Origin of the sequence: Microbulbifer hainanensis, assembly GCF_014904735.1 — a bacterium.
Lineage (GTDB): Bacteria > Pseudomonadota > Gammaproteobacteria > Pseudomonadales > Cellvibrionaceae > Microbulbifer > Microbulbifer hainanensis.
In genome coordinates this window covers 57,672-173,014 of record NZ_JACZCR010000027.1, presented here as the reverse complement: position 1 = coordinate 173,014, position 115,343 = coordinate 57,672, and the positions used below count along the sequence as shown (strand labels likewise).

Below are 115,343 nucleotides of genomic sequence, written 5' to 3'. Positions count from 1 at the left end.
GAGAGCCGCGTTTTTTTATACACCTGCTGACATTGTCTTCCGGGGCATCAGGATGCTTTGGCCTGTAGTACTTCCTTGGCAAATTTGAAATACACGGTGAAAATCACTGGCTCAGTACCGTCTTCTTCAACAATAAAAAACGGTGCCCGCTCCACATTGTATTTTCGCGCCAATTCAAGCCCTTCGCTCTGCGGATCGCGCACATCGGCAATTACGGTCCTGTCAATAAATTGCAGCTGATCGTTTTGCTCGAGCTTTTCCTGCACATCATTGCACTTGGCGCAGGGCGAGCCATCAGCAAGCACTTTTTTGACCAGCGTAATCTTCACATCCACTTCCTTTCTCAGAGAATCCAGCCTGCGCATTAAGCCACTTATGGTGGAATGCGGCGTATGACGGAGAATCTAGCAAAAGCGCTAATAACTTTGAAATATCAATAGTGGATAGTTTTATAACTTTTAGTCTACTCGAGACCTGGCTTTGCCGATCGGTGAACGTCGTCTCTCAGGCGAGGAACTGCTCCGCGGTTTCAAGCAGCAAGCGCACCTTGCTCAGGCACTCTTCGTGCTCCGCTGCGGGGCTGGAGTCCGCCACAATACCTCCGCCGGCAGCACAGGTCATATGGCCTTCGGCCACCGTGAGCGTACGAATGGCGATATTGGTATCCGCGCGCCCGCAGCTGCTGATGTAGCCCACGCTGCCGCAGTAGACGCCCCGGGGGCTCCGCTCCAGCTCGCGGATTATCTGCATGGCGCGGCGTTTTGGCGCCCCGGTAATGGAGCCGCCGGGAAAGCAGGCCGCCAGCAGTTCGGCGAAACTGTGATCGTCGTCCAGCTCGCCGGTTATCGTGCTCACCAGATGATGCACGTTGGCGAAGGAGGCCAGTTCAAACAGTCGTGGGACACGTACGGATCCGTGCCGACACAGCTTGCCGAAATCATTGCGCAGCAGATCCACGATCATCAGGTTTTCCGCCCGATCCTTGGCGCTCTGCTGTAGTGCTTCGGCAGCGCGGGCGTCGGTATCGGGATCAGCGGAACGGGGGGCGGTGCCCTTGATGGGCTCGGTCTGCAGGCTGCCGCCGTCAGCGCGGATAAAGCGTTCGGGAGACAGGCTCAACAGCTGTCCCTGAGGCAGGTCGAGATAGGCGGAAAACGGTCCGGCGGCGCGTTTGCGCAGTGCCAGGTAGGCGGTTAACGCGTCGCCCTCGCAGGGCGCGTGAAAGCGCTGGGTGAAATTGGCCTGGTAGATATCGCCGGCCCTGATATAGGCCAGTACTTTTTCAACCGAAGCGCAGTAATCGGCTTCGGTCAATTCGTGGGCAAACGGTTCGTGCAGCGAGAACTTGCCGCAGCGGGGCTCAGTCTGCCAGCGCACCGCGGTAAAGCGCGCTACCAGATCGCGTTTCTGGTGCTGCGTACAGGCCGGATGAAACACGAGGTGGCTGGCGCGCAGCTGGTGATCGACGATCAGTGCCCAGCTGTACAGTCCAAAGAAACCGGCGGGCAGGCCGGTCGGGCGCGTGTCAGCGGGCAGAAAATTCCCGGACATTCCCAGTTCATAGCCCGCATAACCGATGGCGCCGCCACTGAAGGGCAGCTGGGCATCGAAGTCCTGCGGGCACAGTTCACACAACAGATCGTCGAGTTGCGCGAACGGGTCTTCCGCATCGGCGGCCAGCGATAGTGTCTCAATGGGATCGGCGCTGATGATGTCGAAGCGCCCGCCGGGGGCCAGGGGCTGGCCGCTGTCCAGCCACACGGGGGCGGGCATATCTGCGATCGCCTGGAAGGCCACCGGTGTATTAATGGAATAGGGCAGGGAGACGATCTGCATATTGAGTGAAACTGCCTCTTCGCTACGGACCGCTGCGAGCGCGGTACCGCGAGCCGGACCGCAAAAAGGCGGCTACTTTACTCGATTCTCCGCTCAATACCAGCTTGGGACATCAATCGGGTGGCCAATTCCTCCACGGAAAGTTGTGTGGCATTGAGGAAGGGCACCTGCGCTCGCCGCAGCATCTGTTCTACCTGTCGCACTTCAAACTCACACTGCTCCATAGAAGCGTAGCGGCTATTGGCGCGGCGCTCCTGCCGGATGCTCATCAGACGGCGGGGGTCGATCGTCAATCCGAACAGTTTGTTGCGATAGGGTCGCAGGATTTTTGGCAGCGCGGTGGAGTCCATATCCTCTTCAGTGATCGGGTAATTGGCGGCCCGCAACCCGAACTGTAATGCCAGGTAAAGACAGGTAGGGGTTTTACCCGAGCGTGAAACGCCCACAAGTATGATGTCGGCGCGCTCGAATTCGCGCACGCGGCGACCGTCGTCGTTATCCATCGCAAAATGCACGGCTTCAATGCGGTCACTGTAGCGGCGATCGTCAGCAATGCCATGGGAGACGTTTACTGACTGTGCGGGATCTGTACCGAACAGGTTTGCCAGCGGGGTAAGGTAGCTCTCGAAGACGTCGAGCATCAACGCGGAGCTCTGGTGCAGTTCCCGCCGGATCTGGTTCGAGACGATACTGGTGATGATGATCGGCTGCATCCCGGATTCATTTGCCGACTTTTCGATGCGCTGCAGTACCTGGTGGACTTTTTCCCTGGAGTCCACGTAGGGCAGGGTGACCTGCTCGACATGCTGGTCGCGAAACTGGGCTAGCAGGCTGTGACCGATCGCTTCTACCGTCAGGCCGGTACCGTCGGAAATGAAAAATGCCGTGCGCTTATTTAGTGCCATGGGACTTCCGTGCTTTCATTGCTGGTCCACATCCTAACGCGCTTAACCCCGTGAAGTCGCGTCAGTTTTCGACTTCCTCAATTTTGTAGAAAATTTACAACATTTTTCGCGTTTTTTACGGGCTATTTTTTACAAAACCCATCCTTATAATCGGCGGCCACAAATCCTGCTGCAGAGGGCGTTCACTTGACGAACTTCACCATTGAATTCGCAAAACTGGGTATGGGGGACGTCGACAAGGTCGGCGGTAAAAATGCATCGCTGGGTGAGATGATCTCATCCCTGGCCGGTGCCGGCGTGAGCGTACCCGGCGGGTTTGCCACCACCGCTGAGGCATTCCGCACCTTCCTCGCCCACGAACAGCTCGAACAGCGTATCGCTGACCGCTTGCTGTCCCTGGATGTCGGCGACGTGACTGCGCTGGCCAAGGCCGGCGAGGAGATCCGCCGCTGGATTCTGGAGACTCCGTTCCCGGCGCAGCTGGAACAGGAAATCCGTGACGGATATGAGGCTCTCGGCGGCGGCGAGACCGCGGTAGCCGTGCGTTCTTCTGCCACTGCCGAAGACCTGCCGGACGCCTCTTTTGCCGGCCAGCAGGAGACATTTCTCAATATCCGTGGCATCGATGCGGTCCTTCAGGCGGTGCATGAGGTGTTCGCCTCCCTGTACAACGACCGTGCCATCGCCTACCGCGTCCACACCGGCTACGCCCACGCCGGCGTAGCGCTGTCTGCCGGTATCCAGCACATGGTGCGCAGTGAAACCGGCGCCGCGGGCGTCATGTTTACCCTGGATACCGAGAGCGGCTTCCGCGACGTGATCTTCATCACTGCGGCCTTCGGCCTGGGTGAAACCGTCGTGCAGGGCGCCGTGAACCCCGATGAGTTCTATCTCTACAAGCCCGCCCTGGACGCCGGGCGCCCGGCAATCCTGCGCCGCAATCGCGGCAGCAAGGCGATCAAGATGGTCTACGACCAGAGCGGCGATTGTGGCCGGTCGGTCAAGACAGTGCCGGTTGCGGAGGAAGATCGACTCGGATTTGCCCTGACGGACGAAGAATTGACCAATCTGGCCGTCCAGGCGCGCAAGATCGAGGAGCATTACGGCCGCCCCATGGACATCGAGTGGGCCAAAGACGGCGATACCGGCGAGCTGTTTATCGTCCAGGCTCGTCCGGAAACTGTGCGCTCCCGCGATGTCGGCACCAGCATCGAGCGCTACCACCTGCGCGAGCGCGGCGAAGTGCTCTGCGAGGGCCGTGCCATCGGTCAGCGTATCGGCGCCGGCAAGGTGCGGGTGCTCGAATCCGTCGAGGATATGGCTGCGATGCAGGACGGTGAGGTGTTGGTCACCGATATGACCGACCCGGATTGGGAGCCGGTATTGAAGAAGGCCAGCGCGATCGTAACGAATCGTGGTGGGCGCACCTGCCACGCGGCGATCATCGCCCGCGAACTGGGTATTCCCGCCGTTGTCGGTTGCGGAAACGCCACCGAATTGCTGAAAAGCGGCACCCCGGTGACCGTTTCCTGTGCCGAGGGTGACACCGGCTTTGTGATGGCGGGCGAGCTCAACTTCGAGCGGGAAGAAACCGAAGTCAGCTCGATGCCGGAAATCCCGTTCAAGATCATGTTGAACGTGGGTAACCCGGATCGCGCCTTCGCCTTCAGCCACCTGCCCAATGAGGGGGTTGGCCTCGCGCGCCTGGAGTTCATTCTCAACCGCATGATCGGCATTCACCCCAAGGCTCTGCTGGAGCTGGATAAGCTCCCTGAAGACCTGCAGAAGAATATCCGCGAGCGCATCGGCGGCTACGCCTCTCCGGAAGATTTCATCGTGGAGAAGCTGGTTGAGGGCATCGCAACCCTGGCAGCGGCCTTCGCACCGAACCGCGTCATCGTGCGCCTGTCGGACTTCAAGTCCAACGAATATGCGCACCTCGTCGGCGGACAGTTGTACGAGCCCAGTGAAGAAAACCCGATGCTGGGCTTCCGGGGGGCAGCCCGTTACCGCTCCGCGGATTTCCGCCACTGCTTCGCGCTGGAATGCCGCGCGCTGAAAAAAGTGCGCGACGAAATGGGCCTCACCAACGTCGAGATCATGGTGCCGTTCGTGCGGACACCTCAGGAAGCGGCCGAGGTGGTCGATCTGCTCGCGCAGAATGGCCTGAAGCGCGGCGAAGGTGGCTTGAAGATCATCATGATGTGTGAACTGCCATCGAATGCCCTGCTGGCGGAGGAGTTCCTGCAGCACTTCGACGGCTTCTCCATCGGTTCCAACGACCTGACCCAGCTGACACTGGGGCTGGACCGGGATTCCGGCCTGGTGGCAGATCTGTTCGACGAACGCGATCCAGCGGTGAAATTGCTGCTGTCCCGCGCGATCCAGGCCTGTAAAAAAGCCGGGAAATACGTCGGGATCTGCGGCCAGGGGCCGTCGGATCACAAGGATTTTGCCCGCTGGCTGATGGACGAGGGGATCGACAGCGTCTCCCTGAACCCGGATACCGCCGTGGATACCTGGTTGTTCCTCGCCAACGAAGAAGGCTGATTGTCTTCCCAAAGCGGCCCCTCGGGGCCGCTTTTTTTATGGGCGAGAGTTGTAATGCAACCCTGTACTCGGCCCGCCCAGTCTGCCACCTGGCACATTTGCGAATACCTTCATTTAGACTGCTGTTTCCCTCCCGCGCTGAATATGTCAACGCTTTCCTCCCCATTACCCGCCAACTAGGTGGTGACATTACCTGTTCCACCTTATCGACAAGCGCTAACTCAATAACACTGGGCAACCAGAGAATAATTCAATCTAAGTATCCAGACTTCACGCAATAGAATCCGAATAGTCCTAAAGCGAAATAAAAACTGAAAACTGTGTTGCACAATTCGCGGAAAAGGAGTTCGCCACCACTGGTGATTACTGGGGCAGGAGATTAAGGGCATTGACGGTGCCGGTAATCGGCTGAAACCAGATCAAGTGAGTGAGGTGATCTATGCACACGTACAGACAAATCTGGAATTTCCGAATGCGTGTCGGCCTGCTGTTCTGCGTGGCGATGCTGTTGTCCGCAACGGGCTGGGCCAACCCCGACCGCCGCGGTGTCAACTGGTTTGATGATTATGCAGCGGCAAATATATCCGGCGCGTCTTCGATCACCATTTCTCTGTCTGAACAACGCGCCTATTTTTACAAGGGTGGCACATTGGTGGGCGTCTCCAAGGTGTCCTCTGGTAAGAGCGGTCACCGCACCAGTCCGGGGCATTTCCGCGTGCTGGCCAAACGCCCGAATCACCGCTCGACGATTTACGGAAGTTATGTCGATCGGCGGACAGGCCGTGTCGTCAAGGCGGATGTGAATACCCGCAGGGATCGTCGCCCGCCTGGAACTTATTATCGCGGAGCGAAAATGAGTTACTACCTGCGCTTCAATGGCGGCATCGGTATGCACGCGTCCGGCCATGTACCCAACTATCCAGCTTCCCACGGCTGTGTCCGTATGCCGCCGCATATGGCCCGCAAGTTCTTTCAGCATGCGCGGGTAGGCACACCGGTGCGTGTCACTTACTAACCACTTGCAACGTCATAATTACTCGATACCGGGTATTATCCATGGTGGTAATACCCGGTATCACTGTATGTGACTGCTTCAGACCTCCGTAGCCGCTATTATCTGCATCGAGTGAACCCAATAGATTTCGAGAGGAAAGCATGACCATTTCCACCCCGGACCTCTGCGATAACCACCCCGAGCTGGTGCAAGTCGTTGAGCCCATGTTTGTAAACTACGGCGGGCGCGAACATTTCGGCGGCGAAATCGTAACGATCAAATGTTTCGAAGATAACTCCCTGGTGCGCGAGCTGGTTGCCGAAGAGGGGACCGGCAAAGTATTGGTAGTGGATGCCGGTGGCTCCATGCGGCGCGCCTGTCTGGGAGACCAGCTTGCGGAAAAAGCCTGCGCCAATGGCTGGGAAGGCATCATCATGTATGGCTGCATTCGCGATGTGGATGAGATTTCTGGACTAGAGTTAGGGGTACAGGCACTGGGAACTCACCCAATGAAAACTGAAAAGAAGGGTATCGGCGAGCGAGGTCTCGCGGTGACTTTCGGAGGTGTGACTTTCAAGCCTGGGGAATTCCTGTACGCAGACAATAACGGCGTGATCGTTTCCCCGCGCGCGCTGATCTGAAAGAGGTCAGTGTGAAATTGCTGCGGCAAACGGGCGCCTGCGAAAATCTCCGGACAACACGCCCGGAATAACCGGTGCGGACAGGGTGTTGTGAAACTGGCTGTATTTCAACGAAGTTAGACGACCTACCGCTGAGTTCGGGGAATCGTTTCGATCTGTTGTGACGGTCAGCACGCTTTTAAATCCGAGCTGTAGCCTTGGTAGTACCTGAATCTCTTGTCTATGGGTTGATCCTGTTGTCGGCCCTTGCCCACGCCACGTGGAACGCGGTGGTCAAAAACAGTAGTGAAGGCTTTTTGCAGCTGGCGATGATCCGCAGCGTCGGCCTTCTACTCGGCGCAATACTGGCGACTCAATTGCCCCTGCCGCAATCCGAAACCTTCGGCTACCTGCTGGGGGGTGCGGTTTTTCAGTACTTCTACTTCTACCTGCTCACGCGATCCTACCGCGCGCTGGACTACAGCACGGCCTATCCCATCGCCCGTGGCGTCACGCCGCTGCTGGTCGCTACCGCTGCACTGCTTTTTCTCGATGAATCGCTACAGCCACTGCAAATAGCCGGGGTGTTGCTGGTGACCTGCGGGATCTTCGCGCTGATTATGCGGGAGCTGCGGGTTTCGCGCGGAGGGATCCTCCTCTCCCTCGGCACCGGCGTTGCAATCACCGGTTACACCACGCTCGGGGCTGCCGGCGTCCGCACTGTCGCCAATCCGCTCAGTTTTGTTGCCTGGTTGGAAATTCTGTCAGGGGCGGGGATTCTACTGGCGGTGTTGCTGACCCAGCCGCTGCGCGGCCTCTCCTTTGCCCGCTCTAATTTTCTGCGCGGCTCTGCTTCCGGCTTGCTCGCCAGTGGCGGCTTTGCCGTGGCCCTTTGGGCGACATCAATAATGCCGGTTGCGGCAGTCGTCGCCACGCGCGAAACCAGCATCCTGTTTGCGTCGCTGATTTCCGTTTACGCATTGCGCGAACGCTTTTCGCCGCGCCGGTTGATTGGGGCGCTGATCATCTGCAGTGGGATCGGTGCACTGGCATTGGCTTGAATTCGTCGCCTATCATAGTGAGCTGATATAGATCTCCGGCTGATGGCGCGTAATTTTGCGTCACGGCAATCTGCCACCTGGAAGGAAAAAATGAGCGACCTGCGTAAGAAGTGGTTCACCGCGCCGCTGTTGAAATTGATCAAAAAAGTCCTGCCGCCAATTTCCGATACTGAACGCGAAGCGATGGAGGCAGGCGAGGTCTGGTGGGATGCACAGCTACTGTCGGGCAAGCCCGATTGGGACGAGCTGCTGAGCATGGGGCCGCCCCAGCTCACCGAAGAGGAGCAGGCATTTCTCGACGGCCCGGTGGAAGAACTTTGCCGGATGGTGGACGACTGGAAGATCAGCTACGAAGACCACGATATTCCGGAGGAAGTCTGGCAGTTCCTGAAGCAGGAACGCTTCTTCGGCATCATCATTCCCAAAGAGTTTGGCGGCCTTGGTTTCTCGCCCTCCGCCCACGCGGAAATCGTTACCAAGGTTTCCACCCGCAGTACCAGTGTGGGCGTGACCGTGATGGTGCCGAATTCACTCGGCCCCGGTGAACTACTGATGGCCCACGGCACGGAGGAGCAGAAGAATTACTACCTGCCGAGGCTGGCCGATGGTCGGGAAATCCCCTGTTTCGGCCTCACCAGCCCAGAAGCCGGCTCTGATGCCGCTGCGATGGTGGACAGCGGTGTTGTCTGTTACGGCGAATACAAGGGCGAAAAGACTCTGGGAATGCGCGTCAACTGGCACAAGCGCTATATCACGCTGGGGCCGGTAGCGACAATCCTGGGGCTCGCCTTCAAGCTCTACGATCCAGACCACCTCCTTGGCGAGGAAGAAGAGCTCGGCATTACGGTGGCACTGGTGCCCACGGATACCGAGGGGGTCACTATTGGGCAGCGGCATCTTCCCGCCATGCAGGCTTTTCAGAATGGGCCCAACTGGGGCGAGGATGTGTTTGTGCCGATGGAGTGGATCATCGGCGGACAGGAAAATGTTGGTCGCGGCTGGCATATGCTGATGAGTGCACTGGCGGCGGGACGCGGCATTTCGTTGCCTTCCCTGTCTACTGGCGGCGCCAAGATGGCCGCCCGCACCACGGGTGCCTACGCGCGTATCCGCGAGCAGTTCAGTATTCCTATCGGTAAATTTGAAGGCGTACAGCGGCGTTTGGCGGAAATCGCCAGCATTGCCTACGTACTCGATAGCGCGCACAAGACCACCACCCGTGCCCTCGACGAGGGGCGCAAGCCGGCGGTGGTCTCGGCCATCATGAAAGCCCACGCCACCTGTGGGCTGCGCCAGTCGATAAACGACGCCATGGATATTCACGCCGGCAAGGCGATCATGGATGGACCGCTCAATTATCTGGGCAACGTCTATCGTGCCGTACCGGTCGCTATCACGGTAGAGGGCGCGAATATTCTCACCCGCAGTTTGATGATCTTCGGGCAGGGTGCTATTCGCTGCCACCCTTATCTGCTGGAAGAAATGATGGCCGCCGAAAACCCCGATACTGAAGCGGGCATAGACGCTCTGGACAAGCTGTTGCCCAAACACGCCTGGTTCCAGTTCAAGACGTTACTGCGCGGCGTCTTCCACGGTTGGACCGTGGGGCTTTTCGCCAGTAGCCCGCGCGGCGTCGGCAAGGCTGCAAAGTACTACCGCCAATTGAATCGCTATTCGGCAATACTGACCCTGACGACAGAGATATCGCTGATGTCACTGGGCGGCGAACTGAAACGCAAGGAACTGATTTCTTCTCGCCTCGGCGACGTACTCAGCCAGCTCTATCTGCTGAGCTGCACCCTGAAGCGTTTCAAAGACGATGGCAGCCCGAAAGAAGACCGGCCGCTGCTGGAGTTCGCCATGCGTGCAGGCTTGCACGATATCGAGGTGAGTTTGCTGGAAGTCTTCCAGAATTTCCCCCATCGCTTCCTCGGCCAGCTGATGCATTTTCTGACTATGCCCTGGGGACACAGTGTGCATACGGCATCCGATCGCCAGGCGCGCGCCTGCGCGGAGCTGCTGATGACACCATCAGATACGCGTGATCGCCTGACTCGCGGTGTATTTCTCGGCAATCCCGGCGATGGGGTGGATCTGGTGGAGCAGGCCTTTGTCAAGGTCAGCGAAACGGAAGATGCCCGGGACAAAATGAAGCGGGGTGGCATACGTGCCTTCAACCGTAAATCCATTGACGATGCCCTGGATCAGAGACTGGTCAGTGACGAGGAAGCGGAAAAGCTTCGCGCCGCTGCGGAAGCCGTCGATATGGCCATCCAGGTCGATCATTTCGACAACCTCGTGACAGGCAAATAGGCAATAGCCGGGCCCCGCCTGCGGGAGCGGGGCCGGGCGGAAGGGTCTTTTCCGATGACACAATCGCCGGATCGCCACCCCGAACGTTTTTCCTGCGCTGAAGCCTGCGTCGATGCGGTGCTGGAGGCGGTAGGCAAACGCATCGTTTTGGGCTTGCCCCTTGGTATCGGCAAGGCCAACCATTTTGCCAATGCGTTGTACGCCCGTGCTGCCGCAGACCCCTCCATCAATCTGACCATCTTCACCGCCCTGACTCTCGAGCGGCCTGTCGGCCACAGTGAAATAGAGCGTCGCTTCATCCAGCCGCTTCTCGATCGCCTGTATAGCGGTTACCAGGACCTCGGCTATACACCGGCGCGGCGCAAGAACCGGCTACCGAAAAATATTGAAGTCTGTGAGTTTTTCCTGCAGCCGGGCAGTTTCCTCGGGAATGCGGCCGTGCAGCAGGATTACGTCAGCGCCAATTACACTCACGTGGCGCGTGACCTGTTCGATCGCGGCGTTAACGTTATCGCACAGATGGTCGCACCGAGCCCAAGCGGCTCCGAGTTCAGTATCAGCAGTAACACTGACCTGACGCTGCCGATACTGCGCATGGCGAAGCAGCGGGAAAACTACCCGCTATTCTTTGTCGGGGAGTGCAACCCCCAACTGCCGTTCCTCGGCAATGATGCCTTACTGAATGCCAGCGAATTCGATTTCCTGCTTGAAGGAGAGAGCTTCGACAAGCCGCTGTTCGCCGCACCGTCACCACCTGTCTGTGATACGGAATACGCCCTGGCCACGCATATTGCCAGCCTCGTTGCCGACGGCGGCACCCTGCAGATCGGCATAGGAGCTCTCGGCGATGCTGTCTGCCACATGCTGCGCATGCGCCAAACCAATAACGAGATTTACCGCGATCTGGTACGTGACCTGAACAGTGACGACTCCCTGCAGCTGCGGCAGAAGGTGCCGCCGCTGTTCGAGAAGTTCAGCCACGGTCTATACGGCGCGAGCGAGATGGTTCCGCCCGGATTTCTGCACCTCCGCCGCGCCGGCATTCTGAAGCGCGAAGTCTACCCGGATGCCGCCGTGCAACAACTGCTGGACAGTGACGCCATTACCACCACAGTCAACGAGGAAACGCTTCTCGCCCTGCGGGACTGCGGCCGTATCCGCTGCCCGCTGACAAAAGAGGATACCGATTTCCTGCAGCGTCTCGGTATTGTCGATCCCAGCTACAGTTGGCGCGGGCACAAGTTGCTGAATGCCCAGGGCGAAGAGGAAGAGTGCGATCTTCACAGCGAGCACGGTCGAAGGCGCCTGCTAGGTAGCTGCCTCAATCGCCCGTTGCGCGGCGGCACCTGGCTGCACGGTGGCTTTTTTCTTGGGCCGGAATCGATGTATGCGGAACTCCGCGATTTCGCCGATAGCGAGCGCACCGGCATCAACATGACCGCCATCGACTTTATCAACGACTTGCAGGAGGGGCGCGCCCTGAAAGTCGCACAGCGGCGCAAGGCGCGCTTCGTTAATTCCGCGATGATGGTCACCCTGAGTGGTGCGGTGATATCCGACGGCCTGGAGGACAACCAGGTCGTGAGTGGCGTCGGTGGGCAATATAACTTTGTTGCCCAGGCGCTCGAACTCCCGGACGCCCGCTCAATCATCGCCGTGCCCAGTACTCGCTGCAGCAAGGGGGAGGTAATGAGCAATATCGTCTGGCAGTACCCGCACTGCACCATTCCCCGGCACCTGCGAGACGTTGTCGTCACGGAATACGGTGTCGCTGACCTGCGGGGCAAGTCGGACCGTGATGTGATGGTGGGGATGCTGTGTATCTGCGATTCGCGCTTCCAGGGGGAGTTGTTGGCGCAGGCCAAACAGGCCGGCAAAATCGAGGCGGACTTCACCATTCCATTGGAATTTACCGCCAATACCCCGGAACATATTGAAGCCGCTTTCAACGATGAAAGACGCCTACAGCTGCTGCCATACTATCCTCTTGGAACCGATTTAACCGACGAAGAAGCGCTGCTGGCCGTTGCCCTGAAGCAACTCAAGGTGGCCAGCAAAAAATGGTGGAAGATACTGCCGCTCGTCCTGGCCGGGCGCAAGGCATTAACGGATACCTCAGACAGTGCCCGGTATATTCACCAATGTCTCGAACGGATGGAGTTTGAGCATACCGACACTTTCGAGCACAGGCTCGAGGGCTATGCCCTGGCCGGGGCGCTGCGCAAGTTCATCGACCCGCGGAGACCTCTCAGGTGGGACTAGAGTGCCATCAATTGTGATCGCCAACTTAGCTGACATTTCGCAAAAAAATAGTATAGCGAATTTATCATTTCTACAGAATTGTCAGAATTGTCAGCTGGATGGTTAAATTATTCTTTTATATTCATTCAAAATTCAAGTATCGCGGTGTATATTTTAATATAAATATCAATCGTAATTCGTTCACCCATAAAAATTATGAAAGAGAAGTACTCATCCGCTCTATTACTTTTAATCGCTCTTCTCGTCAGTTCCAGCACATATGCGGGAACCTGGAGGGAGTATCGTACGGACAATTTCACACTCTACTCTGATGTGCCGGTAAACAGAGCAATACAATTAGCAGCGACGATGGAATTGTTCCGTAGTACGTTGCTTAACTATACCGGGACAGATGAACAGAGAATTGATAACAAACTAAAGCTTGTACACTTCGATAACGCAAACGAATTCGAGAAATTTAGCGGCAATAGGGCTATTACCGGTCTGTTTAGCGAAACATGGGGAATACCTCTCGCGATTTCACTACGCAACCAAGATGTGAACTCCAGATCAGACAATATTTATCACGAATATGTCCATTACTTTATGAATGAGAAAAGTAATGCGGTATATCCCCTGTGGTACAAAGAAGGCTTTGCTGAAATGCTGTCCAGTGCTGACTTTGGCAGAGAGAGTGCTTTTGTTGGCGGGCTCCCAAAGGCCCGAGACTATTCATTCAACCGCTGGGGAGCGTACCGCATAATGCAGGTGGATACGCTGCTATCACCTGATATGGAGAATGACAGTCCAATATATTGGCATAGATTTTATTCGAGCTCTTGGTTTTTAACACACTATTTGACTTTTGGTTACCTCGCGGGTAAGCCGGATTACCGCAATCGGTTTCACAATTATTTATTATCTTATGCGAAAGGAGACCGATCGCCGGAAGCATTTTTTGCTCAATTGAAGATTTCGGCGAAGGAATTACAGAAAGAACTAATGAAATATCGCAGGGAGCGGCTCCATGGTTTTAATATCAAAATAAAACCATATGGAAAAAAAATTAATTACAGAGCTTTAGAGGACAATGAGGCCAACTTTATGTTGGCGGAAGTCGCGACTGAACTGGGCAATAACCAGTTGGCCGTCAATTATCTGAAAAATCTCGACGGGGGAAAGTCTGGGTGGAGAAGAATGGCGGCACTCTTGTCGGTACTTGTTATGGATAAGGAAGATGTTGGGAAAACAGCAAAATTCATGGAGCAGATCGAATCAAAAGATGTAGATGACTATCTACTAAATACACTTTTCTCCCGATATTACTTAAACAGAATGGTGGTCGCTAAAGAAAGTGGCACTGATTTTGACTTGCTTTACAGAAAATCTGTCTTCTTCAGTAGAAAATCCATCAAAGAAAATCCTAGCTATATTCCTGCCTATAGAAATCTTTGGCTTGCGTATGCAGAGAATGGCGAAACGGTCAAGTCTGTTCAGACGATGCTCGCGGTATTAAATAAGTTTCCACACAATTTCAATGTCAATGCAGAAATTGGATTTTATCTTGCGGAGCAAGAACGCTACGACTTAGCCAGACCATATTTAAGCAATGTCGTTGCATGGTCTCACGCCGGATCATTACGAGACAAGGCTCAAGGATTTCTCAAGGCCGCTACTGACTCAAACTCAAAAATATTGGCTGATAAATCTGAAAATTAGGCGAAGCATTTTTGGATTGCAGCGTGGAACTTGATTAGCAAAAAAGCTGATTTTACGCTGGTGCAGACCTCTGCTGCCCGTATAGCTATACGATTTTGTCGTGTAAAGAGTGGAACTCAGTCCTTGCTATTGCAATATTGCATAGAGGATTTTCAAAGTATGCTGTGCACCGAAGCAGCTCTCTCTTGGCCTTCATCGAACTCACGGTAGTGCTATCTTTCGCGACACTGATATTGGTGTGTTGCTTTCGACGGTAATATCGGTCTAACTCTATACTTAGCGCCAAAAGGACAATCTTGCGCAGTAAAGACTTAATTTGCATAGATATCGAAAAACGACACCTAAGTGCACGCCCTGAAAGAGATTGTAATTGTCAGGGCTGGTGGCTGTTTATCGACTATTAAAGCGTGATTCACTGAAGTTGAATATTTATGCATGGGCAGTGTAGGTGATGGATGAGGTCGGCTCAAAGCGCAGGTTCGCTAAATCTGGATGCTGGGTCTCGAATGGATCTATTGGTTCTTACCTCGATAATACCGCAACTCCTACGGCAAAAACTTCAATGATCTCCAGTTGGTAAGAGAAGGATTACAGGGCTCTGGGTCTCGAATGACTGTGATTCTATTGGCTTGCTTGAATCGCCGTAAGTGCGATGGTGTAGACAATGTCATCCACCAGCGCACCGCGAGACAGGTCGTTCACCGGCTTGCGCATCCCCTGCAACATCGGGCCAATACTGACCAGTTCCGCACTGCGCTGTACCGCTTTGTAGGTTGTGTTGCCGGTATTGAGGTCAGGAAAAATAAACACAGTCGCGCGTCCCGCAACGGGGCTGTCGGGCGCTTTTGCCTGTGCGACGTTTTTCATGATTGCCGCATCGTACTGGAGTGGACCGTCGATAATCAGGTCCGGTCGCTTTTCTTTCGCGATGCGCGTGGCCTCACGAACTTTGTCCACGTCGGACCCGGTACCTGAACTGCCGGTGGAATAGCTGATCATCGCGACCCGGGGCTCTATTCCAAACGCCTGGGCGGAGTCTGCCGATTGAATAGCGATTGCCGCAAGTTCCTCGGCATTCGGATCCGGAATGATCGCGCAGTCCCCATAGACCAGAACCTGATCCGGCAACAGCATAAAAAATATCGACGAGACCAATTGCGTGCCCGGCGCGGTCTTGATCAACTGCAGGGCAGGGCGAATGGTATTTGCCGTGGTGTGCTGGGCACCGGAAACCAATCCGTCCACTTCGTCTTGCGCCAGCATCATGGTCCCGAGTACAACGTTGTCCTGGAGCTGTTCACGTGCCACTACCTGGGTCAGGCCCTTGTTTTTTCGCAGCGCCACCATCGGCTCGACATAGTTCTCCCGGACCTCGGTCGGATTGACGATTTCCACCTTATCACCGAGCTGGACACCCTGTTGTTCGGCCACTCGCCGGATTTCTTTGGGGTCACCCAACAGTACCGGGTGTGCGATCCCGCGCTCAGCACAGATCGCAGCAGCCTTGATCGTTCGCGGTTCCTCGCCTTCTGGCAGTACAATGCGCTTATAGTCCTTGCGGGCGAGTTCGGTCAGATGATAGCGAAATGCCGGCGGTGACAGCCGTTTTGGTCGCGATGATTCAAGGCTGAGAGATTCCACCCATTTCTGGTCCAGGTGGCCGGCAACAAATTCCTGCACCTTTTCAATTCGCTGCAAATCATCCGTTGGCGTGCGCGTGTTGAAAGTCTGCAGCTGCATGGCTGTCTGCCAGGTATTGGTATGTACCAGCATTACCGGCAGCCCAGTCTCCAGCGCCGGTGCGCATAACTTGCGTACCCCAGTTTCCAACTGGTATCCGCCGGTGAGTAACAGGCAACCAATCTCAACGCCGTTCATAGCCGCCAGGCAGGCAGCGACGACAACATCTGGCCTGTCCCCGGACGAGACGAGCATGGAACCGGGTACAAACCGATGGATCATATTGCCGAGGGAGCGCGAGCAGAAGGTGATGCTGTGCAGTCGGCGCGTCTCCAGTTCGCCCCGATTGACAATTTCTGCCCCGAAGTGCTCGGCCAGATCCAGCGCCCGCGGCGCCAGTAGTTCCGCGCTCCACGGAATACAGCCGAGAACGGGTAGGGGGCTCTTGCTATACAGGGAGAGAATATCCAGGTTACTGGGACTTCCTACCGCCTGCCCGAACACACCGGTGAGATCGGCGCCCGGGGCATCGGAGGTCCCTGAGGGCGCCCCAACCTTATTGATGATACAGCCCACAACACGGCCCGATTCCTTGCCGCCGAATGCCGCGCTGGCAAATTCGAGACGCTCTTTGAGCTGCTGAATGGAATCCCGATAGGGGCAGACTGCCAGGACGACTTCGGCATCCAGGGTTTTCGCAATCTGGTAATTCAGTTGATTGGCGAACTGACTGTCACTGTCTGGCAGTAAACCTTCGACCAGGATGACCTCGGCCCCTTTTGTTCCGTTACGGTAGCGTGCAAGGATATCCTCCAGCAGGTCTGCCAATTTGCCACTGGAGATCATGGATTCAGCATGTTGGGCGCTGAATGAATCCAAGATTTCCAGATTCGAGCCCCGGCGAAGAATCTCTGTCGAGCGCTCCACGCCGGTCTCCACCTTTGGTTCAGCCACCGGTTTGAAAAAGTGTACTCCCACACCGTTGCGCTCAAGCGCGCGGGTAACACCAAGACTGATGGAAGTGATGCCGACCCGGCCGCTGAGTGGCACCAGCATTATCGTGCGCGACATGGACGGCTACTCCCTCGACTCGATAAGCTGTAGCGCGTCCCGCGCTATGATCCATTCCTCGTTAGTGGGTATCACCAACGCCAGTGAACTGTCGGCGCGGGTGATGCGACCCTCGGCACCGGCGCGTATCCGCCGGTTGTTTTCCTCATCGAGCAGGTAGCCAAAGCCACCGAGCCACTCGAGTACCTTTGCCCGGACATAGACGGAGTTCTCGCCAATACCACCGGTAAACACCAATGCGTCTATCCGCCGTAAAGGCACCGCGTAGGCTGCGATATATTTAGCCAGGCGGTAGCAAAACAGAGCCAATGCCAGTTCCGCACCACGATGCCCGTCCAGCGCCGCCTCTACCAGCGCGCGGCAGTCATTGCTCAGTTCAGAAATGCCCAATAATCCGCTCTCACGATTCAGAAGCCGATTAATTTCGGCGGGCGCGTAATGCAGTGACTCAGCGAGATGAATGAGGATGCCCGGATCCACATCGCCACATCGAGTACCCATCACCAGTCCCTCCATCGGCGTCATGCCCATACTGGTATCGACACTGATGCCGCCTTTGATCGCGGCCACGGACGCTCCATTGCCCAGGTGCGCGGCAATGATATTGACCTCCTCGAGCGGGCGTCCTATCAGTTTCGCTGCGCGCTCACAGACAAACCGGTAGCTGGTTCCATGCATACCGTAGCGCCGGATACCATGTTCGCTGTACAGGTGATGAGGCAGGGCGTACAGGTAGGCGTAATCGGGCAAGGTCTGGTGGAAAGCGGTATCGAATACGGCGACCTGCGGCAGTTGCGGAAAAGCCTCGGTGGCCGCCCGGATACCCAGCAAGCCCGCCGGATTGTGCAGTGGTGCCAGCGCCGAGCATGCCTCGATAGCTTCTACGGTACTCGTGTCGATCAGGACCGAATGCGAAAAATACTCGCCGCCGTGAACGACGCGGTGTCCAACGGCAACAAGCTGCAGATCCCGAGCCGCCATGTTGGTGATCAGCTCCCCGACGAGAAAGCCCAGTACGGCCCCGTGCGCCGCGCCAGCTTCCAGTGCACGCTCGCCCCGGGCATCCCGATATCGCCAGGACACTGACGGCTTATTGTTACCCAGCGATTCCCCGATACCACTCAGTGGTTGGGCGCCGGTCTGCGGATCTACCACTGCAAACTTCAGTGAAGAACTGCCTGCATTTAACACCAGGACTCCGCGCGCGGCCTGCATAATACCCCGCCAAAATTTACAGACGTATGCCATAAGGCTAGCTGCTTTTGGCGGACTTCTATGTCATGCATATGGGAATTATTGAAGGACGCTGCAACGGGGACGCGAGGTCAGGATATCGCTGATGACTGGGGCGGTGACGGCTTTGCCCGGCTTTTATCTATGTGTTGCGCGGATTGTGTCAATTGTATACAGACAGGGCGCGTCGCTCGACTAGGCCGTGGAGATGCTGCACATCGGGCAAAAAAAAGGCGGCTCGCGCCGCCTGAACTGTACGTGACAGGAAAAAGGTTACTTAGCCGAACTGGTTCATGGTGTTGTCTTTACCAGCCGCTTTCAGAGCTGCTTCACCGGCAAAGTATTCCTTGTGGTCATCGCCCATATCGGAGCCGGCCATGTTCTGGTGTTTGACGCAGGCGATACCCTGACGGATTTCCTTGCGCTGTACGCCTTCCACGTAGCCCAACATACCCTTGTCACCGAAGTACTCCTTGGCCAGGTTGTCCGTAGACAGGGCGGCGGTGTGGTAAGTCGGCAGGGTAATCAGGTGGTGGAAGATCCCCGCTTCGCGTGCCGCATCTGCCTGGAAGGTACGGATCTTGTCGTCGGCTGCCGCAGACAGTTCGGTATCGTCGTACTCGGCACTCATTAGGTTGTCGCGGTCGTAAGCGGATACGTCTTTGCCTTCCTCTTTCCAGGTATCGAATACCTGCTGGCGGAAATTCAGGGTCCAGTTGAAAGACGGGCTGTTGTTGTATACCAGCTTGGCGTCGGGAACCTGCTTGCGAATCTCATCCATCATGGCGCCGATCTGGCGAACATGGGGCTTCTCGGTTTCAATCCAGATCAGGTCAGCGCCATTCTGCAGGGAAGTAATGCTATCCAGGATGCAGCGTGCCTCACCGGTGCCTTTGCGGAACTGGAACAGGTTGGAGGGCAGGCGCTTCGGACGCAGCAGCTTGCCGTCGCGATTGATGATGACGTCGCCGTTGGCCAGGTCGGCAGGGGCAACTTCTTCGCAATCGAGGAAAGCGTTGTACTGGTCGCCCAGGTCGCCTGGCACCTTGGTTACCGCGATCTGCTTGGTCAGACCGGCGCCCAGGGAGTCGGTGCGCGCAACGATTACGCCGTTGTCCACGCCCAGCTCGAGGAAGGCGTAGCGCACGGCGCGAATCTTGGCCAGGAAGTCTTCGTGAGGCACGGTGACTTTACCGTCCTGGTGACCGCACTGTTTCTCGTCGGAAACCTGGTTTTCAATCTGGATACAGCAGGCACCGGCCTCAATCATCTGCTTGGCCATCAAGTAGGTGGCTTCTGCGTTGCCGAAACCGGCATCGATATCGGCAATGATCGGCACGACGTGGGTGACATGGTTGTCGATCTTGTCCTGGATCGCCTTTTCAGCCTTGCTATCGCCAGCTTCACGCGCCGCGTCCAGTTCGCGGAACAGACCGCCCAGTTCACGGGCGTCGGCCTGGCGCAGGAAGGTGTAGAGCTCTTCGATCAGGTGCGCTACTGCCGTCTTCTCGTGCATGGACTGGTCGGGCAGGGGGCCAAATTCACTGCGCAGGGCCGCCACCATCCAGCCAGACAGGTACAGGTAACGGCGGTCGGTGTTGCCTTCAAAGTGCTTTTTGATGGAAATCATCTTCTGCTGGCCGATAAAACCGTGCCAGCAACCCAGTGACTGGGTGTACTTGGAGGTGTCCTTGTCGTAGGCCTCCATGTCTTTGCGCATGATATCGGCGGTATATCTGGCGATATCCAGGCCAGTCTTGAACTTGTTCTGAGCGCGCATGCGCGCCACGGATTCCGGATTGATGGCATCCCAGGAGCTGCCGTGGGCTTCACAGAGCTTGGCTGCCGCTTGTATGTCTTGTGCGTAGGTAGACATGCTGTGGTTCCTCGAAAAGGTGACTGCGATATAAGTGTTGAGAATCCTAGTGGGAGTGGCATAATTTGCCTAATTTATTACCCTTATCTTCACTATCCGTCAGACGAATATATGAATCTGGAAAGAGCCGACCTCAACCTGCTTGTCTACCTCGATGTACTGTTGCGTGAACGTAATGTCACCCGTGCCGCTAACTATCTGGGGCTTTCCCAGCCGGCCATGAGCAACGGCCTCAAGCGCCTGCGCGACCTGTTCGACGATCCGCTGCTGGTGCGCACCCGCGAGGGGATGATGCCCACCGAGCGGGCCCTGGAACTGCAGCCCATGGTTCGCGAGGCGCTCGCCTCCATCGACCGCGTCATCCAGCCCAACCGCGATTTTGATCCCGCCCAGGCGCGGCGCACTTTTCGCATCATGGCCAGTGACTACGCGGAATCCACGCTGATTCCGGCGCTGCTGATCCAGTTGCGCGAACAGGCGCCGGGGATCAGTCTGGATATCATGACGCCGAGCGACGTGAGCTTTGTCGATGTGGAGCAGGGCAAGGTGGACATGGTGATCAACCGGTTTGACAGCATGCCCCAGAGCTTCCACCAGGCCACCGTGTGGCGCGATTCGTTTTCCTGCGTAATGCGCGCGGATAACCCGATACTCGGGGACTACAATCTGCAGAGCTACCTGCAGGCGCAGCATATCTGGGTATCGAAAACCGGCATGGGAGTGGGGGTTGGGGTCAATCCTGAAGACGTACAGCGCCTGGGCTGGGTGGATGAAGCCATCGCCAGACTGGGCGAAAAACGCGATATCTCTGTGTTTACCCGCCACTACCAGGTGGCCATGCTGCTCGCGGAGCAGAGCGACCTGATCGTCACAGTGCCCACCCGGCTGGCGCAGCTGGCCAAGGAGAATCCCCGGGTTGTGCGCCGGGATCCGCCGCTGGATATTCCGCCGCTCGAGCTGAAGATGGCCTGGAGCCCGCTGTTGCAACAAAGTGCACCGCACCGGTGGCTGCGGCGGCTGATTCTGGATGTGGGTCGGCAGCTCTAGCTTGGAGTGGCGAAGGGGTCGACCTTACCCTTTGCCATTGTGACCCTTCCGAACATTCAAGATGTGAATAGTGAAAATAGCGCCTATAAATTAGCGATATGATCCTGCGGCTGTTTAGAATGCCGCAACTCCATCAATCAGCGAGAGGCCCGGATATGACGGAACGAATCCAAATTGGCGAACTGCAGATTGCCACCGCACTGCATAAACTGGTGACCGAAGAGGTTATACCCGGTACCGGTGTCAGCGCCGACGTCTTCTGGGCAGAGTTCGAAACCATCATTAACGACCTGGCGCCGGTCAATCGCGCACTGCTGGAAAAGCGCGATCAGCTGCAGGCGCAGATTGACCAGTGGTATACGGACAACCCCAACGCCTACCGTGATCTCGAAACCTACAAGAATTTCCTGCGCGAAATCGATTATCTCGTCGAGGAGCCGGCGGATTTCACTGCGACCACGGAAAATGTCGATGCGGAAATCGCCGTGATGGCCGGCCCCCAGCTGGTCGTGCCGGTAATGAACGCGCGCTATGCACTGAACGCCGCCAATGCCCGCTGGGGCAGCCTGTACGATGCGCTCTACGGTACCGACGTGATCAGTGAGGACGGCGGGGCCGAGAAAGGCGGTGATTACAATCCGGTGCGCGGTGCCAAGGTCATCGAATACGCCCGGGAGTTTCTCGACCAGTCCGCGCCGCTCACCTGCGGGAGCCACAAGGATGCCGTCAAGTACCGCATCAACGGCTCACTGCTGGAAGTGGAGCTGGCCAATGGTGATATCGCCACATTGCAAAATGGCAAGCAGTTCGCCGGCTACCGCGGTGAAGTCGACAGGCCCACTAGTGTATTGCTGCAACAGCACGGATTGCGCTTCGAAATCCAGGTCGACCGCGACAGCCCGATCGGCAAGACGGACGCCGCAGGCGTTAAAGATATTTTGATGGAAGCGGCGCTGACCACCATCATGGACTGCGAAGACTCTGTCGCCGCTGTAGATGCCGAAGACAAGGTGGTGGTCTATCGCAACTGGCTCGGCCTGATGAAAGGCGATTTGAAGGAATCCATCAGCAAGGGTGACAAATCCTTTGAGCGGACGTTGAACGCGGATCGCGAATACACCACGCCGAACGGCAATTCACTGACCCTGCCGGGCCGCAGCCTGATGTTTGTGCGCAACGTCGGCCACCTGATGACCAATGATGCCATCCTCGACAAGGACGGCAATGAAGTGCCCGAAGGAATCCTCGATGGCATGATCACCAGCCTGATCGCGTTGCACGATATTCGCGGTCAGGGCGCATTGAAAAACTCGCGCACAGGCAGCGTGTATATCGTAAAGCCGAAAATGCACGGCCCCGAAGAAGTCGCTTTTGCGAATACCCTGTTCGATCGTATCGAAGACGCCCTTGGCCTCGCACGCAATACGGTAAAAATGGGCATCATGGATGAGGAGCGCCGCACCACGGTGAATCTGAAAGCCTGTATCGCCGCGGCAAAAGAACGGGTGGTATTCATCAATACCGGGTTCCTTGATCGCACCGGTGACGAGATCCACACCTCCATGCTCGCCGGCCCGATGATCCGCAAGGGCGAGATGAAACAGTCGAAATGGATTAACGCCTACGAGGACTGGAACGTGGATACCGGCCTCGCCACCGGGCTGAAGGGCAGGGCGCAGATCGGCAAGGGCATGTGGCCGATCCCCGACCAGATGGACGCGATGATGCACGCTAAACTTGCACATCCCATGGCGGGCGCCAACACGGCCTGGGTGCCGTCACCGACAGCAGCGACTCTGCACGCCTTGCACTATCACAAAGTAGATGTTGCCAAGCGCCAGGAGATGCTCGCCAGCCGTCCGCATGCCAAGCTCGACGATATTCTCACGGTACCGGTTGCGGAAGAGACCAACTGGAGCGCCGAGGAAATTCAGCGCGAACTCGACAACAATGCCCAGGGGATCCTCGGTTATGTGGTCCGCTGGATCGATCAGGGCGTCGGTTGCTCCAAAGTGCCGGACATCAACGATGTGGGCCTGATGGAAGATCGCGCGACCCTGCGGATTTCCTCTCAGCACATTGCGAACTGGCTGAAGCAGGGAGTCGTCACCGAGCAACAGGTACAGGAAACCATGCAGCGGATGGCTGCCGTGGTCGACCGCCAGAATGCCGGAGACCCCATGTATCTCGATATGTCTCCTGACTACGACGACAGCATCGCTTTCCAGGCCGCGTGCGAACTGGTCTTCGAGGGTTGCGCGCAGCCAAACGGTTACACCGAGCCGGTGCTGCACCGCCGCCGGCGGGAATTCAAGGCCAGCCAGCAGCAGTCGTAAGTTTTTTCTGTCGACATTCGAATCCCCGCCCTGAGCGGGGATTTTTTTGACTTGGGAGTTTGTGCGCGTAAAAAATTTCTCCTCGCCCTGTTGACCTTGACTTAACTTGAGGTCTTAAGCTGCAGCCATCATTCACTGGCAATTGGGAAGCAGCCACAATGACCGCAGTCAAATTTAACCTCACCGACTATCTGCAGCGTATCGATTACCGCGGGCGACCCTCCGTCGACCTTGATACGCTCAAGTCACTCATCACTCTCCATACAGAGGCCATTCCGTTTGAGAACCTGAGCCCATTTCTCGGCCAACCGGTGGAGATAGACCTTGCATCAGTGCAACGAAAATTGGTCAAGACGCGACGCGGTGGCTATTGCTATGAACAGAATGCCCTGTTGCGGGCGGCTTTGCAGGCTATCGGATTTCCGGTTTCTGGCCTGGCCGCGCGGGTGCTGTGGCAGGCTCCGACGGATCACCAGCCGGCCCAGTCTCACATGATCCTGCGTGTGGAAATCGAAGACGCGGGCTATCTGGTCGATGTCGGTTTCGGCGGCCAGACTCCCACCGCACCATTGCGCCTTGACACTTCCGCCGAGCAGGCGACCCAACACGGGCTCTACCGACTGTCCCGAGTGGGAGACGACTACCTGCTCGAGACAAGGATCGCCCGGGATTGGTCGCCAGTTTACCGCTTCGACCTACAGGAGCAGTTGGCCGGGGACTACAAGGTTTTCAACTGGTACTGCTCCACGCATCCCGAGTCGCGCTTCGTCAATCAGTTGGTGGCGGCGCGCGCGTTCAGCGGCGGGCGCCATACACTGCTCAATCGGGAGCTCCGTTACTATCCATTAAATGGCCCCGGAACCGTCGTGCACCTGGCCGGGCCGCAGGCGTTGCGCGACACCCTTGTCGATGTGTTCAGGATTACTCTGCCCGAAGGCCCGGAAATGGAGCGTGCATTGGCCAGGTTGTTTCCGGCATCGGAGGTGCGGGCGTGACGAAAATTGCCGTTGTCTATCACTCTTCGACGGGTACCACCGAGCAGTTGGCGTGCGCGATTGCAGAAGGCGTTCACACCACGGCGGGCGCCGAAGCAATACTTCTGAAAGTTTCGGAGGAGGCGATCAGGCAGGGCCGCTATATCGATGGTGAGGTAATGCGCCAACTGGATTGCTGTGACGGAATCGTATTCGGTTCGCCCACGTTTATGGGTTGTGTATCCGCTCAGTTCAAGGCATTTATGGACGCTACCAGCGAGCGCTATGGTCGGCGAGCCTGGGCCGACAAGCAGGCGGCGGGCTTTACGATCGGCGGCAGCCCCAGCGGGGACCAGCTCAACACATTGCAGACCCTGCAGATATTTGCCGGTCAGCACGGTATGTTGTGGATGGGCATTGATTTGCCCGCGGGGTGGGACAGCGCCGGACGCAATCGCCTGGGCGCCCAGACGGGGCTCATTGCACAGCGTACGGAGAGCGGCGGCGTACACCCACAGGACCATCTGACCGCCAGCTATCTCGGACAGCGGTTCGCCAGGCATCTGGCAAGATAGCGGCCGATCCCAATGAAATCCCTCTCCCGTTTTTCAGGAGAGGGCCCCCAGCCCTTTGTTACAGCTGGATCCAGTCTTCCTGGTTATAGCGGGCGAGGCTGTAGCTGGAGATATTGTAGAGATCGGACTGCTCGGAAGGGATGGCGCGTAGAGGGCTAGAGCGTTAGTTGCCGCAAATTTGGCTCCGGCGCAGCGAGGGGCCAGTCGAGTTCGAAAACCTCTGCGAGTTTGCGCGCGCGCACCGGGTTATCGGCTTCGTAAATGCCCTGCCATGAATCGCGGTCGTCGCAGACCAGCGCCTGTTTGCCATCCGCGGTGACAAATTCCCAATCCGGGGTGTCAACGGTGGCCTGAATGCGTCGTAACTCGATGCGGGAACTCAGGCGCTGAATCAGCGCGGCGGTGCGGTGGAAGCGTTGCAACATCGGATCGGTATCCCGCACCAGCAGTCGCACCCGTGCAAAACGGCTGCTGCGGACAAAAGCCGACAGCGCGTCATTGACTGCAGGATCGTGGTAGAGCGGGTGCGCCAGCTGCGCGGAAAATACGCAAACGTCACGGCTGGCGCCCTGTAGCAGCTGAACCAGGGCACTGCGGAACTGTTCGATTTCCGCCAGCTGCTGGGATCCGCCCCCTGGCTCAGTCAAAACGGCGCACCATTTTGATATGCAGAATATCGGCCTCGGTGAAGGGCACACCTTCGGCGACAAAGCCGGCCTTGCGGTAAAAGCCTTCGGCGTGACACTGGGCGTGCAGGTAAACCTGGGTGAACTGGCGCTCGCGCGCAAAATCGCAGATGGTTTCGAGCAGGCGAAACCCGAGGCCGCTGCCGCGTTCTGACTTGAGCACGGCCATCCGTCCAATCTTGCCCGTTGGCAACAGCCGGCCGGTACCGACGGTATTGCCATCCCGCAGCACCAGGAAGTGCTGTGCGCTGGATTCCTGGTCGTCCCACTCCAGTGCGGGATCGACATTCTGCTCGCGCACAAATACCGCATCGCGCACGCCGCGAATCAGTTCGCGATCTCTATTCCAGTCAGCGGTTCGAATCTCAATACTCACGTTCAGAAATCCTCCGGCGGGTAAATCAGGGTGCCCTGTGCCACAAGCTGCTCGATTAGTGCACCGGGCTCAGCCAGCTGCGGATAATGCTCTATATCCGCCTGCGTGATCACGTGAGTTTCGCAAAATTTTTCGGCAAAGGGCAGGGGGGCCGGAAAAGTTTCACCATCGACGAACAGGGATTCCGGCTTTCGGCAAAAGGCGCAGCGCGAGGCCGGATTCAGTACCAGCTCGGCGCCCTGCGGTAACTGCTCACGCCAGTCGTCCGCGCTGCCGGCATCCAGTGCTACCGTATCGGGATACTTCGCTTCGGTCATGACTGCACCGAACCACTGGGCAATATTCTGCGGCTGTTCCAGCCAGCTGTGCAGCTGCGCGCGCAGTAGCTCGACTGATGCCGAATCGATTTCACCGGGTGACGTAGCCGGTACACGGCCCGGATCGGTATAACGGAGATGTTCAGGCAGGCCGTGGGCAACCTCTGCGGCGAGGTCCTCGAGAATGGTCCGCGCAGATGGCGCGCGAAATCCGATGGAAATCGTCGTGCAGGCCCCCTCGGCCACGCCCCAGTGGCTGTATTGCGGCGGCAGGTACAACATATCGCCGGGTTCCAACACCCAGCTGTTTTCCGGCTCGAAGCTTTGCAAGATTTTGAGGGGCGTGCCGTCCAGGCGTGGTGTGTCTTCATCTACCTTCGGGCCCTGCTGCCAGCGTCGCTTGCCCTCGGCCTGCAACAGGAACACGTCGTAATAATCGAAATGTGGCCCCACGCTGCCCTGATCGGCGGCATAACTGATCATGACATCATCCAGACGCCAGTCGGGAATAAAGCGGAAATACTGTTTCAGTTCTGCCACTTCCGACAGCCACTGATCCACAGCCTGGACCAGCAATGTCCAGTGGCTTCGCGGCAGTGACAGGAAGTCTTCCTCGGTAAACGGGCCTGTGCGCAGTTCCCAGGGGCCGGTATCGCCATTTTCCAGCACCAGACGCGACTCCACCGCTTCCTCCAGAGCCATACCGGCCAGCTCCTCGCCGGAAATGGGTGATTCAAAATCCGGAAAAGCGTTGCGTATCAGCAGGGGTTTCTGCTGCCAGTAATCACGGAGGAATTCGGCTACAGGCATGTCGCCTAAATGGGTCAGAACGTTGGACACGTAGGTTTACCTGAACTGGATGGAGAGGGTGGGAGTGGGTGCTCAAGGCAGCCCCAGCAATGGGACTGCCGCGAAGGGCACCTTGAACAAAAGAGCCGGATCGTGGTCCGGCTCAAAATGCTCACATCAGATGTTTTTCGCCTGTTCAACCGCGTTGCCGATATAGGACGCCGGCGTCAGTTCGTGCAGCGCGGCTTTCGCTTCCGCGGGGATTTCCAGGTTGTCGATAAACGTCTTCAGGGTTTCACGAGTAATTCCCTGTCCGCGAGTCAGCGCTTTCAGCTTCTCGTAGGGCTCCTCAATATCGTAGCGACGCATAACCGTCTGGATCGGTTCAGCCAGTACTTCCCATGCGTTGTCCAGGTCCTCTGCCAGACGCGCACGGTTGATTTCCAGCTTGCCCAGGCCCTTCAGGGTCGCCGCGTAGGCGATGATCGCGTAACCGGCGCCGACACCCATATTGCGCAGTACCGTGGAGTCTGTCAGGTCACGCTGCCAACGGGAAACCGGCAGCTTTGCGGCCAGGTGCTGGAATACGGCATTCGCCAGGCCCAGGTTGCCCTCGGAGTTTTCAAAATCGATCGGATTGACCTTGTGCGGCATGGTAGAGGAACCCACTTCGCCGGCCACGACTTTCTGCTTGAAGTATCCGAGAGAAATGTAGCCCCAGATGTCGCGATCGAAATCGATCAAGATGGTATTGAAACGCGCAATTGCGTCAAACAGCTCAGCGATATAGTCGTGCGGCTCGATCTGGGTGGTGTAGGGGTTCCAGCTTAGGCCTAAGGAGGTGACAAACTCCTCAGCGTTTTTCTGCCAGTCCACGGCCGGATAGGCTGAAAGGTGCGCATTGTAGTTGCCGACCGCACCGTTGATTTTGCCGAGCAGCTCAACCTGGTGAATCTGGGCAACCTGGCGGCGCAGGCGCGCGACCACATTGGCGAGTTCCTTGCCGACGGTGGTCGGGCTGGCAGTCTGGCCATGCGTGCGGGACAGCATCGGCACGTCGGCAAAGCTCTGCGCCAGTGTCGCAATTTCGGCAACGATCTTGTTCATCGCCGGTAACAGCACCTGGTCGCGCCCGGCCCGCAGCATCAGCGCGTGAGACAGGTTGTTGATGTCTTCCGAGGTACAGGCGAAGTGCACAAATTCACCGACCTTGGCCAGCTCTTCATTTGCGCTGATTTTTTCCTTCAGGAAATATTCCACTGCCTTCACGTCGTGGTTGGTGGTGCTCTCAATTTCCTTGATACGCTGCGCGTCTTCCAGTGAAAACTCCGCAACAATATTGTCGAGCAGCTCAGTCGCCTCCTTGCCGAAAACCTGTACTTCGGCAATTTCCGGGTGGCGGGACAGTTGCTGCAGCCAGCGTACTTCCACTTCGACACGGGCGCGAATCAGTCCGTACTCGCTGAAAATATCGCGCAGCGGTGCGGTTTTACTCTCGTAGCGTCCATCAATAGGGGAAACCGCGGTCAGTGCGGATAACTCGACTGTCATTTGCTCAACTCCGGATTAAAGATTGGATGATTCGATTTGCGCGATCAGTTCATTGGTCGCGGCGAGTAATTTTTTGCGCTGAAACAGCAGGTGCAACCTGCGGCCACCGAGCTGGCGCCACAGGGTCGCCGCGCGAACGCCGGCAAACAGCATGGTCCGGATCTGATTGGCAATTCGCTGTTGCTGCAGGAAATTGAAATCTCCCAGCACCTGGATCCTGAAGCGGAAAGTACTCAGGGTATCGCTGTAAATACTGGCGAGATTCGAAAAGACATTTTCGTGGCCAATACTGAAGTGATCCGCCTGTGCCCGGGCTTTCTCCAGCCTGCTGCCAATAATCGCCAGCAGATCCTGCTTTTTGCTCAACTGCCGTTGCAGGTACAGAATCGACAGGGCATAGCGCAGGCAATCCGTGTACTCCGGGTGCTGGCGCGTCATCAGTAACTGCCGCGAGACCTGTAGCCCCGGCAACAGTTTGTCTGCACCACCGAAAACGTCGGCGGCATCGTCCGGGTTCTGCTGAAACAGGCTGTAAACGCCGGTCTCGAGCTGTTCTATCGGCGCATTGCCGGTTTTGGCCAACCGCTCAACAAGAACTGCGGACTGAAAGATGCCCGCCAATGCCAGTGCCTGCTCTCGCCAGTTGCTCAAAATCGCTCCTTAATTGTGAGTTCACACATTGCCGATGCCGGTGGCCCGCTCGATTACCGCGCCACCGAGACAGATCTCGCCATCGTACAGGACAAGGGACTGACCCGGGGTAATCGCGCGCTGGGGCTCGTCAAACTCAACCCGCAGGTCGCCGTTTTCGAGGACGCGGACGGTACAGTCCTGATCAGGCTGGCGGTAGCGGGTCTTGGCCTTGGAACGGAATTCCTCTGCTGGGGCGGCACCGTTGATCCAGTGCGTCTGCGTCGCCTCAAGGCCAGTGGCGTAGAGCAGGGGGTGGTGCGCGCCCTGGGCCACGAGCAGCACGTTGCGCTCGAGATCTTTACCCACCACATACCAGGGTTGCTCGCCGGCGCCCTTGACGCCGCCAATCCCGAGTCCCTGCCGCTGGCCGATAGTGTGGTACATCAAGCCGGCGTGGCGGCCCATGACTTCGCCTTCCGGCGTCTCCATATCGCCCGGCTGTGCCGGCAGGTACTGCTCGAGGAAGTCCTTGAAGCGGCGCTCGCCGATAAAACAGATACCGGTGCTGTCTTTCTTGTCGTGGGTAACGAAGCCGTGCTCCTCGGCAATTCGGCGTACTTCCGGTTTTTCCAGCTCACCGATCGGGAACAGCGACTTGGCGAATTCGGCCTCACCCACGGCGTGCAGGAAATAGCTCTGGTCCTTGTTGGGATCCAGTCCCTTCAGCAGGTAGGTATGGCCACCCATGTCCTTGCGGCGCGTGTAGTGGCCGGTGGCGATGGCGTCGGCGCCGAGCATTTCCGCATATTCCAGAAATACTTTGAACTTGATTTCCCGATTGCACAGGATATCCGGGTTGGGCGTGCGGCCCGCCTTGTACTCCGCCAGGAAGTACTCGAAAACGTGGTCCCAGTACTCCGCGGCGAAATTGGCGGTGTGCAGTTTGATCCCCAAACGGGCACAGACGGCTTCCGCGTCCGCGAGGTCTGCCTTCGCGGTGCAATACTCGGTACCGTCGTCTTCGTCCCAGTTCTTCATGAACAGACCTTCCACCTGATACCCCTGCTGCATCAACAACAGGGCGGCTACGGAGGAGTCGACGCCACCGGACATGCCGACGATGACGCGCTGGGGCTGTTTACTGGTGCTATCTGACATAAAAATGGGGAGCAACGGCTACCGGGCTGTAAAAAGGGGGCGAATTTTACCCGTGAATGGGGTCTGTGACCAAGGCCGCTTTAATCTCCCCATCAGCATAGCGCTGCAAATGGGGTGTTCAGCGGCGGCGGCCCGGCGCCCGGGGTTGCCGTCGGCCTGTCGGGCGGGGTGCGGGAGCAACGAAAACCTGTTCAATCCGCTGCTCTCCTGATCCCAGCTCCCCCAGGGCCCAGTTGCCGATGGAAGCACGGATCAGGCGCAGGGTAGGGAAGCCGACGGCGGCCGTCATCCGGCGCACCTGCCGATTCCGCCCCTCGCGGATCGTCAGTTCCAGCCAGGAAGTCGGCACGGTTTTGCGCTCGCGCACCGGCGGTACCCTCGGCCAAAGCGTCGCGGGGGGGGCGATAAGCCGGGCCCTCGCAGGCGCCGTGCGGCCATCCTTGAGATCTACCCCCCTGCGCAGGCGGCCGGTCGCCTCTTCATCAAGTTCACCTTCAACCTGCACCCAATATGTCTTGGGCAACTTCTGCTTCGGGTGGCTAATCTGGTGTTGCAGGGAGCCGTCGTCCGTCAGCAATAGCAGGCCTTCCGAATCGAAATCGAGTCGGCCCGCGGCATAGAAGCCCTTGCGGTGGATATAGTCGGCGAGGGTGGGGCGCCCCTCCGTATCGGTGAACTGGCTCAGTACGCCGTAGGGCTTGTTGAATAGGATGATCTTGGCCATAGAGAAATTGAGCTATTGTAATCCAACTACAAAAATGGGCTGATGCTGATATAATCCCGCCGATTTTTCATCCCGCCCGGAAAGATAGGAAGGCGGGGCAAGCAACGCTCGACCTAAATAGTCACAGAGTTTTGGGAGTTTAAGCAATATGGGTCATATCCAAGTGCCGGCAGACGGCGAAAAAGTTACAGTCAATTCCGACGGTTCGCTGAATGTACCGAATCGCCCCATCATTCCCTTTATCGAAGGTGACGGCATCGGCGTGGATATCACCCCGGTAATGCGCAAGGTGATCGACGCTTCTATCGAGAAGGCCTACGGCGGTGATAAATCCATCGCGTGGATGGAAATCTTCTGCGGCGAGAAGGCTGCCGAGACTTACGCAGGCGACTGGTTCCCGGCTGAGACTCTCGAAGCACTGAAAGAATACGTTGTGGGCATCAAGGGCCCGCTGACCACTCCGGTAGGCGGCGGCTTCCGCTCCCTGAACGTTGCCCTGCGCCAGGAGCTGGATCTGTACGTGTGTCAGCGCCCGGTGCGCTGGTTCAGCGGCGTTCCGTCCCCGGTTAAAGAGCCGAATAAGGTCGATATGGTGATCTTCCGCGAGAACTCCGAAGACATCTACGCCGGCATCGAGTGGAAAGCCGACTCCGACGAAGCGAAAAAAGTCATCAAGTTCCTGCGGGACGAGATGGGCGTTAAGAAAATTCGCTTCCCGGAGCACTGCGGCATCGGCGTCAAGCCGGTTTCCGAAGAGGGCACCAAGCGCCTGGTGCGCAAAGCGCTGCAGTACACCATCGATCAGGACCGCGACTCCCTGACCCTGGTGCACAAGGGCAACATCATGAAGTTCACCGAAGGTGCCTTCGCCGACTGGGGCTACGAGCTGGCGCGCGAAGAGTTCGGTGCCCAGCCGATCGATGGCGGCCCCTGGTGCAGCTTCAAGAACCCGAAAACCGGCAAGGAAATCGTGGTTAAGGACGTAATCGCCGACGCCATGCTGCAGCAGATCCTGCTGCGCCCGGCAGAGTACGACGTGATTGCAACCCTGAACCTGAACGGTGACTACCTGTCCGACGCCCTGGCTGCACAGGTAGGCGGTATCGGTATCGCTCCGGGTGCCAACCTGTCTGATGATGTGGCCCTGTTTGAAGCCACTCACGGCACCGCACCGAAGTACGCGGGCCAGGACAAGGTAAACCCGGGCTCCCTGATCCTGTCCGCTGAGATGATGCTGCGCCACCTGGGCTGGAACGAAGCGGCCGAGCTGGTGGTCAAGGGCATGGAAGGGGCGATCGAAGCCAAAACCGTGACCTACGATTTCGAGCGTCTGATGGACGGTGCGGCACTGAAGTCCTGCTCCGAATTCGGCGACGAAGTCATCAAGCACATGGCCTGATCAGGGCCGAGGGGTCGACCCGCTGGTGGGCCCCACTAAAAAAGCCCCGTACCGCGAGGTATGGGGCTTTTTTTGTATTCGATGGTGGCGAGTGACCGCTGAAATGACAGGTCAATCCATCGCTTCAGCTTCTTTTTCGCGCTCGGTCTGGGCCTTGCCGGCGTCGACGGAGTCTTTACCGGTACCTCCCGCTTCGGAGGCCGCTCCGGCGGTGATATTGGCGGCGTGGTAGCCTTTGTCACCCTTGATGATGTCAAAGCTGACCTGTTGGCCCGCTTTCAAGGTGCGATAACCCTCCATCTGTATCGCAGAGTAGTGCGCGAACAGATCTTCTCCCCCTTCGTCCGCAAGAATAAACCCATATCCTTTGGCGTTGTTAAACCACTTGACGGTACCGGTAGGCATGGCGAAATCCCTCTAATTGCCGGGGCGACTGCTGGCCGCCTTACAGAGTCTTTTATCGTTATGTGCACTCGTTTGTGCGCTTTGGTCACAATCCTGTTTGCGACCGAGCCCGTTCAGTGGACGGGCAATACCTCTTGTAGCCAACTGATTTAGGAATGTCAAGGATTCATGGCGCCCCCTGTGCCCCATTGCAAATGAGGTTACAATGGCAGGCTGCCGCGGAGGCAATCCGACCGGTACAGGCTGTACCTGGTACTTAATATGCACTTTTGCACTTTCCGACAAACCTTACAGACCATTGATTGACACTATGGGTATATCTCTAGCCATTAAACTACACTCCAACGGCGACGATGGGGATTCACCATACTTCGACGATGCGAACGGCGATCTGGCGCTGGAGGAAGCTCCTCCGCGGCTGAAACGCCCCCCCATGTATAAGGTTCTGATGCTCAATGACGACTACACACCGATGGACTTTGTCGTTGAAGCCCTGGAGCTCTTTTTCGGGGCGAATAGAGAGCGCGCCACCCAGTTGATGTTACAGGTTCATACGCAGGGAAAAGCCATCTGCGGTGTCTATACTCGAGATATAGCGGAGACAAAGGCCGCTCAGGTCAATCAATTCGCCAGGGACCACCAGCACCCGCTGCTGTGTGAGATTGAAGCGGACGAGAGCGAAGACGATTGATGCTGTTTTTGAAACGAGGGTCCCGTCGTCTGAAAGGATTCAGACACAATCAAGACGCCGGCCTCCGGCGCGCGCTGATTAAGTGATGTTGGCGGGTGAAATTGGCGACTAGGGTTTGAGGTTTAGATGCTCAGCAAGGATTTAGAGGTAACGCTCAATCTGGCGTTCAAGGGTGCGCGGGCGAAACGGCACGAGTTTATGACCGTGGAGCACCTGTTGCTGGCGCTTCTCGACAATGAGTCGGCCGCAGACGTCCTACACGCCTGCGGCGCCGATCTCAGTGCCCTGCGCCGCGAACTGCTGGAATTTGTCGATTCCACCACCCCACTGATTCCCGAAGCGGATACCGAGCGCGAAACCCAGCCGACCCTGGGGTTCCAGCGGGTTCTGCAGCGGGCCGTATTTCATGTGCAGTCCTCCGGCAAAAAGGAAGTGACCGGAGCCAATGTCCTCGTTGCCATTTTCTGCGAGCAGGAGAGCCAGGCGGTCTACTACCTGAAGCAGCAGAGTGTCGCCCGCATTGATGTGGTCAACTACATTACCCACGGCATCTCCCGTGTGGGCTCCAGCGGCAACAACCACCACCATGCACCCGAGCCGGCACCGGAGCAGACCGATGAGGATATCGGGGCAGGGGCCGAGCCCGGCGGCTCGGATCCCCTCGAGAGCTACGCCACCAACCTGAACCAGGAAGCGATCCTCGGTCGAATCGACCCCCTGGTAGGCCGCGGACCGGAAGTGGAGCGCGTTACCCAGGTGCTGGCGCGCAGACGGAAAAACAACCCGCTGCTGGTAGGCGAGTCCGGCGTGGGCAAGACGGCCATCGCCGAAGGGCTTGCGCGGCGTATCGTCGATGAAGAGGTGCCGGAGCCCCTGCTGCAAAGCACGATCTACTCCCTCGACCTCGGTTCCCTACTGGCGGGGACCAAATACCGCGGCGATTTCGAGAAGCGCTTTAAGGCGCTGCTGGCCGAGCTGAAGAAGCGCGAGCATGCCGTGTTGTTCATCGATGAAATCCACACCATCATCGGTGCCGGTGCAGCCTCTGGCGGGGTCATGGATGCCTCCAACCTGCTCAAGCCGCTGCTATCCAGCGGTCAGCTGCGCTGTATCGGTTCAACCACCTTTACCGAATACCGCGGTATTTTCGAGAAAGACCGCGCGCTGTCGCGCCGCTTCCAGAAGATTGATGTGAATGAACCATCGGTCGAGGAAACCGTGCAAATTCTGCAGGGACTGAAGAGCTGTTTCGAGGATCACCACAAGGTGCGTTACTCCGATGCAGCCCTGGAAGCCGCTGCACAGCTGTCGAGCCGCCATATCACCGAGCGTTTCCTGCCCGACAAGGCCATCGATGTGATCGACGAGGCGGGCGCCTTCCAGGCGCTGCTGCCGGCAGATGAGCGCACGGACCTGATCGGCGTGCTCGAGATCGAAACCATCATCGCCAAGATGGCCCGTATTCCGGCCAAGAGCGTCTCTGCTTCGGACAAGAAACAGCTGGTCAAACTGGACGAGAACCTCAAAATGCTGGTTTTCGGTCAGGATCAGGCTATTGGTGCGCTGACCACGGCCATCAAGCTGAGTCGGGCCGGGCTCGGTGCGGAGGAGAAGCCCATCGGTTCCTTCCTGTTTGCCGGCCCCACTGGTGTCGGTAAGACGGAACTCTGTCGCCAGCTGGCGAAAGTGATGGGTATCGAGCTGATCCGTTTCGATATGTCCGAATATATGGAGCGCCACACGGTATCCCGCCTTATCGGCGCGCCGCCGGGCTACGTGGGCTTCGACCAGGGTGGCCTGCTGACCGATTCTGTGACCAAGCACCCGCACAGCGTGGTGCTGCTCGACGAGATCGAAAAGGCGCATCCGGAGGTCTTCAACCTGTTACTGCAGGTCATGGATCACGGCACGCTGACGGACAACAATGGCCGCAAGGCGGATTTCCGCAATGTGATCCTGATTATGACCACCAACGCCGGCGCCGAACTGATGAGTCGCCGCTCGATCGGCTTCACCAGCCAGGATCACTCCAGCGACGGCATGGAAGAGATCAAGAAGATGTTCACGCCCGAGTTCCGCAACCGGCTGGACAGCATTATCCAGTTCGGCTCCCTGGACCTCGACGTCGTCAAGACAGTGGTGGACAAGTTTATCGTCGAGTTGCAGGCGCAACTGGATGAGTCTCACGTCACCCTGGTCGTCGATGATGAGGCAAGGGAATGGCTGGCCGTCAACGGCTACGACGAGAAGATGGGCGCTCGTCCCATGGCTCGCCTGATTCGCGACAAGCTGCGCAAACCGCTGGCGGAAGCCGTACTGTTCGGCGATCTGGCAGGCGAGGGCGGCCGCGTCGAAATCACCCTGGAAAACGGTGATCTGGCCATGAAAACAGCAGTACCCGCCTGACTCCGGGAAAAACCAGGCGCAACGCAAAAAGGCCACCGTTAGGTGGCCTTTTTCGTCTGAGGCGGGGACTTTTCCCCTCTGATCTCAGCGGGCGCGGTAGGTGATACGCCCCTTGCTCAGGTCGTAGGGCGTAAGCTCCACTTTGACCTTATCGCCGGTGAGGATGCGAATGTAGTTTTTGCGCATCTTTCCGGAAATATGCGCGATCACCACGTGTCCATTTTCCAGCTTTACGCGGAAAGTGGTATTGGGCAGGGTGTCGATCACCTCGCCTTCCATCTCAATGTAATCGTCTTTTGCCATGCGGCAGTAACCTTCAAAATAACTTGTTCTGACCTTTCCCCGGTCCTGATCCATCTCGCACAAACGCTTTACACTTCGCCCCGTGGGCAGACATTGGCAAGTGCGTTTGTGAGGAATTCCGATCAAGCCGCGGCGCGACGGGCGAGCATTTTGCACGAAAAGCCACGATAGAGCAAAGCATGGGCCGGATTCGGAGCCCCGAACAGGCAAATCAGGGCCGTTTCAGGCTCCAGCGATTGTCCCGCAACAGCTCGGCGGGCCGAAACTGGCTCTTGTAGGCCATTTTCTGGCACTCTTCGATCCAGTAACCGAGGTAGAGGCTCGGCACCCCCAGGCGTCGCGCCCACTCGATCTGGTAGAGGATGCAATAGCAACCGAGGCTTCTCCGATCCTCATCAGGGTCGAAAAAAGTATAGATCGCCGACAGGCCGGCATGGAGCAAATCCGTCACCGCCGTTGCGACCAGGCGTCCGCGGGCGCGGAGCTCGATATAGCGCGTACTGCCCCAGGCGGAGTTCAGAAAGCTGCGAAACTGGTCGCGACTGGGCGGATACATCTCACCATCGGCATGGCGGCGTTCGATATAGCGCGCATAGAGCTCGTAGTGCTCGTCCGTATCGATGGAATCGACGTGAAAGACATCCAGGTCGCGATTGCGGCGCCAGCAGCGGCGCTGTTTGCGATCCGGGACAAACAGGTCCACCGGTATACGAGCGGGAATGCAGGCCTGGCAGTTCGCACACTGGGGCCGGTACAGGTAGGTGCCGCTGCGGCGGAATCCCAGTTCGGACAGGCGACTGTAGAGGCGCTGGTCGATGGGGGTCTGGGGGTCGACAAAGACCGTAGTGGCCTCCCGCTCCGGCAGGTAACCGCAGGGATGGGGCAGGGTGGCCAGCAGGCGCACGGAATCCAGTTGAGAATATTTACTCATAAGTCCACGTCAGGCTCCACGGCTGCGGGAAGGCTGGCTTTGACACTCCGGCCTCCAACAGGCGCTCGAAATCCTCTCGAGACACCTCTACCGCCCCAAGGCTGGTCAGGTGAGGATTGCTAACCTGGCAGTCGATCAGTGGGCAGCCCCACAATTCTAACTGCCGCACCAGGTGGACAAAAGCGACTTTGGAGGCATCTGTGACCCGGTGAAACATGGACTCCCCGAAGAAGATGCGGCCCAGTGCGACACCGTAGAGCCCGCCGACCAGCTCCTGTTCCCGCCACACCTCGACAGAATGGGCGTGACCGCGCCAGTGCATTTCACAATAGGCGTCACGCATCTCATCGGTTATCCAGGTGCCCTCGGCATCCGCGCGCGGCGCACGGCAGGCCTCAACAACGGCGTCGAACGCCCGGTCAAAGGTCACTGCAAAGTTGCCACGCCGCAGCGTCTTGCGCAGGCTGCGGCGGATCGCGAAGTGCTCGGGGAATACCACGCATCGCGGTGAAGGGCTCCACCACAAAATGGGCTGGTCATCGGAATACCAGGGAAAGATGCCGCGGCGATAGGCGGCCAGCAGCCAGTCGGGACTGAGGTCGCCGCCAATGGCCAGCAGACCGTTCGGATCGCTGAGCGCGCCACTGGTGGGCGGGAATTCGATCGACTCGCTGTCTAGCAGTGTCAGATAACCGTCATTGGTGCGGGTCACGGTTCGGCCTCTGTGGATTCACCCCAAGAGGGTACCCAAACAAAAAGGGCGATCACAAGGATCGCCCTTCGTAAGATGTAGTAATCGCCTCACTGGTTGTCCAGGAAGCGCTCCGCATCCAGTGCCGCCATACAGCCGGTGCCGGCGGAAGTGACCGCCTGGCGGTAGATGTGGTCGGACACGTCGCCGGCGGCGAATACACCGGGGACAGAGGTCTGTGTCGCATTACCTTCCAGGCCGCTCTGGACCAGGATGTAGCCGCTATTCATCTCCAGCTGGCCGGCGAAGATATCGGTGTTCGGCTTGTGACCGATGGCGATAAACACACCGGAGACTTCCAGTTCGCTGGTGGAATCGTCCTTGGTACTACGCAGGCGCACGCCGGTGACACCGTTGTCGTCGCCCAGCACTTCGTCCAGGGTCTGGTGCCAGCAAACCTTGATATTGCCGTTCTTGACCTTGTCCATCAGGCGATCCTGCAGGATCTTCTCTGCGCGCAGCTCGTCGCGGCGGTGAATCAGGATTACTTCGCTGGCGATATTGGAAAGGTACAGTGCCTCTTCGACAGCTGTGTTGCCGCCGCCGACCACGGCTACTTTCTGGTCGCGGTAGAAGAAGCCGTCACAGGTGGCACAGGCGCTGACGCCGCGCCCCTGGAATGCCTCTTCAGAAGGTAGGCCCAGATACTGTGCCGAGGCACCAGTGGCAATAATCAGTGCATCGCAGGTGTAGGTCTCATTGCCCTTGAGTGTGAAGGGGCGCTGCTTCAGGTCCACGGAGTCGATGTGATCGAAGATGATCTCTGTCTCGAAACGCTCCGCATGCTGCTGCATCTGTACCATCAGGTCCGGGCCCTGCAGGTCGGCAACGCCGCCGGGCCAGTTCTCCACCTCGGTGGTGGTGGTCAGCTGGCCGCCTTGCTGCATACCGGTAATGACAACCGGATTCAGATTGGCACGGGCCGCGTAGATTGCCGCGGTGTAACCGGCCGGGCCGGAGCCGAGAATAATCAGTCGGTGGTGGTTGTTACTCATGGAACACTCTTAAGGAGACGATTGAAAACAGTGTATTCAGCGGAGCCGCTCTCCGCGGCCGTGGCCAAAATTTGATCGACCAAGGCTATCAGATTGGCGGCCATCATAGGCGAAACCCCCGGGTCGACGAAATAGTTTACCTTTATTTAGACCATTGCCGGCCGCTATCCCACCGGTGAATCACGCCCAGCGCGGGCACCTGCGGAAACCTCCAAACAGGTCACGGACAACCTTAAAAAAATTTCCTATATTATTGATTCTATTGAACTTAATTGAAGTTAAAGTAATCTCTCAGGTAGGCCTCTGGTAGCATTTAGCCAGCGTCTGTAGTACACAGTCCGCTAGCTCCGGGGATAACGCCGCCATATAGACCCGACAACGACCAATATAAGTACCGAGGTAAGCCATTGAAGGCCGAAAGCGCGACCGACCAATCCGCCAATGACAGCGGCAGCCTGCCCGATTCCCTGATCGCCCGCCTGATGCGGGAGGGCGCACTGATCGGGTTGCTCGCCGGTGCGCTGTTGCTGGCCATCAGCCTGATGAGCTACAGCCCGCTGGATCCTGGCTGGTCGCATACGGGGCAGGGCAGCGACATGCATAACGCCATTGGCCCAACGGGCGCCTGGCTCGCCGACGTGTGCCTGTCGCTGGTGGGTTGGATGGCCTACGTATTTCCGCTGCTGATCGGCTGGCGCGCTTTTCGTATCCTGCGCGATCGCAATGCGCGCTTCCACGGCCCGCTGTTTGCCCTGCGCCTGTTCGGCCTGGTGCTCCTGCTGATCACCGGTGCAGCCCTGGCCACACTCTGCTTTGCCCAGTCGGCCGACCCGCTGCCGTTCTCCAATGGCGGTATCGTGGGCGCCGCCATTTCCGAATGGATGGAGCTGAGTCTCGGCTACGTCGGCGCCACCATCCTGCTGCTGGCACTGTTCGCCATTGGTATTACCGTATTCACTGGCCTTTCCTGGTTAAAGCTGGCCGACGCCATCGGTCGCAATATCCTCGGTTTCTTCGGTTGGCTGGGTAACCGCCTGCAGCGTGCACGCCAGCAGCGCGAGGAGCAGCGGGTAGCACGCGAAGCCATCGTGGTACGCAAGGCCGCGGTGGAAGAGGAGAAGCAGCGCACTGCCAAGCGGCTGCCACCAAAGATTGAGCCGGTAATCCCCTCCGTGAAGCCGAGCCCCCGCGCTGCCAAGGAAAAGCAGGGTGAGTTGTTCACCGGCCCCGTGACCGGAACCCTGCCGCCACTGTCGCTGCTGGATGCCCCCGACAAGAACAAAAAGGCCGGCTTCTCGCGGGAATCCCTCGAGGCGCTATCGCGTATGCTCGAGCTGAAACTGAAGGACTTCGGTGTAGTGGCCGAAGTGGTCTCGGTACTGCCGGGCCCGGTGGTCACCCGCTTCGAGATCCAGCCGGCTCCGGGCGTCAAGGTGAGCAAGATCAGCAACCTCGCCAAAGACCTTGCCCGCTCCCTGGCGGTGATCAGCGTGCGCGTGGTGGAAGTTATTCCCGGCAAGTCTGTCGTCGGGATCGAGATCCCCAACGAAAACCGCCAGATGGTCCGCCTCACCGAGGTGCTGTCTGCGGAGGTCTACGACAACGCCAAGTCTCGACTGACCCTGGCGCTGGGGCACGACATTTCCGGCCAGCCGGTGGTTGCGGACCTGGCCAAGATGCCCCACCTGCTGGTTGCCGGCACCACCGGTTCCGGTAAGTCCGTAGGCATCAACGTGATGCTGCTCAGCCTGCTGTACAAGTCCACCCCGGAAGAAGTGCGCCTGATCCTGGTGGATCCGAAGATGCTGGAGCTCTCTGTCTACGAGGGCATCCCGCACCTGCTGACGCCGGTCATTACCGATATGAACGATGCCGCCAACGGGCTGCGCTGGTGTGTCGGGGAGATGGAGCGGCGCTACAAGCTGATGGCGACCATGGGCGTCCGCAACCTGGCCGGCTTCAACCGCAAGGTGCGCGAAGCCCGTGAGGCCGGTGAACCGCTGCAGGATCCGCTATGGCAACCGGACCCCATGTCCAGCGTGCCGGAAGCCGAGCAGACCCGCCCGGACCTCGAGCCATTGCCAGCGATCGTGGTGGTGATCGACGAATTCGCCGACATGATGATGATCGTCGGTAAGAAGGTGGAACAGCTGATCGCCCGTATTGCCCAGAAGGCCCGTGCCGCCGGTATCCACCTGTTGCTGGCGACCCAGCGCCCGTCCGTGGACGTGATTACCGGCCTGATCAAGGCCAATGTGCCAACCCGGATCGCTTTCCAGGTTTCCTCGAAAGTGGATTCCCGCACCATCCTCGACCAGGGTGGCGCCGAGCAGCTGCTCGGTCACGGTGACATGCTCTACCTGCCGCCGGGCAGCGGTGTGCCGGTGCGGGTGCACGGGGCCTTCGTTGACGACCACGAGGTACACAAAGTGGTGGCGGACTGGAGCCGCCGCGGCCAGCCGGACTACATCGATGGTATCGTCGACGACTCCAACAACAGCATCCCGGTACCCGGCATGCAGACCGAGGGTGGCGAAGACGACGATCCGGAAACCGATGCCCTTTACGACGAGGCGGTCGCCTTCGTGACCAAGTCCCGCAAGGCCTCTATCTCATCCGTGCAGCGACAGCTGCGGATCGGCTACAATCGCGCCGCGCGTATCATTGACGCCATGGAGGCGGCCGGCGTGGTTTCGCCGGCAGGGCACAACGGCAACCGCGAAGTGCTGGCCCCGCCGCCGGCCTGATTCAGGTCGGGTTCAACTGGCGACAGCTAATCTTTAAGGAAATCCCAGCACTGGAAGTCCAACTATGAAACGCATTCTGACTACCCTGATCGCGGCCCTCGGCCTGACCGCCTGTGGTGCCTGGGCCGATGCCACTGACGACCTTAGCCGCCTGCTGAAACCTCTGGAATCACTTTCTGGCAATTTCCAGCAGACGCTGATCGACGAGCGTGGCGAGGTGCTGCAGAAGAGCAGCGGTGATTTCTCGGTACAGCGCCCGGGCAAGCTGCGTTGGAAGACCGGCGAGCCGTTTCCGCAGCTCCTGGTGACTAACAACAAAAAGCTGTGGTTGTACGACCCTGACCTCGAGCAGGTCACTATCCGCCCGGTAGATAAGCGCATGAAGGATACCCCGGCACTGCTGCTCGGCGGCAAAGTGGAAGAAATTCGCGGTTCCTTTGCCGTCACCAGTAAGAAGGGTGCCTATCACCTGAAGCCCAAGAATGCGTCGTCACCATTCAAAACCATGGAGATCCGCTTCGCCAAGAATGGCCTGCCGGACTCGATGACCGTGCGCGACAGCATGGGACAGACCACCAAAATCAAATTCAGCGGCATGAAGGCCAATCCGCGACTGTCCGCGGCCATGTTCAATTTCAAGCCGCCGGCGGGGACCGATATCGTCAAAGATGAATGACCTGTTTCAATCCGCTCCCAAACACCAACCCCTGGCCGCGCGCATGCGGCCGGAATTCCTGGCCCAGTACATGGGCCAGACGCATTTATTGGGGCCGGGAAAACCCCTGCGCGAGGCGGTAGAGCGCGGCCAGTTGCACTCGATGGTGCTGTGGGGACCACCCGGTGTCGGCAAGACCACATTTGCGCGGCTGCTGGCCAAGGAGTGCGATGCGCGCTTCGCCACACTGTCAGCAGTACTGGCAGGCGTAAAGGAGATCCGCCAGGCGGTGGCCGAGGCGGAGCAACACAACGCCCAGTTTGGTCGCGGTACTATTTTGTTCGTCGACGAAGTACACCGCTTCAACAAAGCCCAGCAGGACGCATTTCTGCCGTATGTGGAAGAGGGCACCGTTACTTTCGTCGGTGCGACGACGGAAAATCCCGCCTTTGAACTGAACAACGCGCTGCTGTCCCGCTGTCGCGTCTACCTGTTGCGAGGTCTCGCCGAGGAGGAGTTGCTCGGCCTGATGCAACGCGCATTGGAAGAAGACGAGGAGCTGCAGCGGCGCAATCTCGGCATTGCCGAAGGCGTGCTGGCGAAAATTGCCAGGGCTGCCGATGGCGATGCCCGCGGGGCTCTCAATCTTCTCGAAATCGCCAGCGATCTCGCGCGGGAGGAGGACGGCCGGCTCGTTGTCGATGAAGACGTTCTCGCCGAAGTGCTGAGTGCCGACGTGCGCCGCTTCGACAAGGGCGGCGACTATTTCTACGACCAGATTTCCGCCATGCACAAAGCGGTGCGAGGTTCCGATCCAGATGCGACCCTCTATTGGTTCGCGCGTATGGTCGACGGTGGCTGCGATCCGCTTTATATCGCGCGCCGCGCAGTGAGGATGGCCAGCGAGGATATCGGCAACGCCGACCCGCGCGCACTGCAGCTGGCCCTCAACGCCTGGGATGTGCAGGAACGCCTGGGCAGCCCGGAGGGCGAGCTCGCGATTGCTCAGGCGCTCGCCTATCTCGCCATCGCGGCGAAAAGCAATGCTGTCTACACCGGTTACAAGCGCGCGCTGGCAGATGTCCGCCGCGACCCCAGTTACGAAGTGCCGATCCACCTGCGCAACGCGCCGACCAAGTTGGCGAAGAGCATGGCGCACGGGGCGGAATACCGCTATGCCCACGACGAGCCGGATGCCTTTGCCGCCGGTGAGAACTACTTCCCCGAGGAGATCGCCGATCGCGAGTACTACCAGCCAGTACCACGCGGACTGGAACTGAAAATCGGTGAAAAGCTCGCTACCCTGCGCCGGCTTAATCGGGAGAGCGACCAGCAGCGTTACGGGCAGGAAGAAAACCCTAAAAGACCACCGATAGGTGGCGCCACAGGCAAGAACTGAACTGGGGGAGAGAAGTACACATGCAATGGTTCGCAATCGCTTTCGGAGGCGCTGTCGGGGCGATCCTTCGGCATCTGATTACTGTCTGGGCGCACCCGGTGTTCAACGGCAAGTTCCCGTTGGGCACACTGATCGTCAATGTCACCGGCTCCTTTCTGATCGGTATCGCCTATGTGGCGATAGTCGAGCGGGCCATGCTCGGCCCCGAGTGGCGCCTGCTGCTGATGACCGGCATGTTCGGAGCGCTGACAACCTTCTCTACCTTCTCGCTGGAAAGCCTGATGTTGTGGCACAATGGCCAGCCTCTGACGGCCCTGGGTTATGTCGCGATCAGCCTGGTGCTGTGTCTGGCAGCCACGGGTGCCGCCGTCGCGCTGGCGATGAAAACCCTGTAATCCGAATAGAAACACAAAGCTGTAGGCGCCTGTCCGCAGGCGAACTGGAAACAATGCTCGACCCAAAAATCATTCGCACCCAAATGGATCAAGTGGCCGCTGCCCTGAAGAAGCGCGGCTTTGAACTGGATACCGGTAAGCTCGAGAGCCTCGAAGAACGCCGCAAAGAACTGCAGGTACGCACCGAGAGCCTGCAGAACGAGCGCAATAGCAAGTCCAAGAACATTGGCCGGGCCAAGGCCGCCGGTGAGGACATCGCACCCCTGCTGAAAGAAGTGGAGTCCCTTGGGGGCGAACTGAACGAGGCCAAGCACGCACTGACCGAGTTGCAGTCAGAACTGGATGCGATTCTCTCCGCTATCCCGAACATGCCGGATGAATCCGTGCCGGAAGGGGAGACTGAAGACGACAACGTCGAAGTGCGCCGCTGGGGCCAGCCGCGCCAGTTCGATTTTGAGGTCAAGGACCACGTCGACCTGGGCGCGCAACTGGGAGGCCTGGATTTCGAAATGGCGACCAAACTCACCGGCTCGCGTTTTGCCGTGATGACTGGCCAGATCGCCAAGCTGCACCGCGCACTGGCGCAGTTCATGCTCGATACCCATATCGAGGAGCACGGCTACAGCGAGGCCAATGTTCCAGTAATCGTCAATGGCGATTCCCTGTACGGTACTTCCCAGCTGCCCAAATTCGAGGAAGACCTGTTCAAGCTGAATGACGAACGCGACTTCTACCTGATCCCGACTGCGGAAGTGCCGCTGACCAATTTCTATCGCGACCACATTGTCGAGGACGCGCAATCCCTGCCGCACAAATTCGTCGCACATACCACCTGCTTCCGTTCCGAAGCTGGCTCCCACGGCCGCGACACCCGCGGGATGATTCGCCAGCATCAGTTCGAGAAAGTTGAGCTGGTATGGGCAACCCGCCCGGATCAGTCTGAGGCAGCGCTGGAGTCATTGACCGGCCACGCAGAAACCATTCTGCAGAAGCTGAACCTGCCGTACCGCACTGTTGTCCTGTGTGGCGGCGATATCGGTTTCGCCGCGCGCAAGACCTACGATATCGAGGTGTGGATCCCGTCTCAGGAAAAATACCGCGAAATTTCCTCCTGCTCGTTGGTGGGCGACTTCCAGGCCCGCCGAATGAAGGCACGCTGGCGCAATCCGGAAACCGGCAAGCCGGAACTGCTGCACACCCTGAACGGATCCGGGCTGGCCGTGGGCCGCACCCTGATCGCCGTGCTGGAAAACTACCAGCGCGAGGATGGCAGCATCGAGGTCCCCGAAGTGCTGCGCCCCTATATGCGGGGCCAAGAGTCCATCGGCTCTGCTTCAGAGTAAAAACCCGCAGGGCGAACCAAACTGGTTCGCCCTTGTTTTGTCAGGCGAACACGAAGTTCGCCACCGCGAGCACCCACGGAATGCGCTACCTACCGCTGGCCTTTGACCTTAGAGAGCGACCCTGCCTGTTGATAGGCGGCGGCGCCATTGCCACACGCAAAGCGCGCCTGCTGCACAAAGCCGGCGCACAACTGATAGTCGTCTCACTGGAAATTACCGAAGAACTGCGTCAGCTGGTAACGGCGAGCGCTGGAGAGTTTATTCAGTCGTCCTATCGACCCGAATATCTCGATCGCGGCGACCTGGTGATAGCGGCTACTGCCGATGAAGCGGTCAACGCGGCAATATCGCGGGATGCCCAGGATGCACGGCTGCCGGTAAACGCCGTCGACGCCCCCGAATTGTGTACTTTTACATTCCCGGCAATCGTCGAGCGCGGCCCACTTTCCATTGGTATCAGCAGCGGCGGTGCCGCACCGGTGCTGGCGCGACGCATCCGCGCACAACTGGAAGCTCTGCTGTCGCCGGGCACCGGGGCGCTGGCGGAACTGGCTGCACGGTTGCGCGACCAGGTCAAGGCGGCTTTGCCGGAAACCGAGCGAAGGAACTTCTGGGACTGGGTATTTTCCGGACCGGTGGCGAGTAAAGTTGAAGCGGGAAATGTCGACGCGGGCGAGCGGGAACTGCTGGATCAACTCTCCGCCTGGCAGGGCAGCCCGGCATCTACCGGTGAAGTGTATCTGGTGGGTGGTGGCCCCGGCGATCCGGACCTGCTGACTTTTCGCGCGCTGCGGCTGATGCAGCAGGCAGACGTCGTTCTGTACGATCGACTCGTCTCGGCGCAGGTGCTTGAGCTGGTGCGCCGCGATGCCGAACGCATTTATGTGGGCAAGAAAAAGGAATTTCACTCGGTCCCACAGGATGGCATCAACCAACTCCTTGTCGACCTGGCCCGCCAGGGTAAAAAGGTCTTGCGCCTGAAAGGTGGAGACCCGTTTATTTTTGGTCGTGGCGGCGAAGAGATCGACCGGATCGCCGAAGCAGGGATTCCGTTTCAGGTGGTACCCGGTATCACTGCGGCATCCGGCTGCTCCAGCTATGCCGGCATTCCGCTGACCCATCGCGATTTCGCCCAGTCCGTGCGCTTCATTACCGGCCATTTGAAGCAGGGCGAATTGCGGCTGCCCTGGCAAGAACTGGCAGCCCCCGGGCAGACGCTGGTGTTTTACATGGGCCTAACCGGGCTGGAAACCATCTGCCGTGAACTGATGGCGCATGGGCTGCCCGCCGAAACACCGGCGGCGCTGGTGGAGAAGGGCACAACGCCTGAACAGCGGGTAGTGGTGGGGGACCTGACAACACTGCCGAATCTGGCGATTTCGGAAAATGTCGAGGCGCCGGCGCTGACCATTGTCGGTGGCGTTGTCAGCCTGCACGAAAAATTGCGCTGGTATCGCGACCAGTAACCGGGCTTTTGCCAGCGAGGGTCGCAGGCTTCCACAAGCCGGGCCGGCTACCTGAATTCGAGCATCTATACTGCAAAAGAAGTTTGCGAGTGGTGCTTGGCATGTTAATCGCGTTGATCCGGTTTTACTGCACTCTTTTAGTGCGGGCATTTCAGCCCCGGGAAAGTGAAATCTGTCTGCCTGATCCGGCGGACGATCACTCCCGCCGTTACACCCGTAGCTATCGTCTCAAGAAAAGCTGGGTGAAAAACCTCTGGATAGGCACCTCCCTGTTGATGCTGTGTTTCCCACTGCTCCCGTTTGTGCTGGCCATCGGCCTGCTTACTTCATTCCTCTCTTTTGCCATTCTCGACGAAACCGCCTAATTAATCCGTCGGCCGGAGCCTCAAGATCAATTAGGCGTGCATGGTCTCAACTACCGCAAGGTCAGCTCGTAGCGAGTCTCGCGCTTTTCCAGTGGGGAAGGGTTGCCCTTCACCCAGTCCTCGTGGCCATTGCCAAAGAATGGCGACAGCGGGTGAGCGCTCTGGCCCGTCGCCATATGGAAGATCGCGCGCTCTTCGTGGCCGGGTGAAACCACCATGCGCTCGGACGCGCCACTGTTCGGAGACTGTACGCGTGGCATATGGGTATCCCCAGATAGCGGTTCCGCCGGCATGGCGGTAAACCAGTTGATCGCGCTGACCGCCCGCGCCAGCGGGTGGTGGATCTGCGCGGTGTTTTCCACGCCCCAGGTCTGCTCGGAAAGAGGGCGGCCGTCTTTTGACATTTCAGCCAATACCGCATCCAGGGCTGCAAGCTTCAGCGCGTGCCAGGATTCAAACTCCGGATTGAGCAGGTTCTGCGGCTCATCCGCAAGCATTGCCCAGGCACCATATTCGATCTGGCGGTTGACCGGGTTCAGGCGGAATCCTTCCTGGAAGCGACGCATATAGGTCACCACTGGTGCCGTGGCCAGTTCGATAAACTTCAGGCGGTAATTGCGCACGATACGGTAACCGACGGAGTCAGCGCTGGCGCGGTCCCCCCATTGTTCGATCTGGTCGCGCACGTCGCGATAATTGGTGTCGCCGTCGAGCAGCGTCAGCAGTGACTGCTGCCAGCGCTGCAGGAACACGGCGCGATCATCCAGCTGGATATCCAGCAGATCCTTCTCGCTGAATTGGTCGTGGGCAAAAAGGTCGTCGCGAATCTGTTGTTGGCGTGCCCCCAGGGCATATCCCTGATTGCCCATGATGTCGAGGAACTTGCCGTCCATGGTGCGCGCGTTCGCCGTCCAGATGCGATGGGAGGGCGGATCGTAGACGCGCGGCTGCTCGGCAACAGTGAGGTAGCCGTCCCAATGGCGGGTGCCATCGGCCCAGGATTCGGAACGGCTGCCGTCGAAGCCTACACGACGTGGAATGGCGCCGCCGACGGTCCAGCCGATGTGGCCGTCAGTATCACCGACCACCAGGTTCTGGTGGGGAATACCCAGTTGCGGGCCCAGGTCCAGGGCTTCTTTGGCACTCTTTACATTTTCCATGCGCAGCAGGTTGAGATTACAGCCTTCGATATCGTGCGCGACCCAGCGATAGGCGAGCGGTGCACTGGTGTAATCTTCACCCACCACCGGACCCCAGATGGTTTTGCGCACTTCCAGGGTCTCTGGATCACCGTCTTTGACGGCGATGGTTTCTTCGTCGATATCAAAGTCACGCCAGCCGTCCGGGGTCCGGTACTGGCTGCCGTCGTCACTCAGTTCCAGTGGGATCAGGTCGCCCCAGTCGCCACCGGTATTGGTGAAGCCCCAGGCCACCAGCCCGTTGCTGCCCACCACCGCGATGGGGCCGCCGGGCAGGGTGGCTCCGCGCTGATAGCGGTCAGTGCCGGGAATTCGCCAACTGGCCCGGTACCAGATATTCGGTACCGTCAGCCCCAGGTGCATATCGTCGGCGAGAATGGCGCTGCCATCGGCTGTCAGCGCGCCACCGACCACCCAGTTGTTACTGCCGATGATCATGTCTTCGCTGGTCATCCGGTGATAGGCGATAGGCGAATCGTCGCTGAGCAGCGACGCGATATCGGTCTGCGGCAGGGAGACCGGCCCGCGTGCTTTACCGATCAGCGGCGCATCCCAGCTGCCGCCAGCGGGGAAAAAGAACTGATAGAGATCGGCCGGCAATAACTTGGCCAGTGCCGTATCGCGCTGTTCGTACTGACCGGTGGGGCTCTGCAGGGTGAGATACATACTGAACAGCGTCAGCATGCTGTCCGCTTCTGTCCAGGGTTGCGGTTCCTGCCCAAGCAGCGCGTACTCCCAGGGTTTTGCGCCCAGTTGCTGCAGGCCGTAGTTCACACCCTTCACATATTGCTGCAACAGAAGTCGCTGCGCCTTCGGCAATGCAGCTACATTGCGTTCGGCCCGTTTGCGGAACTGGTGCACGCGTACCTCGCGGTCGTGTTTCAGCGCGGCGGAGCCGACCAGTGCGGCCAGTTCTCCAGCGGAGTTGCGGCGCAGCAGGTCCATCTGGAAGAAGCGCTCCTGGGCGTGCAGGAAGCCCAGGGCAAAAGCCGCACCGTTGCGGTCTTCGGATTCGATCTGCGCTATGCCCTGGGCATCGCGGCGAATCGTCACGGGCGCTTGCAATGCGCCGGTGTCGAGCGTGCCCTCCAGAATCGGCAGGCTCTGGCGCAGCCACAACCAGGTAGCGAGGGTAAGCAGGATTAACAGTGCCGCCAGCGCCATCGCAATACGCATTAGCAGGCGGGGTAGGGAGGTACTCTGGGCCATGAGAACTTCTCGAGAGTCATTATTGTATTTGGTGTAATTGCGCAGTTTATCAGCAGATTTCGGCCACAAAATAGTTACTCGAGGACAAAAAACGGTCACAAATATGTGTTTCCGGAAGAATCAAATGCCACTAGAGTGCCGCCACTTAATTAGGCGCCGCCCAGAACTGACCAGTCACTAGAAAAAAGTCATAACGGGGTTTCCAATCGGCTTGTCTGATCGTAAGATGGCGCCCAATAACAAAAACAGACATTAATTAACATCACGCTTTTCTATAACAACAAACGCGAGGACGCGATGATGCACGACGCCGATCAGTCCGGTAACAGCCGGAACTTCCGTTTGACCTTTCTCTCTCAGGCCATCGCATTTGCGACTGCTCTGAGTGGCTCTGCGTACGCGGCCGAAATCGAGGAAGTAGTCGTAACTGCACAGAAACGTGCAGAGAACCTGCAGGATGTACCTATTGCCATTTCCGCCTTTACCGGCGACAACATCAAGAATATGGGTGCGCAGAACCTGACCGACCTGGGTAAATCCACACCCGGCGTCGAGATGAACAACGACACCACCCTGCAACCGACCTATAACATTCGCGGTATCCAGACTTCCGACTTCACCGTGGGCTCTGACCCGGCGGTAGCCGTATACGTCGACGGTGTCTACACCGGCCGCGGTGCCGGCGCAGAAGTGCCGCTGGCAGATATCGAGCGCGTGGAGGTGCTGAAGGGCCCGCAGGGTACCCTGTTCGGCCGCAACGCCACTGGTGGTGCGATCCATATCATCACCAAGAAGCCGATCAACGAAAACCAGTCCGAAGCCACATTTACCGCTGGTAACTACGGCCGTATGGCTACCGACATCATCGTCAACCGCGCGTTGACCGATGAGCTGTCGATGCGTGTTTCCGCCTCCAGCAACAAGCGCGACGGCTACTACCCGAACGGCGGCAACGGCGCTGACTGGGGTGGCCAGGATACTCAGACTTTCCGTGCGGCCCTGTCATGGCTGCCGAATGAAGACACTGAAATCCTGTGGCGCAACGAATACAACAAGCTGAACCAGAACAGTGGCACCCGTGCCTCCGTCAACGGCGCCCTGGCTCCCGACGGTGTCTTTGGTGACGTGACGCTGGACTTCCCGAACCGCGAAGAGCGTGACCTGTACGGTTCCTCTCTGACCGTCACCCACGACTTCGACGATGTAACTCTGACGTCCATTACGTCATATCGTACTTTTGATGCGACCATTCAGCAGGATGAAGATGGCCAGGCCAACCCGGACTACTTCTTCGGCTCCCGCAACGTGGATGACCAGAAGTACTTCTCCCAGGAATTCCGTCTCAATGGCGCGACCGACTCCCTGAAGTGGACCCTCGGCGCTTCCTACTCCCAGGAGAAGCTGACGCACGACACCGAGGCCTTCTTTACGCCGAGTACTTTCGAAAGCTTCGCGCTTTACACCGCGCTGAAGGAAGACCCGGAAGCGCTGATGGCACTGACCGCCCTGTTACCCGCAGAAATGCAGGGCCCGGTGGCTGCGCAGCTCGAGCCGCAATTGGCTGCCATCGCCCAGATGAACGATCAGCAGGTCAGCGAGCAGCTGCCCGCGGCGCGTGAAATGCTGCGCGGTTTTGGTCTCGACGGTGTGATGATTGCCAGCTTCTTCGGCAACTACATGCTGCCGGGCCTGGTTGCACAGGCGCAGACCTCTCCTGAAGCCTGGGCCCAGTTTGCCGGCTCTTTCCAGTGCGCCCCGGCACTTGCCGATCCGGCGATGCTGCAAGGCTGTCTGTTCCAGGGTGCCAATGCCTTCGTACAGGGCCAGAACGCCAACTGGCGCGAAAACGTTGTAAACACCGGTGATTACCGCTCCGCAGCCATTTACGGCGATGCGACCTGGTCAATCACCGACGCGTTGGATCTGACGTTCGGCCTGCGCTACACCCAGGATGAAAAAGACTTCTCCATCGACACCGCCTACCAGAACAGCCTGTACGGCATTCCGTTCGGCATCGCGTTCTTCAGCGGCGGCCAGTCTCAGATTTCCGAGAAGCCGTCTGACAGCTGGTCCGACCTGTCCGGCCGTATGGTGCTGGACTACCGTTGGAACGATAACGTGATGACTTACCTGTCCTGGGCCAACGGCTTCAAGGCGGGCGGTTTCAACAGCCTGAACTACGGCGCGAATATCGAGAACTCCTTCGATCAGGAAAACGTGACCAACATCGAAGCGGGCATCAAGTCGAACCTGTTCGACAACCGCATGCAGTTGAATGCGTCTGTGTACAGCTACCAGTACGACAACCTGCAGGAGCTGAGCCTGATCGGTTTCCCGATCCCGAGCTACAACCTGCGTAACGCCGATGCCGAAGGGCAGGGCGCCGAAGTTGAAGTACTGTGGGCCGCCACCGACAACCTGCTGATCGGCGGTAACTACTCGCACCTGGAAACCGAGTACACCCGCTACCAGGTCATCGCAGCCGCCGGTGAAACCGCAGCGGACGACCGCACCGGTCAGCCCCGTGTCGGCACGCCGGAGAACAAGGTCAACCTGATGGCCGAGTACACCTTCGATCTGGCCTCTGGCGCCAGCGTGGTAATGCGCGGTGACTACAACTGGACCGATGAGCGTGTCGGCACCATCACCGATCCGTCTCTGGTGATCGGCGATTACGACCTGCTCAACGCACGTCTGGCGTTCAACAGCGCCAGCGATCGTTACACTGTTTCTGCATGGGTCCAGAATGTGACCGATAACGAGGTGGTGGGCTCCTACGGCGGTCCGGGCAGTGCAATCGGTTCCGAAACCGGCTGGCGCTTCATGCCGCGTACTTACGGAGCTGACTTCACCGTTCGCTTCTAAGCTGTCTCTGCTACAGCGAAATGAAAAAGGGTCGGCAATGCCGGCCCTTTTTTTGTGCCAGATCACAAGCGCGCAAACTGGCGCCAAAAGCTTTCAGTTTACTGGCAATTTCGTGGGAATCCCGCCAAAACTGCGTATGATCATTTGAAATCAATCGCAGTAAGCCGACTTATGACGATACTGGCGGGAGAGGTAGATACGGAAGTCCGGGCAGAGCTCCTTGCCCGATACCGGCGCATTCGGGGAGAGACGGAACAGTTGTCCGATCCGCTGTCGGCAGAGGACATGCAGCTGCAGTCCATGTCCGACGCAAGCCCCACCAAGTGGCACCTGGCCCACACCAGCTGGTTCTTCGAAACCTTTTTACTGCGGCCCCATCTGCCTGGATACCGGCCATTCGATCCGGATTTTCACCAGCTCTTCAACTCCTATTACAACAGTCTCGGTACACCGTTCAGTCGCCCCCAGCGGGGCCTCCTGTCGAGACCGGACCTGGAGGCGGTGTTCGCCTATCGACGCCGTATCGACAGCTGTATGGAGCAGCTGCTGACACAGGTGCCGCTCATCTCTTCACTGGATGCATTGGTAACGCTGGGGCTGAATCACGAGCAGCAACACCAGGAATTGTTGCTCACCGATATCAAACATGCGTTTTCAATCAATCCAGTCTTGCCCGCCTACGCCGACGGCGGCGTTGACGAAGACACTGAAGATGGAGCGCCACCGTTAGTCTGGCTGCCCATCAACGGCGGTCTCCACCGGATCGGCAGTGAGGGCGACCACTTTTATTTCGACAACGAGAGTCCGATTCACCAGCAACTGGTGGGAGACTTCGCCGTTGCCTCGCGGTTGGTCACCAACGCTGAGTATCTGGAATTTATCGAAGACGGTGGTTACCGCGAACCGCGGCTGTGGCTCTCTGATGGCTGGGCGCTCATCCAGCGCGAACAGCGAACCTGTCCGCACTACTGGCAGCAGAGAGAAGGGCGCTGGTATCAGTTTACCCTCGGCGGTTTGCAGCCACTGCTCGGACACGAGCCAGTGTGCCATGTCAGTTTTTACGAGGCGGATGCCTTCGCCACCTGGGCGGGCCGCCGGCTGCCCACTGAGTTCGAATGGGAGGTAGCTGCCTGCCAGTTGCGCAGGCCGGATCAGCTTGCCGGTGCCAATCTGCTGGAAAAGCGCAGCTTCCGCCCATTGACGGCGACTTCCGGACAGAACCAGTTTCTGGGCGATTTGTGGGAGTGGACTTCCAGCGCCTACTTGCCGTATCCGGGCTTCAGGCCCAGTGCCGACGCGGTTGGCGAGTACAACGGTAAATTCATGTGTAACCAGAAAGTCTTGCGTGGTGGATCCTGTGTCACACCGGCAGATCATATCCGAATGAGCTACCGCAACTTCTTCTATCCGCACCAGAGCTGGCAATTCACCGGGATTCGCCTGGCAGGAGACGTACAATGAATATGGCCACCTCGCCACTCGACCATGTGAGCCCGGAAACGAATGTATTCCTGGTGGACGTCATCCACGGACTCAGGCAGGCGCAGAAAACACTACCGTGCAAATACCTGTATGACGAAACCGGCTCCCGACTGTTCGAAAAGATCTGTGAACTGCGCGACTACTACCTGACGCGGACCGAAGCGGAAATTTTTTCCCGGTATCTGAGCAATATGGCAGAGCATATCGGTCAGGACGCACTGATTATCGAGCCCGGTGCCGGCAATTGTGAAAAGGTTCGACCGCTCTTGCAGCAGCTGGATTCGCCCGCCGGCTACATTCCCACTGATATCTCACCAGAAATACTGTTGGCGGCCAGGGCGGAAATCGAAGCGCTCTTGCCGACACTATCGGTGCAGGCAGCTGTTGGTGACTTTACGCAGAAGGCATTCTGGAACTCGTTCGACTGCCCTCCGGCGAGCAAACGGGTGATTTTTTTTCCGGGGTCAACGATCGGCAACTTTGATCCAGAACAAGCACGCGCCTTACTCGCAATTTTCACCTCTCAATTGCAACCCGGGGACGGTCTGTTGATCGGCACCGACCTGGATAAAGACTCAGTCATCCTGGAGCGCGCCTATCACGACAGCGAGCATGTCACGGCCGCGTTCAACAAGAATCTGCTTACGCGAATCAACAGCGAACTCCAGGGGAATTTTGATCTCAGCCTGTTTGCGCATCGGGCGTTTTATCACTCGCTGCGCCAACGGGTGGAAATGCACCTGGTCTGTCTCCGCTCCCATGATGTCACGATCGCCGGCGAGCGCATACATTTTCGGGAAGGCGAAACCATTCACACGGAAAACAGCCACAAGTATTCCCTGAATGGTTTCCGCGGCCTTCTCGAGGACACCGGATTCCAGACCGTGACGCACTGGACCGATAGAGAGTGCCGTTATGCGATTCACTATGCTCAGGTTGCCTGAATCCCTCGTCGGTTGCGCACTGCTCTTACTCGCGCTCCTCAGTGGCAGTCCGCTCCATGCAGAAGACAGCACTGCGGCCGCGCCGCCATCGGCCAGCGCACTCATTGTGTACAAAAACCCCTTTTGTTTCTGCTGCAAGAAATGGATCAAGCACCTCCACAGCGCCGGAATTCAGACAGAAGTTGTCAACAGCACGCATATGAGCGAAATAAAAGGGCAGTGGGGTGTGCCGCAAGGCATGGGTAGCTGTCACACGGCAGTATGGCAACAGAAATACGTCTTCGAAGGGCATGTGCCCGCGCGCTTTATACGCCAGTACCTGAGCAATCCCCCCAAGGGCAGCTTTGGCCTCACCGTCCCCGGTATGCCCGAGGGGAGTCCCGGGATGTACGATGGCAAGAAGTTCGAACCCTACAATATCTACCTGTTAATGCGCGGTGGTGACTATCAGTTTTACAAGCGTGTAGAGCATCCGGATACAGAGTAGTTGCAGGCGCCCTAAGGTTCCGCCGCCTGCATTCGTCGGGAGACATAACCACTCGCGGGCCGTATCCGATTGGCCGCACTCCATACTTCAGCATCTCTGCTTTTGTTTTTCGGCCAATCTCAGTATGGTTCCCACTGAGTAAGCCGGATCCAACCCATGACCGAGAAGTTTTCGCCCGCCATAGGCCTGGGCAATTGCCATCTGCAGACCATTTTTTCCCGTTTTAATCGTCCGAAACCGTGGATAGCGACGGAGTGCCACTGGTACTACACCCTTGATGGCGACCAGCTGGGACTCCATGTCCCACAGCCCCTGGAAGACGACCCGCAGCGACCGTTAGTACTGATTCTGCACGGCCTGGAAGGATCCGTTGCCTCACCTTATGCCCAGGGCATCATGGACGCGTTGCTGAAGCGCAATTACCAGGTGGCGGTCATGCATTTTCGCGGTTGTGGTGGCGTGCCCAATAAACTCGTGCGTGCCTACCACAGCGGAGATAGCGATGATCCCCGCTGGCTCGCCGAAGAACTGAAAAAGCAGCTGCCCAACACGCCGCTGATGGCGGTCGGCTATTCACTCGGCGGCAATGTACTGCTGAAATGGCTGGGCGAGGACGGGGCGGGCAGCCCGCTGAGCGCGGCCGTAGCGGTTTCCGCGCCGATGGATCTGCACGCCTGTAGCCGCCGTATCAATACCGGGCTATCGCGCGTGTACCAGCGCCATCTTCTGACGAGCCTGAAAAACAGCCTGCAGCAAAAAGCACGGGATTCCAGTCTCGCCGGCGCACTACCGAACCTCGACAATCCACAGAATTTCGTGAATTTCCGCAATTTTGACGACGCCTTTACCGCACCACTGCACGGCTTTCGCGATGTGGACGACTACTACACACGCGCCTCCAGTAAGCCGCTGCTGTCCCGGATCGCCAGACCTACGCTGATTATTCACGCCACTGACGACCCCTTTATCTGCCCGTCCGCTATTCCCAACCAGAGCGAGGTCAGTTCCTGCGTAGAACTGGCCATCAGTCGGCAGGGCGGTCACGTCGGTTTTGTTAGCGGGAGCCTGTGGCGGCCGGAATACTGGCTGGAAACCAGGATCCCGGATTTTCTGGATACCAAGCGCAAACACTGAGCTGAGCCGCCGGCTACACCAGATGCAGGGTAAAAGATGCCATCAGTGCGAACAGGCTGAGCACCAGCGCCAGTAAAAGCAGGTCGACAGGACTCGCTGCGTCGTCGGGGCCCTCCGGACTATTGATGCGCCGACGCTGTACCTGCATTCGGCAATAAGATAACAGTACAACGACACCGCCAGTCAGGAGTAAAGCGACCTCTGACCAGGCGGAGGGCGGTCTGTCGCTCAGACGGCCAACAGCGAGACCAAAACCGACGACGGCGATCGCCGTTCGAACCCATGCGAGGAACGTTCTCTCGTTGGCGGCGTGATCAGTGAATTTTGTCGCCATCGCCACTTCCTGTGTCGTGCCGGAATGATCGATATTCAAGTCTAGCCCCCGCAAAATGCACCTTTGCCCATTGCCATCCGGCACAGCAGACGCGCCCCATTGGATTAAAATCCACCTCCCATAGCATCTGGCCGTACTTCTTGACTGCGGCATCATTTCCCACCAAACGCAATGGGTAACGCATCGGCTCGACCACTCACCGCATAACCGATACAAAGTGCGCTTCCAGGGCAGCGCTTCAGGCGACAAGTACTACACTTGGGTAAGGGCAGCAAACCCGGTTACGCCACCTTCATCGACGAGAATGCACCTGACCTTCAGGGCAGCCGGCCCGCCCACTTCAGAAATAACAGGTAAACAAACCACGGCCACCCGGCGCTCGCCGGCCCATTCGTGTATTTACTCAGACGCTAAAGATAATGAAATTGGCAACTGCGGAGTCAGTTATGTCGTTGCGGAAATCGGGAATTCTCAGCTGGGCAGTCATTGTTCTGTTCGTATCTCTGGCCACAGGTAGCTGGTATGTATACAACAAGCTACCCAGGTTTGACGGGGTGCCGGAGGCGCCGGTAATGGGTGTACCCATCGGCGCACTGGATCACAAGCCCACGCCCCCGTACTCGGGTTTACATCCGCGCCAGATGGCGCGTCCACCCGAATCATTTTCATTCCCGATTGCGATAGGCGAAGTAGGCCCGGTAACGGCGCTGTTTGCCGGTCCTCCCGTGTATCCTTTCTACTGCGGCCAAAATAACGTTACGAGACAGCAGCCTGTCATCGACAATCAGCGGCGCGAGGGCGTCCCGGTCTTTGTGCGGAATGAGGACGGCAGTGATACCGCAGAGATTGCCGGTTACAGCCGCGATTGTGGGCACGTAACACAAGCCGGCTACTTCTATCGCAGCAGCACTGATGGCGAATTTCATCCCCTCGAAGAAGCCAAAGACGATATCGCTCGGGTCAAGGTGAATGGCCGTGAGGTGGATTTCGTCGTGCGCCTTGAGACCGGCACTATCAACCGCTTCTTCTACGCGATTGCGGTGCTGCGCGGCAGTGAGGAGTCGTTAAGCAAACCCAGCCCCGACCATTGGAACCGCAGGCTTATCTACCAGTTGCGCGGAGGGGTCGGTATCGGTCGCCGCCAGGGCAATATTGGCGTAGGAGACATTCTGGATCGCCGAGCGGTCGAGCTTGCGAAGGGTTACGCTGTTGTATATTCCACCGCCAATCGGACCAGTAATCACTACAACATCTGGCTCGCCGAAGATACGGCCCGCCGTCTCAAGCGGCAATTCACCGCCCTGTACGGGGAGCCAATGTATACCGTCGGCATCGGCGGATCTGGCGGGGCCATCCAGCAATACTTGTTTGCGCAGAATGCACCGGGCCTGCTGGATGCAGCCATTCCGCTGTACTCATTTCCCGACATGGTCACGCAGACCATCTACGTGTTCGATTGCGAACCCCTGGAATATTTCTTCGATGTCGTCGATGGGGAAAACCCACTGTGGCGAAAGGCGGCAGAGCGTACGCTCCTTGAGGGGCTTTCAGCCAGCAACGATGTCGTCGACCGCTTCCACAAGATGAAGCAGGCTGCATCCCTGTTCGACAGCCGCTACCGGCACGATGTCGAAGGGACCACCGAGTGCGCCCAGAGCTGGCGGGGGCTGGTGCCGCGAGTCAACAACCCAAACTTTGTCGATTTCATCAACAACTTTGACAAGGATACCGGGCGCAGGACCCACTGGTCCCACTGGGAGGACCTGCGCCGTTTCTACGGCGCCGATTCCACGGGCTATGCGAACAGCACTTGGGACAACGAAGGCGTGCAGTATGGCCTCGAGGCCCTGGTCAGTGGCGACATCACGATGGCGACGTTCCTGAAGCTGAACGCCACAATCGGTGGCTGGAAGTCACCGCAAGAGCAGACGAATGAAAAGTTCTGGTTCCTGAACGGCAATCTCCTGCCTCCGGAATTTTCAATCTGGAGTGACCAGAACATGAACCTGGGCACTATGGATAAACCCGCCACACGCAGTCGTGCCAGTCGTGAAGCCGTTGAAGGCATCTACCGTTCCGGCCACATCTTTCTCGGCGATGTGGAGATCCCGATTATCGACCTGAGACACTACCTCGATGGCGAATTGAACATGCACCACAGTTCGGCGTCTTTCTCCGCCCGCGAGCGTATTCGCCGTGCCCGCGGTCACTTTGATAACCAGTTGATCTGGGTCAGCCAAAAGAATTACTCACCCCTGGAGAAGGCCCTGAAAACGATTGACCGCTGGATGCTGAATATTATCGAACACCCCGAGGCCGGTGTGGCAGGCAACCGGCCAGAAGACGCCGTCGACCAGTGCTTCGACAAAAATGGCGAGGTGGTAGCCGCTGGGCCGCAGGTATGGAACGGCGCCTGGAACGGACAGGCGGCAGGAAAGTGCATGCAGGAGTACCCGATCTACAGCACTTCGCGGCAGGTGGCCGGGGCCCCAATCAGCGGCGACGTCTTCAAGTGTGCCCTGCAGCCGGTAGAACGGGCCGTGTCGAAGGGACTCTACGGATCCCACACTGGTGAAGTCATCGCCCGTATGGACGAGATGCACAGAATTTTCCCAGACGGTGTGTGCGACTACAGCCAGCCGGATCCAATGCGCCCACAGGATCTCCTGATTCCAGGCGATACGCCGGTAAATATTGCTGGGCACCTGTTCGAGCCGGACTATCGGCCTCAACGTGTGCAAAATGAGAAGCAGCGCGCTGAATTTGGCCAGGCGGAATCGAGATCAGAAACACTCCAGGCGAGCAGTCAGTCGGAGAATTAGTCTGGCGATACTTAGAATGTCCATTGTCCCGGCGCGTGAATAGCGCGCCCGGATTCTTATTTCATCCCCAGAGAATAAGGGCTTGGAAGCACTACTGCTTCTGCCTTTTCAGAAACTCGATCAACTTTTCCGGGTGATCCGTCTGGATACCATCGGTGTTCCAGCGCAAAATCTGCGCCCATTCCACCTCAGAGCCGTCATCCTCATCGACAAAAACCATCGTGTTTCTGGCATGTGCCCGGGTGACAAAATCCTTGGAGAGTACGCCCATATCTGTGGCCACCAGCGGCACACTGTGGTTATCGAGCAAATCGCCCAGATTTTCATAGGAATGGGGATCTGGCATCGGCAGTGATTGTCCGAAATCGTCGCGACCAGTCTCCAGGTAGAAATTCATCGGGATATACCAGACAACGCTATGCTCCATATCATACTGCTTGATAATCTGTAGCAATTCCGCTACCGCGGGCACTTTAAGATCGAGGTAGATTCCAACTTTCCCTTTGGCAAGCTCCAATATTTCTTCCAATGTGGGGACCCGGGTATCTCTCCACTGGGGTCCAACGGCTGAACCAATATCCAGCGCCTTTATTTGCTGCAACGTCATGTCGCTTACTTTTCCGGATTCACCTTCCGCGTAGGCGTCTATTGTCGGGTTGTGGATGCTGACGAACTTTCCATCCCGAGTGCGGCGTATATCCACCTCAATAAAATCACAACCCAGCTCTATGGCTTTGGCATAGGCCGGCAGGGAGTTTTCCGGAATCCCGCGATGAACGCCGCGATGGGCGATCACATAGACGCCGTGCTTCGCGGCGCCAACCTGTTCGGGTAGTTGGAGGGTTTGAGCTTGTGCAGCGAGGGAGAGAAGACAGGCGACGAGTAACCAATAGAATTTTGGTCTGCTTATCGACTTCATCGAAAAGCCTCCATACCCGTCGCAGCAAGCCTTTGCCAATCCATTGCCTGGACCTCCAAGTATCAACAATACAAGAAAGTATTTTGAAGACCCTGAATCCTTAGGCAATCAAAAAGGGAAGAGAGAACAGCCTGAGATCAGCCTTCCAGAGCCAGCAGTCCGGAGCGACCCTCAACTTCTCCCCAGACAACCTCTTTACGGGTGATGTCTTCAAGGGGGAGGGTTCGATAGAATCCTTCCAGACTAACCAGCGTGTTCCCTTGGGCTTGCCACTGTTGCAGGAGCTTTTCCATGACCGGTAACAGCTTCATTCCCTCCAGTTCCGCATGTAAAGTATAGACATGGCCATAGGTTGCCGGTTTCCGGCTGGCAGCCAAAACCTGCTCCGCCACATTCGATTCATCAATGCCATCACGGCCCAGCAATTCATCCAGGGTAGGGAGGGTGGTTGGAATCTGTAGGCACCGGCTGCTTCGGTCCTGCATTTTGGGATAAAAGGGCTCTGCGCCCCTAACGTCACTGGCATAGGCAAAACCCATTTGCTCCTCGAGCTCTATGACGTATTTGTTCAGTTGCCAGCCGGCGGCTCCGATGGTGGTGGGACTATCACCGAATGCCTCGACAAAGGCATCGTATGCCCTGCGCATTTCCCGCTCAGTCCACGTCCGGCTTTTTTTGGCCACGAAATCCTGCCAACGCACATGGTCGTAGCAGTGGATACCAACCTCATGGCCGGCAGCGCGAGTCTGTCGCAGAACATCTCCGGCTTTCCGGGCGATATGGGGCCCCGGTAACAAGACACCGTACATCAGCGTCTTGTAACCATAGTGGCTGGCAACCGACGTCCGTTGGACCTTGCGTAGAAATCCTGGTCGAAATACTCGTCTCAGTGCTCGGCCAGTATGATCCGGCCCCAAACTAAATAGGAAGGTCGCTGGCACCTGGTAGCGGGCGAACAGTTCCAGCAATGCCGGTACACCTTCGACAGTACCTCGATAGGTATCGACATCCACTTTAAGCGCAATCTGCATCAGTTACTCCACTAACAATCCAGTAGCGCTTGCGCGTCGGCGATCTCATCTTTGTATTCATTGAAAATACTCATGAGAGCTTCCCGAATACCCACTTTCGGCGCCCAATTCAGTTCAGTTTCGGTATTCCCAATAAATGGCACTCGGGTCTGAATATCCTGGTACCCCTGTCCGTAATATTCATCGCTGTGGACTTCCACAAGCTTCACTTGCTCAGCGCCAGTGCGGTATTCCGGAAAATCTTTAGCGATATCCAGCATCAAATTCGCAAGTTCGCGGATGGAAATATCATTGCCGGGATTGCCGATATTAAAGATCTTTCCCGTGGCAATGCCGTCCTTGTTTTCAATGATTTTCATCAGTGCGGATATACCGTCGGTGATATCCGTAAAGCTGCGGCGCTGCTGGCCACCATCAACCAGTTTGATTTCTTCACCGCGAGCGATATGACCGAGAAACTGGGTCACAACACGGGAACTACCTTCCTTGGCCGCATGCAAATTATCCAGCCCGCGGCCCATCCAGTTAAAAGGTCGGAACAACGTATAATCCAGCCCTTCCTGCTCCCCATAGGCTGCTATCACCCTGTCGAGCAGTTGCTTGGAGCAGGAATAGATCCAGCGGGGCTTGGTCAGGGGGCCGAGCACCAGGTTAGATTCATAGGGGTGAAACTCGGCATCATCGCACATCCCATAAACTTCAGACGTGGACGGAAATACCACACGTTTTCCATACTTCACACAGGAGCGAACGATGGGGAGATTGGCTTCAAAGTCGAGCTCGAATACAGCCAAGGGGTTTTTTACATAGGTTACCGGGGTGGCTATAGCGATGAGCGGCAGTACAACGTCACATTTTTTAACGTGATACTCGATCCACTCGTGGTTGATCGTAATATCACCTTCAAAAAAGTGGAATCGCGGATTATCCATGATGTCGCCAATGCGGCTTGACTGCATGTCCATGCCCCAGATGCTCCAGTCGGTCGTCTCCAGAATCCGCTGGGACAAGTGGTGGCCAATAAATCCGTTAACCCCTAATATTAAAATGTTCATCAATCTACTGTCTCCGCAATAACGCGCTAAAGCAAATACTTCAAGTTGCCGGGTGAACGTTTACGCTCCCGATAAGCCTTAATTCCTCACCGAAACATTGCTTAAAAAGTTGCTCCGTTAGAGGCTTTTCTTCCCACTCCGCTTGAGTGATCGTAAGGCGATGGCCGTCCCGGCAATCCACCCGCAAATAGTCACCCTCCCAATAAAGTCTGGGTTCCATTCCGACTGCGGCATCGTGCTGGTAATAGCTGCCGAAGAACTTCAATTTGCTATTTTCGAACTCAAAAAAAGCACCGGGGTAGGGCGGTGCGACTGCTCTGATCAAATTGTGAATCTGCAGTGCGGACTGAGACCAGTCTATCTGGCCGTCTGCCGGCTTCCGGCCACCGAAATAACTGCCTTCATCGAGGCGCAGTGGGATCTCCGTGGCACTCCCATCCAGCATCTTGGGCAGGGTGCGCATAAGCACCATTTCCGCCGCACAGGTCACCTTCTGGAATACATCCGTGGCGGTATCGTTGGGAAGAATGGGGACAGACTGTTGGTCGACTAGATTGCCAGCGTCAGGCTTCACCACCATTCGATGCAAGCTTGCCCCGGTCTCTTTCTCCCCCAGAATAATTGCCCAGTTCACGGGAACACGGCCACGATACTTTGGCAGTAAGGAGCCATGTAAATTGAATGCTCCCTCAGAGGGGATCTCTAGCAGTTCCGCTCCAAGTAAATGTCGATAATAAAATGAGAACAGCCAGTCCGGTGCTAATTGACGTATTTTCCCAACAATCTCCGGATCATTCGGATTGTCTGGCTTTATGACTGGAATACCATTCCTCTGCGCCAGTCGCTCTACGCTAGCAAACCAGATATTTTCGGTTGGGCTGTCTTGATGGGTCACGACCAGTTGAATGTCGAAGCCACAGGCCAACAGTGCCTCAAAACCGCATACGCCAACGTTATGGTAGGCGAACACGACAACTCTGTTTCTTGGGCTGCTCATCTTAATCCTGCTGACTCCCATCACCCGACAAGTCCAGAGGCTTTTGCAAAATGGTCTTCACCAGGAAACGGGGACGATTTCTTACCTGTACATAGATCCGCCCCACATATTCCCCAAGAATGCCTACTGCAAACAAAAGAACACCCAGAATAAAGAAGGCAATCGCAAACAGGGTAAAGACACCTTCCACTTCCGATCCGACCACGAGCCGGCGTACGCCCAGAAATAATACAAAAAGGAATGAAAAAATTGATACCAGCATGCCAACCACGGAAAAAATCTGCAGTGGCAATATGGAAAAGCTGGTCATCAGATCAAAATTGAGATGAATGAGCTTGAAGAGGGAATACTTGGATTCACCGGCGGCGCGTTCTTCATGTTGGACTACCACTTCGGTGGGATTGGCAGCATACATATAAGCCAAAGCTGGTATATACGTCTGAGATTCGCGGGAATCCAGTACCGCCCTGACGATGTCCCTATGGTAGGCACGAAACATACAGCCTTGATCCGTCATGCGAATATCGGTAATGCGCTCTCGCAGGCGATTCATCAGTTTCGATGAATAATCACGCCATTTTGAGTCCATTCGACGGTGACGAATGGAGCCGACATAGTCGTGACCTTCATCCAGCTTGGCCACCAACTTGTCTATATCCTCCGGCGGGTTCTGCAGGTCCGAATCCAGGGTAATGATGAATTCACCGCGCGCCTGCTCAAAGCCAGAAAGAATAGCGGCGTGCTGCCCTGCATTGGCCCTGAGAACCACGACGCGGGTGACATCCGGACGCTCTTGATACTGCTGGCGTAACATTGCCACAGAGCGATCCCGACTGCCGTCATCAACAAAGATTATTTCATAAGAGCGCTGCAGCCGATCCATCGCGGCGTAAAGACGCGAAAAAAGTGCATCCAGGACAGCCTCTTCATTGAAGACGGGAATCACTATGGATAACTCAATATCACTATCTTGTTGTGGCTCTCTGATCGCGGGCGCAAGGCCATCCAGATTATGTACGCTCATCATTTTCCACTTGAGAGTAAGCTATTGATTGTTTCGCAGACCATATCAACGTCTCGATCAGTCATACCCGGGAACAGCGGCAGGGTTAATGTTTGCGCTCCAATTTGTTCTGCATTCGGGAAGTCACCGGCCTGGTACCCAAGTCGTCGGTATAGTGGAAACAGGTGCATGGCGGGATAATGCATTCCGACCGCGATATCGTGCTCGCGGAAGAAATCAATTATCTCCTGCCGCGACTTGCCGATGGCCTCACCATCAATGCACACACAAAACATATGCCAGGAATGCCCTTTACCGTTAGCAGGCTTTACCAGGGCAGGGTGATCCGGTAATTGCTCGAAATACCTGTGTGCGAGGCGCTCCCGTTGTCGGTTAAAGTCATCGAGTTTACCCAGCTGCACGATACCCATGGCAGCGCTAACGTCAGAGAGGTTCATTTTGCCGCCCCATTCTGACACAAAGATCTCACCCTGCTCGTTGCGTTCGATGCCGTGAAAACGGATACGTTCAATCCGCTTCATGAACGCGACGTCCTTGCAGGACAGGGCGCCACCTTCAATCGTGGTCATATTCTTATTAGGATGAAAGCTAAAGCAGGCAGGATTACCTGCCGCACCGATCATTGCGCCATTGTAGCTAGAACCGATGGCATGACAGGCATCTTCAATGACGGTAATACGGTTTTCCTGGCTCAACTTGTAGATGGGCTCCATATCTACGGGCAAACCGGAAAAATGCACGGGGATAATGCCCCGTGTTTTCTCGCTCATGGCGCCTTTGACCTTCTCGACATCCAGATTTCTGGAGCTCAGATCGACATCGACGAATACGGGCTTGGCTCCTACGCGAAGCACGACATTGGCAGACGCGACAAAACTCAGGGCCGGAACGATAACCTCATCGCCGGGACCGATGTCCGATGCAAGCAGCGCGGCCTCGAGGGCGGAGGTACCAGAATTGAATGCCCGAACTTCAACACCACCACCTATATAGTCCGCCAGTTCTTTCTCAAACCGCTGGACTTTCGGGCCGGTAGCCAGCCAACCGGATCGCAGCACTTCAACAACCGCGTCAATTTCTTCTTGGGAAATGGTGGGACGAGTGAAAGGCAACACGTTAAGACCTCGCTAAGACAATGACACCAAGGACGATAATTCCGATTCCTGTCACCTTCATTGGATTCAGCGATTCGCCCAGCAGCCACCAGGCTGCAAAGGCGTTGACAATATATCCGATGGAGAGCATAGGATAGGCGATACTGACATCGACCCTGGATAACGCCAGAATCCAAACAATGACACTAATGCCGTAACAGAATAATCCCAACCAGAGCCAGGGTTCGCTTATGAGCTTCTGCGTAACCGGCCATACACTGGCCATGCTGAGTGATATGCTTCCAGTCTCCGAAACTGCAGCTTTTAATAGCATCTGCGCAGCTGCGTTGAGTAGGACGCCGGTAAGAACTAGCAAAAAAGCTGTTCCGGTCATTGAATTTGTTACTCCCTGCTGCATCTCTATTCCGCGCACATTTATTGCTTCATCACCACGATACGGCGCGGCCCCTTAAATATGACCCGAATTTTCTCTCCTCTGCTTTTAAAGAGATGGAGATCGTCAGATCGAATGACCGCAACTGCCTGCTCGTCTTGATCCCACCGCTTCCAGAATTCCTTCTTCGTTGGAATCGTTTTATCAGGCTCCGCCTTCACACCCATTTCCAGCTCACCCGTATATGAAACCAGGGTAATGGGGCGTTCAAGATAGAAGGGCAGCGCCTGGGGGTAATTATCAATCGCGTAAACAGGTGTGGAGTCACTGGCATATTTTCTAATGACTTTCGCCTCATCGGCACTGGACCTGGAGATCGCAATCGCCTGAAACCCCCACAGCATCAAGGAAATCGCCAAGACAGAAAATACACTCGCGATGGGTACGGACTTCGATGGAGTGTTTCTCCACTTAAACAGGGCTGCAGATCCAATAGCCAGGGAAATCGCTGCAGTCATCAACCAGGGCCGGAATAAAGCTATAAGTTCTGCAGGTATTTTCTCTGAGGCGAAGCGGCTTGAGATTAGCGCAACGACAAAAATCAAAATAGCCGTTACCAGCATCACCCAGGAATCGCCTTTAATGCGACCTTCGCTGGCAATCCTTTTCGCCGCGAGCAACGACACAAAGGGCAATATTGGTAGTATGTAGGCCGGCAACTTCGAGTCACCCAGAGAGAAGAAGACAAATGTGGTTACGATGTACACCCACATAAAACGTTCTGGATTAAAGGTTTCACCCTTACTCGTGCGCCATGAAAACGTCGGTAACAGCACGCCCCTGCTGCTGGTAATCAACCAGGGAAGCACACCGATAATAAATACACCAACAAAGTAGTAAACCGGCCCTTCCCGATGATGGGTATTGGTGGTGTAACGTTCCAGATGCTCATGAATAAAAAAGAAATGCGCAAACTCGGGGTTTGCCTTGCTGACGACAATAAACCACGGCGCACAGATTAAAAGGAAGAGTAGTACTCCCTTGACGATATGTAGCTCTTTCAAGAGCTTCCAGTCTCTCTGCCAAAGGATGTAAAAGAACAAGGCTCCGCCGGGTAATACTGCTCCCACAAGTCCTTTGGTCAGTACTGCGCATGCCAGGGCAGCCCAGCCGGCCAACATAAAGTTTCGGCTACGCCGCGGATTCTCTTTGTCGCTCAGGGCCAATATTGGGAAACCAACTCCCAGGGTCATGAAGAAAGCCAGTGACATATCCAGGGTCAGGTAGTGGCCCGAACCACAGAAGAGTAGGGTGCTTGCCGATAGAAAGAAGCCATAGCGTCCCACTTCAGCGCCGTATAAGCGCAGGCCAAGAAAGCCAATAAAAGCAGCACAAGCCAGAGACGCTAGAGCGATCCACAATCGTGCTGTCGCGTTACTGTGGCCGAAGAGCTTATAGTTGATCGCGGTGAGCCAATACTGAAGCGCAGGCTTCTCAAAGTACTTCAGATCATTGAGGCGGGGCGTAATCCAGTCCCCTGTCTGGACCATTTCTCTGGGAATTTCCGCGTATCTCGCCTCATCAGGCTCAATCAGGTCACGATGCCCCAATCCCAAAAACCAGATAATCACTAGAAGTGCGGCACAGATCTTAAATGCGTTCATGTTGCCCTTACGGCTCTTCTTATTGGCAATGATTGTCGTTTCGCAATGGCCGGAGTTCTCCAGCCCCCAAATTGGTCACGCGGCTTCGTTGACAGAATTTGGATCGAGATACGCAGTGTCCAAAGTCTAGATTGATTGATTTTTCAAGTCGAGAAAATTCAGGATAATTTGGAGGGAAATCTCAAAGGTGTACGCACACTACCCTTATCCAAGCAGTGTTTTTCACAAAATTTTGACATTTATTTCACTAATGTTTGATGCCGTTTAGCGTGACCTTCGCAGCCTGGATTATTGGATTTAAAGAGAGGCCTTTTTAGAGAGCTGCTCCAGCGACAGTCTGCCAACACTATGCGGCTGGCCAACAAGCACCTGAACATTTCCATGCCGCGAGCCCGACCCATTGGTAGTTCCAACACCCACGGTGGGCAGGCGCATTATCTTTCAGTGACAGCTCCTCATTGCCCGAGAGGCCAGATTCGAGGCATCTATAATCTTTGCTCCGATTGGGATGGTCTTCCTAGGGGATTTAACAAGATTAATGCGGAAGTACATGACTGTCCGCACAAGCTGAGTCGATAACATGGGCAATCAGACTCTCTGTTGGGGATGGAAATAAGCTCGAATCAATAGGGTGTCGAGTGACGCTAGATGAAATAGGCGCCACCCAGAACCTTATCGGTCGCCCAGGTGGTACAGCAAGCATCAATGGGGCACGGGCAGTCCACAATAAAGCGCATCTGGAGGTGTTATGACAGGAATGACAGATTACGCAGCAGGCGAACATGCTCGCTGTGAAGCGAAAAATCGAAGAACAGCAGCTAGAAGCGATTTCCTACTTTTCTGAATTTCCAAGCCTACGAAGCGATCATAGTAGCAAGGGCAATGCATTGATAACGGCCGGTACTCATCGATTGTGGCCGATTAAGAGTGACCACGATCGCTGCCATTATCTCTGGCTTACAGGTTCAGACATCCAACGTCGTTGTCGTGCTGATGAGGAGATCTAGCAGTGATGCAGGAACCTAAGCGATCTACACGAATATGGCGAAAGGGAGTGCCTGGGATTCGGCTGGCTGGGCGAGTCAATACACAATTTAACATAATCTATATTATGCGCATTATGGCATCTAAGGCCTCGATACCCGGATAGCCAGTGTATGCCCCGGTGCGTACCGACTATTGCTCAGTTTGGCCGGATTCAAACAGATCTGATTGTTCCAGTATGCCTGTTCGCCATCGATCATGTTCTCGATCATTCAATCTCTGCTCACCAGGTTACTCGACTTCTGATCCACCGCCTCCAGCGCCTGGTGGAGCTTATCTTCCCAGAATGGAATATCTTTGTGATCAATACCGGATGGTATTCGTAGTGGTTCACCGACAACAAGTGCCATCCGCGTGAACATCCCCGGCAGTTCCATACGGTCCCAACGCCGATTCATGACGTGTTTGCGACGGCTTGAAGTGGACACGGGAACAAGAAGAAAACCCAGTGATGAGGCAAGCTCAATCGCCCCCCTTTTTACCACATGATAAGGGCCGAGCGGTCCATCCACGGCAAGCGCGGCAGCAGTTTGTGTAACCAGCTCGGCCCGCATAAGATCAAGCAAATTTACTCCATTATACCGGGGTGGTAACCGGATACATGTATAGCCAAAATGACGGCATATCTCACAGATAATTGCTCCCCGAAACGAATGGCTCGCAAAAACACAAGCCTTTCTCCCGCGCAACAGGGCAAACAGTGGCAGATACTGGCCATGCCAGAACACAACCAAAAACCGCTTGCCGCTGCCAAGCATACCATCCAGGCGGTCTAGCCCCTCAATTTCAACGCGCCATGTTTTGCACTGCAGCCTCAGAATCCATGCGCCAATCAATCCCAGAATACGTGTCCACATACCCGATCTCTGATGAGTTGCTTTGCGGCGATCACAACACACTTGAATTGCCCCTTCTATCTCACATTATCGGACGGAAGTAGCGCAGCTGCTATTCAGCGATGACGGACACATTCAAGACAGAATTGAATTAACTGCGTCGGATATTCGCACGGTTGAAACTCCTCCAAAGACATGGCACAGCTATACGTGCATGGAAGCGGACACTGTTGCACTTGAAATCAGGGAAGGCAGCCCCCCCTATACCATCCGCTACTGATTGTTTCCATGGCCAAATGATTGACAGGAGCCTATTAGAATTCCTATCAGCAAGGATAAAACAGATTCACGGTACCTGTGGGGCAACAATGACAACAGGCGCACAAACACGACCAGACCGGCGCCGCATTCTCCTGCGCATCGCCCTGCCCGCCAACGGCCGCCCCCCTGCACCGACCACCGCCAAATTCATCGCTGACGACGGTAAGCGATGGCAGGCCTCGCTGATGTCTATTGCGCTGCAGGTAGATCCACGCATTCAGGGGCCAATCTTCTTCTACACCGCCCCGGCAGCAAACGTGTTGTCGGGCAGTATCCTCCCGGTGCAACTGACAGTAGGCGAGCCTGGGCCGGGCGTCGCTATCCCGGCATCCGCAGTGATGTCCTGGCAGAGGGCGTGCTGGTACTACGCGGAGGGCGTCGCGGGCCATTTCACTCGCCGGCAGTTGGCCGCTGGCGAGCCTGTTGCGGGAGGCTGCTTCCTGCGGGGGCTCGCGCCACTTGCGGTAGTGATACGGGGTGCCCAGGCCCTGCGGCGATAACCTCGATATCCTGGATCAAGAGGCGCGCAGCGTGGCCACGGCCCTGGGCCTGTTACCGCTGGCGGTCGGCAGTGGCGATCCGGGCCGCGAGATAGAGGAGCCCATGGCGATAGTGATCCTCGGCGGCCTGTTTACCTCTACCGCGCTCAATCTGCTGGTGGTGCCCAGTCTGGCGCTGCGATATGGGCGATTTGAGACAGGTGGTTCGGAGGGCCGAGCGGTCGAAAAATAACTTACAACTCCTCAGCGTGTTGGAGATCCCTCCATCTGCGCACCATGTACAGATCAACTTACATAATGCATGGATCCCTTTTTTCAATATGAGCCTCGGCGTCAGTACTGTTTGGTGGCTTGAGGAACCGGACTCTCACTCCAGCCAACACAATTCTTCCAAATGTATTACAGACCAACCAATCGCCCTGCCCCATAATGCATGCGATAATATGATGAAAATCAGACAGATTCGCACAACATAGAATTCACAGGAATCGCTTTTTCAGGGGACTCAATAATGACCAAGTTAATTTCACAGGCAGACCTAAGCCAACTTGCAGAATCGGCGCAACAGGCGGATCGGCGACGCAACAACCTCAATGTACATGACTCCGTAGATGCGAATGTGCAAAGACTCTTCATCGCCACGCAACCGGAAACCTACATCAGACCCCATAGACACAGCGAACCGCACAAATGGGAATTCTTCATGGTGATTCAAGGGAGCATGTCATTACTGTTGTTTAGCGATGATGGCCGCATTGAAGACAGAATTGAATTATCCGCGTTGGATGTTCGCGCGGTAGAGATTCCTCCAAACACGTGGCACAGCTATACCTGTATGGAAGAAGACACCGTTGCGTTGGAAATTAAGGAAGGAGCCTACACTCCGACACCTGAGCAAGACCTTGCTCCGTGGTCACCAAAGGAGAATACTCCTGACACAGCCGCCTATGTTGAGTGGATGAAAACGGCCAAACCCGGAGACAAATTCAATTAAGAGACGCGGTTCTGAGTGACTTTTTCTTCGCTGCAAGAAGGTACACTTTGCCCTTTCCTAGTGGGATCGACTCCAATCCTCCAGGCTGGGCAGATAAGTCACTCTGCTCCGACAATACAATGTAGTCCGGATTGTTGCGGATGAATTTAACGAGCTCTTTACGGGTGGCGAGATCACGAACCGGGTGGTGCAAATAGTATACCGCGGCTCCCGACAGTCTTTCCTCAGGTTGATACAGGGCCACGGCTGCCTTGGTGTCTGCAAAAGCCTTGCTTTGAAAGACGTGCTCAAATGATCGAGACTGGCTTTCTTTCTCATCCAAATTCTGGCCATAGAATATATACAGCGCACACACAGCCAGCAGATTAAAATAAAATGCGAACCCCACCTTTTTGCTTCTTACAGAAAGTACGGCAGCTGTTAAAATCGCTGCAATAGCGATAAATGCAAGCAACCAGACTGCAGACTCCTTCCATATATAAAATGTACTGTATATGCAATAACACAGCACAGCAGAGGTTATCAATATCTGGAAGTAGATTAAGTAATTGACCGGCTTTACGCCATTTGAAATCTCCCCCGCATCCCATTTCTTGTGGATTTTCTCCACAAAGTACGCAATGAACAGGGCTCCCACAGGATAAATTGAGAGCAGGTAGATTATCCTCTTTGAACTCGATATAGACAGAAACAAAATGGGAATCAGAAGCCAGCAACAGAGAAACAGCCAATATGGGGATCTGTCTTTTGCTTTCAATCCTACATATAAACCGAGCGCAACGAAGACTAACCAGGGTTGGAATAGACCAGGAATTCTTACCAAGTAATAGTACCAAGGCTCGACATGGCCTCCGCTTTCTCCCAATAGCCGCCCAACGCTATTTACCCAAGTGGCTTCATAAAATGCGACCCAACCAGCCTTCATATAAAGAAGTGTGAGCCATAGAGAAAGCGGTACAATAGCAACTAAAAATATCACCGCTAATACGAAGATGCCTCTGTACCAATGACATTTCCTGACAAGAATATTCGAGAGGATGCTAAAGGGAAAAATTACTATTCCTATGATAAACAGACCAAATATGCCTTTTGTCAGAGAAGCTATGGATATGCCTACAACCGCCGAAAGAATATAGAGCCTGTTTTTTGACTCGAGATAGTAATAGAGATTTAGTAACGACAAAGAGACGCCAAACGTAAGCAATACGTCTTGACCGGAACTTCTTGAATACGACCAGAACATGGCCATGGACATTAAGGACAGAGCAGCTGTAATCTGAGCGACAAAGCTTGCTTTGCACCTTTTTAGATGAAAAATCAATAGACAAAGTATGCCTATCGCTGAAAGCATGGATGGCAGCCTGGCGGCGAAAGAGTTGATCCCAAATGCTCTAAAAGAAATTGCCGTCAGCCATGAATACATCGGCGGTTTTTCTAAAAAGGGCTTGCTGTTTAGTTTTGGCACAATGAAATCTCGATCGAGATACATTTGTGCGGCGATTCCAGAAACCCTGGCTTCGGTTGATTTGGTCAACGGCGTCGTACTGATTCCGGAGAATAGAAGTGCACCTGCTAATAGTATGAACCCGACCCAGACTGCCAGATGATCAATCTTTACCCGCATCATGGTTTAGCCACTTCAATGCTCTTAGGATTACAATGAATACTTCAACGGAATCCGCCATTATTCTCACATAGATCATTATCCTCTGGGGGCTTCAATATTTTGTAAATACTCTGTAAAAATTTCGTGAAAATTGAAACTAAATGGCTGGATATCGGAGACATATACCCTATGTTTCACAAATGGCTAATAGAGATTTGAGGGAATTTATAACAGCCCAGGAAATATTGTATATGGGGAGAAGGTATCGACCTTACCTATATCTCTGGCAATTGTGTTAAAGGCTTTTCAAGCCCTAATCGATTGAGGTTAATGCGGCTACACAAGTGTATATAAAACACCCTGAGAGCCGCGAATCCATTGATTGAGAAATATTGCTATTCTTTCTAGCTATAGTGATGTATTAACTTTTTTGTCGCTGAGACTTTCCAGCACCAGAACTAAAATCACACTAGCCAGCGCCAATGTCACACATATTGCGATCTGAAATACAGAGTCTGACGCATTGTCCCAAGGCAGTACGTTCTGCATCCTGAGGTTGCCTATCTTATCCCCTATCGATTGCTTCCAAGGCCAAATGATAGAGAGGGAACCTACCAGAATGCCTATTAGCCAAGATAAAATGGATTCACGATATCGATGCAGCAGCAGTGACAGAAGACGCACAAAGACTAACAGGCCAGTGCCGCAACCTGCGGCGAAAATTGCCGCAGTGAGAAAATTCGCTGATTTCACTGCTGCTAGAATCGGCTGATACATGCCAAGCAATAGCAGGATAAAGCTCCCTGATATTCCCGGCAGGATCATCGCGCAGATAGCAAGGAACCCGGAAAAAAAGACCGTGAGCGGTGTAACCTCTATGTGCACTGGTCTTATTTCTCCAATGCCGATCGCACAGACCACCCCTAAAACAAGCCAAAATATTTTCAGGCTTCGTTTCGGCATTTGCCGGTATACAAGCCAGCTGGAAGCCGCCACCAGTCCAAAGAAAAACGCTGACGTCTGTGTAGGGTAATGTTCAAGGACGTATGAAATTCCATGTGCCAGAGAAAGGACACTTAGAGCGATACCTGTGAGGAGACTGATCAGAAAGTTGCCATTTATATGCTGCCAAAATGCGCGAGGCCCTTCCTTAAACAAAGTACCTACGGCAGAAATATTAATGGCCTTGATGCTATCGATCAGCTCATCATAAATCCCCGTGATAAATGCGATGGTACCGCCAGAGACTCCAGGAACCACATCAGCCGCCCCCATCGCAGCCCCGCGCAAAACCACGCCAAAGTAACGCCCCATAAGAATCACCCTAATCACTTAGCATCGCTGTACTCTTCAGCGAATTATCCCTTGTATCATAGACAGTTAGAAGCGACCGCTGTCAAAATTGGTGGCGCACACGATCGCGGTGACTACCAATCTCAGAAACTTTGACGTCAAACGGCCTTAGTCCGTCCGCAATAGGTTACCACTACCAGGAATAGGAGGCACTGACTCCCGCAAAGTCTCTACCGACAAGAGGAGTAATTTCTACGCCTCCCCTCGGTGTCGTGAAGTGGAAGGCGCTGAAAATACCAACCGCGGCGCCAGCTGTTACATCAACTACGTCGTGCTTTTTCGCTTTAACCCGGCTATAGGCAACATAAGTAGCCGCCAGATAGGCCGGAATGGCTTCGGTTAATCCATATCGTTTGTGAATGAAGGCTGCACCCTGGAAGGCCGAGGACGTATGTCCCGATGGAAACGAATAGTCTCCATTGTTTTCCGGTCGGGGTTTATTGATCGCGTATTTCAGTGAATACGTAATACCGAGGTTCGTCGCAAGGGACTTATAAAACTGGTTCCTCCCTTCCGGGTCTCGGTTGAAGTAAGTCATCGAGTAAGCTGTGGCCGGGATCATCATCTGAAGAAGGTCTCCCAGCTTTTCGCCGCTACTCTCACCTTTTGCAAAGGCAGGTTCTGAGGGAATTGGTATCGCCACGCAAAGAAGAACTGCGTACCAATAGGTTTTTGTCCGCATAAATTTAACGCCTTGCTTCTTCTACTTATGAAAGCAAGTACCCCGCGACCACCTTTTGGATCTATTGGATTTATATGTCACCTAATGGCAATCGGCACCACCCATTGGCAAAGCAAAATCCAAAATCCTCTACTTCCGTGAACGCAATGGGATACTCAGCCCTTCAGAACTACACACGTTGTGTAAAATCCAGATTCATGAGCTGAGCTTGCTGCAGGCGGCATCAAGGATTAGTGAAAAGAAGGTCAAAAATTTGTCAAATTTCGACAAGTGCAATAGAAAGGCGGATCGCCCCCCTTAGTGGGTAAACTTTGGAATCGACGTTGGCGATTCACGAAATCGCGCACGCTACCATATAGACGTATTGGGGACCTTTGATATCTCAATAGCTCAATACGCGGATTTTATTGAATTTCTCGGACACCGCCCTTGTCCCTCACGGACCAGGCACTGCATGCACAGGCAATGGTGAATAAGGCGGCGATAGCCAGTGTTCTGGACATGAACCTCTAGTCACTGATTGCGAACGGCAGACTAATACTGGTGGTCGCGACCACTTTCCCGTTATAGTCTGTGAATGCGCCAGACAGGCTGGTGTCGTCCTACAGCTAAATTGACATGACTCTGCCACCGCTCTAGGCCTGCTGATTGGAACCCCAGGCCACTCTTGGATGCGACCAATTTCTCCGGAAGCAACATCGGTATACGCTTTGTACAGCCGACTGATATTACGCACATATAGCACCGGTTCCGCGCCGCGCACGTAACCGTACCGGGCTTCATTGAAATAGCGCGGCTCGGATAACTTGAGCATCGCCTTTTCGACATTGTTAAACCAGACATTCGGATTCAGTCCAAGTTGCTGGGCGAGCCGCTGTGCGTCTAGCAAATGTCCGTACCCTGCATTATAGGAGGCTAAGGAAAACCACAGTCTGTCATCTAGGGCTAGGTTTGGATCGAAGCGGCTGCGCACCCAATCCAGATACTTGACTCCAGCCTGGATCCCGCGATCCGGCTCGAACAACGGAGGGGGAATTCCCATATCCTCGGCAGTACGGGGCATAACCTGTAACAGCCCCTGCGCTCCCACTGGAGAGACAGCCTTGGGGTTGAAATTGCTCTCCTGCCACATCTGCGCCACAACGAGCCGCCAGTCGAATTCGTGTTTTTCGGCAGAGTTTTTAACGAGTACATCATAAGGCGAAAGGTCTTTACCTGCGACTATTCGCGCTTCAACCCTTTGCGTATAACGTCCGCTGGGTTTGAAATATGCGGCGATCTTTCGCTGATATTCATCGGTCTTGAGAAAACCCAGTAAAAATTCATCAATTTTCTGCAGCAGCTCCTTGTTTTGTGGCAGCGCCATCCAACCCTGAGGCCGCGGTTCAGTAAGCAAGATACCCGGTAATAATTCTGATCGCAGTGAAGACTCAATTTCGACCGCGTGAGCATCACCGACAGTAGCATCAATTTCGCCGTCGGCCACCATATTCACCAACTGGCCAAAGGATACAGGTGCAACTTCGATTTTAACGTCGATTCCATGATCCCGGAGAATCTGCCCAACCTCAACGAAACTCGAACTAAAGCGTACAGTCAGAGTTCTCCCCCCCAGATCCTGCAAAGTCTCTATCGGTGGGCGACTTTTGTTACTCAGGACTTGCGCCGGCATTTCCAGATAAGGCGTGCTGAAAACCACACCCTGATTGATTCTCTCTTTGGTAATGGTTGTTGAGGATCCGGCGATATCACCGCGCCCTTCCTTGAGCCATTGAATTAGGTCCTCTGTGTAGGGCACGACTATAACCTGTAATTGCAAGCCATGCTTTTCGGCGAAGATTTTCGCCAGGTCATAATCGAATCCCATCAGTATGCCTTTCCAGAGAAAGTAGCTGGTCGCAGTGTTATGGGTAAGCAGTCTTAACACTCTCGATTTCTTTATCGCACTCCAGTCGGACCTGCGCCTACCACTCTCCACGACCAGTGTCCTCGTCAGAAAATTATTGAGCCGGAGGTGCAATTTAGGAGAATTTTTGCGTATCGCCCAGACAATATTCTCTTCACCACTGACTTCAGCTCCTTGCCTGATGTCATTCCGATACTGGCGAATACCCTCCACAATATTACTATCCAAAATAGACGCTGAGTTTGGATACTTGTTCAACATGTCTATCAACCGGTCAGGGCTGTCTCTGAGATTGATTTCTTTGACCGTTAGATTTGCATGAGGATAGTCCGCCACCAACTTTCGCGCAGTGTCCATGAAAGTGCTTTGGCTGATGGCCAACAGTGTGATATTGCGCAGTTTCTCTGGTGCGCTGATATCTGGGCCGCCCCGCGAAGTCACCAGTACCTGATGGCTGTGAAATAGCGGCTCAGTGACGTCGATCAATTCGCGACGCTGCGGGGTGTCAGTAAAATTGTCCGGGAGGACATCGGCCTGACCAAGACGGAGTAGTTCGACCGCATGTGCCGGAGTCTTTGCCTGTATCCATACGGCCCTCAGCCCAATCCTACGGGCAAATTCGTCAGCCAGTTCCCGATGGCGTTGGGTAACGATAGCCGCGCGTGGCAACTGGTCATCAAGTGAATAAGCGTAAGTGACAAAGCGAATGACGCCGCGCTTTTTAAGCGCATCGAGATCCCCGCTCTCCTGGTAATTGACGAAAACAGGGCGTTCGTGCCCCCTCCCCTCCACCGAATTGCTGCGCAGGTGGTTCGCCGTAGAGACGTCCGCGGAACTATTTTCCTTACCACAGCCGTAAACGGTCGCGGCGACCAAACCAAATATGCAGACCGCCAGCCAAGTATTTCGACGCAACATTCGTATCTCCAGGTGCAGTAACATGCTGGATTTTAAGGTTGCTCAATAACGATTGTTTCCCGATGGCACAGCACTGCAACGGCCCACTTGCCAAACCGACGTGTGAACCTGCAGTCAGCTATAACCGCGGCGGCAATAGCCGTAGCAGACTTTGGTTTAATAGACCGATTCAGACATTTTCCAATATCTTACTTCGGCATTAGCGATTTTCCCCATTTTTCAAGGCGATTGGTGACACGCCACCGGATACCACGCCGTTAGAGACCCATAGCTACTTGGCCCGCCGCCTCGGCGAGATGGGACTAGCATATTTACATGTCGTCGAAGGACAGCTCCACGGCGCAACAACAACGAAACTATCGATGCTGGAGCACTGCGTGCAGTATTCGGCGGCCCGTACATTGCCAACAATGGCTACAATCGCCAGAGGTCCATCGACGCGACGTCTTCCGGCTATGCCGATATGATCACCTTCGGTAAGCTCTTTATCGGCAATCCGGACTTAGCAGAGCGTCTGCGTGCGAATGCGCCTCTATTTGAGGCTCCGGAATCTTCCTACTTCGGTGGCGGGGCGGAAGGCTACACTGAACTCGCCCGCCCATAGACTCAGACCACATGACAGACCCTATCCCTACGTCACGTACCGTCAACAATCGGAGTCCAAACATGAAATTGAAAGACCTACTTCCTGGCAAGCTTGGTTTCGGCACCGCGCCTCTTGGCAACATGTTCCGGAATATTCCAGAAGAGGAAGCCCGGGCCACGGTAGAAGCTGCATGGAACGACGGCATCCGCTACTTCGACAATGCGCCCTTCTACGGCGCCGGCCTTGCGGAGATCCGCATGGGCGAAGCACTGGCCGGGCATCCACGCGACGAATACGTCATCAGTACCAAGGTCGGCCGCCTGATTCTGGATGAAGTCGAAGACATCAGCAGTCGAGATCTCGGCGAAAAAGGCGACGTGTTCAAGTACGGACGCCCGAACAAGATCGTCAACGACTATTCACACGATGCCACCCTGCGCTCCATTGAGGACAGCTTGAAGCGCCTTAAGACCGATCATATTGAGATCGTCTGGGTGCACGACGTCGCCCAGGATTTCTACGGCGATGAATGGCTGGACGTGTTCGAGAGCGCTCGCAAAGGTGCATTCAAGGCGCTTGATAAGTTGCGCGACGACGGGGTGATCCAGGCCTGGGGCCTGGGCGTGAACCGTGTCGAGCCAATCGAACTGCTACTCGACCTGGAAGAACCGCGCCCCGACGGCTTCCTGCTCGCCGGCCGCTACACCCTGCTGGATCATTCACGTGCGTTGCAGCGCGTAATGCCGAAGGTAACGGAGCGCGGGCTGGGCATCGTGGCCGGCGGGCCATACAGTTCCGGGGCACTGGTGGGTGGTCCGAACTTCGAGTACGCACCGGCCACGCCAGAAATTCTCGACAAGGTTGCTCGAATTAAGGCCATCGCAGACCGCCACGGTATCAGCATGAAAGCGGCAGGACTCCAGTTCGCACTTGCCAATCCGGCAGTGGCTGCGGTAATACCCGGCGCCAGTAAACCCAGCCGAATATCGGAAGACCGCGCGGCACTAGAGGAAGTGGTACCCGCAGACTTCTGGCGAGATCTCCGCAACGCTGGCTTGGTCGATCCTAACGCGCCGTTACCAATATCGGTTTAAGATAGCTAGGGTAGTTTCAAGCCTGAGGCTGTGACGTACGTGCAATACAATCAGCTCAAGCGTATCGCAGGAGCTAGCCACGGAAAGTAAATTGCCTTTCATCAAGTTATGCAGATATTCACCGATGCCGAGTTCACCGGATGTGAACTCGGCTCTCCTTTCAATACCCACCTTGAGTCAAAATAGAACGGTTCAATATAAGAGCGTCCTACTTGATGATACAGAATTAACTGGGCATAGCCTCAAATTGCGGAACATCAAGCTTTTTCGCCCACTGTAAACGGCGCTTGGTAAACATCTCCAGCTTTGGTTCGATCAGTTCCGGTCGGTCCAGACTGCCAATGGTGACAAGGATATTGCCGGGAAATCCTTCCAAATTACTGGTAAACAATCTGGATCCGCACTCGGGACAAAAATTCCGATCGAGTCCTTTTCCGGTGTCTGCAGTATAATGAAAGGACTTCGGGCGGCCGCTTAACATTTGGAAATCGTCCTCCGGCACACTCAAAAATGTAGCCATTTCCCCGCCAGAAGCCTTTTTGCAGTCTAAACAGTGACAGCAAGCAATAAAGGAGGGATCGCTATTGAATTCAAACTTCACTTTTCCGCAAGCACACTGCCCTGTATATTTTTCACTCATATCAATTTCTCTTTCTAGTAGATCCAACACCTGTCTGGTTCAACAGCGATGAGATTTTCTCAGCCCGCTGGCAATCACTATGCTTACCCTGTCTTATAACTGAAAGAGCCTTTCAGCACGGTCAAGCCATCTTCATAAATACCCTGAAACAAGGCGGGGGCATTAATTTCACGCTCTATTCAAGTTCACCAAGAGAATCTTTTCATTTCATTCTAAATAGGCACTCACATCTTTGGGAAGTGTCCAAATGTAATGCAGGCAAACGTACGTAAGCATCGCGAAGGTAACACCTATGAGCGCCAACGTAGGGTTAGGAAGATAGCTTGAGCACGCGGTAATAAATACGCAAAGTAGCGTCAATACAATGTTATTTATTCGATGTGGCGGCAAGGCTTTGAAATAGCTAATCTGCTTACCGACATAAAAGAATGTAACCCCGAATAATGCCAGCATTCTAAAACTCTCCAAATCTATTTCATCGCGCATAGTCAGACCAATCAGGCTGGCAAGTATCACCAATCCCATTGCAAAGATCACATGTGTATAGAGCAGGGTTATTCCTCTACGAATGTCTTTAGCACTTTCGAGCAAATAGAAGGTCCCGTAGTAAATCCACCAGATGGCGCCAATCAAAATGAAGCCAAAGACCATGGCAATGATATTCTGGGATTCACTGGCACGATCTTGCAGGCTGGCAACCAGGCTGATAATCGTCTCCCCGAGTAAAATCATGCTCATCAGGCCAATACGTTCAACCAGGTGTTTCCTGTCCTCGCGCGTGAGCCGGACATTCCTGGAGACAAATGCCACCAGGAGCATTTCCAAAACTATGCCGGAATAGAAAATGACAAAACGCACCCCATCTGAAAAAGCCAGTGCGCAACAGGAAACTATTGCTCCAATCAAGGTAGCTATGCACATCCCTCCTGCATACCTTTGCATGCTGCAACCGCCGACTAGAGACCACGCATACAGGCTTGCAATGATTAAACGAATGGCACTATATACGAGTATGAATTGACTCGTGTTCACAAGTACATTACCACCGAACATCGCCGATAGATTAATCAGCAAGAAGATGATCAAAAGTGTCAGGATGCGCTGGACGCGATGGTAGGTATCTAACCGATTTGAATAGAGCGTGTGGCTGGCCCAAATCCACCAGAGCGGAAAGAACTGCAGCATAAAATCCCAGAGCTGCTTTAGTGCCACATGACCATTGTGGCTGTGGGATAGACCATGGGCAATTACCCCGATGCAAGCAACGAAAATCAGGTCAAAAAACAGCTCAAGCCAAGTGGCCTGACGGTGCTCAACGAGTGACCGGGGCCCTTTCACCAAATGCATATGTCAATTACCCGGACAATGGGCACCGGTTTCAATCCAGGCCTGAATCAGCGCGCCGAATTGTTGCTGGGTACCCGGTGCAGGTTTGCGCCCCTTGCCCGGATGCCATGCCCAGCCGACCAGTCCGTCCTCAGCCAAGTGCTTGTGAATTTCCTCGAGAGTTCGATTGCCGTTGCGCTTCTTGTCCTTCAGCTGCTCGCAGATCTCCCCCACCGATAATCCCTGCCACGCCATCGATGGCGGGGCCAGCGCCCAGGGATGGTGGCCGGGCACGCTGGCAATAGGGTCACCGAAGGTACGAACATTGTCTGTTTGGTGACAGGTAGAGCAGGCCAATCCTGGAGGCCCCTGCCCCTCCGCATTCGCCACGATTGGCGGTTGGTGGGGTTCCAGATTGTCTCCCTGAGTGGGTGTCCGGGTGACCGGATGACAATTGAGACATCTCGGACTCTGCATTACACGCGCGGCTTCTGTGAAGAGCGCGACCGAACGACCCTTTTGATCGGCCAGATTCGCAAAGCTGACAACGGGTTTCAGTGAATCTTGAGTAGCGTTCGCCATGCGCTTCTCAGTCGCGGTCACGCGAGGGATGCCCACATAGAGTGCAACCGCCAGGAGCCCCACGGCAATCAGCCAGGTGCGATGGATATTCAAGCTCTTCATCACCCCTCCTCGCCCTTCGCCACTTCTATCGGTAACGTCATTATCCGTTTGCCGGTTGCCGCTGACACCGCATTGCTCACTGCCGCTATTGCGCCGGTGGTTCCGGGCTCTCCAACCCCGCCGGAATCTTCTTTACTATCGATGATATAGACTTCGATTTCTGGTGCTTCACGCATGCGTAACATTGGGTAGGTGTCGAAGTTACTCTCCACGATACGGCCGCCTTTTACGGTGATTTTCCCGTAAAGCGCTGCAGTAATGCCGAAAATGATTCCACCTTCCATCTGCGCGCGCACCACATCCGGATTGACCACAAAGCCAGTGTCTACTGCGCACACCACCTTCTTCACCCTGACCCTTCCCGATGAAGAAACATCTACCTGCGCTACAAGTGCGAGATGGCTGCCAAAGCCACTAAACACCGCGATACCGCGCCCACTACCTTTCGGTAGCGGATGACCCCACCCCGCTTTGTTGGCTGCCAGTTCCAACGCCGCTTTCGGGCGCGGGTGCTTATTCATCATCGGCAAGCGGTAAGCCAGAGGGTCTTTACCGGACTGTAACGCCAGTTCCTCGATTACGCTTTCTACTACAAATACATTGCGGGTTGGTCCCACACCTCGCCAGTTGCCGGCACCGAGCCCTTTCGGCGGCTCGTTGCGGGTATATTCAATCAGTGTATTAGGAATATCGTACGGCCCCTGTGCACACTCGACTACATCCAGATCAATGCCATCTTTAGTGTTACCTGGTAAAAAGCGCTCCATGACATTGGGTCCGATGACACGATGCCGCCAACTGATAGGCTTACCGGCCGAATCCAGTCCGACAGTGACGCGACTGTTGTTCAAATAGCGGTAGTAATCGTGCTGCATATCCTCTTCTCGGGTCCAGGTTACTTTAACCGGACCCTCGACTTGCTTGGCGATAAGTACCGCTTGCGGGACATAATCGATCTCCAGCCGCCGGCCGAACCCGCCGCCCAGATAGTAGTTGTGCATGGTGACTTTGTCGGGAGGAAGGCCGACCGCCTTGGCCGCCGCCTTGTGTGCCCGCGCTAAATTCTGGGAACCCAGCCAGACTTCGCAGCTATCAGCTTTTACATGCACCGTACAGCTCAGCGGCTCCATGGCTGCATGTGCCAGTATCGGTTGGCGGAAATCAGCCTCATAGCGCTTCGCCGCTCGGGCTTCGGCCTTGGCCACATCGCCTTCTTTTGTGAAGATCAGCCCCTTGCGTCGCAGGGCTGTATCCGCTTCGTGCACCAAGTCTGCGGTCGTGAGCGTGGCATTAGCGCCTTCATCCCAGCGGATTTTGAGCGCAGCCAATCCCTTCCGCGCGCCCCAGGTGTTATCGGCGACAACGGCTACTGCATCATCAGTTTTGACGATCTGCTGTACGCCGCGGATCTTCATAGCTTTGCTGTCATCGACGCTAGCAAGCTTGCCATTGAAGACCGGACAGGCAGACACCACTGCATAGCGCAGGCCCGGCGGGCGCACGTCGATACCGAAGATGGCGGAGCCGTTGGTTTTCGCAGGACTATCCACACGCTTGGTCGACTTACCAACGAAACGAAACTTATCTGGCGTCTTTAGTACAGGAGAGGTGGGAATAGGAAGTTTCGCAGCATCGCGCGCAACCTGGCCGTATTCAATACTTCGCCCACTAGCGGCCTCGATGACCCTCCCGTCCATAGCATGGCAGGCCGAGGCCGGCACATTCCAGCGACGCGCCGCAGCTTCAATAAGCATTTCTCGCGCAGCAGCTCCGGCTTGGCGCAATGTGATCCAGGAGCCACGAAGGGCGGTCGACCCGCCGGTTACCTGCTCACCGATAAATGGGTTGGCATAGAGCTCGTTATTCGGCGGCGCGGCCTCGAAGGATACACTTGCTGGCTCTACTTCGAGCTCTTCCGCAAGCAACTGAACCTGTGATGTATAGACGCCCTGCCCCATCTCCACATAGGGAAGAACGAGGGTGATGGGTCCACTGGCATCGATTCTCACAAATGCATTTGGCTTCGGTTTGGGGACTGACGCGGGTGGCGTCGCGGGCACCTCCTGCGCCCATACACGCCCACCGACCGAGAAGCCGATTAGCAGTCCGCTCGCCGCAGCCAGCGAGACACCAAGAAAATCGCGCCGGGAGGGACTTTTGATGTCGATTTCATCCCGGCTCATATGGATGCTCCCGAACCGGAACTATTAGCGGACTCGGAAGCAAGCTTGGAAGCCCGGGAGATGCCTGCCCGAATCCTTACATAGGTGCCGCAGCGGCAAATATTGCCACTCATGACCGCATCGATATCCGCATCGCTCGGCTTGGGGTTTTCCGCGAGGAGACCCGCGGCAGACATCAATTGGCCGGACTGGCAATAGCCGCATTGAACAACGTCGAGCTCGCGCCATGCTTGCTGCAAGGCTTTACCGATGGGTGTTTCGTGCAGCCCTTCGATGGTCCGCACTTCCGCATCACCAACTGCGGAAATTGGTGTGACACACGAGCGCTTGGCTTGACCATCCAGGTGGACGGTGCAAGCACCACAAAACGCGATACCGCAACCGTATTTGGTTCCAGTCAGACCGACAACATCGCGCAGAACCCATAGCAGCGGTGTGTCGGCGTCGACATCAACCTCTCGCACTTTACCGTTAAGGTTAATTGAATATTTCATGAAAGTTCCATAGTTGCAGTATTCGTTAACGGGTGACAGATGTTCACTCGTACTAGCCGGTCAAGTGAATAATTTAGCGTATGGATGGCTTTCATTCTGAAACAAAAAAGAATGAGATGTCATTGTACTGGGGGAGGCCATTTCAGAGACGCGTTTATCGTGTAACTGAGCGGAGCGAGACTCAAGAGCAAACAATCCCGCTTGAATCTGACCCTGCCTCCTTAGCATGTACCTGTCACCACGTAACATGCGGGTTTGCCAACACCTTCTGCACCGATTTGACGATGACAAGAAAACCGTGTTCTCGCGTATGGATCCAAATGGCGAATCTAAAACCTTAATGTTAAAGTTAAGGTTAAGCTGTTCCACATTGAGGGTGCTTAAAAGGCATGAATATCGGAGAACTCGCAAAGCAGACGGGGCTGGCGCCTTCCCGTATCCGATTCTACGAACGCATTGGTCTATTGAAGACAGTCCAGCGCTTGCCCAACGGCTACCGGTCCTACCCGCACGAAGCAATACTGATGCTCAACCTGATTACCACGGCACAGAAAGCCGGATTTAGCCTTGACGAACTTCGCACGCTGCTACCGCCAGATTTGGAAAATTGGGAACGTGACTCTCTCGTCGAAGGTATTCGCCGCAGGGTCAAAGACATTGAGGACATGGAGGCCCAATTGGCTGAGAGTAAGACCCAGCTCGTTAAGGTGCTCAAGCAAATTGAAGCCAAGCCGGAAGATGTCGACTGCACCACCAACGCCAAGCGAGTCTCGTCCCAGATGGGGCTTGGTGAGCTGGAAAGCCCTGCCCCGGCGACGGACGAGGTGAACAGAAAGAGTAAAAAACAACGGCATTAACTGGAGGCATCCGGCCAGTTCGGCATCACTTTATTGGGGGCAATAGCTTGATTGTGCCCTTGAAGCCGGAGCAGCCCCGAAGGCCCAGGTTTATATGTACTTAAACGTCTTCTGAGGTACAGAATCTATGTGGCTGTTGACATTAAAGTTAACTTTAATCATAGGATCGCCTCCCACCAGGAAGTACGAATCGAGGAGCAACTGGGCATGCAAACGATACTGGGAGCAAGCGGACAGATTGGACGCGAACTGGCAACCCAATTGAAGCGGGACTTTACAAGCGAAATCAGGGTAGTCAGCCGTAACCCGCAGAAAATCAACGATACAGACCAGTTGCACAGTGCGGACCTGCTGGACGCGGCACAGACTATGCGGGCGGTTGAGGGGGCGGAAATTGTCTATCTTACCGCTGGATTGCCAATGGATACGCAATTATGGGTGAAGCAGTGGCCCATCCTGATGCGCAATGTGATCGATGCGTGTGCCGAGCAGGATGCCAAGCTGGTATTTTTCGACAACACCTATATGTATCCGCAGACCGACGAACCGCAAACTGAAAACACCGTGTTTTTGCCCTACGGTGAAAAAGGGAAAGTCCGCGCTGCAATTGCCCGGGACCTGCTCAAGGCAATGGAGGAAGGCCGTGTCCAGGCAATGATTTGCCGGGCTCCGGAGTTCTACGGGCCGGGAAAAACCCAGAGTATTACCAATTCAACTATCATCGATAACTTGAAGTCCGGGAAATCGGCCAAGGTATTCCTGCGTGACGATACATTGCGAAGCCTGATCTACACACCGGACGCAAGTCGGGCCATGGCCCTGCTGGGCAACACGCCCGAAGCGTACGGCCAGACATGGCACCTGCCCTGTGACGACGATCGACTGACATACCGCCAATTCATAGAACTGGCGGCTGACATATTTGGTACAGACGGAAACTACAAAGTGTTGAAGAAATGGCAGCTCCGGCTTGCAGGTCTGTTTAACAAGACGGTACGCGATGCAGCCGAACTCCTACCGCGCTATGAAGTGGATAACATCTTCATTTCAGACAAATTCAAGTCACGCTTTCCGGGTTTCCAAGTCACTACTTTTCAGCAGGGGCTGGCAAAGATACACCGTGAGAGTAAAGGAGCCTGAATTTCATATACAACTGTTACTCGCACCGAAAGTGAAGCGCTCGGCCCAAGTCAATGGCATACGTCCACCAACACAGCGATTGCTGAGTCGTTAGCGTCAGATAATACGCTCCGGCGCCGTGCTCTTTTCCAGACACACAGCGATCAATTTTGATGTGGGCGTGTAACTGCCAATGCCGTAACTCTCCAGTGGTAGCAGCGGGTTGGTTTCCGGATAGTAAGCCCCTGCCTGTCCCGCGGGGATATCGTAGGCGAGCAACTTGAACCCCTTTATCCGGCGCTCGATATCGTCGCCCCACAGGGAGATGATATCGACTTGCTGTCCTTCTTCGAATCCCAGCCGGTCAATATCCTCACGATTGATGAACAGAACCTGGCGGCCGCCGGTGACGCCGCGATACCGGTCGTTGGGGCTGTATACCGTGGTATTGAATTGGTCGTGGGAGCGCATGGTCTGGAGAAGCAGATCGGGCTTGCGCGCTTTGCGGTTTACCTCTTCCCTGAGTAAGGATTCCAACAGCGGGTGACTCATAAAGTTCGCCCGCCCGCTCGCGGTCTTCCAGTGCCGCTGCCCCGCGGCATTCTGCAGGTAGAAGCCTCCGGGGTTCTCGATCTTTTTATTGAAGTCTTCAAAGCCGGGGATCACATCGGCGATCAGGTCGCGGATCCTGCTGTAATCCTCGACAAGATGCGGCCAATCGACGACATCTTTCCCCACCGTTGCATTGGCGATACCGGCAATAATCGCGGTCTCGGAATACATCTGGGGCGAAAGCGGTTTCAACTGGCCGTAGGATGCATGCACCATGCTGAAGGTATCCTCAACGGTCACCGCCTGTGGGCCGCTCGCCTGCTGGTCGATATCGGTCCTGCCCAGGCATGGCAGTATCAGCGCCTCGCGGCCGGTAACCAGGTGGCTGCGGTTGAGTTTGGTATTGATATGTACCGTGAGCTGACAGGACTTCAGGGCTTTGTGGGTGCGCTCGGTATCCGGTGTTGACTGGGCAAAATTGCCCCCCAGGGCGATAAAGACTTTTATCTTTCCGTCGAGCATCGCCTTGAGGCAGTTGATGACATTGACACCCTTTTCCCGCGGGCAGGTGAAATTGAAGCGCTTCTCCAGCCGGTCGAGAAACTCTGGCGCGGGGGCCTCATGGATGCCCATGGTGCGATCACCCTGAACATTACTGTGCCCGCGCACCGGGGAAAGGCCGGCGCCCGGTTTACCAATCTGGCCGCGCAGCAGTATCAGGTTGGTCATTTCCTGAATGGTCCAAACCCCGTGATAGTGCTGGGTAATACCCATACCCCAGAAGAACAGGACGCGCTTGCCCGATGCGTAGATGTCGGCCATCTCCTCGATTGCCGACTTCTTCAGACCGCTCTGCTCGAGAATATGGTCCCAGCTAGTGTCTTCCTCTACCAGCTTGCGGTATTCGTCAAATCCACTGCAATTCTCCGCAATGAACTCCAGATCGAGGGGCCCCTGGGCGCCCTCTTCTTCCGCCTTCCGCTGCCGCTCAAGGAGCAACTTGCTGATCCCGCGGCACAGTGCCATGTCGCCACCGAGTGCCGGACGGTAGTAGGCAGTGCTGGTGGGAGTGGAACTGTTGGTGAGCATTTGGAGAGGATTTTGGGGGGCCTGGAAACGTTCCAGCCCCGTCTCGCGCAGCGGATTCACCGCCACGACTTTCGCGCCGCGCTTAACCGCCTTGCTGATAGGATCCAGCATGCGTGGGGAATTGGTGCCGGGATTTTGCCCGAAGATAAAGATCACGTCGGACTGCTCAATATCCTCGTAGGTAAAGGTACCCTTACCGACCCCGAGACTTTCTTTCATTGCCGTGCCGCTGGCCTCGTGGCACATGTTGGAGTCATCGGGCAGGTTGTTGGTACCGTAGATGCGTACAAACAACTGGTACAGGAAGGCGGCTTCATTGCTGGCACGGCCCGACGTGTAAAAGGCCGCTTCATTGGGGGATTCCAGCGCGTTGAGATGGCGCGCCACAGTCGCAAAGGCGTCGTCCCAGCTGATCGGACGGTAGTAATCCGAGGCGCCGTCGTAATACATGGGCTCGGTCAGGCGCCCCTGATACTCCAGCCAGTAGTCATCATTCGCTAGCAGCTCCGGAATGCTGTTCTCGGCGAAAAATGCCGCATCCACGCGACGGCTGGTTGCCTCCCAGTTGGTAGCCTTGGCACCATTCTCACAGAAACGAATGCGCCCCTCATGCGGGTCCTCACCCCAGGCGCAGCTGGGACAATCGAAGCCTTTGTGGTGATTGATGCGCAACAGCAATTTGATGTTCTTTAACGCCTGGGCACTCGCCAGCGTGGTATTCGTCACATTGCGCAGCGCACCCCAACCTGCGGCGGGCCCGCCGTAGGGTTTATATTTGAACGGTTTGACGGGAGGTTTCATCGAAGCATCTCAAATTGTTTGCTACAAAGCTGTAAATTCGTTCGGATTTTTAGGCCTTTTGACACAATAAGTTTGGTAAGTCTTCTTCTTACGCGAATTGTGAAGCTACTTTTCGCCATCACCCGCATTCGGTCGTGAGTGCCCTGGATCACTTTCAGCCCAGCAGCCACCATCGCAGTAAACCCGCGACGAGACCAAGTGCGACAACGCTCATCACCCAGATCGCGACCATCCACGCCAGTTGCTTCCAGAAAACGAGCTCGAACTTCATCAGTGATAGCCCTCTCTGCCGACTTTCCCGCGAAATACCCAGTAAGCCCAGGCTGTATAAGCCACTATCGTGGGAATGATGACGACGGACCCGATCAGCAAAAACAACTGGCTGTCGCGCGGGGCAGCGGCATCCCAGAGCGTGATCGAACGAGGGACGAGGTAGGGATACATACTGATCCCGAGACCGATAAAGCCGAGTAAAAACAGGGCAAGTGCCATCAGGAAGGGAAGCTTCTCCGCCCGCTTTTTCAGGCTCCAGAAGAATACTACCGTGCAGATCGCAACGAGCAGTGGGACTTGCGCCGTCAGCAAAACCTGCGGCATATCGAACCAGCGCCGCCAGTAGTCATTGTCCAGGAAAGGCGTCGCTGCACTCACCATTGCCAGCGCAAGAACTGTGCCGAGGCCCAACCAGAACGCCATTCGGCGCGCATGCTCCTGGCCGCTACCTTCAGTCTTCATGATAAGCCAGGTCGCACCCAGCAAGCTGTACCCGATGGCCACGGCAAGGCCGGTCAGCAGGCTGAAAGGGCTTAACCAGTCGGTCCAACCGCCGGCATATGCGTTATCCTCCACCGGTATTCCCTGCAGGATTGCGCCCAGTGTTACGCCCTGGGATACCGCTGCAATTGTTGAGCCCCCCGTGAAGACCAGGTCCCAAAGTGCCCGGTGCCGCGGGTCCCGCCAGCGAAACTCAAAGGCAACCCCGCGAAATATGAGCCCGAGCAGCATTGCGATGATCAGCGGGTAAGTCGCAGGCAGAATGATCGCATAGGCGAGAGGAAATACAGCGAAAAGGCCGCCGCCCCCCAACACCAGCCACGTTTCATTACCGTCCCATACTGGCGCAACAGAGTTGATCGCCTGGTCGCGCTCATGACCCGGAGACAGGTTCGGAAACAGAATACCGATGCCGAGATCAAATCCATCCATCACGACATAGGCAAACACGGCGAAACACAATATCGCCGCCCAGACCAAACTCAGATCGATGCTACTCATGGGATTCCCCTCCTTTCGGTACAGGAGCGGTAACCGCTGATCCCGGCGTAATACCCGCCGCGCGTGTTGGCACATTTTCCGGCTCGGTTTCTCCCCGATGTGGGGGCACTCCCATCAGGTGAAACAGGTAGTAAACACCGGCGCCAAAGACAGCAAAATAGACCACGATAAAAGCGATCAGGGATGCCGCGACCGCGGGCGCATCAATAGGCGAATTCGACTCCGCGGTCCTCAACAAACCGTAAACCGTAAACGGCTGACGACCGACTTCTGTGGTCACCCAACCCGCGATGACAGCGACAAAACCCGCGGGCCCCATGGCGACTGCGGCCCGGTGGAGCCAACGCCACTCGTAGAGTCTTCTGCGCTTTCTGGCGAACAGGCTCCATATCCCCAGAGTGAGCATGGCGAAGCCGAGCGCCACCATGATGCGGAACGACCAGAAAATAATCTTTACCGGTGGCCAGTCCTCGCGTGGGTAGTCAACGAGCCCCGGTAGCGGTGCATAAGGGTCGTGTTTCAATATCAGTGAGCCGAGGTGGGGAATCGCAACCTCATAGTGAACACGGGCTTCTTCGTCATCCGGCAATCCGAACAGAACAAGGTGCGCACCATTTGGACTGGGTTGATAGTCGCCCTCCATCGCCAACACTTTAATCGGCTGGTGCTCAAGCGTATTCAGCCCATGTGCATCACCAGCGAGAATCTGGATCGGCGTCACTATCGCCGCCATCCACATGGCCATCGAAAACATCTTGCGCGCACCGATATTGGTGCTGTCCTTGAGTAGATGCCATGCGCCTACGCCGCCAACGGCAAAGGCGGTGGTTAAATATGCCGCGGTAACCGTGTGCACGAGCCTGAAGGGAAAGCTGGGATTGAAGACAATATCCCACCAGGATCCCCCGGGGACGAACTGGCCACTTTCATTGATCTCATAACCGGCTGGCGTATGCATCCATGAATTAACCGATAAAATCCAGAACGCCGAAATAAATGTGCCGAGCGCCACCATGCAGGTAGCAAAGAAATGGAGACGCTTCCCGACTTTGCTGATACCGAAGAGCATGACTCCGAGAAATCCGGCCTCCAGGAAAAATGCCGTCAGCACCTCATAAGCCATGAGTGGCCCCAGGATGGGGCCCGTCTTCGCTGAAAATACCGACCAGTTAGTGCCGAACTGATAGGACAGAACTACGCCAGAGACGATGCCCATACCAAAAACGACTGCAAAAATTTTCAGCCAGTATCGGAACAGGTTGGCGTATACGCCACGACCGGTCTTCAGCCAGAGTGCTTCGAGCACCATCAGGTAACTCGCCAGGCCGATCGAGAAGGCGGGAAAGATGAAATGGAAGGAAACGGTGAAAGCAAATTGCGCGCGCGCCAGAATCACCGGGTCGAGCTGCTCAAGCAATGCTTCCTCCTTCCAATGGGCAGAGAATTTTTGATCAGCAACGATGATAGTTGAGGAAATTGGCTTTAGCGTATAGAGGAGGCGGAAGCGTCTAGTTGGCTGGAAAACACACGAGCGGCTATCACTTTTATTGCCGACGCTTCCTCAATTTTTTGTGGAAATCGAAATGACGATCTGAGGCCGGCAGCATAGCGGGACTCGGGGGCCAGACTACCGATGCAGCGCTTATCCGCCGGCGCGACTTCCATACACGGAGGGGGCCACACCCTCCCAGCGCTTGAAAGCCCGGCGGAAATTGGCCACGTCGTTGTAGCCGAGGTTATAGGCGATTTCCTGTATTGCCAGCCGGCCGGCGCGCAGATATTCCAACGCCAGCGTGTGCCGCACCTCTTCGAGGATCACCCTGAAGCTCGTGCCCTCTTCCTGCAGCCTGCGGTGTAGGGTGCGCGGCGTCATATGCAGCAGCCGCGCGATCACTTCCAGGCTTGGAAAAGCGCTGCGCCGCTCCAGCAGGATGCGATGGATACGGGCACCCAGCGAGGTGTTTTCGCGGATTTTCTCCAGTTCCCTCTTACAGATCCGCTCCGCATCACGCAGGGCCATCGGATCCGACATACCCAGCGGGCTGTCGAGTGCTCCGGGGGCAAAGGCAAAGCCCGCCCAGGCATGCCCATAGGTCACCGGGCAATCGAACAGCCGGCGGGCCAGGTCACTGTAGCCGGTTTCCGCAAACGGGAAATACACCTGCTCAATCCAGGTTTTGCCCTGGTTCACGGTATCGAAAATATTCTTGATGGCCAGCATCACCGCTTCCAACACCGTTCTTTCAGCAGCGCCCAGCGGACAGTTGGGCACAATTTGTAGATGCTCGGTTCGCGCTTCCTTTCCCTGTACATGTCGCATTGTCACCAATGTGATCCGCAGGGCCAGGTAGCGCTCTGCCAACTGGATCGCCTGGCGCAGGGATTCGCTCTGCAGCGCGGCGAACCCCAGGATGCCGTGGGTATTAACCTGAAGTCGCTCTCCCAGTAACAGGCCAAGCGCCGGCTCAGCGGATAGATTCACCGCGCGCTCAATGAGCTGGATGAACTGGGGATAGGTCGGTTGAAAGGCGGGGTCGGCGAGCCGACCGGGCTCTATATCGCAGCCCTGCAGCCAGGTTACGGAGTCCGCTCCTGCGGTTTCCAGCAGTTCCGCAATTTGCCGCAGGTACAGCGGGGGAAGCATGAAGTCGGTCATTGCGGCTGTCTCAACTGTGGGCAGTCCCAGAGTGTCAATAAATGACCCGTCAATGTCAATCCGGCCCCTCTCCACTTGCGCTCCTCCCCCGTAGGATTTCCATGTCCGCATCCACTGCGGGCCATGGCAGAAGGAGGAGACATGTTTTCAATTTTTCGAAGCCGGCATCCGGGTACCGCGCTGATCAACGGCGAGCCCGTGCTCGTCGATCCGAAAGAAACCCTGCTGCAGGCCGCCCTGCGCCAGGGCATTGATTTTCCGCACAGCTGTCGAGTCGGTGGCTGCGCCAGCTGCAAATGCAAACTGGTGTCGGGCCGCGTCCGCGAGCTGACCGACTCCGGCTACATCCTGACCGACGAGGAGCTGGATGCCGGGTACATCCTCGCGTGCCAGAGTGTGCCCAAAGGCGACGTCCATATCGAAGTCGACCTGTCGCAGCAACGGGCGCGGCAGCAGGTGGCCGGCAAGATCATCGCGCAGGAGCCCCTGACCCACGACATCACCCGCCTGGTGGTACAGCTGGAGGAAGGCCTGGCTTACAAAGCCGGCCAGTACGCTGATCTGACACTGGACTGCCTGCCCGAGGCACCGCGCAGCTTCTCCTTTGCCAGCCCGGTACAGGCAGACGCCAAGGTCAGCTTCTTTGTGCGCAGGGTGCCGGGCGGACAGTTCACCGGCAGGGTGTGCGGCGAATCCCTGATCGGCCAGGGCATCACGGTCGATGGACCACTGGGCGATTTCACACTGCGCCCGGGCGCAGCACCATTGCTGCTGGTCGCGGGCGGCAGCGGCCTGGCCCCGCTGCTGGCCATTTTGCAGGACGCCCTGGGCCACGGAGTGGCGCGCCCCGTTACGCTGCTGTTCGGTGCGCGCGAAGAGCGCGATCTCTACGCCATCGAGGCGATACAGGAACTGGCGAAGCAGTGGCCGGCGCCCTTCCGTTTCATTCCGGTGCTGTCCGAGGCGGGGCCCGACTCCAGCTGGCACGGCGCTAAGGGCCTGGTGACGGCGCAGATCCCTGCCCTGCTGGAACCGGGCGCGCACGCCTACTTGTGCGGCCCACCGGGGATGATCGACAGCGCCGAAGCACTGCTGCGCGAGGCCGGCGTGGCGCGCGAACATATCCACGCCGACCGCTTCACCAATCGCAGCCAGGGGCCGGCATCCACTCGCCATCCCGTCATCGAACACCAACAGGAGAACTGACCATGAAGAGTCTGCACTATTTGAAATACTTTCTATTCCACGCTATCGGCCTGTATGCGGCCGTCGCGATTCTCGCCGGCGGCGCCTGGACCAGCTGGGGCCTGGCTGCCGTGGTGGCCTTCTACCTGGTGGGTGACGCCGTCTGCGGCGACGACACCAGCACGCCCCACTTTGGCCATTCGGGCATCCTGACCTTCCAGCTGTGGCTGGCACTGCCGCTGCTCGCGTTTATTGTCTTCTCGGCGGTCTGGAGTGTCGGCGATGGCGACGCACTGGGATTTGGCGCGACGCTCGGCCAGCTGACCGGATTCGATCTGCTCGCCGCCCGCGACGCGACCGCCACAGTGCATCACCTGTCGGCCTGGGTGCTCACCGGTCTGATGATTGGCGTTATCGGTACCGTTACCGGCCACGAGCTGACTCACCGCACCTGGGATCCGGTGTCCTTGCTGATCGGCCGCTGGCTGCTGGCCTTCAGTTTCGACAGCGTCTTTTCCATTGAACACGTCTACGGACACCACCGCTACGTATCCACCACCGAGGACCCGGCGACAGCGCCGCGCGGCCGCAACGTCTACTTCCACATACTCGCCTCCACCGCCAAGGGCAATGTCAGCGCCTGGAAGATTGAAAAGAAACGTCTTGCGCGCAAACGGCATGCGCTGTTCGGCTGGCACAACCGGGTGATCCGCGGTCACCTGATGAGCCTGTTACTGGTACTTATCGCCTACGCGATCGGCGGCCTTGAAGCCGCGCTTTTCTTCACTGCCAGCGGGCTCTGGGGAAAGGCGTTGCTGGAGATCGTCAATTACATGGAGCACTACGGTATGGTGCGCGACCCGGAAACGCCGGTACAGCCGCGCCACTCCTGGAACACCAACCGGCGTATCAGCTCCTGGACCATGTTCAATCTCACCCGGCACTCGCACCATCACGCCCAGGGCGAAGTGCCCTACCAGGACCTGAAGCCGTTTCCGGATGCGCCAATGATGATCGGCGGATACCTGACGACTATCGTCGTCGCGATGATTCCGTCGCTGTGGCACAAGTTGATGACACCGAAGGTACTCGCATGGGATCGCGACTACGCCAGCGCCACAGAGCGCCAGCTCGCTGCGCGGGCCAATGCGCGATGCAGAATAAAGGCGCTAGTCGCTGCATCATCTGCCACAACTTGACGTTGGAAAGAGACCAGGGCCCGCCCCCGAACATCGAGCGCCGCCTCCCGGCGCTGCGATGTTTTCATTGAGAGCTGCCTGCAGGTTACTGGGGAAAGCACGTTCGTCCTGTGGTCGTCACGGCAGTTAGATTCCCGCGCGGCGGATAATCGCGGCTCCAGCAGCCCTGAAAAATTATCCAAAGCTATGCTGAGTAATTGAGAAGCTACACTTCCAGGGGGTTACAGGACAAAGAAAATGAAGTTAAAAACCAGCACCCTGGCCACATTGATGATGCTTTTTGCACTGGTCGCTCACAGTATGTTGGGAATTTCTGGCGAGACTCCAGATGTCAAACCTCTGCTCGAGATACCCCTGCCTGAATTTCCAGGAAAGGAAACCTCAATGATCGAAGTCCGCTACCCACCCGGCGGCTCGGATCCGATTCACAGGCATAATGCCCACGCCTTTGTTTATGTGCCGGAAGGCCATGCGGAAATGCAGCTGAAAGGCAAGGATCCGGTTCAGCTTGGGCCCGGCGATACTTTCTATGAGGATCCCAAGGCAATCCACCTGGTAGGGCGTAACTTAAGTGACACTGAAGAGGCACGCTTTGTGGTATTCCTGATAAAAGACCAGGGTGCCCCACTCCTGACACCGGTAGAAAGGTGATTTCGTCTTCAATTGGAATCGACCTGCACCTCGTGGGTCTTCTCCAACCAGGTTGGTGCGACACCTATCAGACTCATTGACTCCTGTATATACGGTTTTTCACCCGGGAGATCTGCACCAAATGCAATTGCGGTATCCAGTGCGAATAACGCAATAAATATTAGCTTAGACCTGCGCAACTTTTTCACAACACATACTCCAGCTCTCTTCATTGGCATCCCGGCAATGCAGGTTGGCAAAATTAGCTTTGCCAACCTGCCACAGATTAACTGAGTCCCGCCTTATTAAGACCAAAGACAGCATCCTGAGAACCCGGCTCTGTCCGGGAAAGCACTCCCAGCCTATTCCACATATTGATCAGCCCGATCAAGAACGTAATCTCTGAAATTTCCTCATCGCTAAAATGTTCGGAGACGGAACGATATAGTTCATCATCGATTCCCTCTGGACCAATCTGTGTGAGAGCCTCGGTGAGTGCGAGGGCAGCCTTTTCCTTCGCATTAAACAGCGGAGACTCCCGCCAAATCGCCACATGGTAGAGACGCAGCTCTCGCTCCCCCCTGATTTTGGCCTGCTTGCTATGCATGTCCACACAGAAGGCACATCCGTTTAGCTGAGAGGCCCTGATCTCAATTAAGCATCTCGTCAGAGGATCTATAGAGGTTTTCTCCCCAGCGATACTCGCGTCAGAAAGGGTTTTGATAAGACCTGGGATTGTCTCGAAATGATTTACTCTTTTAGTCATTACTGGTTTCCTCAGTTAAATATCCAACTGCATCATCACCAAGTGATTTACAACTGCGCCAATACTATTTTTCAGGAATAATCTCCGGGTGAACGGTTAGTCTCCTTTTTCGCCCTTACAAAGGCGTTGATAGCATCTAGGAGTGAATGATAGTGCCTAATGACATAATATAAGGGTACATAGATAGGGTATTTCGGTAGGACATACAGTGGGCTACAAAGACATCTATGAACTCTTCAAGAATCGCATTCATGAAGGAGCGTTCAATCCGGGCGAGAGAGTGCCGTCCATACGAAACCTGGCAGAAGAGCTCGGGGTCGCGAAGCGGACTGTTGAAACGGCCTACGATATCCTGATCGGTGAAGGGTATCTTATAAGCCGGGGACCCAAAGGGACTATTGTTAACCCCGACTTGCATATAGATCTTGCCCCTCGCAAAGAAGCGCCAACACCGTTCGAAGATAGTGATCTGCGGAAAATCATAGACCTTAGAGATACCAATGGGCTATTCAGGCTCGGAGTGCCCTCATTAGACGAATTTCCCTATAAGAAATGGCTTCTTCTTTGCGGGAGGGTTGCGCGGTCTATGACCGTTGCCGATATGGCACATCCACCGGTAATGGGTTATCAACCGCTTCGGGAAGCCATTGCGAACTATCTCAACATATCGCGCGGTGTAACCTGCTCCTTGGCACAAATCTATATAACTAGCGGCTACAAATCCTGTCTCCGATTAATATTACAAGCCATCTCATTGAGCAAAGATAAAGTGGTTTTTGAAGACCCCGGCTACTTTTTTGCGCATAAACTACTAAAGCGTATTGTCCCGAACCTCCACTATGTTCCGGTTGACTCCCAGGGAGTCATCGTGGACTACCTGGAAAAGCATCACAAGGATGCAAAATTCCTGATTACTACACCTTCTCATCAAAGCCCGCTGACCGTGAGCCTTTCCCTGCCAAGAAGACATAAAATGCTGGAATGGGCGAGAAAAAACGATGTATGGATTATCGAGGATGACTACGATGGTGAATTCCACTTTACCAAGAATGTCATACCTGCCCTAAAAAGCCTGGATACCTCCGACCGAGTCATTTACACCGGAACATTCAGCAAGACCATCATGCCATCTCTGCGCACCGCCTATATTGTCGTTCCAAAAGAACTCGTCGCAAAATTTCGCGAGACAACCGAAATTACCGAGACAGGGCTCGCCCTGCTACCACAGAAAATACTGGCCAGTTTTATTTCTGAAGGACACTTCTTCAAGCACCTCAAGCGCATGCGCTCACTGTATAAATCGAGAAGAAAATTAGTGTTTGACGCCATCAATAGGATCTATGGGGATTATTTCGACCTGAATCTTCAGGATGGAGGAATGCATATTGTCGCTCTTCTAAAACGGAGCACCCAAGACATCAAACTAAGCGACATCTGGCAGTCCCACAATCTTCAAGTCTTCCCCCTGTCCATCTGGCACGCTCAAAATCAAAAACGATACGGATTGGTAATCGGGTATACCAATATAAAATCGGAAGAGGAGGCATTATCGGCCTTGCGACTCCCCTACAAGGAGACCATTCAATTGCTAAGTGAGTGAGCTAGTCAGCCTGATAATTGGCTAGGGTTGTCCCGGATTGATCAAACCGCGTTTCCCACTGCAACTAAATAACACACTCTTCTACACTAACGCTCTCTGCCCCACGGCGCTTCCAACGCAATCAGGTCTTGGGCGAGCTCGCGCTCACAGGGATGATCAATTCCGTCAGCAGCCGACACAGCCGGCGGTGTTACAGGGCGTGCCTCCCTCACCTCCATCTTTTGACTGCCCGTTTTCTCCGCCTTTGCCCAGCGCATAAATATCACCATCACTGGCACGATAAGCAGCACGGCCAGAATAAATATGCGGAAGTTATTCACCGCTGCCACTGCGAGGGCTTGTTGCTTTAACTCGCCAGCGAGCAGTAGATGCCCTAACTGTTCCGGCAGGTTCAAGTAATCAGTGCCGGCATTCAGGCCTTTACTCTGCCCCAATAGATTGGCGGCACTTTGAGTCTCCCGGTACATCAACCGACCGAACAGTGCGGCCGCGAGTAGAGAACCCAGGGTACGAAACTGGTAGAACAGCGCCACACCCTCTGGTATATGGCGGCGGGGGAAACTGCGCAGAATATGGATTGTCAGGGTGACATTTAGAATGCCTATGGCAATGCCTCGAACCAGCAGGCCCGGCCACATGTCGGCAAGGCCGCTTCCAGCCTGACCACCACTGAGCCAATAGCTGGAAATCAGCACCAGCAGCACACCAAGCGGCACTACCTTCATCGGGTCTCGATTGGGATTGGACGTCACCACCAGGCTGAACACCAGGCCGACCATCATTCCTCCAAAACCCACCAGGTAAAGTTTGCCTAGTTCCACATGACTGTATTGCAATACGGCGAGCGCAAAAGTACCGATTAACAGGTTGGTGCCGAGAATCGCGAAACCGGCCACAACGGCGTCGAACATGTATAGTTTTGCGAGCCGGTTTTGCAGTGGCGATATCCGCAGGAAGTGCGCCCTGCCCCATCGCCGGCGCAGGGCAATGACCAGAGCCAGGCCCAGGACCAATAGCAGCTGGGCGGTTTCCAGTATCTTTAGCGAATCCAGCCAGTTGTAGTGCTCGCCGCGCAACAGCAAATAGCCCAGGGAACAGGTAAATAACCAGGTCAGTGTGGCTTGCAGCCAGTTGAAAGGAAGCTGCCTGCGCTTATCGCGTTCAGGCCAATCGAATAGCAGCGGCCAGATCAACAGCAGACCGTAGGGCAGCAGCTGTACGGCAAAGGCCATCGGCCAGAGACCGTCTTCAGCCAGTCTCGCCAGTATCCAGGGGTAGACCCCCATTGGCAGTAGTGTCGCCACCAACATCAGCCCCCCTTCAACCAGCGCGATGGCGCGGAAACCCAGGTTCCGCAGCACCAGTGTCTGGGCCGTCACTGTCAGCAAGCCCGCCGCCATTCCGTGGCCCGCCCAGGCAGATAGTTGCCAGGTGGCCGACATTTGCCACGCGCTAATTGCGCAACATAGCAATCCCAAAGCGCCAGCACCCTGGATCAACAGCCGACTACCGATAGTCCGGGTCAGCCACGCCCCCAGCGGCAGAGCGCACAGGTTGGCCATCAAGAAGAGAATATTGATCCAGCAGGCTTCGTCCTGGGACAGGGCCAGGGTGCCGGCCATATGGGCAGCACCAGCACTATAAAGTTGACCGCTGATCCCCTGGGGCAACAGCGCCACTGTCCCAAGCAGCGCGAGATGCAGAGCCCTGTTCATGTCAGCGCTCTGCCACGGCAACGGCAACCTCTGCGGAGAGGCCCGGAACCACCTGGCCGCGCAGCTCATCCGGTAGCTGTAGCGCAATACGCACCGGCACCCGCTGTACAATTTTCACGAAATTACCGGTGGCATTGCTGGCCGGAATCAGTCCGAACTGACTGCCGGTCGCCGGGGCAAGGCTTTCAATATGCCCCTGCAGCGGATGCTCTGGAAGTCTGTCGAGATGCACCTCTACGGATTGGCCGGCCCGCATATGAGTGACCTGGGATTCCTTGAAGTTGGCTTCGACCCAGATCTGCTCAATCGGTACCAGGGATAAAAGTGGCATGCCCGCTTTCACCAGTCGACCCGCCTGCACCTTGCGGTCGGCAACTATTCCGGCGACGGGGGCGCGTATTTCCGTGTGCTCGAGCGCCAGTTTAGCGAGTTCGACACCTGCCTCCGCCTGCTTCTGCAGCGCCTCCAGGCGGTCTCGCTCGGTGTTCAGGCCCTCGAGTTGCTGGCGGCTGGCATCCAACTGTCGTTCCGCGGCGGCGAGCCCGGCGCTCGCCTGGCGCTGTTTACTGACCTGCTGGTCATAGCTGTTGCGGCTGACCGCTCCGGTCGACACCAGTGCCTTGTAGCGCTTAAGTTCCGACTTCTGGAGCTGAGCCTTCGCCTGCGCCGCCTCAACGCGCGAGGCACTCTCCCGGATCTTAAGGCGCTGCACCTTGATGCGGGCAGCCAGGTTATCAAGGCTTGCCCGGCTCAATTCCAGGCCGGCAACAGCCTGATCAAGCCGCGCGCGGTAGTCCCGGTCGTCAATGCGGGCCAGAAGCTGCCCTGCTTTGACCTGCTGGTTGTCGGTAACAGAGAGCTCGGTCAGCACCCCGCCCACCTCGGCGCTGATCTGGGTAATCTCGCCGTGCACATAAGCATTGTCTGTCCGTTCGAACCCAGACTCGGGTAATAGCAACCAGCAGGCGGTCAGGGTCGAGCCAAGCACCAGCCCCAACGCCACAAGCTTCAGCAAACGCTTCTTCATTACAACCACCTCAATATCGTACTGTACCGGACAGTACTATAATGTTCGGCAGTGGAAACAACAAGGCGGATCTTGGTACTACCCGTCGAAAACGGTACTATCTAGTACACTATCGTGAAGCAAGAAGAGAGATGCCATGCGCCCTTCCACCAAGGCCAAACAGGAAAACCTCCTCGACAATGCTGCAGACCTCTTCTTCGAGCTGGGCTATGAGGGCACCAGCCTGGACCAACTTATTGAACGTTGCGGCGGTTCCAAGCAGACCCTGTATCGCTACTTCGGCGACAAACGAGGCCTTCTGAAGGCTGTGGTGGCGCGTTTCACAGAGCAAATCAGACCAGTGTTTGAATTCCGGCTCGAGACCGGTGCCCCGCCTCGCGCCCAAATGGTGGATTTCGCTTGCAAATACAGAACCATCATCTGCTCGCCCGAACTGACCCGCCTGTTTCGCTTGGTGATTTCCAGGGCTAACCATGACCCGGAGCTGGTCTCATTCTTTCTGGACAGGACAGCGCGCTACGCACAGCAAAGCCTGATGGACTACCTGACGAACTTGTCGCGAAATGGTGAGATAGAGTTAACTGACATCGTACTGGCCAGCGATCAGTTTCTCGGCGCCATTCGCGGCCGCGGATTTATTGAGGCCTTGTTTATAGGATATGAGGAGGAAGCGTCCCTGTGCCGGCGTCAGGCGGAATACGCCGTCGACAGGCTGCTGCGGGGCGACGCACCAGAACAGAGATCGGAACCGGCCATCTGAACACACCAAATCCGCTGCGATTCCAATTTTCGCAAATCATTAAAGCGGCTACCTGACGACCAAGATAGCCACCATGATTCCCCCTGGTGCGGCAAGGTGATGGCTTGAAAAGAAGCCGAGCATGCGAATTATCTGTGCAGTTTCGGGTAGTCGAACAGTTCGACGGTGCCACAGGATTCGCCCAGCTCGCGCCAGCGGGAAATCTTCAGCCGTATATGTAGCACCGCGGCGGTGGGAAACTTGGTCAGTCGTTCGTGGGTGAGATAGTAGCCGAGGTCTTCGAGCCCCGGGTTGTGCCCCACGACCATCAGGTGATGCCAGTGGTCGTTCTGCTGCTGCAGCTGATGCAATAGCGACTGGTAGCTTGCCGCGTATAGTTCTGGCTGTACCAACACCTGATCGCTGTTCAATTCCAGCGCATCGGCCAGGGCTTGTGCGGTGGTGAGCGCCCGGACCGCGATGCTGGTCAACAGTCTGTCCGGCACGAGGCCGGCGTCACGGACTCTCTGGGCCATGCCCGGGAGGTCCCTTTCACCGCGCTTGTTGAGAGGACGATCGAAATCATCCAGAGCCGGATCATTCCAGCTCGATTTGGCATGTCGAATCAGCGTGAGCTTTTTCATCAGAGCGTCCGGTAAGTGCGGTGTCGCTGTATGGGAATAGTAGCCGTACGACGATAGCGGGAAGCCCGGTATCAGAGAAATTCACCGAGATAATCCAGCAACATACTTACCTTCGGCGATAAGTGGCGATTCTGGGGGTATATACCCCAGATACCGTCATCGTCTACCCGATAGTAGGCCAACAGGGAAACCAGCCTGCCCGCCTCCAGATACTCGTGTACGTAGTAATCCGGTAGCTGCACTATACCGATACCTTTCAGCGCGGCATCCACGAGCGCCCGCCCGCTGTTACAACGGATACTGCCGCCAACCCGGACGCTTTTCGATTGCCCGCCTTCCTGAAAGCGCCATTGATCCAGTGTCCCCTGCAGGCAGTTGTGTTGCCCGAGTTCCGACAGACTGTGTGGCTCTCCATGCCCCGACAGGTATTCGGGAGAAGCGCAGGTGTACAGCGTGCGGGACCCTAGCCGACGCGCCATCATGCTGGAATCTTCCAGCCTGCCGAGACGGATCGCGAGGTCATACCCCTCCGCTACCAGGTCCAGTTTTTGATTGGTCAGCTGCATGTCGACCTGCAGCTCGGGATAACGCAGGGCAAAGTCATTGACCAGCGGCGCCAGGGTCACCTCGCCGTAGGTCACTGGTGCCGTCAGTCTAAGTTTGCCCCGGGGAACCTGCTGCAGATCGGTCACTGCCCGTTCCGCCTCATCCAGTGCATCGAGTACTTGGCGGCAATGCTGGTAATAAAGCTGCCCGGTTTCTGTCAGCGAGACCTTGCGTGTCGTGCGGTAAAGCAATTTAGTGGACAGGCGCCCCTCCAGGGCGCTCACCTGACGGCTAACCTGGGCGGTGGATATACCCAGCCTGCCGGCCGCAGCCGTAAAGCCACCCGCTTCGGCGACGGCGACGAACTCATTCACGCCTTCCCAATTGACCATTCGCACTCCCAGCTTCCCACCACCAATTATTACCAGGTGGAAATTATCATTTACCAAAAACACCAATTATAGCGAATTCAGAAACAGATAAACTCCCTACCCCATCGCGGCGACCCACTGCCGCCCCCATTAAAAGGAGTCCCGTATGAGCGAAATAATCAAGTCGAGAGCTGCCGTGGCCTGGGGCCCGGGCCAATCCCTTTCTATCGAAGAGGTTGACGTGATGCCGCCACAGGCCGGCGAGGTACGGATTCGTGTAATCGCCTCCGGTGTCTGTCACACCGATGCCTTCACTCTTTCCGGAGACGATCCGGAAGGTATATTTCCGGCGATTCTCGGACATGAAGGTGGCGGTATCGTCGAGTCCGTGGGTGAAGGCGTGACCAGTGTTGCTGTGGGCGATCACGTCATTCCCCTTTACACGCCGGAATGCGGTGAATGCAAATTCTGCCGGTCTGGCAAAACTAACCTCTGCGGAAAAATCCGTGAAACCCAGGGCAAGGGCCTGATGCCAGATGGCACCACCCGCTTTTATAAAGATGGCGAACCCATCTACCACTACATGGGGTGCTCTACGTTTTCCGAATATACGGTGCTGCCGGAAATCTCCCTGGCCAAGGTCAACAAAACCGCACCACTGGAAGAAATATGCCTACTGGGTTGCGGTGTCACCACCGGTATGGGTGCCGTCATGAACACCGCAAAAGTTGAGGAAGGTGCGACGGTGGCGATCTTTGGGCTCGGCGGCATTGGCCTGTCGGCAGTGATTGGCGCAAACATGGCCAAAGCCGGCCGTATCATTGCCATCGATATTAATGAAAGCAAGTTCGAGCTGGCTCGCCAGCTGGGCGCGACAGACTGTATCAACCCCGCCAAATACGACCGACCGATTCAGGAAGTCATCGTCGAATTGACAGATGGCGGCGTGGACTACTCCTTCGAGTGTATCGGCAATGTCAACGTGATGCGTTCAGCCCTGGAGTGCTGCCACAAGGGTTGGGGGGAGTCGGTGATCATCGGAGTAGCCGGCGCAGGGCAGGAAATCTCCACTCGCCCCTTCCAGCTTGTGACCGGGCGCGTGTGGAAAGGCACTGCATTCGGTGGCGTCAAGGGGCGCAGCGAACTTCCGGAATATGTGGAACGCTATCTGAATGGCGAATTCAAGCTCAACGATTTCATTACCCACACCATGGGGCTGGACGAAATCAACGAGGCCTTTGAATTGATGCATCGCGGCGAGAGCATTCGCTCCGTGATCCATTTCGATCTGTGAACGGAGGCGAAATGTCGCTCGAAAATCTAAGTAACAATCGGAGCTTTGGCGGCTGGCACAAACAGTACCGCCACCGCTCCGAGGTTCTCCGATGCGAGATGCGCTTCGCGATCTACCTGCCGCCTAACGCCACGGGCGGTCGGAGGGTGCCAGTGCTTTACTGGCTATCGGGACTGACTTGCACAGATGAAAACTTCATGCAGAAAGCCGGCGCCCAGCGAATTGCCGCCAAGCTGGGCATGGCTTTGGTAGCACCGGACACCAGTCCGCGCGGCGACGATGTCGCCGACGATCCGGCCTACGACCTCGGTCAGGGCGCAGGCTTCTATGTCAACGCCACCCGGGACCCATGGCGCCAGCACTATCGCATGTACAGCTATGTGCTGGATGAATTGCCGCAGCTGGTGGAGTCCCATTTCCCCGTCAGCGGCGAGCGCGCCGTAGCCGGGCACTCCATGGGCGGCCACGGTGCGCTGGTGCTCGCGCTGCGCAACCCGGAGCATTATCGCTCAGTGTCTGCATTCAGCCCCATCGCCAATCCAGCCGGCTGCCCATGGGGCCGCAAAGCCTTTTCCGCATACCTGGGGACCGACATCTCGGACTGGGCAGAATATGATGCGAGCCAACTGATGAGTCGTGCCGAACGAGTTGTACCTGCACTTGTGGATCAAGGCGAAGCCGACGAGTTCCTGCTCGAACAACTCAAGCCGGAAACACTGGAGGCTGCGGCTGACGAATGCGACTACCCCTTGCGACTGCGTCGACACGAGGGTTATGACCACAGCTATTACTTCATCTCCAGCTTTATAGAAGATCACCTGAATTTTCACGCTCAGCATCTGGGGGTGCGCGCCTAGCCAAGCGCGGGGGAAAAGTAAGCTTTAGCCTGTAGCTGAACTAGATTGCATTCTCGGAAAGCTGCGGGCCGAGGGAAGATGCTTCGGCATTGCTTCGTCGGGCAGCCATCACTGGCTGCCCGATTACGATAGTTGGTATTAGTCTGGTTCGAGCGGAGACAAATACTGCTCGTCACTAACTTTCTCCAACCATTCTACCGCAGAGCCGTCGAGCGATTCCTGAATCGCAATATGACTCATCGCCGCCGTATCGGTAGCGTCATGCTAATGCTTTTTCCCGCAATTACAGAACACCACATCGCCAGCACGTATCTCTTTTTCGGACTGCCCCAACGGATGTGTGTGCCATCCCGATATTCACTCCTGAAACTTGGGAATTTCCGTAATATCGGTGACCGCGATACGGCTAACAAAATTGAGCGTATCCGCGAAAGCCCCCTACCCGACAAGCGAGCTAAACGCCTCTTCGCCGGCTCCCAGTGAAGCTAACCAGAGTTCTGCAGAAACCATCGATTGGAGAGTTCGGATCCGGGCCCCGGATCTTGCCCACCAAATTTTCATAATATAGTATTATTAATAGTCATAAAAACTAGCGATGACGCCATCTCCTGTTCGCAGAGGTACACAGCAGATCCAGGTCACGATGACTTCAGGCGGCGGTGCCCCTCGGTACCACCGTGACAACCGGAAGCTCAGCCTGGATGTTTCAATACTCGAGAGAGAATTATGATAAGAAAACTAATAATGCTCTTGGCGATGAGCCTCATGGCCCTTTCCGCCATGGCAACAGATAACCTGATCGTCAATACGGAAAGCCGGGAGTCCGTTTCCCTGAACGGCACCTGGCATTACATCCTCGATCCCTACGAGACCGGCTTTTATAACTACCGCTACAAGGAGCGTAGCGAGGGCGATCCGGAGGCCTACTGGAACCGACCGGTAACCAAACGCAAATCCGACCGCCGTGAACACGGTTACCAGGCGCCCTATACGCTCGAAGTGCCGGGCGACTGGAACTCCCAAGGCGATCTCTTCACCTATTACGAAGGGACCGTCTGGTACCAACGGGATTTCGATCTGCATCAGCTCAAGAAAAACCAACGCGCGTTTCTCTATTTCGGTGCGGTCAACTACGAGGCGCATATCTACCTGAATGGCAAGAAGCTAGGCATGCACAAGGGCGGCTTTACCCCATTCAACTTCGAAATCCCCGCAGACCTTCTCAAGGAAAAAGACAACTTTCTCGTCGTCAAGGTGGATAACAAGCGCCACCCGGACGAGATCCCCACCGTTAATACCGACTGGTGGAATTACGGCGGTATCACCCGCGACGTAAAACTGGTGATCACCCCAGACAACTTTATCCAGCAATATGCGCTGGAGCTGGATCCCGCCCAGGATATCCATCAAGCGATAGAAGAAAATCAGTTCCTGATTTCCGGCTCCGTTGCCCTGAACAAGACCGCCGGCAGCGGCACGGTGACGCTCACTATCCCGGAACTAAGCGTGAAGCAACGCTATCCGGTAACCGGAAATCGGCTCGACTTTGAGTTGCCACTGAAAAACCTGCAGCTCTGGTCCCCGGAGCACCCGAAACTGTATCGCGTCAACCTGGCCTACAACGGCGAGACGCTCGCGGACGATCTCGGCTTTCGCAAGATCGAGACGGCCGGAAAAAAGATTCTGCTGAACGGCGAACCCATCTTCCTGCGCGGTGTGGCCATTCACGAAGAGGTCCCCGGGGATGCACGCCGCGCGCACAGCGAGGCGGACGACAGACAGTTACTCGGCTGGGCCAAAGACCTGAATGCCAATATGGTGCGCCTCGCCCACTACCCGCACAACGAAGATATGACCCGTCTGGCGGACAAAATGGGCCTGCTGGTGTGGTCGGAAATTCCGGTGTACTGGACCATCGATTTCGGCAACAACGCCGTACTGGACAAGGCCAAGGCGCAGCTACAGGAGATGATCACCCGCGACCGCAACCGCGCCTCGATCATCATCTGGTCCGTCGGCAACGAAACCCCGGTCAGCCCCGTGCGCACCAGCTTTATGAAATCCCTGATCGATAAGGCCCGCACCCTCGACGACAGCCGCCTGATCTCCGCCGCACTGGAAGTGCACTACAACCCGGAAACCAACCGCGTCGACGACCCGCTGGGTGCCTATACCGATATTGTCTCGGTGAACGAATACCTGGGCTGGTACGGCGGCACCCCGGATATGTGCCGCACTGCAAACTGGGAGGTGGCCTACGACAAACCGCTGTTTATCAGCGAAACCGGCGCCGGCGCGAAGGGCGGCTTCCACGCCGACCGCAAGACCCGCTGGAGCGAGGAGTACCAGCAGTGGTACTACGAAGAGCAGATCAAAATGCTCAAGCGCATGCCGGACAACTACAGCGGCGTTGCACCTTGGATTCTCGCTGACTTCCGCTCCCCGAAGAGGAACCACCCGGTATACCAGCAGGGCTGGAACCGGAAGGGGCTGATTGATGATCAAGGGAATAAGAAAAAGGCATTCGAGGTATTGAAACAGTACTACCGCGAAATTGAGAAGGAAACGGTTCAGTAGGAACGATCCACCCAAAACAATTTCCAAACAGACCAGGCGCTCGGAGTAGAGCTCAGGCAATGCTCTACCCCTCGGCGCAAGGCTTAGGGGATAAGCAGTAACTTGCCAGTGGTTGCCCGGCTTTCAATATCGGCATGCGCACGCGACGCCTCCGACAATGGGTAAATACCGCCGATCTGTACTGTTAACTTGCCATTCGCAATCCAGTCGAACAATTCAGCAGCCTTCGCGAGCAGTAAATCCCGGCTATAAATATGGTCGCCAAAATTTGCATAACCAATTTTAATGCTCTTTGGCAGGCTGAATAAATCAATAGGTTCTGGCGCACCGAACCCGGGACCATACCAACAAAGAGTTCCCGCACGACGCAAGGATTCTATTGATCCCCTGAATGTTGTTGGTCCGGATCCGTCGAAAACAACATCCACTCCCCGGTGCTCGGTTATACGCATTACCTCTTCTGTGAAATCCCCTTTACTGTCCACTATAACGTGATCAGCCCCCGCTTCCTTGGCCGCCGAAACCTTGTCCTGGTTGGACACACGTCCAATCACACTGCCCCCTTTCAGTTTGATTATCTGCGTTAACAGTTGTCCAACTCCGCCAGCAGCTGCGTGCACAAGCGCCACGTCTCCCGCCTGTATCGGATAAAAGTTCGTTGCGAAGTGGCTAGCAGTAAGCCCCTGCATCATCACGGCGGCTGCAATACGGTCATCTATCCCATCAGGAACCGGAACAAGGGATGCCGCGGGCATAAGTACTTTCTCCGCATAGCTCCCCGGTGCGTAAATCCAGGCTACACGTTGGCCTGGCGCAATGTCATCGACGCCTTCTCCAACCGCCAAAACCCGTCCTGAACCCTCTACGCCCAGTGTCTTCGGGTTGGGCATTTCAGACCAAAATTTACCTTGCCGAACACCTACATCCATGAAGTTGACGCCTGCGGCAGCAACCTCAACCAAGGCCTCACCGGGGCCCGGAGAGGAATTGGGCTGTTTAACATATTGCAAGACATCCGGCTCACCCGCGCTCGACATAATTACCGCTTTCATAACGACTCCTATTTTTGGAACGATCATTCCAGAACAAAACAAATAAAAAGATTTATGGCTTTAAGGCCCGAATCGTCATCTGGCCGATTGCAGTGAGGCTGCGAAAATCGGCCCCTCCCCTCGCAGCGATTCGAATTGCTGCAATATTCGCAGTAATAAATCCGGCCGCCTCGTTCGGATCCAGATCAGCGGCAATCTCGCCTGCTTCCTGCGCTTGGCATATGCGTTCGACAATGGCTTTTTGAATTACCGGTCGTGCCGCATCGTGAATCTGATTCAATTCCGGACGGCTTTTACCGAATTCACAGATTGAACTAACACCGAGACAAGCGTGATTTGCGTGCAAAATGACACGCTCAATCAATTTTTCCAGGCCTGCAAGAGCGGTCGGCTGTTCTCGCAATACTTTCAAATGCTGGGCCACCTCTCCAGCGACGTATCTTTGCACTGCGCTACAATAAAGTTTCCATTTATCTCCGAACGTGTCGTACGTGCTCTGCTTACTAATTCCCATTGCACGAACGAGCATTACCGTTGAAGAGCCCTCGTAACCATGTTCACGGAAGATCTCGATAGCGGAATCCAGCACTTCATCTCTATCAAACTCTTTTGATCTTGCCATGACTGCCCACCCGTATTCTGGAACGATCGGTCTAATATGGTGAGATTATGGCCTGCAGAAGGAAATTGCAAGCTCCATCCCTACTAAAAACTGGAGCAATCATTTTCCTTTCTATCCGCTACATTACCCTATGGACGAAATTGGTCACCGCTAATCGAAACCTGAGATTCTGTGGCGGTTCACCGCGGCGCGGAATTTGATCTAGCGACTAATTTTCAGGACCGCATTTACTGCCCTGAGTATAATAGCGATTAAAGATGGAGCATCCGTCCGGATGCTCCACGCTTCGGGTGGGGCGACGATGCCAGCCAAACAATATCCCAAATATCAGCCCCGTAAATCAGGCTATCTTGGGAAAGTCTACAGTCGTGTCATTGACGCGATTTACCATGTTAGTAAAGAGAATCGCGCTGATTGCACTGATAGCTTCAATCACCTGGCGGTCCGTGTAGCCCACGGCCTGGATGGCTTCCAGGCTCGCCTCAGGAAGCGTGCCAGTGGTGGTGACCACCTCCCGGGCAAAGCGCACCAAAGCGTCAATTGCCACGTCGTCCTCATAAAGTCCGGTGCGCAACTGTCGAGTTTGTTCGACACTGTAACCAGCCATTTTGGCCATCAGCGTGTGCGCGGCCAGGCAGTAGTCACAACCGGTAGCCTCACTCACGACCAGGTTGATCGCCTCCAGTTCGCGGTCGCTCAGCGCACCCTGCTTGAGCGCGGCATTGTGTTCCAGGGCCTGCTTCAGGATCGGCGGCGAGTGACTGCCGATCGTCGCGTAGGCGTTGGGCACCTTGCCAACGCTTGATTTGATGGTAGTAAACAGCTCGGCAGCTTGGCCCGTGGCTTGATCGATAGTGGTAATATGCAGACGGCTCATGGTGAACTCCTCTCGCTTAACAGTGATCGCCCCAATGGCGATGAGCACATATTAGGGAGTTTCACTTTGCCCCTCTGCACAGCAGCGTCTCGAAGTTTTGCTCCAGCGTCTCAGGGAAGCCATGGATAAACTAAGCAGCCTGGTTAGCTTGATCGCCCCGAGAGGCACGGTGGACTTGCACTGCCGCTTCAGCGGCAAATGGGAGAGCGACCATGCACAAGTTCCCGAGGGCGTTATTCCCTATCATGTCATTCTGGATGGACAGGCTCGGCTCTTTACCACCGATGCGCAATGGCACCTGTCGGCCGGCGATGTCGTGTTGATGCCCGCCGGCTCCCCTCACCGGCTCAAAAGTTTGATCGAGAGTGGCGTCGAGGCGCCTTTATCCAGTCGCGATAACGGCGCAGTCACGGAGATGGTACGTGCCGGACAAGGTGTAGAGCTGGCAATGCTCTGCGGCGAGTTTCGGGTCGGCGCGCCCGGCGCACTGTTACTGGAAGGCACGCCGGAGCTGCTGCGGGTTCGCACCGGGGAGCGCGCCGACTGCGTTGAATTGAGGGAACTGATGACGATGCTGGGACGCGAGAGTATCAGCGGCCAACCCGGCAGCCTGGCCATCGTGCGCGAACTCTCCACAACACTTTTTACGCTGTTGCTCAGGGCGCTGGTAACTGAAAACGAGCCGGCGCCAGGCCTGTTGAGCCTGATGGCGGACGCCAAGCTTGCTCCGGCGATCGCCGCCGTACTGGCCGAGCCGCAGACAAACTGGACCAATGAGGCCATGGCCACCCTCTGCCATGTATCCAGGGCCACCTTTGCCCGACATTTCAGGGAACTGTACCACCTGGCGCCGCTGGAATGGGTAACCCAGGTTCGTATGGTACTGGCCGCACGTCTCCTTCGGGAAAAAACCTATGGTATCGCGCGGATTGCCGAAGAGTGCGGTTACCAGTCCCAGGCGGCCTTCAGCCGCGCTTTCAAATTGCACCAGGGTCATACGCCAGGCCAGTTTCGGCAACTGCACAGTTGATACAGATCTCCGTGCTCGCCGTTACGCTAACGGGCCGGGTACTACGAAAAGCGCACGTCGCTGATATCAATGGATACCATCAGCAGTTTCCGGATGACACGCTGCTCGAAATCGCGCGCATAGGCACGGCGCTTGGTGGGGAGCCATATGCCTTTAAGCAACCTTATAACCAATGGCCAATCCACGTTCAACTGCGCCTTTAATCATGACGTGGAAAACAGGGCTTTCCGTGAACGACCCAACCTGGCTGGTCCGGAGTTCAGCCCTGCTCACCTCCCTCGCATCTGTTTCACACACTAGTGCCGGAGCTTCACCGGAAGATGACCCGAGCTTCATTCTAGTGAAATAGACAGTTACCCCAACTTCTGGATAAGTTGTTTCCGCCGATAGCAATCAGCCGCGTGATCATTGACGATGCCCACCGCCTGCATCCATGCATAGACGATCGTCGGTCCAACAAACTTGAAGCCTCGCCGTTTGAGTTCCTTCGATATCTTCGTGGAAAGCGGCGAGTTCGTTACCCATGTTTTCCCATCGCCCTGTATCGGCTCGCCATCTGTGAAGGACCAGCAGAAGTCACTGAAACTCTCTCCTCGGCTCTCCATATCGCAGTAGATCTGCGCACCCCGGATCGTGGCTTCGATCTTCGCTTTGGCACGGATGATTCCCGAGTCAGCCATCAAGCGCAGGACGTCCTGCTCATCGAAAATTGCTACCCTCGCCGGATCGAAACCCGCAAAAGCTTTGCGAAATGCCTCGCGCTTGCGGAGAACGATGATCCAGGCCAGACCTGCCTGGAACCCCTCGAGCATCAGCATTTCCCACAGCAGTTGTGAGTCACGAATTGGTATGCCCCACTCAGTATCGTGATAGTGACGCATTAGCGGGTCATTCACTGACCAGGTGCAGCGGTCAATCTGCTCACCAGTAGTCATCTTCATTTTCCAGATTCCTCGATGCTTGTTTCGCGGAGCGAGTGCTAGACCGTGGGTATGGTTCCTCCGTCAACCACATACTCCGTACCGGTGATCGTTGCGGCGCGCGAAGAACCCAGAAACGCAATGAGATTGGCCACCTCGCTGGGTTCGGATGGTCTTCCCAATGGAATACCACCGAGCGAATCCATGATGATCTTCTTGCCGCCTTCAATGTCTGTACCCGCTTCAACCGCGAGCCGCTCCGCCAAGTGCACGGACGATTCCGTGAGAATCCACCCCGGCGCAACACTCACGACGCGCACACCCTTTGGCGAAACCTCTTTCGACAGGCTCTTGCTGTAGGTTGAAAGCGCAGCCTTGGCTGCGGCGTAGGCCGTAGTCGCTTCCGGCAACGGAAGTTCACGCTGGATTGACGAGACATGGATGATGGCCCCCGATCCCTGCGCCAACATCGCTGGTAGCAAGGCGCGATCCAGCCGGACCGCCGGGAGCAGATTGAGATCCAGTTCCCGCTGCCACTGTTGGTCATCCAGGGCTGCAAATCCACCGCCAGGCGCCGAAGAACCTCCGAGCGTATGAATGATGATGTCCGCTCCACCAAGGTCGGTCTCTACGGCTTTCGCTACGGCTCCGCAACCCTCGACCGTCGACAGGTCGGCAGCGACGAAGTAGGCGGCCGGCATCTCCTGGGGCTGATGTCGCGCCGTGGTAAGCACCCTTGCACCGAGTTCGACAAAGAGGGCGACAATGGCTTTTCCAAGTCCCTTGGTACCGGCCGTGACCAGCACCCGCTTTCCTTTCAGTTCGAGATCCATGGCTCAGTGAATCTCCAGTGATTGGATCTTGTCGCCTGCCAGCAGAAACACATGATCGAGCTGAATCGGGCTGCCGGGAAAGTTGCCGACAACGTTTGTAGCCACCGTCACACGGTCGCCGTCCTGCGCGACGCTTAGCGGTTCGATGCTGAATTCATACTTTTGCCGAGACTCACGTTGCCACGCCTCGATGGCATCGTGTCCGAGATGCGCTTGACCGTCATCTTTTACGCTGGCGTCCCGCGTGAAACAGCGGGCAAGCCGGGCCGGATCCGCACCATTGCAGGCACTGAAGTAGGTAGAAATAGGATCGGGTAGCAAAATTGTCATGTAATCAGTCTCTTATGAGGAAATTGCTGTACGTGAATTTTCCTCATAAACTTACCTTTCAACAAGAACGCACCTAAAAGTAAGCTACTTACCCATGAGAAAGCAGTACACCCCTGTAACCGCGGCCAGCGGCGCGGCAGAAGTGATCCGATTGCTGGAAGGCCGATGGAAGCTGATCATCCTGTTCCACCTGTTCGACGGGAAAGTGCAGCGCTATTCCGACTTTGAGAAACTGATCCCCGGCATCTCCCAGAAGATGCTGGCTCAGCAACTGCGGCAACTGGAGGGCGACGGTATCGTGTCTCGCAAGGTGTATCCGCAAGTCCCCCCCAAGGTCGAGTATCGATTAACCGACTGGGGGCAGGCACTGTGTCCCGCATTGGATGCCATGCTGAAATGGGCGGAACAACGCGATTCCCTGTGCCCCGAAGACACGTCGACCGAGAACGCTGATGCCTGATCACCGGAGCCTTCCAGCGTCCGGTTTCCCACGAAACTTCACCGCCGCGGAGATCTGTGCTCGCCACTAACATGGCAAACAGCCCGGGTACTAAGAAAAGGTCACGTCGCTGATATCGATGGATACCATCAGCAGGTCAGGAATGGGCCGCTGATCGGGACCCCGCGCATAGGCGCGACGCTTCGTGGGGAGCCAAATGCCGTTGGTCTCTACGTAATCTGAGGTCAGCTGCGCGGCAGCGAAACCGCCCGCAATATTGACGCTGTAATCGTGGCGGCGCAGCCGCAGATCCTCATCGAAGTAGAAATCCTGGACCAGGCAATGTGTCTCGATCGAGCCGGGAAAGCTGGCCCGCAAAACCCGCCACTCCTCCGAGTCCTCAC

General features: G+C 56.1%; 97 protein-coding genes (1 of these 97 only partly in view). 42 read left to right on the top strand and 55 right to left on the bottom strand.

Annotation, left to right across the window (positions count from 1 at the left end; translation table 11 throughout):
* Positions 1-47: 47 nt before the first annotated feature.
* From IG168_RS10525 to ppsR, 3 genes are all read right to left on the bottom strand, one after another.
* A complete protein-coding gene (locus IG168_RS10525; RefSeq protein ID WP_193164342.1) occupies positions 48-329 on the bottom strand; it encodes a hypothetical protein in 282 nt (93 codons plus the stop codon).
* 175 nt (positions 330-504) lie between these two features.
* Positions 505-1,836: an aminodeoxychorismate synthase component I gene (gene pabB, locus IG168_RS10520; RefSeq protein ID WP_193164341.1), complete on the bottom strand. Its 1,332-nt coding sequence runs from the start codon at positions 1,834-1,836 to the stop codon at positions 505-507.
* A 77-nt stretch (positions 1,837-1,913) separates the two neighbouring features.
* Positions 1,914-2,741: a posphoenolpyruvate synthetase regulatory kinase/phosphorylase PpsR gene (gene ppsR, locus IG168_RS10515; protein ID WP_193164340.1), complete on the bottom strand. Its 828-nt coding sequence runs from the start codon at positions 2,739-2,741 to the stop codon at positions 1,914-1,916.
* Between the two features lie 186 nt (positions 2,742-2,927).
* Between ppsR and ppsA the strand changes: the two genes are divergently transcribed.
* The 7 genes from ppsA (at position 2,928) to IG168_RS10480 (ending at position 14,239) form a co-directional block, all read left to right on the top strand.
* Positions 2,928-5,291 (top strand): phosphoenolpyruvate synthase, encoded by a 2,364-nt coding sequence (gene ppsA / locus IG168_RS10510; RefSeq protein WP_193164339.1) that lies wholly within the window; start codon positions 2,928-2,930, stop codon positions 5,289-5,291.
* 472 nt (positions 5,292-5,763) lie between these two features.
* Complete coding sequence (locus tag IG168_RS10505) at positions 5,764-6,306, top strand: L,D-transpeptidase family protein (protein WP_226876787.1); 543 nt, start codon at positions 5,764-5,766, stop codon at positions 6,304-6,306.
* A gap of 140 nt (positions 6,307-6,446) precedes the next feature.
* Entirely contained in the window at positions 6,447-6,926 is a 480-nt protein-coding gene (gene rraA, locus IG168_RS10500; protein ID WP_193164338.1) for a ribonuclease E activity regulator RraA, read from the top strand.
* 197 nt (positions 6,927-7,123) lie between these two features.
* Complete coding sequence (locus IG168_RS10495) at positions 7,124-7,966, top strand: DMT family transporter (RefSeq protein WP_193164337.1); 843 nt, start codon at positions 7,124-7,126, stop codon at positions 7,964-7,966.
* A gap of 90 nt (positions 7,967-8,056) precedes the next feature.
* Entirely contained in the window at positions 8,057-10,279 is a 2,223-nt protein-coding gene (locus tag IG168_RS10490; protein WP_193164336.1) for an acyl-CoA dehydrogenase, read from the top strand.
* 54 nt (positions 10,280-10,333) lie between these two features.
* Positions 10,334-12,541 (top strand): acetyl-CoA hydrolase/transferase C-terminal domain-containing protein, encoded by a 2,208-nt coding sequence (locus IG168_RS10485; protein ID WP_193164335.1) that lies wholly within the window; start codon positions 10,334-10,336, stop codon positions 12,539-12,541.
* 195 nt (positions 12,542-12,736) lie between these two features.
* On the top strand, positions 12,737-14,239 hold the full coding sequence (locus tag IG168_RS10480) for a tetratricopeptide repeat protein (RefSeq protein ID WP_193164334.1): 1,503 nt from the start codon (positions 12,737-12,739) through the stop codon (positions 14,237-14,239).
* A 621-nt stretch (positions 14,240-14,860) separates the two neighbouring features.
* On the opposite strand, the gene pta is transcribed toward IG168_RS10480, so the two are convergent.
* From pta to IG168_RS10465, 3 genes are all read right to left on the bottom strand, one after another.
* Entirely contained in the window at positions 14,861-16,990 is a 2,130-nt protein-coding gene (gene pta, locus IG168_RS10475; protein ID WP_193164333.1) for a phosphate acetyltransferase, read from the bottom strand.
* Between the two features lie 6 nt (positions 16,991-16,996).
* Positions 16,997-18,181, bottom strand: a complete 1,185-nt coding sequence (locus tag IG168_RS10470; RefSeq protein WP_319024689.1) for an acetate kinase — start codon at positions 18,179-18,181, stop codon at positions 16,997-16,999.
* Between the two features lie 319 nt (positions 18,182-18,500).
* Positions 18,501-20,099: an isocitrate lyase gene (locus tag IG168_RS10465; RefSeq protein WP_193164331.1), complete on the bottom strand. Its 1,599-nt coding sequence runs from the start codon at positions 20,097-20,099 to the stop codon at positions 18,501-18,503.
* Positions 20,100-20,210: 111 nt separating this feature from the next.
* Between IG168_RS10465 and IG168_RS10460 the strand changes: the two genes are divergently transcribed.
* The 4 genes from IG168_RS10460 (at position 20,211) to IG168_RS10445 (ending at position 25,031) form a co-directional block, all read left to right on the top strand.
* Positions 20,211-21,146 (top strand): LysR family transcriptional regulator, encoded by a 936-nt coding sequence (locus IG168_RS10460; protein ID WP_193164330.1) that lies wholly within the window; start codon positions 20,211-20,213, stop codon positions 21,144-21,146.
* 155 nt (positions 21,147-21,301) lie between these two features.
* Complete coding sequence (locus tag IG168_RS10455) at positions 21,302-23,482, top strand: malate synthase G (RefSeq protein WP_193164329.1); 2,181 nt, start codon at positions 21,302-21,304, stop codon at positions 23,480-23,482.
* 158 nt (positions 23,483-23,640) lie between these two features.
* The gene (locus tag IG168_RS10450; RefSeq protein WP_193164328.1) at positions 23,641-24,477 is read left to right on the top strand and encodes an arylamine N-acetyltransferase family protein; all 837 of its coding nucleotides are present in this window, start codon (positions 23,641-23,643) and stop codon (positions 24,475-24,477) included.
* Entirely contained in the window at positions 24,474-25,031 is a 558-nt protein-coding gene (locus IG168_RS10445; protein WP_193164327.1) for a flavodoxin family protein, read from the top strand. Before IG168_RS10450 ends, IG168_RS10445 begins: the two co-directional genes overlap by 4 nt.
* 155 nt (positions 25,032-25,186) lie before the next feature.
* Here the strand turns inward: IG168_RS10445 and IG168_RS10440 are convergent, their stop codons facing one another.
* The 7 genes from IG168_RS10440 to IG168_RS10410 all read right to left on the bottom strand — a co-directional run bounded on the left by IG168_RS10440 (position 25,187) and on the right by IG168_RS10410 (position 31,265).
* Positions 25,187-25,678 carry a DUF7931 domain-containing protein gene (locus tag IG168_RS10440; RefSeq protein WP_193164326.1) on the bottom strand — a complete coding sequence of 164 codons (492 nt, stop codon included), beginning with the start codon at positions 25,676-25,678 and terminating at the stop codon, positions 25,187-25,189.
* A complete protein-coding gene (locus tag IG168_RS10435; RefSeq protein WP_193164325.1) occupies positions 25,671-26,093 on the bottom strand; it encodes a GNAT family N-acetyltransferase in 423 nt (140 codons plus the stop codon). The genes IG168_RS10440 and IG168_RS10435 overlap by 8 nt, the downstream gene beginning before the upstream one ends.
* Positions 26,094-26,095: 2 nt before the next feature.
* Positions 26,096-27,250, bottom strand: a complete 1,155-nt coding sequence (locus IG168_RS10430) for a JmjC domain-containing protein (RefSeq protein ID WP_193164324.1) — start codon at positions 27,248-27,250, stop codon at positions 26,096-26,098.
* 126 nt (positions 27,251-27,376) lie between these two features.
* Entirely contained in the window at positions 27,377-28,750 is a 1,374-nt protein-coding gene (gene purB, locus IG168_RS10425) for an adenylosuccinate lyase (protein ID WP_193164323.1), read from the bottom strand.
* A gap of 15 nt (positions 28,751-28,765) precedes the next feature.
* Positions 28,766-29,404 carry a high frequency lysogenization protein HflD gene (hflD, locus tag IG168_RS10420; RefSeq protein WP_193164410.1) on the bottom strand — a complete coding sequence of 213 codons (639 nt, stop codon included), beginning with the start codon at positions 29,402-29,404 and terminating at the stop codon, positions 28,766-28,768.
* 18 nt (positions 29,405-29,422) lie between these two features.
* On the bottom strand, positions 29,423-30,541 hold the full coding sequence (gene mnmA, locus IG168_RS10415; RefSeq protein WP_193164322.1) for a tRNA 2-thiouridine(34) synthase MnmA: 1,119 nt from the start codon (positions 30,539-30,541) through the stop codon (positions 29,423-29,425).
* A 118-nt stretch (positions 30,542-30,659) separates the two neighbouring features.
* Positions 30,660-31,265: a pseudouridine synthase gene (locus IG168_RS10410; protein WP_193164321.1), complete on the bottom strand. Its 606-nt coding sequence runs from the start codon at positions 31,263-31,265 to the stop codon at positions 30,660-30,662.
* A gap of 148 nt (positions 31,266-31,413) precedes the next feature.
* Between IG168_RS10410 and icd the strand changes: the two genes are divergently transcribed.
* On the top strand, positions 31,414-32,664 hold the full coding sequence (icd, locus tag IG168_RS10405) for an NADP-dependent isocitrate dehydrogenase (protein WP_193164320.1): 1,251 nt from the start codon (positions 31,414-31,416) through the stop codon (positions 32,662-32,664).
* Between the two features lie 111 nt (positions 32,665-32,775).
* Here the strand turns inward: icd and cspD are convergent, their stop codons facing one another.
* Complete coding sequence (cspD, locus tag IG168_RS10400) at positions 32,776-33,069, bottom strand: cold shock domain-containing protein CspD (RefSeq protein WP_193164319.1); 294 nt, start codon at positions 33,067-33,069, stop codon at positions 32,776-32,778.
* A gap of 310 nt (positions 33,070-33,379) precedes the next feature.
* On the opposite strand from cspD, the gene clpS reads away from it, so the two are divergent.
* Both clpS and clpA read left to right on the top strand, forming a co-directional pair.
* Complete coding sequence (gene clpS, locus IG168_RS10395) at positions 33,380-33,760, top strand: ATP-dependent Clp protease adapter ClpS (RefSeq protein ID WP_193164318.1); 381 nt, start codon at positions 33,380-33,382, stop codon at positions 33,758-33,760.
* A 126-nt stretch (positions 33,761-33,886) separates the two neighbouring features.
* On the top strand, positions 33,887-36,166 hold the full coding sequence (clpA, locus tag IG168_RS10390; RefSeq protein WP_193164317.1) for an ATP-dependent Clp protease ATP-binding subunit ClpA: 2,280 nt from the start codon (positions 33,887-33,889) through the stop codon (positions 36,164-36,166).
* An 84-nt stretch (positions 36,167-36,250) separates the two neighbouring features.
* Here clpA and infA read toward each other — a convergent pair whose 3' ends face one another.
* From infA to trxB, 4 genes are all read right to left on the bottom strand, one after another.
* Positions 36,251-36,469 carry a translation initiation factor IF-1 gene (infA, locus tag IG168_RS10385; RefSeq protein WP_010130378.1) on the bottom strand — a complete coding sequence of 73 codons (219 nt, stop codon included), beginning with the start codon at positions 36,467-36,469 and terminating at the stop codon, positions 36,251-36,253.
* Between the two features lie 211 nt (positions 36,470-36,680).
* Positions 36,681-37,400: an arginyltransferase gene (locus IG168_RS10380; protein ID WP_193164316.1), complete on the bottom strand. Its 720-nt coding sequence runs from the start codon at positions 37,398-37,400 to the stop codon at positions 36,681-36,683.
* The gene (gene aat / locus IG168_RS10375; protein ID WP_319024688.1) at positions 37,393-38,112 is read right to left on the bottom strand and encodes a leucyl/phenylalanyl-tRNA--protein transferase; all 720 of its coding nucleotides are present in this window, start codon (positions 38,110-38,112) and stop codon (positions 37,393-37,395) included. The genes IG168_RS10380 and aat overlap by 8 nt, the downstream gene beginning before the upstream one ends.
* Positions 38,113-38,201: 89 nt before the next feature.
* On the bottom strand, positions 38,202-39,146 hold the full coding sequence (trxB, locus tag IG168_RS10370; RefSeq protein WP_193164315.1) for a thioredoxin-disulfide reductase: 945 nt from the start codon (positions 39,144-39,146) through the stop codon (positions 38,202-38,204).
* A 407-nt stretch (positions 39,147-39,553) separates the two neighbouring features.
* On the opposite strand from trxB, the gene IG168_RS10365 reads away from it, so the two are divergent.
* The 7 genes from IG168_RS10365 to IG168_RS20820 all read left to right on the top strand — a co-directional run bounded on the left by IG168_RS10365 (position 39,554) and on the right by IG168_RS20820 (position 47,516).
* The gene (locus tag IG168_RS10365) at positions 39,554-41,893 is read left to right on the top strand and encodes a DNA translocase FtsK (protein ID WP_404931998.1); all 2,340 of its coding nucleotides are present in this window, start codon (positions 39,554-39,556) and stop codon (positions 41,891-41,893) included.
* Positions 41,894-41,957: 64 nt separating this feature from the next.
* Positions 41,958-42,569 (top strand): outer membrane lipoprotein chaperone LolA, encoded by a 612-nt coding sequence (lolA, locus tag IG168_RS10360; RefSeq protein ID WP_193164314.1) that lies wholly within the window; start codon positions 41,958-41,960, stop codon positions 42,567-42,569.
* The gene (locus IG168_RS10355) at positions 42,562-43,947 is read left to right on the top strand and encodes a replication-associated recombination protein A (protein ID WP_193164313.1); all 1,386 of its coding nucleotides are present in this window, start codon (positions 42,562-42,564) and stop codon (positions 43,945-43,947) included. The genes lolA and IG168_RS10355 overlap by 8 nt, the downstream gene beginning before the upstream one ends.
* A gap of 20 nt (positions 43,948-43,967) precedes the next feature.
* Complete coding sequence (crcB, locus tag IG168_RS10350) at positions 43,968-44,342, top strand: fluoride efflux transporter CrcB (protein WP_193164312.1); 375 nt, start codon at positions 43,968-43,970, stop codon at positions 44,340-44,342.
* Positions 44,343-44,395: 53 nt separating this feature from the next.
* Positions 44,396-45,685 (top strand): serine--tRNA ligase, encoded by a 1,290-nt coding sequence (gene serS, locus IG168_RS10345; protein ID WP_193164311.1) that lies wholly within the window; start codon positions 44,396-44,398, stop codon positions 45,683-45,685.
* Between the two features lie 80 nt (positions 45,686-45,765).
* Positions 45,766-47,151: a siroheme synthase CysG gene (gene cysG, locus IG168_RS10340; protein WP_193164310.1), complete on the top strand. Its 1,386-nt coding sequence runs from the start codon at positions 45,766-45,768 to the stop codon at positions 47,149-47,151.
* 242 nt (positions 47,152-47,393) lie between these two features.
* Complete coding sequence (locus IG168_RS20820) at positions 47,394-47,516, top strand: hypothetical protein (RefSeq protein WP_264300108.1); 123 nt, start codon at positions 47,394-47,396, stop codon at positions 47,514-47,516.
* A 50-nt stretch (positions 47,517-47,566) separates the two neighbouring features.
* Here IG168_RS20820 and IG168_RS10330 read toward each other — a convergent pair whose 3' ends face one another.
* Positions 47,567-49,924: a penicillin acylase family protein gene (locus IG168_RS10330; protein ID WP_193164308.1), complete on the bottom strand. Its 2,358-nt coding sequence runs from the start codon at positions 49,922-49,924 to the stop codon at positions 47,567-47,569.
* 297 nt (positions 49,925-50,221) lie between these two features.
* On the opposite strand from IG168_RS10330, the gene IG168_RS10325 reads away from it, so the two are divergent.
* The 5 genes from IG168_RS10325 (at position 50,222) to IG168_RS10305 (ending at position 56,836) form a co-directional block, all read left to right on the top strand.
* A complete protein-coding gene (locus tag IG168_RS10325; RefSeq protein ID WP_226876782.1) occupies positions 50,222-52,789 on the top strand; it encodes a TonB-dependent receptor in 2,568 nt (855 codons plus the stop codon).
* Between the two features lie 171 nt (positions 52,790-52,960).
* Positions 52,961-54,250, top strand: coding sequence for an ergothioneine biosynthesis protein EgtB (gene egtB / locus IG168_RS10320; protein ID WP_193164307.1), 1,290 nt, complete (start codon positions 52,961-52,963; stop codon positions 54,248-54,250).
* On the top strand, positions 54,247-55,215 hold the full coding sequence (egtD, locus tag IG168_RS10315; protein WP_193164306.1) for an L-histidine N(alpha)-methyltransferase: 969 nt from the start codon (positions 54,247-54,249) through the stop codon (positions 55,213-55,215). Before egtB ends, egtD begins: the two co-directional genes overlap by 4 nt.
* A 199-nt stretch (positions 55,216-55,414) precedes the next feature.
* Positions 55,415-55,702, top strand: coding sequence for a DUF411 domain-containing protein (locus tag IG168_RS20990; RefSeq protein ID WP_404931997.1), 288 nt, complete (start codon positions 55,415-55,417; stop codon positions 55,700-55,702).
* 156 nt (positions 55,703-55,858) lie between these two features.
* Positions 55,859-56,836 (top strand): hydrolase, encoded by a 978-nt coding sequence (locus IG168_RS10305; protein ID WP_193164304.1) that lies wholly within the window; start codon positions 55,859-55,861, stop codon positions 56,834-56,836.
* 13 nt (positions 56,837-56,849) lie between these two features.
* Here the strand turns inward: IG168_RS10305 and IG168_RS10300 are convergent, their stop codons facing one another.
* Positions 56,850-57,209 (bottom strand): YidH family protein, encoded by a 360-nt coding sequence (locus IG168_RS10300; protein ID WP_226876780.1) that lies wholly within the window; start codon positions 57,207-57,209, stop codon positions 56,850-56,852.
* 407 nt (positions 57,210-57,616) lie between these two features.
* On the opposite strand from IG168_RS10300, the gene IG168_RS10295 reads away from it, so the two are divergent.
* Positions 57,617-59,992, top strand: a complete 2,376-nt coding sequence (locus IG168_RS10295) for a DUF6351 family protein (protein ID WP_193164303.1) — start codon at positions 57,617-57,619, stop codon at positions 59,990-59,992.
* A gap of 91 nt (positions 59,993-60,083) precedes the next feature.
* Here IG168_RS10295 and IG168_RS10290 read toward each other — a convergent pair whose 3' ends face one another.
* From IG168_RS10290 to IG168_RS10250, 9 genes are all read right to left on the bottom strand, one after another.
* Positions 60,084-60,911, bottom strand: a complete 828-nt coding sequence (locus IG168_RS10290; RefSeq protein ID WP_193164302.1) for a glycerophosphodiester phosphodiesterase — start codon at positions 60,909-60,911, stop codon at positions 60,084-60,086.
* Between the two features lie 137 nt (positions 60,912-61,048).
* The gene (locus IG168_RS10285) at positions 61,049-61,942 is read right to left on the bottom strand and encodes a polysaccharide deacetylase family protein (RefSeq protein ID WP_193164301.1); all 894 of its coding nucleotides are present in this window, start codon (positions 61,940-61,942) and stop codon (positions 61,049-61,051) included.
* Between the two features lie 11 nt (positions 61,943-61,953).
* Positions 61,954-62,997, bottom strand: a complete 1,044-nt coding sequence (locus IG168_RS10280) for a bifunctional UDP-4-keto-pentose/UDP-xylose synthase (RefSeq protein ID WP_193164405.1) — start codon at positions 62,995-62,997, stop codon at positions 61,954-61,956.
* A gap of 40 nt (positions 62,998-63,037) precedes the next feature.
* Positions 63,038-63,994 carry a formyltransferase gene (locus IG168_RS10275; protein ID WP_193164300.1) on the bottom strand — a complete coding sequence of 319 codons (957 nt, stop codon included), beginning with the start codon at positions 63,992-63,994 and terminating at the stop codon, positions 63,038-63,040.
* 1 nt (position 63,995) lies between these two features.
* The gene (locus tag IG168_RS10270) at positions 63,996-65,021 is read right to left on the bottom strand and encodes a glycosyltransferase (RefSeq protein WP_226876779.1); all 1,026 of its coding nucleotides are present in this window, start codon (positions 65,019-65,021) and stop codon (positions 63,996-63,998) included.
* Positions 65,018-66,133: a DegT/DnrJ/EryC1/StrS family aminotransferase gene (locus tag IG168_RS10265; protein ID WP_193164299.1), complete on the bottom strand. Its 1,116-nt coding sequence runs from the start codon at positions 66,131-66,133 to the stop codon at positions 65,018-65,020. The genes IG168_RS10270 and IG168_RS10265 overlap by 4 nt, the downstream gene beginning before the upstream one ends.
* A 1-nt stretch (position 66,134) precedes the next feature.
* Positions 66,135-66,530 carry an SMR family transporter gene (locus tag IG168_RS10260; protein ID WP_226876777.1) on the bottom strand — a complete coding sequence of 132 codons (396 nt, stop codon included), beginning with the start codon at positions 66,528-66,530 and terminating at the stop codon, positions 66,135-66,137.
* 17 nt (positions 66,531-66,547) lie between these two features.
* Entirely contained in the window at positions 66,548-68,170 is a 1,623-nt protein-coding gene (locus IG168_RS10255) for an ArnT family glycosyltransferase (protein WP_193164298.1), read from the bottom strand.
* 1,256 nt (positions 68,171-69,426) lie between these two features.
* Positions 69,427-70,071, bottom strand: a complete 645-nt coding sequence (locus IG168_RS10250) for a lysophospholipid acyltransferase family protein (RefSeq protein WP_193164297.1) — start codon at positions 70,069-70,071, stop codon at positions 69,427-69,429.
* Positions 70,072-70,848: 777 nt separating this feature from the next.
* On the opposite strand from IG168_RS10250, the gene IG168_RS10245 reads away from it, so the two are divergent.
* Together IG168_RS10245 and IG168_RS10240 are read left to right on the top strand one after the other, a co-directional pair.
* Positions 70,849-71,103 carry an efflux RND transporter permease subunit gene (locus tag IG168_RS10245; RefSeq protein WP_319024686.1) on the top strand — a complete coding sequence of 85 codons (255 nt, stop codon included), beginning with the start codon at positions 70,849-70,851 and terminating at the stop codon, positions 71,101-71,103.
* 279 nt (positions 71,104-71,382) lie between these two features.
* Positions 71,383-71,865 (top strand): WbuC family cupin fold metalloprotein, encoded by a 483-nt coding sequence (locus tag IG168_RS10240; protein WP_193164296.1) that lies wholly within the window; start codon positions 71,383-71,385, stop codon positions 71,863-71,865.
* Here the strand turns inward: IG168_RS10240 and IG168_RS10235 are convergent.
* The 4 genes from IG168_RS10235 to IG168_RS10220 all read right to left on the bottom strand — a co-directional run bounded on the left by IG168_RS10235 (position 71,858) and on the right by IG168_RS10220 (position 78,330).
* Positions 71,858-73,492: an ArnT family glycosyltransferase gene (locus tag IG168_RS10235; RefSeq protein ID WP_193164295.1), complete on the bottom strand. Its 1,635-nt coding sequence runs from the start codon at positions 73,490-73,492 to the stop codon at positions 71,858-71,860. The two genes, IG168_RS10240 and IG168_RS10235, sit on opposite strands and share 8 nt — an antisense overlap.
* Positions 73,493-73,879: 387 nt before the next feature.
* Positions 73,880-74,785, bottom strand: coding sequence for a DUF368 domain-containing protein (locus tag IG168_RS10230; RefSeq protein ID WP_193164294.1), 906 nt, complete (start codon positions 74,783-74,785; stop codon positions 73,880-73,882).
* A gap of 172 nt (positions 74,786-74,957) precedes the next feature.
* Positions 74,958-75,506 carry a phosphatase PAP2 family protein gene (locus tag IG168_RS10225; RefSeq protein WP_193164293.1) on the bottom strand — a complete coding sequence of 183 codons (549 nt, stop codon included), beginning with the start codon at positions 75,504-75,506 and terminating at the stop codon, positions 74,958-74,960.
* A gap of 436 nt (positions 75,507-75,942) precedes the next feature.
* Positions 75,943-78,330: an MltF family protein gene (locus IG168_RS10220; RefSeq protein WP_193164292.1), complete on the bottom strand. Its 2,388-nt coding sequence runs from the start codon at positions 78,328-78,330 to the stop codon at positions 75,943-75,945.
* 666 nt (positions 78,331-78,996) lie between these two features.
* On the opposite strand from IG168_RS10220, the gene IG168_RS10210 reads away from it, so the two are divergent.
* The gene (locus IG168_RS10210; RefSeq protein ID WP_193164291.1) at positions 78,997-80,010 is read left to right on the top strand and encodes an aldo/keto reductase; all 1,014 of its coding nucleotides are present in this window, start codon (positions 78,997-78,999) and stop codon (positions 80,008-80,010) included.
* Positions 80,011-80,236: 226 nt separating this feature from the next.
* Here IG168_RS10210 and IG168_RS10205 read toward each other — a convergent pair whose 3' ends face one another.
* The 5 genes from IG168_RS10205 to IG168_RS10185 all read right to left on the bottom strand — a co-directional run bounded on the left by IG168_RS10205 (position 80,237) and on the right by IG168_RS10185 (position 85,337).
* Positions 80,237-80,650, bottom strand: coding sequence for a GFA family protein (locus tag IG168_RS10205; RefSeq protein ID WP_193164290.1), 414 nt, complete (start codon positions 80,648-80,650; stop codon positions 80,237-80,239).
* A 207-nt stretch (positions 80,651-80,857) separates the two neighbouring features.
* Entirely contained in the window at positions 80,858-81,997 is a 1,140-nt protein-coding gene (locus tag IG168_RS10200; protein WP_193164289.1) for a low temperature requirement protein A, read from the bottom strand.
* Between the two features lie 3 nt (positions 81,998-82,000).
* A complete protein-coding gene (locus tag IG168_RS10195; RefSeq protein ID WP_193164288.1) occupies positions 82,001-82,660 on the bottom strand; it encodes an Isoquinoline 1-oxidoreductase subunit in 660 nt (219 codons plus the stop codon).
* Positions 82,660-84,843: a xanthine dehydrogenase family protein molybdopterin-binding subunit gene (locus tag IG168_RS10190; protein ID WP_193164287.1), complete on the bottom strand. Its 2,184-nt coding sequence runs from the start codon at positions 84,841-84,843 to the stop codon at positions 82,660-82,662. Before IG168_RS10190 ends, IG168_RS10195 begins: the two co-directional genes overlap by 1 nt.
* Positions 84,840-85,337 carry a (2Fe-2S)-binding protein gene (locus IG168_RS10185; RefSeq protein ID WP_193164286.1) on the bottom strand — a complete coding sequence of 166 codons (498 nt, stop codon included), beginning with the start codon at positions 85,335-85,337 and terminating at the stop codon, positions 84,840-84,842. The genes IG168_RS10190 and IG168_RS10185 overlap by 4 nt, the downstream gene beginning before the upstream one ends.
* Before the next feature lie 389 nt (positions 85,338-85,726).
* On the opposite strand from IG168_RS10185, the gene IG168_RS10180 reads away from it, so the two are divergent.
* Positions 85,727-86,194 carry a MerR family transcriptional regulator gene (locus IG168_RS10180; protein WP_193164285.1) on the top strand — a complete coding sequence of 156 codons (468 nt, stop codon included), beginning with the start codon at positions 85,727-85,729 and terminating at the stop codon, positions 86,192-86,194.
* A 207-nt stretch (positions 86,195-86,401) separates the two neighbouring features.
* Entirely contained in the window at positions 86,402-87,334 is a 933-nt protein-coding gene (locus IG168_RS10175) for an NAD-dependent epimerase/dehydratase family protein (RefSeq protein WP_193164284.1), read from the top strand.
* A 96-nt stretch (positions 87,335-87,430) separates the two neighbouring features.
* Here the strand turns inward: IG168_RS10175 and IG168_RS10170 are convergent, their stop codons facing one another.
* The 5 genes from IG168_RS10170 to IG168_RS10150 form a co-directional block, all read right to left on the bottom strand.
* A complete protein-coding gene (locus tag IG168_RS10170; RefSeq protein WP_193164283.1) occupies positions 87,431-89,755 on the bottom strand; it encodes an FdhF/YdeP family oxidoreductase in 2,325 nt (774 codons plus the stop codon).
* Positions 89,756-89,909: 154 nt separating this feature from the next.
* On the bottom strand, positions 89,910-90,026 hold the full coding sequence (locus IG168_RS10165; RefSeq protein WP_193164282.1) for a DUF2474 family protein: 117 nt from the start codon (positions 90,024-90,026) through the stop codon (positions 89,910-89,912).
* On the bottom strand, positions 90,026-91,030 hold the full coding sequence (gene cydB, locus IG168_RS10160) for a cytochrome d ubiquinol oxidase subunit II (RefSeq protein WP_193164281.1): 1,005 nt from the start codon (positions 91,028-91,030) through the stop codon (positions 90,026-90,028). Before cydB ends, IG168_RS10165 begins: the two co-directional genes overlap by 1 nt.
* Entirely contained in the window at positions 91,023-92,447 is a 1,425-nt protein-coding gene (locus IG168_RS10155; protein WP_193164280.1) for a cytochrome ubiquinol oxidase subunit I, read from the bottom strand. The genes cydB and IG168_RS10155 overlap by 8 nt, the downstream gene beginning before the upstream one ends.
* A 225-nt stretch (positions 92,448-92,672) precedes the next feature.
* Positions 92,673-93,686, bottom strand: coding sequence for an AraC family transcriptional regulator (locus IG168_RS10150; RefSeq protein WP_193164279.1), 1,014 nt, complete (start codon positions 93,684-93,686; stop codon positions 92,673-92,675).
* Between the two features lie 141 nt (positions 93,687-93,827).
* Here IG168_RS10150 and IG168_RS10145 point away from each other — a divergent pair, with 141 nt between their 5' ends.
* The 3 genes from IG168_RS10145 to IG168_RS10135 all read left to right on the top strand — a co-directional run bounded on the left by IG168_RS10145 (position 93,828) and on the right by IG168_RS10135 (position 96,721).
* Positions 93,828-94,892, top strand: coding sequence for a 2Fe-2S iron-sulfur cluster-binding protein (locus IG168_RS10145; protein WP_193164278.1), 1,065 nt, complete (start codon positions 93,828-93,830; stop codon positions 94,890-94,892).
* 2 nt (positions 94,893-94,894) lie between these two features.
* Positions 94,895-96,070: an alkane 1-monooxygenase gene (locus IG168_RS10140; protein WP_193164277.1), complete on the top strand. Its 1,176-nt coding sequence runs from the start codon at positions 94,895-94,897 to the stop codon at positions 96,068-96,070.
* Positions 96,071-96,307: 237 nt separating this feature from the next.
* The gene (locus tag IG168_RS10135) at positions 96,308-96,721 is read left to right on the top strand and encodes a cupin domain-containing protein (RefSeq protein ID WP_193164276.1); all 414 of its coding nucleotides are present in this window, start codon (positions 96,308-96,310) and stop codon (positions 96,719-96,721) included.
* 265 nt (positions 96,722-96,986) lie between these two features.
* Here the strand turns inward: IG168_RS10135 and IG168_RS10130 are convergent, their stop codons facing one another.
* Positions 96,987-97,466 (bottom strand): carboxymuconolactone decarboxylase family protein, encoded by a 480-nt coding sequence (locus tag IG168_RS10130; protein ID WP_193164275.1) that lies wholly within the window; start codon positions 97,464-97,466, stop codon positions 96,987-96,989.
* A gap of 208 nt (positions 97,467-97,674) precedes the next feature.
* Here IG168_RS10130 and pdxR point away from each other — a divergent pair, with 208 nt between their 5' ends.
* Complete coding sequence (gene pdxR, locus IG168_RS10125) at positions 97,675-99,066, top strand: MocR-like pyridoxine biosynthesis transcription factor PdxR (RefSeq protein ID WP_193164274.1); 1,392 nt, start codon at positions 97,675-97,677, stop codon at positions 99,064-99,066.
* A gap of 86 nt (positions 99,067-99,152) precedes the next feature.
* On the opposite strand, the gene IG168_RS10120 is transcribed toward pdxR, so the two are convergent.
* Entirely contained in the window at positions 99,153-100,781 is a 1,629-nt protein-coding gene (locus IG168_RS10120) for an MFS transporter (protein ID WP_193164273.1), read from the bottom strand.
* A 1-nt stretch (position 100,782) separates the two neighbouring features.
* Positions 100,783-101,808 carry an HlyD family secretion protein gene (locus IG168_RS10115; protein WP_193164272.1) on the bottom strand — a complete coding sequence of 342 codons (1,026 nt, stop codon included), beginning with the start codon at positions 101,806-101,808 and terminating at the stop codon, positions 100,783-100,785.
* A 136-nt stretch (positions 101,809-101,944) separates the two neighbouring features.
* On the opposite strand from IG168_RS10115, the gene IG168_RS10110 reads away from it, so the two are divergent.
* Entirely contained in the window at positions 101,945-102,568 is a 624-nt protein-coding gene (locus IG168_RS10110) for a TetR/AcrR family transcriptional regulator (protein ID WP_193164271.1), read from the top strand.
* 128 nt (positions 102,569-102,696) lie between these two features.
* Here IG168_RS10110 and IG168_RS10105 read toward each other — a convergent pair whose 3' ends face one another.
* Entirely contained in the window at positions 102,697-103,191 is a 495-nt protein-coding gene (locus tag IG168_RS10105; protein WP_193164270.1) for a SixA phosphatase family protein, read from the bottom strand.
* Between the two features lie 71 nt (positions 103,192-103,262).
* Complete coding sequence (locus tag IG168_RS10100; protein ID WP_193164269.1) at positions 103,263-104,129, bottom strand: LysR substrate-binding domain-containing protein; 867 nt, start codon at positions 104,127-104,129, stop codon at positions 103,263-103,265.
* Between the two features lie 145 nt (positions 104,130-104,274).
* On the opposite strand from IG168_RS10100, the gene IG168_RS10095 reads away from it, so the two are divergent.
* From IG168_RS10095 to IG168_RS10085, 3 genes are all read left to right on the top strand, one after another.
* Entirely contained in the window at positions 104,275-105,402 is a 1,128-nt protein-coding gene (locus IG168_RS10095) for an S-(hydroxymethyl)glutathione dehydrogenase/class III alcohol dehydrogenase (RefSeq protein WP_226876776.1), read from the top strand.
* Between the two features lie 11 nt (positions 105,403-105,413).
* Complete coding sequence (gene fghA, locus IG168_RS10090; RefSeq protein WP_193164268.1) at positions 105,414-106,259, top strand: S-formylglutathione hydrolase; 846 nt, start codon at positions 105,414-105,416, stop codon at positions 106,257-106,259.
* Positions 106,260-106,985: 726 nt separating this feature from the next.
* Positions 106,986-108,836 (top strand): glycoside hydrolase family 2 protein, encoded by a 1,851-nt coding sequence (locus IG168_RS10085; protein ID WP_193164267.1) that lies wholly within the window; start codon positions 106,986-106,988, stop codon positions 108,834-108,836.
* Between the two features lie 83 nt (positions 108,837-108,919).
* Here the strand turns inward: IG168_RS10085 and IG168_RS10080 are convergent, their stop codons facing one another.
* The 3 genes from IG168_RS10080 to IG168_RS10070 all read right to left on the bottom strand — a co-directional run bounded on the left by IG168_RS10080 (position 108,920) and on the right by IG168_RS10070 (position 111,387).
* The gene (locus tag IG168_RS10080) at positions 108,920-109,888 is read right to left on the bottom strand and encodes a quinone oxidoreductase family protein (protein WP_193164266.1); all 969 of its coding nucleotides are present in this window, start codon (positions 109,886-109,888) and stop codon (positions 108,920-108,922) included.
* 52 nt (positions 109,889-109,940) lie between these two features.
* Positions 109,941-110,510: a TetR/AcrR family transcriptional regulator gene (locus tag IG168_RS10075; protein WP_193164265.1), complete on the bottom strand. Its 570-nt coding sequence runs from the start codon at positions 110,508-110,510 to the stop codon at positions 109,941-109,943.
* Positions 110,511-110,850: 340 nt separating this feature from the next.
* On the bottom strand, positions 110,851-111,387 hold the full coding sequence (locus IG168_RS10070) for a carboxymuconolactone decarboxylase family protein (RefSeq protein ID WP_193164264.1): 537 nt from the start codon (positions 111,385-111,387) through the stop codon (positions 110,851-110,853).
* Between the two features lie 121 nt (positions 111,388-111,508).
* On the opposite strand from IG168_RS10070, the gene IG168_RS10065 reads away from it, so the two are divergent.
* Complete coding sequence (locus tag IG168_RS10065) at positions 111,509-112,417, top strand: AraC family transcriptional regulator (protein ID WP_193164263.1); 909 nt, start codon at positions 111,509-111,511, stop codon at positions 112,415-112,417.
* 353 nt (positions 112,418-112,770) lie between these two features.
* On the opposite strand, the gene IG168_RS10060 is transcribed toward IG168_RS10065, so the two are convergent.
* The 3 genes from IG168_RS10060 to IG168_RS10050 are packed head-to-tail and all read right to left on the bottom strand — an operon-like array spanning position 112,771 to position 114,500.
* Positions 112,771-113,358: a DNA-3-methyladenine glycosylase I gene (locus IG168_RS10060; protein WP_226876774.1), complete on the bottom strand. Its 588-nt coding sequence runs from the start codon at positions 113,356-113,358 to the stop codon at positions 112,771-112,773.
* Positions 113,359-113,396: 38 nt separating this feature from the next.
* The gene (locus IG168_RS10055) at positions 113,397-114,170 is read right to left on the bottom strand and encodes an SDR family oxidoreductase (protein WP_193164262.1); all 774 of its coding nucleotides are present in this window, start codon (positions 114,168-114,170) and stop codon (positions 113,397-113,399) included.
* 3 nt (positions 114,171-114,173) lie between these two features.
* Positions 114,174-114,500 (bottom strand): nuclear transport factor 2 family protein, encoded by a 327-nt coding sequence (locus IG168_RS10050; protein WP_193164261.1) that lies wholly within the window; start codon positions 114,498-114,500, stop codon positions 114,174-114,176.
* Between the two features lie 94 nt (positions 114,501-114,594).
* Between IG168_RS10050 and IG168_RS10045 the strand changes: the two genes are divergently transcribed.
* Positions 114,595-114,960, top strand: a complete 366-nt coding sequence (locus IG168_RS10045; protein WP_193164260.1) for a winged helix-turn-helix transcriptional regulator — start codon at positions 114,595-114,597, stop codon at positions 114,958-114,960.
* A gap of 90 nt (positions 114,961-115,050) precedes the next feature.
* On the opposite strand, the gene IG168_RS10040 is transcribed toward IG168_RS10045, so the two are convergent.
* Positions 115,051-115,343, bottom strand: the final stretch of a protein-coding gene (locus IG168_RS10040; protein WP_226876772.1) for a hypothetical protein. 442 nt of this gene lie beyond the right edge of the window; 293 of the gene's 735 nt are visible here — the last part of the coding sequence; the start codon falls outside the window, past its right edge; its stop codon occupies positions 115,051-115,053.

What these genes read in the sequence shown, in the direction of transcription:
- IG168_RS10225 (WP_193164293.1), bottom strand. Translation starts at nt 75,506, where the DNA reads ATGCGGACAAAAACCTATTGGTACGCAGTTCTTCTTTGCGTGGCGATA.
- IG168_RS10145 (WP_193164278.1), top strand. Translation starts at nt 93,828, where the DNA reads ATGTTTTCAATTTTTCGAAGCCGGCATCCGGGTACCGCGCTGATCAAC.
- IG168_RS10270 (WP_226876779.1), bottom strand. Translation starts at nt 65,021, where the DNA reads ATGATGAGCGTACATAATCTGGATGGCCTTGCGCCCGCGATCAGAGAG.
- lolA (WP_193164314.1), top strand. Translation starts at nt 41,958, where the DNA reads ATGAAACGCATTCTGACTACCCTGATCGCGGCCCTCGGCCTGACCGCC.
- IG168_RS10150 (WP_193164279.1), bottom strand. Translation starts at nt 93,686, where the DNA reads ATGACCGACTTCATGCTTCCCCCGCTGTACCTGCGGCAAATTGCGGAA.
- rraA (WP_193164338.1), top strand. Translation starts at nt 6,447, where the DNA reads ATGACCATTTCCACCCCGGACCTCTGCGATAACCACCCCGAGCTGGTG.
- IG168_RS10480 (WP_193164334.1), top strand. Translation starts at nt 12,737, where the DNA reads ATGAAAGAGAAGTACTCATCCGCTCTATTACTTTTAATCGCTCTTCTC.
- IG168_RS10255 (WP_193164298.1), bottom strand. Translation starts at nt 68,170, where the DNA reads ATGAACGCATTTAAGATCTGTGCCGCACTTCTAGTGATTATCTGGTTT.
- IG168_RS10080 (WP_193164266.1), bottom strand. Translation starts at nt 109,888, where the DNA reads ATGAAAGCGGTAATTATGTCGAGCGCGGGTGAGCCGGATGTCTTGCAA.
- IG168_RS10460 (WP_193164330.1), top strand. Translation starts at nt 20,211, where the DNA reads ATGAATCTGGAAAGAGCCGACCTCAACCTGCTTGTCTACCTCGATGTA.
- IG168_RS10075 (WP_193164265.1), bottom strand. Translation starts at nt 110,510, where the DNA reads ATGGCAAGATCAAAAGAGTTTGATAGAGATGAAGTGCTGGATTCCGCT.
- crcB (WP_193164312.1), top strand. Translation starts at nt 43,968, where the DNA reads ATGCAATGGTTCGCAATCGCTTTCGGAGGCGCTGTCGGGGCGATCCTT.
- IG168_RS10065 (WP_193164263.1), top strand. Translation starts at nt 111,509, where the DNA reads ATGGATAAACTAAGCAGCCTGGTTAGCTTGATCGCCCCGAGAGGCACG.
- IG168_RS10220 (WP_193164292.1), bottom strand. Translation starts at nt 78,330, where the DNA reads ATGTTGCGTCGAAATACTTGGCTGGCGGTCTGCATATTTGGTTTGGTC.
- IG168_RS10455 (WP_193164329.1), top strand. Translation starts at nt 21,302, where the DNA reads ATGACGGAACGAATCCAAATTGGCGAACTGCAGATTGCCACCGCACTG.
- IG168_RS10170 (WP_193164283.1), bottom strand. Translation starts at nt 89,755, where the DNA reads ATGAAACCTCCCGTCAAACCGTTCAAATATAAACCCTACGGCGGGCCC.
- cspD (WP_193164319.1), bottom strand. Translation starts at nt 33,069, where the DNA reads ATGCCTACCGGTACCGTCAAGTGGTTTAACAACGCCAAAGGATATGGG.
- IG168_RS10110 (WP_193164271.1), top strand. Translation starts at nt 101,945, where the DNA reads ATGCGCCCTTCCACCAAGGCCAAACAGGAAAACCTCCTCGACAATGCT.
- IG168_RS10235 (WP_193164295.1), bottom strand. Translation starts at nt 73,492, where the DNA reads ATGATGCGGGTAAAGATTGATCATCTGGCAGTCTGGGTCGGGTTCATA.
- IG168_RS20990 (WP_404931997.1), top strand. Translation starts at nt 55,415, where the DNA reads ATGAGCGAAATAAAAGGGCAGTGGGGTGTGCCGCAAGGCATGGGTAGC.
- mnmA (WP_193164322.1), bottom strand. Translation starts at nt 30,541, where the DNA reads ATGTCAGATAGCACCAGTAAACAGCCCCAGCGCGTCATCGTCGGCATG.
- IG168_RS10330 (WP_193164308.1), bottom strand. Translation starts at nt 49,924, where the DNA reads ATGGCCCAGAGTACCTCCCTACCCCGCCTGCTAATGCGTATTGCGATG.
- IG168_RS10095 (WP_226876776.1), top strand. Translation starts at nt 104,275, where the DNA reads ATGAGCGAAATAATCAAGTCGAGAGCTGCCGTGGCCTGGGGCCCGGGC.
- cydB (WP_193164281.1), bottom strand. Translation starts at nt 91,030, where the DNA reads ATGAGTAGCATCGATCTGAGTTTGGTCTGGGCGGCGATATTGTGTTTC.
- ppsR (WP_193164340.1), bottom strand. Translation starts at nt 2,741, where the DNA reads ATGGCACTAAATAAGCGCACGGCATTTTTCATTTCCGACGGTACCGGC.
- egtB (WP_193164307.1), top strand. Translation starts at nt 52,961, where the DNA reads ATGACGATACTGGCGGGAGAGGTAGATACGGAAGTCCGGGCAGAGCTC.
- IG168_RS10055 (WP_193164262.1), bottom strand. Translation starts at nt 114,170, where the DNA reads ATGGATCTCGAACTGAAAGGAAAGCGGGTGCTGGTCACGGCCGGTACC.
- IG168_RS10285 (WP_193164301.1), bottom strand. Translation starts at nt 61,942, where the DNA reads ATGCAGATTGCGCTTAAAGTGGATGTCGATACCTATCGAGGTACTGTC.
- IG168_RS10465 (WP_193164331.1), bottom strand. Translation starts at nt 20,099, where the DNA reads ATGTCTACCTACGCACAAGACATACAAGCGGCAGCCAAGCTCTGTGAA.
- IG168_RS10200 (WP_193164289.1), bottom strand. Translation starts at nt 81,997, where the DNA reads ATGCATTTGGTGAAAGGGCCCCGGTCACTCGTTGAGCACCGTCAGGCC.
- IG168_RS10280 (WP_193164405.1), bottom strand. Translation starts at nt 62,997, where the DNA reads ATGAACATTTTAATATTAGGGGTTAACGGATTTATTGGCCACCACTTG.
- IG168_RS10290 (WP_193164302.1), bottom strand. Translation starts at nt 60,911, where the DNA reads ATGAAGTCGATAAGCAGACCAAAATTCTATTGGTTACTCGTCGCCTGT.
- clpA (WP_193164317.1), top strand. Translation starts at nt 33,887, where the DNA reads ATGCTCAGCAAGGATTTAGAGGTAACGCTCAATCTGGCGTTCAAGGGT.
- IG168_RS10060 (WP_226876774.1), bottom strand. Translation starts at nt 113,358, where the DNA reads ATGAAGATGACTACTGGTGAGCAGATTGACCGCTGCACCTGGTCAGTG.
- pta (WP_193164333.1), bottom strand. Translation starts at nt 16,990, where the DNA reads ATGTCGCGCACGATAATGCTGGTGCCACTCAGCGGCCGGGTCGGCATC.
- IG168_RS10135 (WP_193164276.1), top strand. Translation starts at nt 96,308, where the DNA reads ATGAAGTTAAAAACCAGCACCCTGGCCACATTGATGATGCTTTTTGCA.
- IG168_RS10275 (WP_193164300.1), bottom strand. Translation starts at nt 63,994, where the DNA reads ATGAGCAGCCCAAGAAACAGAGTTGTCGTGTTCGCCTACCATAACGTT.
- IG168_RS10260 (WP_226876777.1), bottom strand. Translation starts at nt 66,530, where the DNA reads ATGCAGCAGGGAGTAACAAATTCAATGACCGGAACAGCTTTTTTGCTA.
- IG168_RS10180 (WP_193164285.1), top strand. Translation starts at nt 85,727, where the DNA reads ATGAATATCGGAGAACTCGCAAAGCAGACGGGGCTGGCGCCTTCCCGT.
- pabB (WP_193164341.1), bottom strand. Translation starts at nt 1,836, where the DNA reads ATGCAGATCGTCTCCCTGCCCTATTCCATTAATACACCGGTGGCCTTC.
- IG168_RS10305 (WP_193164304.1), top strand. Translation starts at nt 55,859, where the DNA reads ATGACCGAGAAGTTTTCGCCCGCCATAGGCCTGGGCAATTGCCATCTG.
- IG168_RS10175 (WP_193164284.1), top strand. Translation starts at nt 86,402, where the DNA reads ATGCAAACGATACTGGGAGCAAGCGGACAGATTGGACGCGAACTGGCA.
- IG168_RS10050 (WP_193164261.1), bottom strand. Translation starts at nt 114,500, where the DNA reads ATGACAATTTTGCTACCCGATCCTATTTCTACCTACTTCAGTGCCTGC.
- IG168_RS10410 (WP_193164321.1), bottom strand. Translation starts at nt 31,265, where the DNA reads ATGGCCAAGATCATCCTATTCAACAAGCCCTACGGCGTACTGAGCCAG.
- infA (WP_010130378.1), bottom strand. Translation starts at nt 36,469, where the DNA reads ATGGCAAAAGACGATTACATTGAGATGGAAGGCGAGGTGATCGACACC.
- IG168_RS10240 (WP_193164296.1), top strand. Translation starts at nt 71,383, where the DNA reads ATGACCAAGTTAATTTCACAGGCAGACCTAAGCCAACTTGCAGAATCG.
- IG168_RS10115 (WP_193164272.1), bottom strand. Translation starts at nt 101,808, where the DNA reads ATGAAGAAGCGTTTGCTGAAGCTTGTGGCGTTGGGGCTGGTGCTTGGC.
- IG168_RS10105 (WP_193164270.1), bottom strand. Translation starts at nt 103,191, where the DNA reads ATGAAAAAGCTCACGCTGATTCGACATGCCAAATCGAGCTGGAATGAT.
- IG168_RS10185 (WP_193164286.1), bottom strand. Translation starts at nt 85,337, where the DNA reads ATGAAATATTCAATTAACCTTAACGGTAAAGTGCGAGAGGTTGATGTC.
- purB (WP_193164323.1), bottom strand. Translation starts at nt 28,750, where the DNA reads ATGACAGTCGAGTTATCCGCACTGACCGCGGTTTCCCCTATTGATGGA.
- IG168_RS10210 (WP_193164291.1), top strand. Translation starts at nt 78,997, where the DNA reads ATGAAATTGAAAGACCTACTTCCTGGCAAGCTTGGTTTCGGCACCGCG.
- cysG (WP_193164310.1), top strand. Translation starts at nt 45,766, where the DNA reads ATGCGCTACCTACCGCTGGCCTTTGACCTTAGAGAGCGACCCTGCCTG.
- IG168_RS10485 (WP_193164335.1), top strand. Translation starts at nt 10,334, where the DNA reads ATGACACAATCGCCGGATCGCCACCCCGAACGTTTTTCCTGCGCTGAA.
- clpS (WP_193164318.1), top strand. Translation starts at nt 33,380, where the DNA reads ATGGGTATATCTCTAGCCATTAAACTACACTCCAACGGCGACGATGGG.
- IG168_RS10070 (WP_193164264.1), bottom strand. Translation starts at nt 111,387, where the DNA reads ATGAGCCGTCTGCATATTACCACTATCGATCAAGCCACGGGCCAAGCT.
- IG168_RS10230 (WP_193164294.1), bottom strand. Translation starts at nt 74,785, where the DNA reads ATGGGGCGTTACTTTGGCGTGGTTTTGCGCGGGGCTGCGATGGGGGCG.
- IG168_RS10450 (WP_193164328.1), top strand. Translation starts at nt 23,641, where the DNA reads ATGACCGCAGTCAAATTTAACCTCACCGACTATCTGCAGCGTATCGAT.
- trxB (WP_193164315.1), bottom strand. Translation starts at nt 39,146, where the DNA reads ATGAGTAACAACCACCACCGACTGATTATTCTCGGCTCCGGCCCGGCC.
- serS (WP_193164311.1), top strand. Translation starts at nt 44,396, where the DNA reads ATGCTCGACCCAAAAATCATTCGCACCCAAATGGATCAAGTGGCCGCT.
- IG168_RS10325 (WP_226876782.1), top strand. Translation starts at nt 50,222, where the DNA reads ATGATGCACGACGCCGATCAGTCCGGTAACAGCCGGAACTTCCGTTTG.
- fghA (WP_193164268.1), top strand. Translation starts at nt 105,414, where the DNA reads ATGTCGCTCGAAAATCTAAGTAACAATCGGAGCTTTGGCGGCTGGCAC.
- IG168_RS10085 (WP_193164267.1), top strand. Translation starts at nt 106,986, where the DNA reads ATGATAAGAAAACTAATAATGCTCTTGGCGATGAGCCTCATGGCCCTT.
- IG168_RS10490 (WP_193164336.1), top strand. Translation starts at nt 8,057, where the DNA reads ATGAGCGACCTGCGTAAGAAGTGGTTCACCGCGCCGCTGTTGAAATTG.
- IG168_RS10140 (WP_193164277.1), top strand. Translation starts at nt 94,895, where the DNA reads ATGAAGAGTCTGCACTATTTGAAATACTTTCTATTCCACGCTATCGGC.
- egtD (WP_193164306.1), top strand. Translation starts at nt 54,247, where the DNA reads ATGAATATGGCCACCTCGCCACTCGACCATGTGAGCCCGGAAACGAAT.
- IG168_RS10205 (WP_193164290.1), bottom strand. Translation starts at nt 80,650, where the DNA reads ATGAGTGAAAAATATACAGGGCAGTGTGCTTGCGGAAAAGTGAAGTTT.
- IG168_RS10195 (WP_193164288.1), bottom strand. Translation starts at nt 82,660, where the DNA reads ATGAAGAGCTTGAATATCCATCGCACCTGGCTGATTGCCGTGGGGCTC.
- icd (WP_193164320.1), top strand. Translation starts at nt 31,414, where the DNA reads ATGGGTCATATCCAAGTGCCGGCAGACGGCGAAAAAGTTACAGTCAAT.
- IG168_RS10100 (WP_193164269.1), bottom strand. Translation starts at nt 104,129, where the DNA reads ATGGTCAATTGGGAAGGCGTGAATGAGTTCGTCGCCGTCGCCGAAGCG.
- IG168_RS10380 (WP_193164316.1), bottom strand. Translation starts at nt 37,400, where the DNA reads ATGAGTAAATATTCTCAACTGGATTCCGTGCGCCTGCTGGCCACCCTG.
- IG168_RS10295 (WP_193164303.1), top strand. Translation starts at nt 57,617, where the DNA reads ATGTCGTTGCGGAAATCGGGAATTCTCAGCTGGGCAGTCATTGTTCTG.
- IG168_RS10130 (WP_193164275.1), bottom strand. Translation starts at nt 97,466, where the DNA reads ATGACTAAAAGAGTAAATCATTTCGAGACAATCCCAGGTCTTATCAAA.
- IG168_RS10165 (WP_193164282.1), bottom strand. Translation starts at nt 90,026, where the DNA reads ATGAAGTTCGAGCTCGTTTTCTGGAAGCAACTGGCGTGGATGGTCGCG.
- IG168_RS10045 (WP_193164260.1), top strand. Translation starts at nt 114,595, where the DNA reads ATGAGAAAGCAGTACACCCCTGTAACCGCGGCCAGCGGCGCGGCAGAA.
- IG168_RS10355 (WP_193164313.1), top strand. Translation starts at nt 42,562, where the DNA reads ATGAATGACCTGTTTCAATCCGCTCCCAAACACCAACCCCTGGCCGCG.
- IG168_RS10120 (WP_193164273.1), bottom strand. Translation starts at nt 100,781, where the DNA reads ATGAACAGGGCTCTGCATCTCGCGCTGCTTGGGACAGTGGCGCTGTTG.
- IG168_RS10250 (WP_193164297.1), bottom strand. Translation starts at nt 70,071, where the DNA reads ATGTGGACACGTATTCTGGGATTGATTGGCGCATGGATTCTGAGGCTG.
- IG168_RS10505 (WP_226876787.1), top strand. Translation starts at nt 5,764, where the DNA reads ATGCGTGTCGGCCTGCTGTTCTGCGTGGCGATGCTGTTGTCCGCAACG.
- IG168_RS10190 (WP_193164287.1), bottom strand. Translation starts at nt 84,843, where the DNA reads ATGAGCCGGGATGAAATCGACATCAAAAGTCCCTCCCGGCGCGATTTT.